The organism is Qipengyuania sp. CAU 1752 (assembly GCF_054482615.1).
The window spans coordinates 284,361-392,191 of sequence record NZ_JBTLRE010000001.1; the positions used below are offsets into that span (position 1 = coordinate 284,361).

The 107,831-nt window shown below is 62.3% G+C and carries 111 protein-coding genes, 1 tRNA gene and 1 pseudogene (1 of these 113 only partly in view); 59 read left to right on the forward strand and 54 right to left on the reverse strand.

Annotated elements, in window-relative coordinates; translation table 11 throughout:
• The 3 genes in view from purH to rpe are tightly spaced (at most 59 nt apart) and all read right to left on the reverse strand, a layout consistent with a single transcriptional unit that may run on beyond the window.
• Positions 1-296: the 5' portion of a bifunctional phosphoribosylaminoimidazolecarboxamide formyltransferase/IMP cyclohydrolase gene (gene purH / locus ACXYL9_RS01300; protein ID WP_459039831.1), read on the reverse strand. It extends 1,291 nt beyond the left edge of the window; 296 of the gene's 1,587 nt are visible here — the first part of the coding sequence; it begins with the start codon at positions 294-296; the stop codon falls past the left edge of the window.
• An 8-nt stretch (positions 297-304) separates the two neighbouring features.
• Positions 305-2,098 carry a heparinase II/III family protein gene (locus ACXYL9_RS01305; protein WP_459039832.1) on the reverse strand — a complete coding sequence of 598 codons (1,794 nt, stop codon included), beginning with the start codon at positions 2,096-2,098 and terminating at the stop codon, positions 305-307.
• Positions 2,099-2,157: 59 nt separating this feature from the next.
• Positions 2,158-2,823 (reverse strand): ribulose-phosphate 3-epimerase, encoded by a 666-nt coding sequence (gene rpe / locus ACXYL9_RS01310; RefSeq protein ID WP_459037785.1) that lies wholly within the window; start codon positions 2,821-2,823, stop codon positions 2,158-2,160.
• A 167-nt stretch (positions 2,824-2,990) separates the two neighbouring features.
• Here rpe and ACXYL9_RS01315 point away from each other — a divergent pair, with 167 nt between their 5' ends.
• The 4 genes from ACXYL9_RS01315 (at position 2,991) to ACXYL9_RS01330 (ending at position 8,043) form a co-directional block, all read left to right on the forward strand.
• Positions 2,991-3,257 (forward strand): PqqD family protein, encoded by a 267-nt coding sequence (locus ACXYL9_RS01315; RefSeq protein WP_459037786.1) that lies wholly within the window; start codon positions 2,991-2,993, stop codon positions 3,255-3,257.
• Between the two features lie 511 nt (positions 3,258-3,768).
• Positions 3,769-5,646 carry an asparagine synthase-related protein gene (locus ACXYL9_RS01320; protein ID WP_459037787.1) on the forward strand — a complete coding sequence of 626 codons (1,878 nt, stop codon included), beginning with the start codon at positions 3,769-3,771 and terminating at the stop codon, positions 5,644-5,646.
• Between the two features lie 54 nt (positions 5,647-5,700).
• The gene (locus ACXYL9_RS01325) at positions 5,701-7,413 is read left to right on the forward strand and encodes an ABC transporter ATP-binding protein (protein WP_459037788.1); all 1,713 of its coding nucleotides are present in this window, start codon (positions 5,701-5,703) and stop codon (positions 7,411-7,413) included.
• A gap of 132 nt (positions 7,414-7,545) precedes the next feature.
• Complete coding sequence (locus ACXYL9_RS01330; RefSeq protein ID WP_459037789.1) at positions 7,546-8,043, forward strand: DUF2141 domain-containing protein; 498 nt, start codon at positions 7,546-7,548, stop codon at positions 8,041-8,043.
• Here the strand turns inward: ACXYL9_RS01330 and ACXYL9_RS01335 are convergent.
• Both ACXYL9_RS01335 and ACXYL9_RS01340 read right to left on the reverse strand, forming a co-directional pair.
• A complete protein-coding gene (locus tag ACXYL9_RS01335) occupies positions 8,034-8,954 on the reverse strand; it encodes a hypothetical protein (RefSeq protein WP_459037790.1) in 921 nt (306 codons plus the stop codon). The genes ACXYL9_RS01330 and ACXYL9_RS01335 overlap by 10 nt on opposite strands.
• Positions 8,951-9,931, reverse strand: a complete 981-nt coding sequence (locus ACXYL9_RS01340; RefSeq protein WP_459037791.1) for a diacylglycerol/lipid kinase family protein — start codon at positions 9,929-9,931, stop codon at positions 8,951-8,953. The genes ACXYL9_RS01335 and ACXYL9_RS01340 overlap by 4 nt, the downstream gene beginning before the upstream one ends.
• Positions 9,932-10,082: 151 nt before the next feature.
• On the opposite strand from ACXYL9_RS01340, the gene ACXYL9_RS01345 reads away from it, so the two are divergent.
• Entirely contained in the window at positions 10,083-11,621 is a 1,539-nt protein-coding gene (locus ACXYL9_RS01345) for a fatty acid--CoA ligase (protein WP_459037792.1), read from the forward strand.
• 79 nt (positions 11,622-11,700) lie between these two features.
• On the forward strand, positions 11,701-13,650 hold the full coding sequence (gene acs, locus ACXYL9_RS01350) for an acetate--CoA ligase (RefSeq protein WP_459037793.1): 1,950 nt from the start codon (positions 11,701-11,703) through the stop codon (positions 13,648-13,650).
• A gap of 35 nt (positions 13,651-13,685) precedes the next feature.
• Here the strand turns inward: acs and ACXYL9_RS01355 are convergent.
• Positions 13,686-13,762: transfer RNA gene (locus tag ACXYL9_RS01355), tRNA-Arg, on the reverse strand.
• A gap of 111 nt (positions 13,763-13,873) precedes the next feature.
• Between ACXYL9_RS01355 and ACXYL9_RS01360 the strand changes: the two genes are divergently transcribed.
• From ACXYL9_RS01360 to ACXYL9_RS01410, 11 genes and pseudogenes are all read left to right on the forward strand, one after another.
• Positions 13,874-14,830, forward strand: coding sequence for a hypothetical protein (locus ACXYL9_RS01360; protein ID WP_459037794.1), 957 nt, complete (start codon positions 13,874-13,876; stop codon positions 14,828-14,830).
• A 37-nt stretch (positions 14,831-14,867) separates the two neighbouring features.
• A complete protein-coding gene (locus tag ACXYL9_RS01365) occupies positions 14,868-15,266 on the forward strand; it encodes a hypothetical protein (protein WP_459037795.1) in 399 nt (132 codons plus the stop codon).
• 31 nt (positions 15,267-15,297) lie between these two features.
• Complete coding sequence (locus ACXYL9_RS01370) at positions 15,298-15,798, forward strand: MmcB family DNA repair protein (RefSeq protein WP_459037796.1); 501 nt, start codon at positions 15,298-15,300, stop codon at positions 15,796-15,798.
• Between the two features lie 110 nt (positions 15,799-15,908).
• The gene (locus ACXYL9_RS01375; RefSeq protein WP_459037797.1) at positions 15,909-16,598 is read left to right on the forward strand and encodes a sterol desaturase family protein; all 690 of its coding nucleotides are present in this window, start codon (positions 15,909-15,911) and stop codon (positions 16,596-16,598) included.
• 11 nt (positions 16,599-16,609) lie between these two features.
• The gene (locus ACXYL9_RS01380; protein ID WP_459037798.1) at positions 16,610-17,029 is read left to right on the forward strand and encodes a DUF2141 domain-containing protein; all 420 of its coding nucleotides are present in this window, start codon (positions 16,610-16,612) and stop codon (positions 17,027-17,029) included.
• A gap of 121 nt (positions 17,030-17,150) precedes the next feature.
• Positions 17,151-17,909, forward strand: a pseudogene (locus ACXYL9_RS01385) (PAS domain-containing protein); the annotation flags it as partial.
• Between the two features lie 1,255 nt (positions 17,910-19,164).
• Complete coding sequence (locus ACXYL9_RS01390; RefSeq protein WP_459037799.1) at positions 19,165-20,265, forward strand: phosphatase domain-containing protein; 1,101 nt, start codon at positions 19,165-19,167, stop codon at positions 20,263-20,265.
• Positions 20,258-21,187 (forward strand): alpha/beta hydrolase, encoded by a 930-nt coding sequence (locus ACXYL9_RS01395; RefSeq protein ID WP_459037800.1) that lies wholly within the window; start codon positions 20,258-20,260, stop codon positions 21,185-21,187. Before ACXYL9_RS01390 ends, ACXYL9_RS01395 begins: the two co-directional genes overlap by 8 nt.
• A gap of 43 nt (positions 21,188-21,230) precedes the next feature.
• Positions 21,231-22,586: a M48 family metalloprotease gene (locus ACXYL9_RS01400; protein WP_459037801.1), complete on the forward strand. Its 1,356-nt coding sequence runs from the start codon at positions 21,231-21,233 to the stop codon at positions 22,584-22,586.
• Between the two features lie 25 nt (positions 22,587-22,611).
• Positions 22,612-23,316 (forward strand): DsbA family protein, encoded by a 705-nt coding sequence (locus tag ACXYL9_RS01405; RefSeq protein ID WP_459037802.1) that lies wholly within the window; start codon positions 22,612-22,614, stop codon positions 23,314-23,316.
• On the forward strand, positions 23,313-24,275 hold the full coding sequence (locus ACXYL9_RS01410; protein ID WP_459037803.1) for a M48 family metalloprotease: 963 nt from the start codon (positions 23,313-23,315) through the stop codon (positions 24,273-24,275). Before ACXYL9_RS01405 ends, ACXYL9_RS01410 begins: the two co-directional genes overlap by 4 nt.
• On the opposite strand, the gene ACXYL9_RS01415 is transcribed toward ACXYL9_RS01410, so the two are convergent.
• A complete protein-coding gene (locus tag ACXYL9_RS01415) occupies positions 24,272-24,913 on the reverse strand; it encodes an HD domain-containing protein (protein WP_459037804.1) in 642 nt (213 codons plus the stop codon). The genes ACXYL9_RS01410 and ACXYL9_RS01415 overlap by 4 nt on opposite strands.
• 92 nt (positions 24,914-25,005) lie before the next feature.
• Between ACXYL9_RS01415 and ACXYL9_RS01420 the strand changes: the two genes are divergently transcribed.
• Positions 25,006-26,214, forward strand: coding sequence for a sensor histidine kinase (locus ACXYL9_RS01420; RefSeq protein WP_459037805.1), 1,209 nt, complete (start codon positions 25,006-25,008; stop codon positions 26,212-26,214).
• Between the two features lie 3 nt (positions 26,215-26,217).
• Positions 26,218-27,015 (forward strand): LytR/AlgR family response regulator transcription factor, encoded by a 798-nt coding sequence (locus tag ACXYL9_RS01425; protein WP_459037806.1) that lies wholly within the window; start codon positions 26,218-26,220, stop codon positions 27,013-27,015.
• A 35-nt stretch (positions 27,016-27,050) separates the two neighbouring features.
• On the opposite strand, the gene ACXYL9_RS01430 is transcribed toward ACXYL9_RS01425, so the two are convergent.
• Positions 27,051-28,445: an NAD-dependent succinate-semialdehyde dehydrogenase gene (locus ACXYL9_RS01430; RefSeq protein WP_459039833.1), complete on the reverse strand. Its 1,395-nt coding sequence runs from the start codon at positions 28,443-28,445 to the stop codon at positions 27,051-27,053.
• Between the two features lie 104 nt (positions 28,446-28,549).
• On the opposite strand from ACXYL9_RS01430, the gene nadC reads away from it, so the two are divergent.
• Both nadC and ACXYL9_RS01440 read left to right on the forward strand, forming a co-directional pair.
• Entirely contained in the window at positions 28,550-29,413 is an 864-nt protein-coding gene (nadC, locus tag ACXYL9_RS01435; RefSeq protein ID WP_459037807.1) for a carboxylating nicotinate-nucleotide diphosphorylase, read from the forward strand.
• A complete protein-coding gene (locus tag ACXYL9_RS01440) occupies positions 29,410-30,111 on the forward strand; it encodes a ribonuclease T2 family protein (RefSeq protein WP_459037808.1) in 702 nt (233 codons plus the stop codon). The genes nadC and ACXYL9_RS01440 overlap by 4 nt, the downstream gene beginning before the upstream one ends.
• Here ACXYL9_RS01440 and ACXYL9_RS01445 read toward each other — a convergent pair.
• On the reverse strand, positions 30,108-30,563 hold the full coding sequence (locus tag ACXYL9_RS01445) for a nucleoside deaminase (RefSeq protein WP_459037809.1): 456 nt from the start codon (positions 30,561-30,563) through the stop codon (positions 30,108-30,110). The two genes, ACXYL9_RS01440 and ACXYL9_RS01445, sit on opposite strands and share 4 nt — an antisense overlap.
• Positions 30,564-30,684: 121 nt before the next feature.
• Between ACXYL9_RS01445 and rpmB the strand changes: the two genes are divergently transcribed.
• Positions 30,685-30,972, forward strand: a complete 288-nt coding sequence (gene rpmB / locus ACXYL9_RS01450; protein ID WP_459037810.1) for a 50S ribosomal protein L28 — start codon at positions 30,685-30,687, stop codon at positions 30,970-30,972.
• 69 nt (positions 30,973-31,041) lie between these two features.
• Here the strand turns inward: rpmB and ACXYL9_RS01455 are convergent, their stop codons facing one another.
• The 4 genes from ACXYL9_RS01455 to xseA are packed head-to-tail and all read right to left on the reverse strand — an operon-like array spanning position 31,042 to position 34,676.
• On the reverse strand, positions 31,042-32,022 hold the full coding sequence (locus tag ACXYL9_RS01455) for an esterase-like activity of phytase family protein (RefSeq protein WP_459037811.1): 981 nt from the start codon (positions 32,020-32,022) through the stop codon (positions 31,042-31,044).
• Between the two features lie 27 nt (positions 32,023-32,049).
• Positions 32,050-32,979 carry a M23 family metallopeptidase gene (locus ACXYL9_RS01460; RefSeq protein ID WP_459037812.1) on the reverse strand — a complete coding sequence of 310 codons (930 nt, stop codon included), beginning with the start codon at positions 32,977-32,979 and terminating at the stop codon, positions 32,050-32,052.
• On the reverse strand, positions 32,979-33,182 hold the full coding sequence (locus ACXYL9_RS01465) for a DUF2093 domain-containing protein (protein WP_459037813.1): 204 nt from the start codon (positions 33,180-33,182) through the stop codon (positions 32,979-32,981). Before ACXYL9_RS01465 ends, ACXYL9_RS01460 begins: the two co-directional genes overlap by 1 nt.
• A 24-nt stretch (positions 33,183-33,206) precedes the next feature.
• The gene (gene xseA, locus ACXYL9_RS01470; RefSeq protein WP_459037814.1) at positions 33,207-34,676 is read right to left on the reverse strand and encodes an exodeoxyribonuclease VII large subunit; all 1,470 of its coding nucleotides are present in this window, start codon (positions 34,674-34,676) and stop codon (positions 33,207-33,209) included.
• Here xseA and purD point away from each other — a divergent pair.
• Positions 34,675-35,958, forward strand: coding sequence for a phosphoribosylamine--glycine ligase (purD, locus tag ACXYL9_RS01475; protein WP_459037815.1), 1,284 nt, complete (start codon positions 34,675-34,677; stop codon positions 35,956-35,958). The genes xseA and purD overlap by 2 nt on opposite strands.
• On the opposite strand, the gene ACXYL9_RS01480 is transcribed toward purD, so the two are convergent.
• Positions 35,955-36,950, reverse strand: a complete 996-nt coding sequence (locus tag ACXYL9_RS01480; protein ID WP_459037816.1) for an adenosine kinase — start codon at positions 36,948-36,950, stop codon at positions 35,955-35,957. The two genes, purD and ACXYL9_RS01480, sit on opposite strands and share 4 nt — an antisense overlap.
• A 142-nt stretch (positions 36,951-37,092) precedes the next feature.
• On the opposite strand from ACXYL9_RS01480, the gene ACXYL9_RS01485 reads away from it, so the two are divergent.
• The 3 genes from ACXYL9_RS01485 (at position 37,093) to ACXYL9_RS01495 (ending at position 39,256) form a co-directional block, all read left to right on the forward strand.
• Positions 37,093-37,800: an EI24 domain-containing protein gene (locus ACXYL9_RS01485; protein WP_459037817.1), complete on the forward strand. Its 708-nt coding sequence runs from the start codon at positions 37,093-37,095 to the stop codon at positions 37,798-37,800.
• Entirely contained in the window at positions 37,793-38,227 is a 435-nt protein-coding gene (locus ACXYL9_RS01490; RefSeq protein ID WP_459037818.1) for a hypothetical protein, read from the forward strand. The genes ACXYL9_RS01485 and ACXYL9_RS01490 overlap by 8 nt, the downstream gene beginning before the upstream one ends.
• 84 nt (positions 38,228-38,311) lie before the next feature.
• A complete protein-coding gene (locus ACXYL9_RS01495) occupies positions 38,312-39,256 on the forward strand; it encodes a hypothetical protein (RefSeq protein WP_459037819.1) in 945 nt (314 codons plus the stop codon).
• Between the two features lie 4 nt (positions 39,257-39,260).
• Here ACXYL9_RS01495 and ACXYL9_RS01500 read toward each other — a convergent pair whose 3' ends face one another.
• The 12 genes from ACXYL9_RS01500 to ACXYL9_RS01555 form a co-directional block, all read right to left on the reverse strand.
• The gene (locus ACXYL9_RS01500; RefSeq protein ID WP_459037820.1) at positions 39,261-39,620 is read right to left on the reverse strand and encodes a HesB/IscA family protein; all 360 of its coding nucleotides are present in this window, start codon (positions 39,618-39,620) and stop codon (positions 39,261-39,263) included.
• On the reverse strand, positions 39,620-40,132 hold the full coding sequence (locus tag ACXYL9_RS01505; RefSeq protein WP_459037821.1) for an SUF system Fe-S cluster assembly protein: 513 nt from the start codon (positions 40,130-40,132) through the stop codon (positions 39,620-39,622). The genes ACXYL9_RS01500 and ACXYL9_RS01505 overlap by 1 nt, the downstream gene beginning before the upstream one ends.
• A complete protein-coding gene (locus ACXYL9_RS01510; RefSeq protein WP_459037822.1) occupies positions 40,129-41,358 on the reverse strand; it encodes an aminotransferase class V-fold PLP-dependent enzyme in 1,230 nt (409 codons plus the stop codon). The genes ACXYL9_RS01505 and ACXYL9_RS01510 overlap by 4 nt, the downstream gene beginning before the upstream one ends.
• Positions 41,355-42,110, reverse strand: a complete 756-nt coding sequence (locus ACXYL9_RS01515) for a SufD family Fe-S cluster assembly protein (protein ID WP_459037823.1) — start codon at positions 42,108-42,110, stop codon at positions 41,355-41,357. The genes ACXYL9_RS01510 and ACXYL9_RS01515 overlap by 4 nt, the downstream gene beginning before the upstream one ends.
• Positions 42,103-42,852, reverse strand: coding sequence for a Fe-S cluster assembly ATPase SufC (gene sufC / locus ACXYL9_RS01520; protein ID WP_459037824.1), 750 nt, complete (start codon positions 42,850-42,852; stop codon positions 42,103-42,105). Before sufC ends, ACXYL9_RS01515 begins: the two co-directional genes overlap by 8 nt.
• Complete coding sequence (locus ACXYL9_RS01525; RefSeq protein ID WP_459037825.1) at positions 42,839-43,537, reverse strand: hypothetical protein; 699 nt, start codon at positions 43,535-43,537, stop codon at positions 42,839-42,841. The genes sufC and ACXYL9_RS01525 overlap by 14 nt, the downstream gene beginning before the upstream one ends.
• Positions 43,538-43,559: 22 nt before the next feature.
• A complete protein-coding gene (locus ACXYL9_RS01530) occupies positions 43,560-43,940 on the reverse strand; it encodes a hypothetical protein (protein WP_459037826.1) in 381 nt (126 codons plus the stop codon).
• A gap of 16 nt (positions 43,941-43,956) precedes the next feature.
• Positions 43,957-44,448 carry an endonuclease domain-containing protein gene (locus ACXYL9_RS01535; protein ID WP_459037827.1) on the reverse strand — a complete coding sequence of 164 codons (492 nt, stop codon included), beginning with the start codon at positions 44,446-44,448 and terminating at the stop codon, positions 43,957-43,959.
• The gene (sufB, locus tag ACXYL9_RS01540; RefSeq protein WP_459037828.1) at positions 44,445-45,941 is read right to left on the reverse strand and encodes a Fe-S cluster assembly protein SufB; all 1,497 of its coding nucleotides are present in this window, start codon (positions 45,939-45,941) and stop codon (positions 44,445-44,447) included. The genes ACXYL9_RS01535 and sufB overlap by 4 nt, the downstream gene beginning before the upstream one ends.
• Positions 45,938-46,348 (reverse strand): SUF system Fe-S cluster assembly regulator, encoded by a 411-nt coding sequence (locus tag ACXYL9_RS01545; RefSeq protein ID WP_459037829.1) that lies wholly within the window; start codon positions 46,346-46,348, stop codon positions 45,938-45,940. The genes sufB and ACXYL9_RS01545 overlap by 4 nt, the downstream gene beginning before the upstream one ends.
• Positions 46,349-46,475: 127 nt before the next feature.
• Positions 46,476-47,396, reverse strand: coding sequence for an AraC family transcriptional regulator (locus ACXYL9_RS01550; protein ID WP_459037830.1), 921 nt, complete (start codon positions 47,394-47,396; stop codon positions 46,476-46,478).
• Positions 47,397-47,430: 34 nt separating this feature from the next.
• Positions 47,431-49,269, reverse strand: a complete 1,839-nt coding sequence (locus ACXYL9_RS01555) for a DUF885 domain-containing protein (RefSeq protein ID WP_459037831.1) — start codon at positions 49,267-49,269, stop codon at positions 47,431-47,433.
• 296 nt (positions 49,270-49,565) lie between these two features.
• Between ACXYL9_RS01555 and ACXYL9_RS01560 the strand changes: the two genes are divergently transcribed.
• The 3 genes from ACXYL9_RS01560 (at position 49,566) to ACXYL9_RS01570 (ending at position 54,285) form a co-directional block, all read left to right on the forward strand.
• Complete coding sequence (locus ACXYL9_RS01560; protein WP_459037832.1) at positions 49,566-50,594, forward strand: quinone-dependent dihydroorotate dehydrogenase; 1,029 nt, start codon at positions 49,566-49,568, stop codon at positions 50,592-50,594.
• A gap of 9 nt (positions 50,595-50,603) precedes the next feature.
• Positions 50,604-52,352 (forward strand): gamma-glutamyltransferase, encoded by a 1,749-nt coding sequence (ggt, locus tag ACXYL9_RS01565; protein ID WP_459037833.1) that lies wholly within the window; start codon positions 50,604-50,606, stop codon positions 52,350-52,352.
• A gap of 124 nt (positions 52,353-52,476) precedes the next feature.
• On the forward strand, positions 52,477-54,285 hold the full coding sequence (locus tag ACXYL9_RS01570; protein ID WP_459039834.1) for an AMP-dependent synthetase/ligase: 1,809 nt from the start codon (positions 52,477-52,479) through the stop codon (positions 54,283-54,285).
• Here the strand turns inward: ACXYL9_RS01570 and ACXYL9_RS01575 are convergent.
• The 5 genes from ACXYL9_RS01575 to ACXYL9_RS01595 form a co-directional block, all read right to left on the reverse strand.
• Positions 54,282-54,770: a hypothetical protein gene (locus ACXYL9_RS01575; protein WP_459037834.1), complete on the reverse strand. Its 489-nt coding sequence runs from the start codon at positions 54,768-54,770 to the stop codon at positions 54,282-54,284. The genes ACXYL9_RS01570 and ACXYL9_RS01575 overlap by 4 nt on opposite strands.
• A 3-nt stretch (positions 54,771-54,773) precedes the next feature.
• Positions 54,774-55,301 carry a hypothetical protein gene (locus tag ACXYL9_RS01580; protein ID WP_459037835.1) on the reverse strand — a complete coding sequence of 176 codons (528 nt, stop codon included), beginning with the start codon at positions 55,299-55,301 and terminating at the stop codon, positions 54,774-54,776.
• 145 nt (positions 55,302-55,446) lie between these two features.
• Positions 55,447-55,617 carry a CsbD family protein gene (locus ACXYL9_RS01585; RefSeq protein WP_459037836.1) on the reverse strand — a complete coding sequence of 57 codons (171 nt, stop codon included), beginning with the start codon at positions 55,615-55,617 and terminating at the stop codon, positions 55,447-55,449.
• A gap of 143 nt (positions 55,618-55,760) precedes the next feature.
• A complete protein-coding gene (thiS, locus tag ACXYL9_RS01590; protein WP_459037837.1) occupies positions 55,761-56,741 on the reverse strand; it encodes a sulfur carrier protein ThiS in 981 nt (326 codons plus the stop codon).
• A 17-nt stretch (positions 56,742-56,758) separates the two neighbouring features.
• Positions 56,759-57,130: a MerC domain-containing protein gene (locus ACXYL9_RS01595; RefSeq protein ID WP_459037838.1), complete on the reverse strand. Its 372-nt coding sequence runs from the start codon at positions 57,128-57,130 to the stop codon at positions 56,759-56,761.
• Between the two features lie 92 nt (positions 57,131-57,222).
• Here ACXYL9_RS01595 and ACXYL9_RS01600 point away from each other — a divergent pair, with 92 nt between their 5' ends.
• The 4 genes from ACXYL9_RS01600 to rpsI all read left to right on the forward strand — a co-directional run bounded on the left by ACXYL9_RS01600 (position 57,223) and on the right by rpsI (position 60,026).
• On the forward strand, positions 57,223-58,287 hold the full coding sequence (locus tag ACXYL9_RS01600) for a COX15/CtaA family protein (protein WP_459037839.1): 1,065 nt from the start codon (positions 57,223-57,225) through the stop codon (positions 58,285-58,287).
• Positions 58,284-58,601 carry a divalent-cation tolerance protein CutA gene (gene cutA / locus ACXYL9_RS01605; RefSeq protein ID WP_459037840.1) on the forward strand — a complete coding sequence of 106 codons (318 nt, stop codon included), beginning with the start codon at positions 58,284-58,286 and terminating at the stop codon, positions 58,599-58,601. The genes ACXYL9_RS01600 and cutA overlap by 4 nt, the downstream gene beginning before the upstream one ends.
• A gap of 181 nt (positions 58,602-58,782) precedes the next feature.
• Positions 58,783-59,262 carry a 50S ribosomal protein L13 gene (gene rplM, locus ACXYL9_RS01610; RefSeq protein ID WP_459037841.1) on the forward strand — a complete coding sequence of 160 codons (480 nt, stop codon included), beginning with the start codon at positions 58,783-58,785 and terminating at the stop codon, positions 59,260-59,262.
• A gap of 287 nt (positions 59,263-59,549) precedes the next feature.
• A complete protein-coding gene (gene rpsI / locus ACXYL9_RS01615) occupies positions 59,550-60,026 on the forward strand; it encodes a 30S ribosomal protein S9 (protein ID WP_459039835.1) in 477 nt (158 codons plus the stop codon).
• Positions 60,027-60,087: 61 nt separating this feature from the next.
• On the opposite strand, the gene ACXYL9_RS01620 is transcribed toward rpsI, so the two are convergent.
• The 3 genes from ACXYL9_RS01620 to ACXYL9_RS01630 form a co-directional block, all read right to left on the reverse strand.
• The gene (locus tag ACXYL9_RS01620) at positions 60,088-60,945 is read right to left on the reverse strand and encodes a metallophosphoesterase family protein (protein WP_459037842.1); all 858 of its coding nucleotides are present in this window, start codon (positions 60,943-60,945) and stop codon (positions 60,088-60,090) included.
• On the reverse strand, positions 60,938-61,756 hold the full coding sequence (locus ACXYL9_RS01625; protein ID WP_459037843.1) for a diacylglycerol kinase family protein: 819 nt from the start codon (positions 61,754-61,756) through the stop codon (positions 60,938-60,940). The genes ACXYL9_RS01620 and ACXYL9_RS01625 overlap by 8 nt, the downstream gene beginning before the upstream one ends.
• Before the next feature lie 84 nt (positions 61,757-61,840).
• Positions 61,841-62,107: a hypothetical protein gene (locus ACXYL9_RS01630; RefSeq protein WP_459037844.1), complete on the reverse strand. Its 267-nt coding sequence runs from the start codon at positions 62,105-62,107 to the stop codon at positions 61,841-61,843.
• Positions 62,108-62,315: 208 nt separating this feature from the next.
• On the opposite strand from ACXYL9_RS01630, the gene ACXYL9_RS01635 reads away from it, so the two are divergent.
• Complete coding sequence (locus ACXYL9_RS01635) at positions 62,316-62,618, forward strand: UrcA family protein (protein WP_459037845.1); 303 nt, start codon at positions 62,316-62,318, stop codon at positions 62,616-62,618.
• Between the two features lie 137 nt (positions 62,619-62,755).
• Here the strand turns inward: ACXYL9_RS01635 and ACXYL9_RS01640 are convergent, their stop codons facing one another.
• The 3 genes from ACXYL9_RS01640 to ACXYL9_RS01650 all read right to left on the reverse strand — a co-directional run bounded on the left by ACXYL9_RS01640 (position 62,756) and on the right by ACXYL9_RS01650 (position 66,385).
• Entirely contained in the window at positions 62,756-63,505 is a 750-nt protein-coding gene (locus tag ACXYL9_RS01640) for a LytR/AlgR family response regulator transcription factor (RefSeq protein WP_459037846.1), read from the reverse strand.
• Positions 63,502-64,761: a sensor histidine kinase gene (locus tag ACXYL9_RS01645; protein ID WP_459037847.1), complete on the reverse strand. Its 1,260-nt coding sequence runs from the start codon at positions 64,759-64,761 to the stop codon at positions 63,502-63,504. The genes ACXYL9_RS01640 and ACXYL9_RS01645 overlap by 4 nt, the downstream gene beginning before the upstream one ends.
• Before the next feature lie 97 nt (positions 64,762-64,858).
• Entirely contained in the window at positions 64,859-66,385 is a 1,527-nt protein-coding gene (locus ACXYL9_RS01650; RefSeq protein ID WP_459037848.1) for a fumarate hydratase, read from the reverse strand.
• Between the two features lie 201 nt (positions 66,386-66,586).
• Between ACXYL9_RS01650 and ACXYL9_RS01655 the strand changes: the two genes are divergently transcribed.
• The 5 genes from ACXYL9_RS01655 (at position 66,587) to ACXYL9_RS01675 (ending at position 71,800) form a co-directional block, all read left to right on the forward strand.
• Positions 66,587-67,186 carry a protein-L-isoaspartate O-methyltransferase family protein gene (locus tag ACXYL9_RS01655; protein WP_459037849.1) on the forward strand — a complete coding sequence of 200 codons (600 nt, stop codon included), beginning with the start codon at positions 66,587-66,589 and terminating at the stop codon, positions 67,184-67,186.
• A 2-nt stretch (positions 67,187-67,188) separates the two neighbouring features.
• Positions 67,189-68,655, forward strand: coding sequence for a TolC family outer membrane protein (locus ACXYL9_RS01660; RefSeq protein ID WP_459037850.1), 1,467 nt, complete (start codon positions 67,189-67,191; stop codon positions 68,653-68,655).
• Positions 68,656-68,675: 20 nt separating this feature from the next.
• Positions 68,676-69,179 (forward strand): DUF2497 domain-containing protein, encoded by a 504-nt coding sequence (locus ACXYL9_RS01665; RefSeq protein WP_459037851.1) that lies wholly within the window; start codon positions 68,676-68,678, stop codon positions 69,177-69,179.
• A 93-nt stretch (positions 69,180-69,272) separates the two neighbouring features.
• The gene (locus ACXYL9_RS01670) at positions 69,273-71,417 is read left to right on the forward strand and encodes a S9 family peptidase (protein WP_459037852.1); all 2,145 of its coding nucleotides are present in this window, start codon (positions 69,273-69,275) and stop codon (positions 71,415-71,417) included.
• On the forward strand, positions 71,414-71,800 hold the full coding sequence (locus ACXYL9_RS01675; RefSeq protein ID WP_459037853.1) for a (2Fe-2S) ferredoxin domain-containing protein: 387 nt from the start codon (positions 71,414-71,416) through the stop codon (positions 71,798-71,800). Before ACXYL9_RS01670 ends, ACXYL9_RS01675 begins: the two co-directional genes overlap by 4 nt.
• Here ACXYL9_RS01675 and ACXYL9_RS01680 read toward each other — a convergent pair.
• The gene (locus tag ACXYL9_RS01680) at positions 71,797-72,102 is read right to left on the reverse strand and encodes a hypothetical protein (RefSeq protein ID WP_459037854.1); all 306 of its coding nucleotides are present in this window, start codon (positions 72,100-72,102) and stop codon (positions 71,797-71,799) included. The two genes, ACXYL9_RS01675 and ACXYL9_RS01680, sit on opposite strands and share 4 nt — an antisense overlap.
• Positions 72,103-72,202: 100 nt before the next feature.
• Here ACXYL9_RS01680 and ACXYL9_RS01685 point away from each other — a divergent pair, with 100 nt between their 5' ends.
• From ACXYL9_RS01685 to xth, 3 genes are read left to right on the forward strand one after another with little or no spacing between them, the layout of a single operon-like run.
• Positions 72,203-72,634 (forward strand): CBS domain-containing protein, encoded by a 432-nt coding sequence (locus ACXYL9_RS01685; RefSeq protein ID WP_459037855.1) that lies wholly within the window; start codon positions 72,203-72,205, stop codon positions 72,632-72,634.
• A 41-nt stretch (positions 72,635-72,675) separates the two neighbouring features.
• A complete protein-coding gene (gene erpA / locus ACXYL9_RS01690) occupies positions 72,676-73,005 on the forward strand; it encodes an iron-sulfur cluster insertion protein ErpA (RefSeq protein WP_459037856.1) in 330 nt (109 codons plus the stop codon).
• Positions 73,006-73,044: 39 nt separating this feature from the next.
• On the forward strand, positions 73,045-73,818 hold the full coding sequence (gene xth / locus ACXYL9_RS01695; RefSeq protein WP_459037857.1) for an exodeoxyribonuclease III: 774 nt from the start codon (positions 73,045-73,047) through the stop codon (positions 73,816-73,818).
• A gap of 100 nt (positions 73,819-73,918) precedes the next feature.
• Here the strand turns inward: xth and ACXYL9_RS01700 are convergent, their stop codons facing one another.
• The 10 genes from ACXYL9_RS01700 to ACXYL9_RS01745 form a co-directional block, all read right to left on the reverse strand.
• The gene (locus ACXYL9_RS01700; protein WP_459037858.1) at positions 73,919-74,593 is read right to left on the reverse strand and encodes a cell wall hydrolase; all 675 of its coding nucleotides are present in this window, start codon (positions 74,591-74,593) and stop codon (positions 73,919-73,921) included.
• A gap of 200 nt (positions 74,594-74,793) precedes the next feature.
• Positions 74,794-75,138, reverse strand: a complete 345-nt coding sequence (locus ACXYL9_RS01705; protein WP_459037859.1) for a DUF1491 family protein — start codon at positions 75,136-75,138, stop codon at positions 74,794-74,796.
• Entirely contained in the window at positions 75,135-75,623 is a 489-nt protein-coding gene (locus tag ACXYL9_RS01710; protein ID WP_459037860.1) for a PaaI family thioesterase, read from the reverse strand. The genes ACXYL9_RS01705 and ACXYL9_RS01710 overlap by 4 nt, the downstream gene beginning before the upstream one ends.
• The gene (locus ACXYL9_RS01715; RefSeq protein ID WP_459037861.1) at positions 75,598-76,059 is read right to left on the reverse strand and encodes a PTS sugar transporter subunit IIA; all 462 of its coding nucleotides are present in this window, start codon (positions 76,057-76,059) and stop codon (positions 75,598-75,600) included. Before ACXYL9_RS01715 ends, ACXYL9_RS01710 begins: the two co-directional genes overlap by 26 nt.
• A 71-nt stretch (positions 76,060-76,130) precedes the next feature.
• Entirely contained in the window at positions 76,131-76,703 is a 573-nt protein-coding gene (gene hpf, locus ACXYL9_RS01720; RefSeq protein WP_459037862.1) for a ribosome hibernation-promoting factor, HPF/YfiA family, read from the reverse strand.
• Positions 76,704-76,750: 47 nt separating this feature from the next.
• Positions 76,751-77,446 (reverse strand): DNA polymerase III subunit epsilon, encoded by a 696-nt coding sequence (gene dnaQ, locus ACXYL9_RS01725; RefSeq protein ID WP_459037863.1) that lies wholly within the window; start codon positions 77,444-77,446, stop codon positions 76,751-76,753.
• Positions 77,447-77,487: 41 nt separating this feature from the next.
• Positions 77,488-78,093: a dephospho-CoA kinase gene (gene coaE / locus ACXYL9_RS01730; protein ID WP_459037864.1), complete on the reverse strand. Its 606-nt coding sequence runs from the start codon at positions 78,091-78,093 to the stop codon at positions 77,488-77,490.
• Complete coding sequence (locus ACXYL9_RS01735; protein WP_459037865.1) at positions 78,090-78,947, reverse strand: shikimate dehydrogenase family protein; 858 nt, start codon at positions 78,945-78,947, stop codon at positions 78,090-78,092. Before ACXYL9_RS01735 ends, coaE begins: the two co-directional genes overlap by 4 nt.
• Complete coding sequence (locus ACXYL9_RS01740) at positions 78,944-79,552, reverse strand: Maf family protein (RefSeq protein ID WP_459037866.1); 609 nt, start codon at positions 79,550-79,552, stop codon at positions 78,944-78,946. Before ACXYL9_RS01740 ends, ACXYL9_RS01735 begins: the two co-directional genes overlap by 4 nt.
• Positions 79,549-80,385, reverse strand: coding sequence for a pyruvate, water dikinase regulatory protein (locus tag ACXYL9_RS01745; RefSeq protein WP_459037867.1), 837 nt, complete (start codon positions 80,383-80,385; stop codon positions 79,549-79,551). The genes ACXYL9_RS01740 and ACXYL9_RS01745 overlap by 4 nt, the downstream gene beginning before the upstream one ends.
• A gap of 322 nt (positions 80,386-80,707) precedes the next feature.
• On the opposite strand from ACXYL9_RS01745, the gene hemE reads away from it, so the two are divergent.
• From hemE to rho, 3 genes are all read left to right on the forward strand, one after another.
• Entirely contained in the window at positions 80,708-81,733 is a 1,026-nt protein-coding gene (hemE, locus tag ACXYL9_RS01750; protein ID WP_459037868.1) for a uroporphyrinogen decarboxylase, read from the forward strand.
• A 22-nt stretch (positions 81,734-81,755) separates the two neighbouring features.
• A complete protein-coding gene (locus tag ACXYL9_RS01755; protein ID WP_459037869.1) occupies positions 81,756-82,199 on the forward strand; it encodes a CopD family protein in 444 nt (147 codons plus the stop codon).
• Between the two features lie 188 nt (positions 82,200-82,387).
• Positions 82,388-83,653 (forward strand): transcription termination factor Rho, encoded by a 1,266-nt coding sequence (rho, locus tag ACXYL9_RS01760; protein WP_459037870.1) that lies wholly within the window; start codon positions 82,388-82,390, stop codon positions 83,651-83,653.
• A gap of 52 nt (positions 83,654-83,705) precedes the next feature.
• Here rho and ACXYL9_RS01765 read toward each other — a convergent pair whose 3' ends face one another.
• Positions 83,706-84,545, reverse strand: a complete 840-nt coding sequence (locus tag ACXYL9_RS01765; RefSeq protein ID WP_459037871.1) for a LysR family transcriptional regulator — start codon at positions 84,543-84,545, stop codon at positions 83,706-83,708.
• A 105-nt stretch (positions 84,546-84,650) separates the two neighbouring features.
• Here ACXYL9_RS01765 and ACXYL9_RS01770 point away from each other — a divergent pair, with 105 nt between their 5' ends.
• Together ACXYL9_RS01770 and ACXYL9_RS01775 are read left to right on the forward strand one after the other, a co-directional pair.
• Positions 84,651-85,178, forward strand: a complete 528-nt coding sequence (locus tag ACXYL9_RS01770) for a hypothetical protein (protein WP_459037872.1) — start codon at positions 84,651-84,653, stop codon at positions 85,176-85,178.
• Positions 85,179-85,251: 73 nt separating this feature from the next.
• On the forward strand, positions 85,252-85,788 hold the full coding sequence (locus ACXYL9_RS01775) for a hypothetical protein (RefSeq protein WP_459037873.1): 537 nt from the start codon (positions 85,252-85,254) through the stop codon (positions 85,786-85,788).
• A 31-nt stretch (positions 85,789-85,819) separates the two neighbouring features.
• On the opposite strand, the gene ACXYL9_RS01780 is transcribed toward ACXYL9_RS01775, so the two are convergent.
• From ACXYL9_RS01780 to ACXYL9_RS01790, 3 genes are read right to left on the reverse strand one after another with little or no spacing between them, the layout of a single operon-like run.
• Positions 85,820-86,227 carry a nuclear transport factor 2 family protein gene (locus ACXYL9_RS01780; protein WP_459037874.1) on the reverse strand — a complete coding sequence of 136 codons (408 nt, stop codon included), beginning with the start codon at positions 86,225-86,227 and terminating at the stop codon, positions 85,820-85,822.
• Positions 86,224-87,804, reverse strand: coding sequence for an FMN-binding glutamate synthase family protein (locus ACXYL9_RS01785; protein ID WP_459037875.1), 1,581 nt, complete (start codon positions 87,802-87,804; stop codon positions 86,224-86,226). The genes ACXYL9_RS01780 and ACXYL9_RS01785 overlap by 4 nt, the downstream gene beginning before the upstream one ends.
• Positions 87,805-87,817: 13 nt before the next feature.
• A complete protein-coding gene (locus ACXYL9_RS01790) occupies positions 87,818-88,516 on the reverse strand; it encodes a dienelactone hydrolase family protein (protein WP_459037876.1) in 699 nt (232 codons plus the stop codon).
• A 114-nt stretch (positions 88,517-88,630) separates the two neighbouring features.
• Here ACXYL9_RS01790 and ACXYL9_RS01795 point away from each other — a divergent pair, with 114 nt between their 5' ends.
• The 12 genes from ACXYL9_RS01795 to ACXYL9_RS01850 all read left to right on the forward strand — a co-directional run bounded on the left by ACXYL9_RS01795 (position 88,631) and on the right by ACXYL9_RS01850 (position 106,157).
• Positions 88,631-88,900 (forward strand): DUF6489 family protein, encoded by a 270-nt coding sequence (locus ACXYL9_RS01795; protein ID WP_459037877.1) that lies wholly within the window; start codon positions 88,631-88,633, stop codon positions 88,898-88,900.
• A 14-nt stretch (positions 88,901-88,914) separates the two neighbouring features.
• Positions 88,915-90,216, forward strand: coding sequence for a tRNA uridine-5-carboxymethylaminomethyl(34) synthesis GTPase MnmE (gene mnmE, locus ACXYL9_RS01800; protein ID WP_459037878.1), 1,302 nt, complete (start codon positions 88,915-88,917; stop codon positions 90,214-90,216).
• A gap of 55 nt (positions 90,217-90,271) precedes the next feature.
• Positions 90,272-92,125, forward strand: coding sequence for a tRNA uridine-5-carboxymethylaminomethyl(34) synthesis enzyme MnmG (mnmG, locus tag ACXYL9_RS01805; protein ID WP_459037879.1), 1,854 nt, complete (start codon positions 90,272-90,274; stop codon positions 92,123-92,125).
• Positions 92,122-92,757, forward strand: coding sequence for a 16S rRNA (guanine(527)-N(7))-methyltransferase RsmG (gene rsmG / locus ACXYL9_RS01810; protein WP_459037880.1), 636 nt, complete (start codon positions 92,122-92,124; stop codon positions 92,755-92,757). The genes mnmG and rsmG overlap by 4 nt, the downstream gene beginning before the upstream one ends.
• Positions 92,754-93,530, forward strand: coding sequence for a ParA family protein (locus ACXYL9_RS01815; RefSeq protein WP_459037881.1), 777 nt, complete (start codon positions 92,754-92,756; stop codon positions 93,528-93,530). Before rsmG ends, ACXYL9_RS01815 begins: the two co-directional genes overlap by 4 nt.
• Entirely contained in the window at positions 93,527-94,501 is a 975-nt protein-coding gene (locus tag ACXYL9_RS01820) for a ParB/RepB/Spo0J family partition protein (protein ID WP_459037882.1), read from the forward strand. Before ACXYL9_RS01815 ends, ACXYL9_RS01820 begins: the two co-directional genes overlap by 4 nt.
• Before the next feature lie 400 nt (positions 94,502-94,901).
• Positions 94,902-97,430, forward strand: a complete 2,529-nt coding sequence (locus ACXYL9_RS01825; RefSeq protein ID WP_459037883.1) for a hypothetical protein — start codon at positions 94,902-94,904, stop codon at positions 97,428-97,430.
• Entirely contained in the window at positions 97,427-97,801 is a 375-nt protein-coding gene (locus ACXYL9_RS01830; RefSeq protein WP_459037884.1) for a response regulator, read from the forward strand. Before ACXYL9_RS01825 ends, ACXYL9_RS01830 begins: the two co-directional genes overlap by 4 nt.
• A 13-nt stretch (positions 97,802-97,814) precedes the next feature.
• Positions 97,815-100,373, forward strand: coding sequence for a poly-gamma-glutamate biosynthesis protein PgsC/CapC (locus tag ACXYL9_RS01835; protein WP_459037885.1), 2,559 nt, complete (start codon positions 97,815-97,817; stop codon positions 100,371-100,373).
• Positions 100,370-101,140 (forward strand): hypothetical protein, encoded by a 771-nt coding sequence (locus tag ACXYL9_RS01840; protein ID WP_459037886.1) that lies wholly within the window; start codon positions 100,370-100,372, stop codon positions 101,138-101,140. The genes ACXYL9_RS01835 and ACXYL9_RS01840 overlap by 4 nt, the downstream gene beginning before the upstream one ends.
• The gene (locus tag ACXYL9_RS01845) at positions 101,140-102,018 is read left to right on the forward strand and encodes a hypothetical protein (protein WP_459037887.1); all 879 of its coding nucleotides are present in this window, start codon (positions 101,140-101,142) and stop codon (positions 102,016-102,018) included. The genes ACXYL9_RS01840 and ACXYL9_RS01845 overlap by 1 nt, the downstream gene beginning before the upstream one ends.
• Complete coding sequence (locus ACXYL9_RS01850) at positions 102,015-106,157, forward strand: hypothetical protein (RefSeq protein WP_459037888.1); 4,143 nt, start codon at positions 102,015-102,017, stop codon at positions 106,155-106,157. Before ACXYL9_RS01845 ends, ACXYL9_RS01850 begins: the two co-directional genes overlap by 4 nt.
• A 14-nt stretch (positions 106,158-106,171) precedes the next feature.
• Here ACXYL9_RS01850 and ACXYL9_RS01855 read toward each other — a convergent pair whose 3' ends face one another.
• On the reverse strand, positions 106,172-107,101 hold the full coding sequence (locus tag ACXYL9_RS01855; protein WP_459037889.1) for a hypothetical protein: 930 nt from the start codon (positions 107,099-107,101) through the stop codon (positions 106,172-106,174).
• A 2-nt stretch (positions 107,102-107,103) separates the two neighbouring features.
• A complete protein-coding gene (locus ACXYL9_RS01860) occupies positions 107,104-107,784 on the reverse strand; it encodes a response regulator (protein ID WP_459039836.1) in 681 nt (226 codons plus the stop codon).
• Between the last annotated feature and the right edge of the window lie 47 nt (positions 107,785-107,831).

Here is a 107,831-nt window from a genome sequence, read left to right on the forward strand (position 1 = left end):
ATCGAGCCGATTCCGTGCTCCTCCATCGCGCTGGCGTGTTCGGGATTGTCGCGCACCGCCAACAGCCCGCCATGGACCTTTGGATGAAGCGTCTTGACCCGTCCGTCCATCATCTCGGGAAAGCCGGTCAAATCGGAGATGTCCATCACCTCAAGCCCGGCTTCGCGCAATGCCGCTGCCGTGCCGCCGGTCGACACGAGTTCAACCCCGTGCTCTGCCAGTTTGCGGCCGAGATCCACCAATCCGGTCTTGTCGGACACTGAAAGCAGCGCCCGCTTGATCACCACTGCGGTCATCGCGTGAATTACCCCATCTGTTTGAGCAGCCACGAGAAATTCCCGCCGCTGCGTGATGTCATGCCCTGCACGACCAATTGCTCGATCGGCTGTGGGCGGCCATTTCCGTCAACCCACAGGCTCTCCTCGATCGCAACTTCGCCAGCGAAATCGCCGCTCACTCGGAACTGCCACAGCCGCCCGTCGGGCAGCGCCAGTCCAGCCCCCTTGCGGTCTTCGGCGGGACGCAATTCGATGCCGGGACCGATGTGGAAGCGGATGGCAAAGCCGATCTTGCCGCGTTTACCGCGCTTGCCGAACGGCAATAACACGTCCTCGCCGAGAAGTTCGGTACCGTCGTCGCGCAAGGCGAGGATGCGGCGGTGGACGAGGCCAAAGCGCTGGGCGTAGCCGTCATGGCTTGCCTCTAGCCGCGTCGCGGTGCCGCGCCCGGTGCCGATGGTACGGCGGTCGATTTCGACCTCGTTGACCCCGGCCCCCAACTTGCCCTTGATCAGCACCGCAGTGGAATTGGCATCGTCGAGCACCAGCGTCGAATGGGCCGCGGTGGCCCTGAGCCCCTGCTCGATCCGCAGGGGAACCTGGCCACCGGCAAAGGCCGATCCGCCGCAATTTACGATGATGCGCTGGCCGGCACTCGACAGCTCGAACGCCAAGGTGGAAGCGCACCCGGCTCGGGCATGTCGGGGGAGCGGAGGCGGGGCGGCATCGAACTGCAGAACAGTCTTGTCGCCAGTGGCACGCTGGAAGCCCCACTGCCGCACGTCCTTGAGCGGGCGCGTTCGCACCCCGCTGGCACGAACGAGCCCGGTGATTTTCTCGGCGGAGACGGCGCCGGATCCCTGCCAGCTTCCCAGCCCTGCTTCGCCGTGCATCAAGGTGAGAAGCGGTGGGACCAGCAGGGCCATCATCCCCGTCACCGTCTCCGGCGGGTCACGTTTCACTGCCTTGTAGCAGGCTGAAAGTTCAACCAGCAGCGCCAGCGCATCCATCTGCGCCAGCGGGCTGCGGGACAAGACTCCGCCATCCTCGGCCACTAGGTCCCCCAGAGCATTGGCTAGACCTGCCTCGGCGTAGAGCCGCCGCGGCTTGCCGTCCGACAGCAGCAGGCCGGCCGCGACGAGTGCAGTCCACCCTGTTACTTCGCCCAGCCCATCCGCCGCGTTGCCGACATTGCGGTCAAGCCAGCGGGCGCTTTCACTGATCGCCGTGAGCGTCCGGCCGCGCAGGCGATCTTCGGTCATCAACAGCGGCGCGTGGACCAGCCACGTAAGCAATCGGTGCCCGACCTGTTCGACCTCCCACGCCGCCGCCTTGCCCGGCTTGGGATTGGCGTCGAGCCACGCGGTGTGAATCCGCGTCGCTACTGGCACCGCCTGTTCGCGCGAGCAGCAACCGGCGAGGTCGCGTAGCCAGCCATATCCATGCACGGCACGCTCGAACGGAGGAGTGAGCTTGGCGCTGGCAGATGCGAAATCGAGCTGTCCGATCGGAGCCTTGACCCCGTGGACGAGGAAGTGACCTGCCCTGAGCGCAATTCCTGCCGACCTTTCCCCCGCCAGCGGCGTATCGACCGTCGCCACCAACCGCGAGCCCGAGCTCTTGCGCAGTGGTGAAGTCAGGGTCTTGCCCGGCACGCCGACCCGGTAGGCCAGGCGCAGCAACCGCTCTCCGGGGCTCAGGCGTGGAGCCGCCAGGTCGAGAGGAACGAGCGCGCGCGAAGGTTCCAGCACCCGTTCGGCGACCCGGTGCTCGTTTGTCCGCGACGGCTCTTCTGCCAGATCATCGAGCGGAATGGCCATCTGCTCGGCCGGAGCGGCGGTCTCCGCATCGGACCTAATCGTCCGGGCGTCTGCTTCGCTCACGCCGCTATTCCCTTCAGCGCCCGGATGTTGGGGGCATATTGGCCCGAACCGCCTTTGAAAGTGGCCGAACCGGCGACCAGCACATCGGCGCCAGCGTTCACACATTGCCGTGCGGTCTCGGGGTTGACGCCGCCATCTACCTCGAGGTGGATGTCGCGCCCACTGGCATCAATCCGCTTGCGGATGGCCTCGATCTTGCCAAGCTGGCTGTCGATGAAACTTTGTCCGCCGAACCCTGGATTGACACTCATCACCAGCACCAGGTCAGCCAGGTCGATCAGATAGTCGAGCACTTCGACCGGAGTGCCCGGATTGAGCACGACGCCCGCTTTCTTGCCGAGCGCGCGAATGGCCTGCAACGTGCGGTGGATATGCGGTCCGGCCTCGGGGTGCACGGTAATGATGTCCGCCCCAGCCTCGGCGAAGGCTTCGAGATAGGGATCAATAGGCGAGATCATGAGATGGACGTCGAAGGGCTTGTCGGTATGCGGCCGCAGCGCCTTCACCACCGCCGGACCGATGGTAATGTTGGGGACAAAATGCCCGTCCATCACGTCGACATGGATCCAGTCGGCCCCCGCCTCGTCGATAGCGCGAACCTCTTCGCCAAGGCGCGAAAAATCGGCCGAGAGAATCGAAGGGGAGATGAGCGGTGTAACCATATCTTGTGCGTTCAGGGGCCGATCCATCACAATATGCGTGCCTGCGCTGTAGCGCGGCAGCCAGCCAGCAAACAGCCGCGGCCGCGCCTTTTCCACACCACAACCGCGCCGTGCCGCCGGAACGAGCGTGCTTTGCAAATCTTTCGGACCGAGATAAACGCGGCGCCATGGCGAAAATCTCGAAAATCAACGCGGCCTTCATTGAAACCCAGGTGGACGATGAAGTCGTCATCGTCAGCCTTGAAGAAGGTCATTTCTTCTCACTGAAAGAAACAGGCCTGGCGATCTGGCGTCTGATCGACGGCGAGCGAGATCGCGATGCAATCCTGGCGGCGCTGCAAGGCGAGTTCGATGCACCCGCAGGGGTGCTGGCAGCCGATCTTGATACGTTTCTGGCCGACATCGCATCGGTCGGATTCGTGGCCCAGGCATAGGATCTGGAACCTATCAGGGGGCTAGCATCGGGTTTGTTCGCAATGCCTCGTTTCCAATTAGTTGTAACGCAACGAAGTTTGGGTTAAGTGCGGCGTGAAGCATTACAAAGGGCCTATTAGGTGACTGATAAAATGAACAATGAAAGCCGCAATTGGACCAAGCCCAGGCTGGTTCGCCTTGGCGACCTGCGGGACGTTGCGGGCAAACCGACCCCGAGAGCGCAGGCAGTAAACACGAAATCGTAACTTCGGCATTCGGCAGCGGTCGATCCGCTGCCGGGTCGAGGTCTGCCCCGATCGATGAATCATATGCGGGAATCCATGCCCGCCAGCTTTAAATCTCGCTGACGAGGCCACCTGGCAATTTTTTGCTCCGGGTGCCCCTTTTAGCAGGCGTAACCACAATCCCTGTTTGAAATATCTGCCGGTCGCACCTAGCGCATCCGTCAATAAGGTCCGGCACCAGACGTCAGTTCGGGCCGGCTTGGATTGGTGACACGGGAAGACCGACATGCTCGCTGCTTTCCAGCTTGGCGCAGAGCGGAGCAAGTTTCGCAGGGACGCCATGGACGCCTGGCTGAAGAGCCACGGCCAGACCCCGACCCATGTAGGCAATGCCGCCTGGCACGTCGCATGTTCGAGCGAGCGGGTCTCCACCTCCCAGACCACTGCCCTTGATGGCTGGATCGACAATGCTGCGGAGCTGGCAGAACGGCTTTCGCTCGACTCGACTGATCCCGCCTCGATCTACGATGCCGCGCTTGCGCAGTGGGGCCACCAGGCCGACGAACACATCATCGGACATTACGCGGCGATCACGCTGCTGGCCCAGGGGCGCATTCGCATCGCCCGGTCGCCCCTCTACGCCGCGCCGCTCAGCTACGCACGGACCGGCCAATCCTGGCTTGTCGGCAGCCTCCCATCGGCGCTTTTCAGCATGGGGCTGGAGCGCGCTATCGACTGGGATGGTCTCACGGACCAGCTGGCGATGGACATCCGGGATGATCGCTCGGTACCGAACTATCAGGGGGTCGAGCGCCTCCCCATGGGCAGTTATGCCTTGCTCGAAGCCGGAGGTGTTTCGCTCGAGCGCTGGTATCGCAACCGTCCGCTTCCCACCGTTCCGCAGGCGAGTGACGAGGACCATGTCGCGCAAGTTGCCAGATTGCTCGACGAGGCAAGCCGCGCTGCCATGCGAGCAGCGCGCAAGCCTGCTCTCGCGCTATCGGGTGGTCTCGATTCCCCGATGGTGGCCGATGCCCTGATCCCGCACCTTCCACCTGGTGAGAAACTGCACGGACTGACATTCGTCCCGCTCGACAATCCCCATCGCGTCGAGATCCCGGGCATGATGTCCGACGAGTGGCCGATCGTCGAACGCTTCGCTGCCGGCAAGCCGCAGCTCGAGGCGCATCGGGTTGATCCATCGCCGGGCGGCTTCGATTTCCGGTTTCGGGAGGTTGCAGCGATCGCCGGCGTGTTTGTGCCAGGACTGGCCAATTACGGTCCCTATCACGGCGTGTGGGACCACGCGCGCAAGCTTGGATGCGACTGGCTGTTCACGGCCGACCTCGGCAACCAGTCGTTCAGCGCCGATGGCGAATGGGCCTATGCAGAAGATTTCGCACGAGGCCGCTGGATCCGGATGATCCGGAATATTGCCGGGCGCGAGGACGATCCCCGGCCGCTCTGGCGAAAGGTTCTCGCGCTGGGAATGCTGCCCCATCTACCGCGGCCGATCCGCCACAAACTGCAATCGATGATCCATCCCGAGCGCAGCAATGCGCTGCACTGGAATTCGCTGCTGACCAAGGAAGCGCAGGCGCAGTATCGAAGTCGCTCCCGCCAGCGCGGCTCGACCCCGGTCTGGGAAGGCTTTGCCTTTCCGCGCAACAGGAAAGACGCGGCCCGCCGCGATCTAGAGTGGGAGGATCGCGAACTGAGCGAGGTCTTCCTAGCGCTCGAATTGCAATATGGTTTGCGGCTGCGCGACGTCACTGCCTACCGTCCTCTGGTTGAATATTGCATGGCCCTGCCCACGCACATGTTCATCCGCGACGGCGAACATCGCTATCTGGCGCGGCAACTGGCAAAGGGGCGTATGCCCGAGGAACAGCGGCTCGAGATCCGCAATGGAAATCACGGTGCCGACTGGCATGAGCGGCTGGCGCCGCGCTTGCAGGAATTGCGTGACTATACTGCGGCCATCGAGAACCATCCGCGATTGTCCAAACTGCTCGATACCGCGAAGATGCGCCGCATGATCGACGAATTTCCCGAAACGGCGAGCGACGACAACTTCGAGCTCATGCCCTATCTGCAGTGCTTCGTGCAGAGTTTCCTGGCGGCGAAGTATGTCGGACTGGTGGAAGGGCGCAATGACCTGTGAGGGGATCGAGAAGCCGGCGGCGGTGATGGCCGGGCCTGGCGACGGGGCGCTCGAATGACGCGCAGCCCGCTCTCGATCCTGCTGTCGATTGCCGACCGCAGGCAAGTGGGGGCTATCGTCGGTCTGGCCGCTCTGGGATCGCTGACCGAGGGGATCGGTTTCGTCCTGCTGGTCCCGCTTCTGGCGGTGATGGTGGAAGACACCGACCCCGGCGGGTTCGCGAGCCCGGTGATGCGCTGGTTCGAACTGGAAGGTTGGGCGCCAGACCTTGGCCTCCTGCTGGCAGGATTTGCCCTGCTGGTCACGGTTCGGGCCGGACTCGATTACGTACGGGTCATCGTTTCGGAGCGGCAGGCGATCGCCATTGTCGACACCATGCGCGCTCGGGCGTTCCGATCCCTGCTGGCGGCCGACTGGCGGACCTTGTCGCGGATGCGGCAGAGCGAGAACCGGGCCTTGCTCATTTCCGAAATCGACCGGGCCGCGATTGCCATCGATCAGCTCGCCACGATGGTTCGCATCGCGATAGGGCTGCTGGCCGTCGGCCTCGCCGCGCTGGCCATTTCGCCGCTGGTGGCGGTGACCGGCGTGATGATCGGCAGCATCGTCATCCTGCTCTATGGCGGGCTGCGGCGCCGGGCGCGATCGCTGGGGGAGGCATTGGGCATGCAATATCGGCAGGTCCATGGCCTGCTCGATGAAAATCTCGACGCATTGCGCGTGATCAAGAGCTTCGGAGCCGAGGCCTCGGCCGAGCGCCGGGTCGTCGGCGAATTCGAAATCCTGCGCGATGTGCGGTTGCGGTTCATCGCCGATACGCTGCGCGCCCAGGCCCTGCTGCAGACCGGAGCGGCTGTTGTCGCAGCAGTGCTGGTCTGGCTCGCTATCGCGCAGTGGCAGGTGGCGGCAATCGTCATCCTGCCGCTGGTGGCCTTGTTCGCCCGCGCGCTTCCGCAGCTCGGAACGCTTCTGGGTTGCTGGCAGGTCTATATCCACGCCGCGCCCGCCGTGGTCGCCGCCGATCGCCTGATCCGCGAGGCCGAAGGTGCTGCCGAACGCCTGCCCGACACCGTGACAGAAGCACCACGCATGGTTAGTTCCCTCGAGCTCAGGAACATCTCGCTCGCGCATCGGGAGGGAATTGCGACGCTGGAGGACATTTCGCTGGAGCTGGCAGCGGGAGAGACAGTTGCGTTGGTTGGCCCCTCGGGCGCAGGCAAGAGCACCTTGGCTGATGTCATTGGCGGACTTGCTGCACCTGACGGCGGGACGCTTCTCATCGACGGCCAGCCACTCGATCCTGCGCAGCGTCATGCCTGGCGGCGAAACGTTGCCTATGTCGACCAGCAACCGATCCTGTTCCACGGTAGCATCCGGGACAACCTGCTGTGGGCAACACCCGGTGCGAGCGATCAGCGTTTGCAGGAAGTGCTGGATATGGCGGCCGCCGGTTTCGTCTCCGACCTTCCCGGTGGGCTCGATTGCCAGGTCGGCGAAGGCGGACGGCAATTGTCCGGTGGCGAGCGTCAGCGCATCGTCCTGGCCCGGGCGCTGTTGCGCGATCCGGCCCTGCTGATCCTTGACGAAGCGACCAGCGCACTCGACCGCGCGTCGGACCAAGCCGTCGCATCTGCAATCGCCGGCCTTGCGGGGCGTAGGACCATCCTGATTATCGGCCATCGCGGCGCCCTCACTGACAGCGCGCCACGCCGAATCACACTTGTCGACGGGCGTATCGCCGGCGATGAGTTGGTGAGCGCCTCCTGATCCTGCAGGTGAACTGCCGGGCAGGTTCAGGGGCAATTCACGCGAATCCGGCTAGAAAACCGGCAAATCGCGGTTGGATCTGCGAAAACGCAACAATAGGGACCGGGCGCGCAAGCGAGCCGGGATGGACAAATGACATCAATCAAGGGGATCGCCGTTGGCGCGACGGCTGCGATGCTGGCAGTTGCCGGGATCGCCGCGCCTGCCCAGGCGCAATATCGCCAGAAAATCAGCAACGACATGTCCAAGTGCAGCGCGGGGGCAGGTCCTGCGGTGAGAGTCACGGTGACCGGCGTCAAGTCCTCATCCGGGGTCGTGCGTGTCCAGTCCTATCGCGGCACCAAGGCCGACTGGCTCGAAACGGGCCGCTGGATATATCGCATGGAGGCTCCGGCGCGTGCAGGCACGATGACCTTTTGCATGCCCGTGCCTGAAACCGGGACCTACGCCATCGCCGTGCGGCACGACATGAACGGCAATGGCAAGACCGACCTGCGCGCCGATGGCGGGGCCATGTCCAACAACCCCTCGATCAACATCTTCAACCTCGGCAAGCCGAGCTACACCAAGACCCGCTTCGATGTCGGTCCCGGTGTCGTGCCGATCAGCGTTGAAATGCGCTATTTCTGATTGGTCGGCGCGCTGGACCGCGCGGTCTTCCTCGCCCGCATGACTTCGATCAGCGCACCCGGGGCTGCCAGGAGCGGATGTTTCTCCCTGAACGGGGTTACCTCGATCGGCACCCCGGTATGCCTTTCGACCTTCCACGCGGCGTAGAGTGCAGCGCCCTCGAAAGTGGTGGTGGCCTTGACCAGCCGCAGCAGGTTCAAGGGTTTACCGAGCCGGCGTCGCCTGCGCCACCAGAGCAATATTGCCCGGCGGTGGCCTGCGTCCATGCGCGGCGTGATAAGGCCTTCCTCCAGAGTGAAGGCAATTTCCTGCGCCTTGAGCGCGATCGGCAGCAGCCCGTCGAAATGCACCGCATGGGTGTCCAGAATCGAGTCCTCGCGACCAGCCTTCTCGACCCGGAATTCGGCCTCGTATGTGGCGGCGAACAAGGCTCGCCAATATTCTCGCTCGGTGCCGCACTCCGGTCCCAGCGCCACGGCCAGCCTGGCCGCGGTCTGCACAGCCGAGCTGATCGCGTCGATCACCGGGTCAATCAGTGGTTCGCCTGCCAGCCACGCCAGCGCGCTCGGCTGCACGAACCGCGCCCAGATCGTTGTATCTCGGCTCTTGCCCCGACAGGCCTTGTCGAATTGTTCGAGGCTCATCGCGGCGACCTTGGCGCGGAGCACCACGCCATCTTCCTCGCGCTCGTGGTAGCTTACCCTCGGCCAGATCCGATCGACCTGCCGCCCCGGCAACAAGAGGTAGAAATCGAGAACGCCTTCGAGTGAACCCGTGCGCAAGTTGGAGCCGTAGAAAAGCGCTGACATCGCTCCTGCATCTTGTGCCAGCGCCTCGGCAAAACGCGCTACTTCGGGCCTCACTTCCTGCTGCAACTGCGCAGATACGCGTGCGGCAAGCGCCCCGGTCATGGCACGACGAAGTTCAGCAACGGGCCCGGCGTCACGCAATAGCGGCCGGGGGCGAAAACTTCGCCGTCGAGAATAAACCTGTCGCCAAGGTCGAGCTCGATCCGGTCGGCCGAGCGGCGATGCAGTCCGGCCTCCACCAGCCGTTCCGAGTGATTACCCCGCAGAACCCATGGCATCTGTGCGACAATCCGCCGCCGCAAATGATCAATCACGGCGATCCGCAAGGGGCCTTCGGCATCGCCAAAGGGTTTGAGCCCGGCCGGAAAGCGCGACAGCGACGACAGGAAGATCATCGCCCGCCAGCGCGGATCGCCGTAGCGGCTGCGCTCCAGCTCGGCCATCGGCTCGCCGAGGAGGATACGCGCCTCCACCCCGCGCCGCCACGGATTTTGGTCGCCCCCGAACAGCGCCTGGGTCACGCCCCAGACCGTGGTCATGGCGACCGCGAGGCTGTCAAAGGCACCGACCTTGTGGGCGTCCTGCCCGCTCTCGATCGCGGCGAGGAATACGCCTGCGCCCAAGATGAAGCCAAGCCGCGTCAGTTCCTTGCCATCCATCGGCTCGAGCACCATCGGTCTCCGCTGCACGCGGCGTCCGTCGCGATGTGCGATGATGGCTTCTTCGAGCGACCAGTTCTTGGGCATTTCCAGATCGATTGTCAGCGCGTTGGTCTTGCCGCGTGGGAGCACGGCGATATCAGGCCACTTGTCGCCGAATACCATCGCGCCACCGGTCAGCGCATCGCGGACGGTCCCGTCGCCGCCATTGATGACAAGCAATTCCACCCCGCTATCGACGAAACGCTGCATCGCATCCTTGAGATCGCGCCGCCGGCGCGGTTGCTCGACCCGAATGACCGGGTAATCCGGTTCGACAATGGCGGAGTCGCGATTGCGATGACTGCGCGGGTTATACAGCACGCCGGTGACCGGCAGGCCGGGCATATCAGACAGCTTGACGGGCGCATGGGCAGTCATGACTTCACCTGCATGGCGCGAATTACCCGCACGGGCCAGTGCAAATTGGGCGTAATGCGCCAATAATCTGCGGCTTTGACTGCAAAGCGCTGCCCGCGCACATTGGTCGCAAAGGGCAACCGATTCGGCTGCCGAGGGAGAGCACCCAGCCATGATCACGCAGCCTGTATATTCAACCTTTGGCGAGGCACTGGCCGATCATGCCACGAACCAGCCGCAGCAGGCGGCGCTGCGGTTCGGGACCCGCGTCACTGACTACGCCACCATGGATCGGCACGTGACGAAGATCGCCAATGGCCTTGCAGCCAAGGGTTGCAAGAAGGGTGACCGCATCGCCTATCTGGGCAAGAACAGCGATCTCGCAGTCGAGCTAACGCTCGCCTGTGCACGGGGCGGGTTCGTCAATGTGCCGATTATCTGGCGACTGGCGCCCGCCGAGGTCGCATTCATCACCAATGATGCCGGCGCAGACCTGTTGTTCGTCGAGGAAGGGTTCGAGAGCGTGCCGTTCGAAGGCGAGAAGATCGTCATGGAACGCGAATTCGAGATATGGCGCGATGCCCAGCCGGACTCGTCCATAGCCACAGAGGTCAACGCAAAGGACCCGTTCCTGCAGCTCTACACCTCCGGCACGACAGGAATGCCGAAAGGCGTAGTGCTGAGCCATGCCAACGGCACCTCGATGCGGCCAATCCTGCAAGAAAACGATATCTATTGGTACTGTGCCGAGCCCGGCAGTTCGTTGATCCTGGCCATGCCTTATGGACACATCGCCGGGGTCGGTTCGGCCTGCGGAGCCATGCTTTCGGGGCAGCAATTGATCATCCACGCCGAGTTCGACCCCGCATTGGCCATCAGTGATATTCGCGAACACCGCGTCGAATGGATTTTCCTGGTGCCCGCCGCGATCCGCATCCTGCTTTCGCATCCCGATGCCGAAGGGGCCGATTTCAGCTCAATCAAGGGACTGACCTATGGCGCGAGCCCGATCCCGCTCGACCTGCTCAAGGAAGGTGTCGAACGGCTGAAATGCGAATTCGCACAGCTATACGGCATGACCGAGACCTATGGCACGGTCTCGACCTTGCCGCCCGACGATCATCGCCCGGGACGCGAAAGGGTAATGCGCAGCGCCGGCAAGGCCCTGCCAGGCAACGAAATCCGCATCCTCGACGAGAATCTGGAGCCGCTGCCCGCCGGCCAGATAGGCGAAGTCGCGATCAAGGGGCCGACCGTCATGCTTGGTTATTGGAACCGGCCGGAGGAAACCGCCAAAACCTTGATCGGTGATGGCTGGCTTCGCACAGGGGATGCCGGAATCCTCGACGAGGAGGGCTATCTCTACATCCAGGACCGAATCAAGGACATGATCATCTCGGGCGGCGAGAACATCTACCCGGCCGAGGTCGAAAGCGCACTGTTCGGACACCAGGATGTCGCCGATGTCGCGGTGATCGGCGTGCCCGACGATAAATGGGGCGAGGCCGTCAAGGCGGTGGTCGTCGCCAAGCCCGGCACCTCGCCCGATCCAGACTCCATTATCGCCCATGCGCGCGAGCGGATTGCCGGATTCAAATGCCCCAAGACTGTCGAATTCGTCGAGGCTCTGCCGCGCAACCCGTCGGGCAAAATCCTGCGCCGTGAACTGCGCGCGCCACATTGGGAAGGCAGGGAACGCGGGGTTAACTGATCTGGCCGGGTTGCCGCCCTGATTGTAGCGTGGACTGGCCGCATTGATATCTCGAAGTCGAAAGAAGGACCTGCGCGAAATGACCGACGTGATCCACCATGATGAACTGGTTCCGCGGCCACAAAGCGCCATGGACGGCACGCATTGCACGACCGCCCAGTATGACGCGCTATACGCGCGCAGCATCGATGACAGCGATGCCTTCTGGGCTGAGCAGGCGCAGCGGCTCGACTGGATCGAGCAGCCTGCCCGAATAGCCAATTGGAGCTTCGACCCGGTCGACATTCGCTGGTTCGAGGACGGTAGGCTCAACATCTGCCACAACGCGGTCGACCGCCATGTCGAGGCCGGTCGTGGAGATCGCATCGCCATCATTTTCGAGCCCGACGATCCGGCAGGCGACGTCCGCACTTTGACCTATGCCGAGTTGCAGGGCGAAGTGATCCTGATGGCCAATACGCTCGCAAAATTGGGCGTGGTCAAAGGCGACCGGGTCACCATCTACATGCCGATGATCCCCGAAGGCGCGGTGGCAATGCTTGCCTGCGCGCGGATCGGCGCGGTGCATTCGGTTATCTTCGGCGGTTTTTCACCTGATGCCATCGCCGGCCGGGTCGAGGATTGCCAGAGCGACTGGATCGTCACCGCCGACGAAGGCCTGCGGGGCGGCAAGGCCATCCCGCTTAAGGCCAATGTCGATGCCGCGCTAGAGAAAGTCGCGGTAAAGGGTGTGCTGGTGGTCCGCCACACCGGCGGCGATGTTGCCATGCGCGACGGGCGCGACCACTGGTATCACGAGTTCTCGCAAGGCGTTTCGGACGAATGTGCCTGCGAACCAATGCAGGCCGAAGATCCTCTCTTCATCCTCTACACCTCGGGTTCGACCGGCAAGCCCAAGGGCGTTCTCCACACCACCGGTGGCTATGCTGTGTGGACCGAGACCACCTTCCGCTATGTCTTCGATTATCGCGAGGGCGAGGTTTACTGGTGCACCGCCGACATCGGCTGGGTCACCGGGCACAGCTATATCGTCTATGGTCCGCTGCAGAACGGGGCTACCGCGCTGATGTTCGAAGGCGTGCCCAATTTTCCCGACTACGACCGCTTCTGGGAGGTCTGCGACAAGCACAAGGTCAACATCTTCTACACCGCGCCGACCGCGATCCGCGCGCTGATGCGCGAGGGCGATCGGCATGTAAAAAAGCACGACCTGTCCTCGCTTCGCCTGCTCGGCAGCGTTGGAGAGCCGATCAATCCTGAAGCCTGGCGCTGGTACCATGAAACCGTCGGCAAGGGCCGCGTCCCGATCATCGACACCTGGTGGCAGACCGAGACCGGCGGCTGCATGATCACGACGCTGCCCGGCGCGCACGACATGAAGCCTGGCAGCGCCGGCCTGCCCTTTTTCGGCGTGCGCCCGCAACTGGTCGATAATGACGGCGCGGTCCTGGAGGGTGCGGCCGAGGGAAATCTCGCCATTACCCATAGCTGGCCCGGCCAGGCGCGGTCCGTCTACGGCGACCATGACCGCTTCGTGCAGACCTATTTCAGCACCTATCCGGGCAAGTATTTCACCGGTGATGGCTGTCGCCGCGATGATGACGGCTACTACTGGATCACCGGCCGGGTCGACGATGTGATCAATGTCTCGGGCCACCGCATGGGCACCGCCGAAGTCGAAAGCGCGCTGGTGCTACACCCGCACGTTTCCGAGGCTGCTGTTGTCGGCTACCCGCACGATATCAAGGGGCAGGGCATCTATTGCTACGTCACATTGATGGAGGGGCAGGAACCTTCCGACGAACTCGCCGCCGAATTGCGGCAATGGGTACGCAAGGAAATTGGCCCGATCGCAACGCCCGACCAATTACACTTCACCCCGGCCCTGCCCAAAACCCGCAGCGGCAAGATCATGCGCCGCATCCTGCGCAAGATCGCCGAGAACGAATTCAGCGCACTCGGCGACACCTCGACCCTTGCCGACCCGAGCGTTGTCGAGAGCCTAATCGAGGGACGGCAGGTGCGCTAATGGTGATGTGCGCGCCGGTCAGTGCTGAGGAAAACTGGCGCACCCGACAGGATTCGAACCTGTGACCTCTGCCTTCGGAGGGCAGCGCTCTATCCAGCTGAGCTACGGGTGCCGGTCGCGCGAGGCGAGCGGGGCACCTAGCAGAGCGATTTAAGCCTTGCCAATGATAAAAGCGCGGCCTGCGGCTTGCAAAGCGCGTGGGCGCGTGGCTAACGGCGCGGCGATGGAAGCTTCGCACAGACCCGACCCGATGCTGGCGCGTTCCGTCATCGTCACGGGCACACATTATTCGACCACCACACTGGTCGGCGCGCTGCTCCAGACGGCCCCCGAATTCCACCTGCTGCACGAGCCACTCAATCCCCAACCCACCTTGAGCTATGATTCGCTCAAGCCACCGCGCTGGTATGAGTATTACGACGCCAGCCGCTATGACGAATTGCACGACGCACTGGCGCGCCTGCTCCGGCGCGGCCCGGTCCTGCCCGAGACAGCCCGCCGCCTGGCAAGAGCCCGCACGAGACAGGAACTGGGGCAAGCGCTGCGTTATCTCCAGCGGCGGCTGCCAAGCGTGGTGTCCCGGCGACCGGCCATCTTCAAGGACCCCTTCCTCGCTTTTAGCGCGCATAATTTACAGGAACAGGCAGGGCTGAAGGTGGTGTGGTGCCTGCGCCATCCAGGGGCGTTTGCAGAAAGTTTCATACGCAAGACAGAGGGTTTTCCGTTCGAGGATCTCGCCAGCCAGCCGGCCCTGCTCGACATGATGGATGACGACGCCGAGCAGGTTCTGGCGTTCGCCCGCGAAAGGCAACCGGCTTGCAAGCAGGCAGCACTGTTGTGGCGGGTGGTCAACGGCTTTGCCGAACGGCACCTGCTGGCCAATTCGCGCACCGCCAGCGTGCGGCAGGAAGACTTCATCGATTCCCGCGAGGATACCGCCAAGCGCTTGCTGACATTTGTCGGCGGCTCGCGGACACCGGCGCTACGACGGTTCATGGAGGACAAGTTCGGTTCGGCCGAAATCGACCAGGGCAGCGGCTCCTATACCAAGCGCGATCCGCGCATGGCGGCAGAGAAATGGCGCGGTCGCCTTTCTCGGGAAGACGCCGCAATCGTCAGGGAAATGACCGGCCCCCTGGCCGCCCGGCTCGGCTATGGCGAGGACAGCTGGTCGCGTTAGCGATTTGGCAAGCGGTGGCAGGCTATGCCGCGTAGTCATGAACGCCCATCAACAGCCTTTCTCCGCGACCCTCAGTCCCAGTGCGCGCACTCCCGAGCAATCGCTAAGCGTACAATGGACCGCGCTGCATGATGCCGCAGCGGCAGTCGCCGAGCTTGCCGGCATCACTGTTGAGAGGCCAACTCCACAGGTGCGCAACTTTCCGGCCCTGATTAAGGATGTCGGCGGTTGGCGCTTCGAGCTGGCGGGCGATCTCGTCGGCGACCTTGCGGCGATAATGCGGCCAGGCCTGACCGCCTTGCTGGCGGTCAACGCCCGCGGGCAAGACGCATCGATTGCGGCACTCACACTATGGCGCGAATATCTCCATGCGCGAACCGCAGTTCTTGCGCTGGTTCCCGAAAGCGGATCCATGGGACCGCGTCGCAGCGCTTGACTTTCGTTCGCCATCTGTTCCAACTGGGCAGATGGCAAGCACATTCGAAATCGCTCGAGGCCCCACTCCTGCCCCGGCAGATGCCGCCGCCGTTGCGCGCGGGATCATGCGCCTGTTCGCCCGCAACGATATCTGGTGTTTGCCGGAAATGCCCTTGCGGAATGGTCGGCGGGCTGACCTGATGGGCGTCGATGCCAAGGGCAAGGTGGTGATCGTCGAGATCAAGGTGGCCCGGGCCGATCTGCTTGGCGATGGCAAGTGGCCTGACTATCTCGAGCATTGCGATCGATTCTATTGGGGGGTGGCCCCTCATATCGACCGCGCACCGCTTGAAAGCGACGGGTATCAGCCCGATTGTTGCGGCATCATCGTGGCCGATGGATACGATGGTGAAATCGTCCGCCCAGCCCCGTCTCATCCGCTCGCCGCGGCCCGGCGCAAGGTCGAGATCGAGCGGCTCGCCAGGGCGGCCATGCGCAGAATGGCGGTCGCTGGCGACGAGGCCTGCGGAGCCTGGGGCGGGCTGGAGTAATCAAGGCAAGGGCCTGGCCTCCACCATCACCATTCCTCTGTTAAGTAGTCCTGCGGCAGGGCATAAGCGCAAGTATCATGTGGCCCGCCATTGCCTATTCCGCCATCGCCATGACTGCGATCGTCGCTGTTCGCTACCTGGTCACCAGCGGTCTGTTTGCTTGGCTCACTCGCCGTGTCCGGCCGGGGTTCTATGATGGCCTGGCCTTGCAGATGCGTAGGGAAATCCGCTGGTCGCTGGCATCGGCGGCGATTTATGGCGTGCCGGCAGGGATCGTTGCCTGGGGGTGGAACACACAGGGCTGGACGCGCATCTATTCCGACTGGTCCGCGCTGCCGCTATGGTACATGCCACTGTCGGTATTGCTCTATCTGCTGGTCCACGACACCTGGTTTTACTGGACGCATCGCTGGATGCACCGACCGCGCGAATTTCGCCTCGCCCATGCTGTCCACCATGCCAGCCGCCCACCCACGGCATGGGCGGCGATGAGCTTCCACCCGCTCGAGGCTATCACCGGCGCAGTGGTCATCCCGGCGCTTGTCTTTGTCATTCCGATCCATGTCGCTATGCTGGGCGTGGTCCTGCTGATCATGACGGTGATGGGCGTGACCAACCACATGGGTTGGGAAATGTTTCCGCGATGGCTGGTCCATTCGAGTATTGGCCAATGGCTCATTACGGCCAGCCACCACCAGCTTCATCACGAGCGGTATAGCTGCAATTACGGGCTCTATTTCAGGTTTTGGGATCGCATATGCAAAACAGATGGCGGACTGGCCGAAGCATTTCGGCGTTAAGAGCCGTATCAGTGTCTCTCCTGGGTGCAGGGCTGCTGGGAAATTTCTCGCCTCCGCTCCGCGATGTGCGGGTGTCGGTTACCGACCTTCGTTCGGCTGATGGGCAGGTGCTCGCCTGCCTGACTGCCAGCCCCAAGGGATTCCCCGATTGCAGCAAGGATCCGGCGGCCCGCAAGCTCGCCATTCCTGCTTCGAAGACGGTCAGTTTCTCGTTCAAGGGGGTCAGCGAAGGCACGTATGCGATCTCGCTGCTGCATGACGAGAACACCAATGGGAAGGCCGACAAGACGCTGATGATACCCAAGGAAGGCTTTGGCTTCTCGCGCGACGCCAAGGTGCGCATGGGTCCGCCCCGCTTCGAAGACGCGGCTTTTCTTGTCGCCAGCGAGAAGGTCCATGAGCGGATCAGGATGCGTTACCTGTTTCGCTGATCGCCGCGCTGTCGCTCGGTGCGGGACCGCCACGATGGCACCATCCAGTTTCACTTAACGGGATATTTACTACGACCAGTCAAAACGGCCCTGAACGCCAAGTAAGGGGCAAAAACTGGTCATGGATACGCTACGCGGACAATTCGGATCGTTTGACGACGACACCCGCGATGACGATTTCGGCGAGGACGATATCGGCCGCGAAGCGCCGCCGAGCCCGGTCGGACAGGACGAGCGCCGGATGCAGGTGCGCGCCTACAATCACTGGGCGAGCCTGCTGCAGGATCGCAATTTCCCCGCCATCGAGGACCTTGATTTCGAAGCCCTGCCCGATTTCGGGCCGCACAGCGTGCTGCTCGATTTTACCAGTGGTGTTGAGAATCCGGCAATCCAGTATTTGGGGGCCGAACTGGCCATCGAATGCGGTTCCGAGGGACCGATCCGTGCCCTCGACGACGTGCCCAGTCGATCTTTGCTGAGCCGCATTACCGACCACTATATGCAGATCCTCGCCAACCAGGCGCCGATCGGTTTCGAAGCGGAATTCGTCAATCAGAATGGCGCCACGACGCTCTATCGCGGTATCCTGCTGCCATTCTCCAGCGACGATGACACCATCGATTTCATCTATGGCGTGATCAACTGGAAGGAAGTTGCCGACCAGATCACCACCGACGAATTGCTGCTTGAAGTCGATCAGGCGCTCGACGATTCGGTAGACGAGGTGGAAATCGCCAACCATTCCGCCGACCCGATCACCGACTGGGCCGATGGGCCGGCCTCGGTTGAGGGCGAAGAGGTCGCTGGACCCGATGCGGAGCCGGTGTTGCAGGAAGACGTCCCCGAACCGGGCTATGCCGTTGCCGATGAATCCGCCGATGCCGACCTCTCCGGAGATGACGACTGGGCGATCGAGCAAGACGACATGGAAGATGGTGCGGACGAGGACGAGGTTGACCTTTCGCAGTTTGCACTTCCCGATATCGGCGATGCCGACGAGGAAGACACCATCGATCACTCCGCTTTTGCTTCGCTCGCTCCCACCGGCGATGTCGAGGACGACGAAGAAGCCGATCAGCCTGTCTCCGGCTTGATGGGCCTGCGCAACAAGCCGACCAAGAAGCCGCTCGACCTGTCACTCGCCAGTGCTCTGGAGCCGATGATCGACGGCATAGGTGAGGACGGCCATGACGAGGAAGTCGCTGACGCGGACGGTGCCGATGCCGAAGGTGAAGGCTTCGACGTAGAGGACCCGCCCGTCGGAGATCTGTCTCGCCTGATGGGCAGCGACCTCACCGACGAAGATGCCGATGACTGGTCGGCTCCGCTCGAAGACGATGCCCAGCCCGAAGCACTGACGGACGAAACTGTCACGCCCAGCAACCATATCCCATCATTCGACGCGGGCGATGCTCCGGTGGAGACGCACGGTGCGTCCGAGCACTCCGGCGGGCTGCATGATACTCTCGCTGAAGCGCGCGAACTGGCACAGGTGGCGCAATCGAAGGAAGAACGCAGCCGCACTGCTCTCTACGATGCGGTTGGCCGGGCCTATGATGTCAGCCTCGCCGCGCAGGAAGCACCTGAAGATTTCGAAGAGCTGATTGCCGAAAATGGCCTGACCGCGCAGAATCGCGCGCCGATGACCCCGGTGGTCAAGCTGGTCTTTGGCGCCGATTACGACAAGACGCGCCTGACCGAATATGCCGCAGTCCTTTCGCATGCGCATCGCCTCGGCCTTGCCCGCGGCGCGCTGAGCCAGTTCCTCACCGCGAGCGAGGGTGGCCTCAAGGGCGTGGTGCAGGCCGAACGCAGGATTCGTCGTGAAGAGGAAGGCAAGCAGGTCGACCCAGTCGATGCAGTGCGCCCCGCCCTGGCCAAGAAACTGCGCCAGCTCGACACCCACGGGTTCGAAACCTTGGCCAGCGACGGACCCGAATTCGCAGTGGTGATGATCCGGCGCATGGAGAATGGCGACATCGCCATGATCGGCGAAGTGGGCGACGATATCCCGCTGGTCGAGAAGGTCGCGCGCAAGCTCGTCGACTAAGGTAATTGCCCGTCAAGGGACGTGCCCAGCGCAGGGACGTGCATTCACAACTTTGAATGCACGCCCATCGCCGCTAGCGTTGGGTATGCCTTTTTTTCCGCGCGCACCGGTTCGCATCCAACCCTATTTCGGCCATCGCAGCGACAATAGGCTGGTCCTATCGGCGCGCGCTTTGCGGTCGGCCAGTCCGCAGTTCGAAACCAGCGGTCGGCTGCGCGCCACGCACACCATGCTCGCGCAATTCCTCAGCCACGAAGTAAAGGACCTCGAAGTCGCATTGGAGATTGCCCGGCCCGATTCTGCGCCAGAGCGGCATAGCGCAGTGACCGGCAAGGAAGGCTTCGTCCACTTCGACATTCCGCTGAGCGAAGGCTGGCACTTGCCAGAGCGAACAGTGTGGGAAACCGTCCGTCTGCGCTGGCGGAACATCCATGGCGAACAGGAGGTCCCCGGCCACGTCCTCGTACCCGGCAGCGAGGCCGGGATCGGCGTCATTTCGGACATTGACGACACCATTATCGAAACTGGCATAACCGGAGGCGTGCGCAGCCTGATGCGCAATTGGCGCAGGGTCCTGCAACAGATGCCCGAAGAACGGATTGCCGTGCCGGGAGCCGACATGTTCTATAGGGCAATCGGCGGCGGTTGGGACGCGCCGGAAGAATTGGCCACGCCCGGTGACCGCCTGCCCGCGAGCAAGCGGCCGTTCTTCTATGTCTCGTCCTCGCCCTGGAACCTATTTTCCTATCTCGTGGCTTTCAAGCGGACGCGCGGCCTGCCGCTGGGCCCAATCCATCTGCGTGACTGGGGCCTCAACCGCACAACTTTCGGGTCGGGCGGCCATGGGCAGCACAAGCTCGATGCTATTTGCGGGATTCTCGAACACCATCCATCCTTGCGGTTTGTGTTGATTGGCGACGATTCGCAGGGCGATCTCGTCGCCTTTGCCGAAATTGCCAAGCAGTTTGGCAACCGGATCGCGGCGATCTTCATTCGCCGTGTCGGGGCCGATCTCACCGCCGAAGAACTCTCGGCCAAGGCACTGATAGAAGACCGCGGCGTAACCTTGTGGCTAGGTGACAGCTTCGCGATCGAGGAAGCGTTTCTCGAAAGCGCTGGACTGGGCCATGACAGCGACGCCGCCAGCGTCGTCGAGGCTACGCAGGCGGCGACCGACGATGGCTGACATTCCTGAACGCAAAGGGCGAGCAATGGGCTGGATCGGATGGACGCTGGTGGCGTTGGCAGCGCTTGCCGTACTCGGCTTTTTCTCCTGGCACTGGGCCGTCCGTTCTCAAGCGGTCACGCTGCTCAATCGCGTGGATGCGCTGGCCACTGCGAGCGTAGTCCAGACCAGCGATCCGATACCATACGGCTCGGCCGCAGAGCAGGTCCTTGTGGTGGCGCGCCCGGCCGACAAGAGTCAGGCCAGCCGCCCAGTCGTTTTGTTCATCCATGGTGGCAGCTGGAGCATGGGGCGAGCGCAGGATTACGCCTTCGTGGCGCGCAATCTCGCCCAGCAGGGCTATGTCGCGGTCAGCGCAGGATACCGGCTGGTCCCTGGCGGCGAATATCCCGCGATGCTCGAAGACGGTGCCGCGGCGACACGCTGGGTTCACGACCATATTGCCGAATACGGCGGCGATCCTTCGCGCATTTTCCTGATGGGTCATTCGGCAGGTGCCTACAACGCCGTGATGCTGGCGCTTGACCGCCGATGGCTCGACGAGAGCGGCGTCCCGCAAGGCGCGATTGCCGGAGCGATCGGCCTCGCTGGCCCATACGATTTCCTCCCGCTCGACAGCGAGGGGACGCGCAACGCCTTCGGCGATGCCAGCGACTTGGCGGCCACCCAGCCGATCAATTTCGTTCGGGCTGACGCGCCGCCCCTGCTGCTGCTCACCGGCGATGCCGATACCACGGTGCGTCCTCGCAATTCGGTGGCACTGGAGCGCGCCATGGCCCGCGTCGGCGGAGCCGCCGATCTGCGCCAATTCGCCGGAATGAACCATGCCGGGATCATCATGTCGATGTCGCGGCCTTTCGCCGGAGATGGGGCCGTGAAGGCCGCAGTCCACGATTTCCTCGCCCGGTCCGCCCACCACTAATCTTCATGGGACATTCAGCCCCCGGCGCGCTAGGCAAGCGGTAATGCGCTTCCTCGTTCACAGCCTCGCGTTTTTCGCGGCGTTCGCTTTTGCGGCTCAGCCGCTGCTCGCGCAATCGATGCTGCGCGATGCCGAAACCGAGGCATTGCTGAACGATATGGCCGCACCGCTGGTTGAGGCTGCCGGGCTCGACGATGGCAATGTCGACATGGTGCTGATCAACGATGGCTCGATCAATGCCTTCGTCGCCGGAGGCCAAGTCGTCTATCTCCATTCGGGCCTGATCAACGCTGCCGACAGTGCCAACGAGGTGCAGGGCGTGATCGCGCACGAACTGGGCCATATCACCGGCGGGCACGTCATCCGCTCAGCCGACAGCTATCGCGCGGCGACCAATATCACGCTGCTCTCGCTGCTGCTCGGGGCTGCCGCGGTGGCGGCGGGAGCAGGCGATGCCGGAATGGCCGCAATCATGGCCGGACAGCGCGCCGCACTCGGCAAGTTCCTTTCCTTCAACCGGGCACAGGAAAGCTCCGCCGACGCGGCGGGCGCGGAGTATCTGTCCAAGGCCGGCATTACCGGGCGCGGCTCGCTCGACTTCTTCGGCAAGCTGCTCAATCAGGAATTCCGTTATGGCCGCAGCCAGGGCGATGAAGCCGAGTTCACGCGTACGCACCCGCTTTCGGGCGACCGGATCAGCCGCCTGCGCGAAGTCTATGAGCTTGATCCTGCCTGGCAGAAAACTCCGGATGCAAGACTTCAGCAGCGCTTCGAGCGGGTCAAGGCCAAGCTTTACGGCTATTTGGAAGAACCTGCCCGCGTCCTGCGTGCCTACCCTCGCACGCGGCTGGACGTACCGGCCCGGTATGCCCGCGCCTATGCCTATCACAAGGACGCGCAAATCGACTTGGCGCTGGAGGAGGTCGAGGGTCTGCTCGAATTGGAGCCGGACAACCCCTATTTCCTCGAATTGAAGGGCCAGGTTTTGCTCGAATCGGGGCGTCCGGAAGAAGCGCTTCCAGCTTTGCGCCAAGCGACCCAGTTGACCAACACGCACCCGCTGATCGCATCGATCTTCGGTCACGCACTCATCGCCACCGAAGACCAGGCGAATTTCGAGGAAGCCAAGACCGTGCTGCGCGCAGCAGTTGCGCGCGACCGCTGGATGCCATTTGCCTGGTACCAGCTCGGCGTGGTCTATGCAGCGCAGGGCGACATGCCGCGGGCGCGGCTCGCCAGTGCCGAGCAGCAAGTTCTGCGGCGCGAATATTTTTCGGCCCTGCGCAGTGCCCAGATCGCCGAGGCTGGATTGCCCGAGAACACGCCAGACTGGTTGCGCGCTCAGGACATCAGGATGCAGGCGCAGGCCTTGCTTGAACGCGAGCAGGACCGGCGCTAACCGGTCGCCAACGGGGAACCCAGAAATGCGCAAGACGATAATCGCCATCCTGCTCGCCTTCGCGGCGGGCTTCGCGGGAGCCGCAACCTACATGGTGTCCGGCCTCGCGGGCGGACAGATCGAAGGCTATCTGCTTGCCAATCCCGATCTTCTCCCACGCATGGCCAGCGCTTGGGAGCGCCAGCAGGCCGAGGAACGCCTGGCCGCAGCCGGGGGCGAGGTGCGCCAGCCCTTCCCGGGCGCGGTGCTGGGCAATCCGAAGGGTAAGCGCACGCTGGTCAAGTTCACCGATTACAATTGCGGCTACTGCCGCGCCAGCGCAGCAGAAGTCGCGAAGATGATTGCCCGGGATCCCGAACTGAAAGTGGTGGTCCGCGAATGGCCGATCTTCCAAGGCAGCCAGCGCGCGGCATCCTGGGCATTGGCAGCAGGGCAGCAGGGCAAGTTCGAACCATTCTATACCGCCATGTTCGAGACGGGCGACACCAGCGAAGCTGGCCTGCTGGCGGCAGCGCAAAAGGCTGGCCTGGATGTCGAACGCGTCCGGCGCGATGCTGCTTCGCCAGCCATCGCTGTTGAATTGTCGCGCAATGGGCAGATCGCTCGCGAGCTGGGCTTTACCGGCACGCCGAGCTGGATCGCTGGTGACCAGATCATCGAGGGCGCAGTCCCGGCGAAAACCCTTATCGATGCGCTCGATGCGGGAAGTGGAGATCGAGCGGGCGCATGAGTTTCGGCCGTGGTCTGATCGGCCTTGCTACAATGCTGGGCCTTGCCGTCACCGCGCAAGCGGCTGACGGATTGCCGGCTGGCTTCACCGAACTGCGGGCCAAGGATGCCCGGGTCGCGCGGATCGGCTATGAGCTGACCACCGGCAATGCTGCGTTCTGTGACGCAGTGACACCGGCGACGGGACTTATACTGCACGATCTGGGTGCTTATGCTTCTGGCACATTGATGCGTGCATCGCTTGGCCTTTCGGGCGATATTGGCATCCAGGCCGTCGTTCCAGGCTCTCCCGCGCACCACGCCGGGCTCGGTCCCGACATGACCGTCGCTTCCATCGCCGGGCTGAACCTCGAATCCATGCCGCTTGACCCGGACAAGCGCTGGCAGCGGCTTGAAACCGTGCGCGGTACAATAGCCGAGCGGCTAGCTGAGGATGGCCGGATCGACCTCCGCGTGGCCGGAGAGGATTCGATCACGCTGGAAGGGGTGCCAGCCTGCTCCAGCCGGTTCGAAGTGGGCCCGTTGAAAAAGCGCGCGGTCGCCGACGGTCATCGTGTCGTTATCGGCGACGAATTCCCGGGGCACGACTGGCCTGACGAATTGCTGGCCGGGGTTATGGCGCACGAACTGGCGCACAATATCCTCGCGCACCGCGCCTGGTTCGACGTTCACGGACGTAAGCAGAAATGGGTCCGCCTGACCGAGCGTGAGGCTGATCGGCTGGCTCCGTGGCTGCTCGCCAATGCCGGATACGAACCGCAGGCCGCGGTCCGGTTCATGCAGATATGGGGTCCCGAACACAGCGGCGGTATATTTCGCAAGCGCACGCATGAAGGCTGGGACGAGCGGGTCGAGCACATCGCCGCCGAAGTGCCGCTCGTGAATGTCCGAATATCTGCCAACGGACATGCGGACTGGCGCACGCATTTCCAGCGCGAGCCCTTGCCCGGGATCGACTAGGCAGCGGCGTCGACGTTCTCGTCTTCGCTCAGATTCGCATAGATCGAATTGAGCGGCCGGGCGAACACCCGCCGTACCATCGGCTCGAAGAATTCCAGCGGCTCGCTCTTGTAGTCAGGATCGAACGCGGCCTGATCGTATTTCTCGCAGAACTCGGCGCAAGCGGCGTAGTGGGGATGATCCTCGAACCGGTCGCGGATATTCCGGTCCATGCCGAGGTGGTGGAAATAGTAGTAACCCTGGAATGCGCCGTGGTTCTGGCAGATCCAATGCAATTCATCGGAAACGAAGGGCTTGAGAATCGCAGCCGCAACCTCGGGATGATTATAGCTGCCCAGGGTATCGCCGATGTCGTGGAGCAGGGCCATGACCACATAGGGTTCGTCTCGGCCATCGCGATGAGCACGGGTCGCGGTTTGCAGCGAGTGTTCGAGTCGGTCGACCGGAAAGCCGCCGAAGTCGCCATCGAGCAATTTGAGGTGGTCGAGGACGCGATCGGCCAGCCCGGTGGCGAATTCACGATATTCTCCGCCGATAATCGCCCAGTCTTCGGCCGTGCCCTCTTTCATCTCACGAAATTTCGCCCGTTCGGCTGCATGGTGCGCCTGCTCGGCCTGCTCGTGCTTTGGCGTAGTCATCGGGCTTTCTCCTCTTGCGAGGCAATTTAGCGTATTGCAGCGCTGGCGGCAAAAAATCTGACGTTGCGCAAATTATTCCCTATCTAGGGGCTATGGCTGTCCTGCCCTTTCGACCTACCCCGTTCTTTGCGAACAAGAACCGGGCATTTTGGAACCTGCAGTTCGCCGGCTGGACCGGCGCCGTCATGCTGCGCTCGATCCAGGGCATCTCGAACGGACAATCGGCCAGTTACGTCATTCTCATGTTGATCGTCGGCATCACCGGTTTCGCGATCAGCACCCTGTTATCCGTCGTCTATCGTAAGCTAATCAACCGGCCGCCGCTGGTAACCTGGGGCGCGACAGCAGCGGTGCTGGCAGTGGCGGTCGGTATCTACGCCGTGATCGAGGCATGGGTGATCAGCCTCTACTTCTCCGACCGCGACACCACCATGACGCAGCTGGTCCTGCTCTACCTCTTCTTCGACCTCTCGCTGCTGGGCGCATGGACCGGGCTTTATTACGCCATCAACTTCTTCCTCCAGGTGGAGGAACAGGCCGACCGGCTCGAGCGGCTCGAAGCGCAGGCAACCAGCGCACAATTGGCCATGCTGCGTTATCAGCTCAACCCGCATTTCCTGTTCAACACGCTCAATTCGATCAGCACGCTGGTGCTGCTCAAGCAGACCGTGCCGGCCAATGCGATGCTGACGCGCCTGTCCGGATTCCTGCGCCACACGCTGATCAGCGAACCGGGCGGCAAGGTAACGATTGCGCAGGAGGTCGAGACGCTCAAGCTCTATCTCGATATCGAACGCATGCGTTTCGAGGAACGTTTGCGGACCGAATTCGATATTGCTCCCGACGCTGCCGAGGCCGAACTGCCCTCGCTGCTGCTCCAGCCGCTGGTCGAGAATGCCATCAAGTATGCTGTCTCCCCGCAGGAGGAGGGCGCGCGCATCAGCCTGTCGGCTCAGCTTGTCGGACCACGGCTGCGGATCGTCGTTTCAGATACCGGACCGGGATTGCAACGCCCAGAAACTCGCGCCAGTCTGCCGCTGGCCATGGCCGGGAAATACACCTCCACCGGGGTCGGCCTCGCCAATATCAGGGACCGGCTGCAGCAGGCCTATGGAGACGAACACCTGTTTGAAATTCGTGCTCCCGATGATGGCGGCTTCACCGTCATTATCGAGATCCCCCACGAAACCGCTTTGCAGGAAGAGAAGATTGCGGCGCTAACCGACAAGAGTGTCGACGTGCCCACTTCTTCATCCCGCAAGGTGGAATCACTAGCTGCGCAACGCGCAATCGGAAACTGACCAATGACCATACGCACACTGCTCGTCGACGATGAAAAACTCGCTATCCAGGGCCTGCAACTGCGGCTCGAACCGTTTGACGATGTCGAGATCATCGGCACCTGTTCGAATGGCCGCGAGGCGATCCGCAAGATCAAGACCGAGAAGCCCGACCTCGTCTTCCTCGATATCCAGATGCCTGGCTTTGACGGGTTCAGCGTGGTCAAGGGCGTGATGGACATCGAACCACCGCTGATCGTCTTCGTCACCGCCTTCGAAGAGCACGCGATCCGCGCTTTCGAGGCCAATGCGGTCAATTACCTGATGAAGCCCGTCGACGAAGACAAGCTGGCCGACACGATTGAACGCGTGCGCCAGCGGATTGCCGAGAAGAAGAGCGCCGAAGAGGCCGACAAGCTCAAGAATGTCCTCAACGAAGTTGCCCCGGACGCAGCCGAAGAACTGGCCGAGGGGGCGGACGAGAGCACCGAGCGATACGAGAAGCTGATCAACGTCAAGGACCGGGGGCAAATCTTCCGCGTCGAGACGGGTTCGATCGAGCATATCGAGGCCGCCGGCGACTATATGTGCATCTACACCGGCGACAACTCACTGATCCTGCGCGAGACGATGAAGGATCTCGAACGCCGGCTGGACCCGCGCAAGTTCCAGCGCGTCCACCGCTCCACCATCGTCAATCTCGATCAGGTCCGGCAGGTCAAGCCACACACCAACGGCGAATGCTTCCTGGTGCTCGACAGCGGGGCCGAAGTGAAGGTGAGCCGAAGCTATCGCGACGTCGTGGCGCGCTTCGTGCACTAGGTACCGCGCCTACCCCGGCGCGCTAGCTTGGGCGGTTATTGGAAGGTGTTGTCCGTTACCGGCTCGGCCGGGCGAAAGACTGTCTTCAAGTTCATGAATTCATGCAGGCCGAGATGCGACAATTCGCGTCCGTGGCCCGATTTCTTGATCCCGCCGAACGGCGCGCGCGGATGCGATGACAGGAACTGGTTGATGGCCGTCATCCCGGCTTCAATATCCTGGATGAAGCGCTCCTCCTCCTGCTTGTCCTGTGTCCACACCGATGATCCGAGGCCATAGGGGATGGCATTGGCGATGCGGATGGCGTCGTCAATATCCTTGGCCCGGTAGAGCTGGGCAATGGGTCCGAAGATTTCCGCCCCGGCCGTTTCGCTGTCGAGCGGAACCCCGGTCAGGACCCCGGCGGTGATATAGGCACCGGGCCCGTCGGAAGCCTCGCCGCCAAATTCGAGCGTCGCGCCCTCCTTCTTCGCAGTTTCGACCTGGTCGAGCACTGTCTCCAACTGCTCCTGGCTCGACAGCGGCCCCATATCCGTCGCCTCATCCATCGGATCGCCAGCCACGACCTGCTGCATTGCGGCAAAGAAGCGTTCAGCGAATTCGTCATAGATATCGGCGTGAACGATCATACGCTTGCCGCAGATGCAGGACTGGCCGGTATTCTGGATACGGGCCTGCACCGCCTGTTCAACCGCGCGGTCGATGTCGGCCGAAGGCATGACAATGAATGGATCCGACCCACCCAGTTCAAGTACCACCTTTTTCAAGTGCCTGCCGGCTGTCTCGGCAACTGCCTGCCCAGCTTTTTCACTTCCCGTCAGCGTTACCGCGACCACCCGGTCGTCGGCGATGATCGGTGCGACCGCGTCCGAAGTGATTGCCAGGTTCTGGAACAGGCCTTTGAAGCCAGCTGCCTCATTGACCATTTGCTCGATCAGCGCGGCCGATCCCTGGACCAGGCTGGCATGTTTCAGCAACCCCACATTGCCCGCCATCAGGGTCGGCGCAAGAAAACGCGCAACCTGCCAATAGGGGTAATTCCACGGCATTACCGCCAATACCGGCCCCTGCGGCAGCCAGCGCCCCACTGCCGAGCCATCCTTGGCGAGGTCGAATTGTAGCGATTCGAGCATGCCCGGGCCTGCCCCTGCCATGTAACGCAGAAGGCTCACGCATTTGTCGACTTCAGCCAATGCGCTGGCCAGCGTCTTGCCCATTTCCAGCGTCGCCTGCCTTGCCAGCCGATCGCGGTTTGTCTCAAACACCTCGCCCAGCCGACCGAGCAGCGCCGACCGCTCGCCAAGCGAACTGATCCGCCAGTCGGCATAGGTCTCGCTCGCGCAGGCCAGCCGCGTCTCGATCGCAGCGTCGGACAGCGGTTCGTAGCTTTCCAGCGTTTCGCCGGTGGCCGGATTGGTAGTGGTGATCATCGGGGGCATCTCGCGCAAAAGGGGAAGGGGCATGAACCGAACCCGCGAAGTGGACCGCGTGTTCCGCGCTTGAGCGAGGCGGCGAAACTTGCCACAGCAGAGCCATGGATGAATTGACCCTGCCCGGCTTCGATTGCGACTCCTTTGTGCGCGCGACGCTGGCCGAAGATCTCGGCGAAGGGCTACCCGGCGGCGGGCGCGACGTGACGTCCGAAAGCGTCATACCCGCCGACGCGCGCTTTTCCGGAGTCATGGACAGCCGCGACCCGATCACGGTAGCCGGGCTGCCGGTTGCGGCGGCATTTTTCCGCGCGCTCGATCCGCAGATCGAGATTGAACTGCTGGTCGATGAAGGCGCCAGCGTTGCGCCCGGCACCGACCTGATGCGCCTTTCCGGCAACGCCCGCGCCATGCTAACCGCCGAACGCAGCGCGCTCAACACTGTCCAGCACCTCTCGGGCATTGCCACCATGGTTGCCAAATATGTGCGTGCGATGGACAATCCAGATTGCACACTGCTCGACACCCGCAAGACCATTCCCGGTCTCCGACACCTGGAAAAATACGCGGTCCGCATGGGTGGCGGCAGCAATCACCGGATGGGTCTGTGGGACGCGGCTATGATCAAGGACAACCATGTCCTGGTCGCCGGCAATGTCGGCGAAGCTGTCCGCCGCGCTGTCACAGCCGGGGTCGACGAAATCATCTGCGAGGTCGATCGTATCGACCAGATTGAACCCGCACTGGCCGCAGGAGCGACGCGGCTGCTGCTCGACAATATGGAGCCGAACACCCTGCGCGAAGCCGTGGCGCTGGTTGCGGGCCGCGTGCCGACCGAGGCAAGCGGCGGCATCAACCTCGAAACCATTCAAGCCAAAGCGGCAACAGGCGTCGATTATGTCTCGGTCGGGCGTTTGACGCAAAGCGCGCCCGCTGCCGATATCGGGCTGGATTTCACTCCGCTGTGAAATGGGCGTTCGCCGCTGTGCTGGCGATCCCGGCGATTGCGACTCCTGGGGCCGCCCAGAGCTATCAATGTCGTGTGCCGCAAAACCTGCTCGTACCCGAGGCTAGGCAGGACGCTCCGGCGCGGCGATTGCCGGTCACCGGCTACACTTTGACAATGAGTTGGTCGCCCGAATTCTGTCGGTCGCGGCAAAGCTCGTCCGCACATCGAACCCAGTGCTCGGGCCGCAACGGCCGGTTCGGGATGATCGTTCACGGCCTGTGGCCCGAGGGTCGCACGATCTGGCCGCAATATTGCCCGACCGGGCGGCGGGTTTCCGTGCCCGAGGCCAAGCGTAATCTGTGCATGATGCCCTCGCCACGCCTGATGGCGCATCAATGGCGCAAGCACGGCAGTTGCATGGCCCGCGATCCGAACCTCTATTTCGCCATCACCCGCCGCATCTGGCGTAGCCTGCGCCATCCCGATTATGACCGCCTTTCCCGTGAGGACGGCCTGACCGCCGGTCGCATCCGCGCCGCCTTCACCCTCGCCAACCCCGATTGGAAGCCCGACATGGTCGGCATCAAGCTCAACCGGCGCGGGTGGTTGCAAGAAATCAAGCTCTGTTATGGCCGCGACTGGATGCCGACCCGCTGCAAACCCCGACAATTTGGCGCGCGTGACAATGTTCGAGCGAGAGTCTGGCGCGGGCTCTAACGCCGGTCGAGAAAGAAAGCTTTCAGCAGCGCCGCCGCCTCGTTTTCTCCCATGCCCCAATAGACCTGCGGACGATGCAGGCACTGCGGATGCTCGAACACCTTGGCGCCGTGATTGATCGCGCCACCCTTGGGATCGGGGGCGGCAAAATAGAGCCGCGCGATTCGCGCATGGCTGATCGCGCCGGCACACATGGCGCAGGGCTCGAGTGTGACCCACAGGTCACAACCTTCGAGCCGTTCCTGCCCCAGCGCCTTGGCTGCCGCCCTGATGGCCGCGATCTCGGCGTGGGCGGTCGGATCATGGTCGGCTCGGGGCGAGTTATGCGCGGTGGCTATTACCTCATCGCCCTTGACCACAACTGCGCCGATCGGCACTTCGCCGGCCTGGGCGGCAGCGCGCGCCTCGTCCAGCGCTCGGACCATCGGGGCGGGAAGGGGCCAGCGGTTCATGCCTTTCGCGCTAGGGCAGTGACTGCGGATTGGCCAGACTCGTGTTGACGATTCGCTGCTCCACCGCTATGCGCGCGCCTTTCCCGGCATTGACCGAAATTTTTAAAAGAAGAGACCAACCATGTCGCGCATCTGCGAACTGACCGGCAAGGGCCGCCAGGTAGGCCACAATGTGAGCCACGCCAACAACAAGACCAAGCGCGTGTTCCTGCCCAACCTGCAAAACGTCACGCTGTTGAGCGAGAAGCTGGATCGCAGCTTCAAGTTCCGCGTCTCGACGAACGGCTTGCGCTCGGTCGAGCACAATGGCGGGCTCGACAACTGGTTGCTCAAGACCCGTGACGAGAAGCTTTCGACCAACGCGCTCAAGGTAAAGCGCGAGCTCAAGAAAGCGATGGCCGCGGCCTAAGGCCTGGCCATTTTGGCTTCATCCTGATGCATGAGCGCGCTGGGCAACCGGCGCGCTTTTTGCGTTGGCTCAACCTGCCGGGCCAAGGCCGTCCCACAGCAACTGCAATACCAGTGTGCGCTGATAGCTGATTCCATTATCATCGGAGATGAGGGTGACGGTGACCGGGTAATTGCCCTCGGATTCGACACTCAGCCCTTCGTAATTGTCGGTCGGGAAGGGGTGCGAGAAAGTCGCCAGCAAGGTGCCGGTCCAGGTCTCGCCTTCAACGATATCGGCCGAGTCCGCTACCATCAGGCCGATCTCGAACCGCGGAGGCAGGCCCCATTCCAGTCGCCGTAGCAACACCAACACCCTGCCATCGGGCAACAGCGCCATGTCGGTCGGGCGGAAGTCGGACGGCGCGCCGAAAGCGAAGTTGATGCTGGCAGGCGAACCGACCGGATCGCCTGCAAATTGCACGGCCGGAAGGCGGCCATCGATCCAGCCCTTCTTGCCCTCTCCGATCACGATGAACGAACCATCGGGCATGCGCGCCATCGCCTCCGGGCCGCTGTTGCTGCGCCAATCGGTCATGGCTTCGGGTCGGACCCGGCGAATCGAGGTCAGCTCGGGCGAGCGACGTTCGATCATGTTGCGCCCCTCGTATGCCAGCCACACGGTGCCGGCCCCGGGATCGATCGTCAGCGCCTCGACGTCGACATCGTGCTTGTCGACGAAGCCGTTGCCCGGATTGAGACGCGCCAGTTCGAGAATGTCGAGCGTATGGCCCTTGATCCCGAAGCGCAGGACGGTGCCCTTGTCGCTCAGCGAAAGGTATTGGCCGGGGGCGCTGGCTCCGAGCGACGAATAACTGCCGAAGAGCGCATTTTCGCTTTCGAGCTGCCACGCGCCGAGCACTGTGAAAGGCCCCATCTGACTTGGGAAGCGCTCAAGCCGGGTAATGGTCACTCCGGCATCGAGTCCCGCGGGGGGCACCTGGGTGCGCACGTAGGTGCCGGGAGCGAGCCCAGCGACAACCAGTGCCAGCAAGAACAATCTGCGGATCATGGGGCGCGCGGCCGAACGACCGCGCCGTCAGTTCATCGGGCCGGCGAACAACAGCGGATCAAGCCGCGCGTCCCGCCATTTCAGGCTCCAGTGCAAGTGTGGGCCGGAGGCCCGCCCAGAAGAACCGACATTGCCCAGATACTGCCCTTTCGTAACCCGTTCGCCCTCGCGCACCGCGATCCTGGACAGGTGGAGAAACGCGCTGTTGAGACCGGCGCCATGATCGATGATGAGAAGGTACCCTTCGAGCGAAAATGGCGTATCCGTCGCCAGCGCGACCACCCCGTCGGCTGGCGCGACAAAGGGAGTGCCGTTGCCGGGCGCAATATCGATCCCGGAATGATAGCTGCCGGGCTCGCCGCGATAGATGCGCTGGGAACCGAAACGCCCGGATATGCGACCCTTGACCGGCCACATGAAATCCTGGGTCCAGCCCGCCGTATCGGCATCAACAGCGCGGGCGGCATTGATCCGGTCCAGTTCGGGCTTGCGCCGCTGCCAGAAGGCTTCAGTGATCCCGCCGCTGGTCCGTGCGACGTTGACGCGCTCGATCTGCCAGTCGCGCGGGGCGATTGTCAGTTGCCTGGAAATCTTGCGACCGTCCGCCAGGGTCACTTCGAGCGTAGCGCTACTGCCGGCATCACGGTCGAAGGCTGCAAAGAAAGTGCCCTTTGACGAGAGCGTCAATTCCTCGCCATCGAGCCGGGCCGACAGTGCGCCGTCCGGAGCCTGACCGCGCAGCCAACCGCCCTGTTCCAACTCGCCGCCAAAGGTGAGGTTTGTATCGACCGGTGTCGGCGGGAGAGGAGAAAGAGCCACCTGCGTGGGCCCGGCGGTCGTGGGTGAAGCCTTGCTGTCGGAGGCGGTTACTTCGCCGGCATCCACGGTTCCAGCCGTGCAAGAAGCGAGCAGCAGGACACCGCCAACGGTTGAAAGGATCGACCATGCCATCTGCATCAGGCCGTGTCCGTAAGCCGCTGCGTGGCGAGTTCGGCGCTGGCATAAGCCTCCTGCCGATCAACGCTCCAGTACCGCAGGTCCTCGAGTGGAATCCTCGCTCCGCTCACCGCGCAGTTTACAAAATTGCCACTGCGCAGCACGCGAAAGCCGTTGGGCCCGAAATGAAGCTGCGCCGGTTCGGTTTTTGATGACATCAACATGGGCAGCTATCTAGCAGGCCGGGATTAACCGAACAAATCTTCCTGCCGTCCCTTGGCCGATGATTTTGCCGCTTTCGTCGTCTTTTTGGGCGTGCCTTTGCCTTCGGGAACAACGGCAAGCGCTCCATCGGCGAATTCGACCGACAATCGGGCCTGCGATTGTGCTGCCTCGCGGGTCCGTAGCAGCTCGCCCGCTGCACCGCGCACCAACGCGTAACCACGGGCAAGCGGGGCCTTGGGATCGAGCGAAGAAAGCACGCGAGCGAGGCCAACCAGCCGCTCTTTGTCTCGCGCCAGCCGCTGGCGGGGCATCTCGGGTGACAGCCGCAATTGCGCCAGGCCTCTCCTCGCATCCCGCAAGGCCCGTTCCAGCATTTGCGGCGACAATCTCTGCGCGCCGAGCGCTTCGCGCCCCTTGCCGGCCCGCGCCTTGAGCGCCGTGCGTAGGCGTTCGACCCGCTCGTCGAGCTTCTGCGCCTGGGGTTGCAGCAGCGCTTCGATTTTCGGCAGTCGCTGAACGCGGGCGTCCAGCCGTTCGCGTCCCAGCGCCAGCGGTCGCAGCACGCCGCGCTGCTGGCGAGCGGCAAAATCGCTCAACGTCGCCGCCAGTTCGCCCTTCACCGGCACCGCCATTTCCGCCGCCGCGGTCGGCGTCGGGGCGCGGCGGTCGGCAGCATAATCGGCCAGCGAGGTATCGGTCTCGTGTCCCACCGCGCTGATCACCGGAATCGGACTGTCGGCAATCGCGCGGACAACGATTTCCTCGTTAAAGCTCCACAGATCCTCGATCGACCCGCCGCCACGCGCGACGATCAGCAGGTCGGGCCGTCGGACTGCGCCCCCTTCGGGAATGGCCCCAAAGCCGCGAATGGCGGCGCTGACCTGCTCGGCCGCGCCTTGACCCTGGACCAGCACCGGCCACACCAGAACGTGGCTGGGAAAGCGGTCGGCAAGCCGGTGCAGGATATCGCGGATGACAGCCCCGGTGGGTGATGTGACCACGCCGATGGTCTGCGGGAGGAAGGGAAGTGGTCGCTTGCGCTCAACGGAAAACAGCCCTTCCGCCTCCAATCTTGCGCGCGTTTTTTCGAGCAACGCCAGCAGCGCCCCTTCGCCGGCGATCTCCAGGCTTTCGATCACGACCTGGTATTTGGAGCGACCCGGATAGGTGGTCAGCTTGCCGGTGGCGATGACTTCCAGCCCATCTTCCGGCTGGAACGCCAGCCGCTGGGCAGTGCCGCGCCACATGACCCCGTCGATGACGGCCTTCTCGTCCTTGAGCGAGCAGTACACGTGGCCCGAGGCGGCGCGTTTGACGCCCGAAAGCTCGGCCCGCAAGCGAACGTGGCCGAAGCGTTCCTCGACTGTGCGCTTGAGCATTTGCGAAAGCTCGCTGACCGATAGCGGCTCGGCGTTGTCGCCCGGTCTCGACCGCGCTACCAAGCCGCGCGACGAAATGTCGTCAATACCGTCATCGCCTTGGGGGCCTGCCATGAATATCCTTTTGATCGGCTCGGGTGGGCGCGAACATGCCTTGGCCTGGCAGCTCGCGCAATCGCCCAGCTGCACAAAGCTGTACGCAGCTCCCGGCAATCCGGGCATTGCGGAAGATGCGGAGTGCGTGCTCATCGGCGTGGACGACCATGGCGCGGTGGTCTCCTTTTGCCGAACGCACGAAATCGCGATGGTGGTCGTCGGCCCTGAAGCACCGCTGGTGGGCGGGCTTGGCGATTCGCTGCGGGAAGCGGGCATCGCAGTGTTCGGTCCCGATAAGGCCGCAGCGCAGCTCGAAGGGTCAAAGGGCTTTACCAAGGACTTGTGCCAACGCGCCGGGATACCCACCGCCGGATATATCCGCACCGGTTCGCTGGAGCAGGCGACCGAGGCGCTGAACCGCTTCGCTGCGCCCTATGTTTTGAAGGCCGACGGACTAGCTGCGGGCAAGGGCGTGGTGATCGCCGAAACGCGGACCGATGCAGAAGCTGCGCTGGCCGACATGTTCGGCGGACAATTCGGCGCCGCCGGGGCGGAAGTGGTGATCGAGGAATTCATGGAGGGCGAGGAAGCCAGTTTCTTCGCACTGACCGATGGCACCGCCGTCATCCCTTTCGGCACGGCGCAGGACCACAAGCGGGTTGGCGATGGCGATATTGGACCCAACACCGGCGGCATGGGCGCATATTCTCCCGCCCCGGTGCTGACCGAGGCGTTGCAGGCGCAGGTCATGCACGAGATCATTGAACCGACCGTCGGCGCGCTGCGCGCCGAGGGGACGCCTTATGTCGGTGTGCTCTTCGCCGGGCTGATGCTGACCGCGCAAGGCCCCAAGCTGATCGAATACAATGCCCGGTTCGGCGATCCGGAATGCCAAGTGCTGATGATGCGCCTGCGCGACGATCTGGCATGGATGATGTGGCTATGCGCGACCGGCAAGCTGGATGAATTGGACCGGGATTCGCCTGTGTTTGAGGACTGTACCGCGCTGACCGTGGTGATGGCGGCAAGCGGCTATCCGGGAACGCCAGAAAAGGGCGGTGCAATCGATCTCGGCGGGCCGCATCACGAGTGGGTGAAGATCTTCCAGGCGGGCACGGCGCTGAAGGATGGCAGCCTGATCGCCAATGGCGGGCGGGTTCTCAACGTCACGGCGATGGGCGCGGACGCCACCGAGGCGCAGCGTATCGCCTACGCTGCAGTCGATGCGATTGATTTTCCGTCCGGTTTCTGCCGCCGCGATATCGGCTGGCGCGAGGTCGAGCGCGAGCGCGCCGACTAGCCGAGCTTTTCTTTCATCAGCGCCTGCATGTCGGCCTCGGGCCGCGGGCCGTAGTGGCTGATCACCTCGGCGGCGGCGATAGCGCCGCGCTTGAGACAGGTCGCCAGCGATTCACCGCGGGCATGGCCCGACAGGAAACCGGCCGCAAACTGGTCGCCGGCACCGGTTGTGTCGACAACCTTGGCGATCGGTTCGGCGGCAACCTCGGCGCGCTCGCCGTTAGCAATGGCGATGGCGCCCTTCTCGCTGCGGGTGGCGACCAGAACCGGAACCTTGCCCGATACTGCGGCAACCCCTGCCTCGAAACCAGATTCTCCGGTCAGAGTCGCCAGTTCGTGTTCGTTGACGAACAGGATATCGATCACGCCGTCCTCAATCATCTGGCGGAAATCGTCGCCGTGGCGATCGATCACGAAGCTCTCGCTGGCAGTAAAGGCAATCTTGCGGCCGGCTTCGCGCGCGACCTCTATGGCCCGGCGCATCGCCTTGCGTGGCTCTTCCGGGTCCCACAGATAGCCTTCGAGATAAAGGATAGCGCCGCTGCGGATGATGTCTTCGTCGAGCGCGTCAGCCGGCAAATACTGCCCGGCACCCAGGAAGGTGTTCATCGTGCGCTCGCCATCGGGAGTGACGAAGATCAGCACCCGGCCTGTCGCCGGCTCACCCTCGCGCGCAGGGGTATCGAAATCGATGCCCGTGGCGCGCATGTCATGGCGGAAGACTTTGCCCAGCTGGTCGTCGGCAACCTGGCCGATGAAGGCGCACTGCAGGCCAAGCGTGCTGAGCCCTGCCAGCGTATTGGCAGCCGAGCCGCCCGAGAGTTCGCGTGCCGGGGGCATGGCGGCGTACAACTCGTCTGCACGCGCCTCGTCGATCAAGGTCATCCCGCCACGATTGAGCTCGAGCTCGTCGATCAGTTCCTCCTGGCAAGAGGCGATTACATCGACCACGGCATTGCCGATGGCGATTACGTCGTAGCGGGGTTCGGTCATGAAGGGTCCGTTGGTTGATCGATTGGAGAGAATAGGTTGCGGGAGCGCCTAGCCGCTCGTCATGCACAGGCCAAGCCCCCTTTGCCGTCCGCACCGTGACGAGCGATTGACTTGCTGCTGCGCCCGACTCACAAGCGCCGGGATGATAAGCCTACCCACCGCCTTTGCCCGCGCCGCCGGCCAGCTTGCCGATCCGGCGATCTTGCGCGTGCTGGTCAAGAGCATCGCGGTTACGCTGGCGATCTTCGTCGCCGCAGGAGCGCTGCTGTGGAGCGTGCTTGATCGCCTGCTGGAAAACTATGTCGCGGCAGCCCTGCCAGCCGACTACAGCGACGCGGTTTCCGGTTTTGTCACCGTGGCCCTGCTGATCCTGGGAGGGTGGTTGCTGTTTCGCATCGTTGCCCTTGCGGTGATCCAGTTCTTTGCTGACGAAATCGTGCTGGCGGTCGAACGGCGTCATTATCCGGGGACCCATCGCCAGGCCCGTGACCTGGCATTTCGCGAATCGCTGGAACATAGCCTCAAGGGTTTGGGGCGTGCGCTCGCCGCCAATCTGCTCGCCCTGCCGGTAGCGCTGGTGCTGCTGGTCACGGGAATCGGCACCTTGGCGCTGTTCTGGTTGATCAATGGCTGGCTGCTGGGGCGCGAATTGCAGGACATGGCCTGGCTGCGCCACCGCAGCGCACTTGGCGAAGCGCCGCCGCTTGGTGGTTTGACGCGCTTCCTTCTGGGCGGCACTGTTGCCGCCCTTCTGGCCATCCCCTTTCTCAACCTGATCGCGCCCGTCCTCGGCGCGGCCGCCGCCACCCATCTCGTTCATTCGCGCCTGGAACCCCGACCCGATGCGTAAGATTGCCGCTACAATCCTTCTCTGTGCCTCGCTTGCAGGCTGCGTGACCGCACCTGGCGGTACCGCTTCCGTTCCTCCGCCCCGCGAGAACACGGTGCGCATTCCGCCGACGCGCCCTGCCCCGCCGCCGACCGCTTCTACCGGAGAATTTCGCGCGCCCAGGGTCATGACTCTGCCGGGCCTCGAAGGCGTCATAGGAGCGACCGCCAGCCAGTTGCAGCGTCAGTTCGGCAATCCACGGCTCGACGTCTACGAAGGCGATGCGCGCAAGCTGCAATTTACCGGCGAGGCCTGCGTGCTCGATATCTATCTCTATCCCCTCCGGCGCGGGGTCGAACCCACCGCTACCTATGTCGATGCGCGGCGCGCCAGTGATGCGCTCGATGTCGACCGCGCCGCCTGCGTACGGGCCTTGAAGAGCCGCTGAAACTGGTCGTGTCCGGTTACGGTAACCGGGAATTAAGGCTGATCTGCGATGGCTGGAAACAGCAATTGCGGGGGTTTTGGCGTCATGAGTTTCCAATTCGACAATCTTGCCACGTCGGTCGCGGCCGACGGCCGTGTTTCGCCCGAAGAAATCCTGTCGCTGCGCCAGCTTGGCTGGGGCGACGGCCAGATTCATCGGGCCGAGGCCGAGGCTATCTTTGCCATCAACCGGCAGATCGATGCGCCAAGCGATGACTGGGTTGATTTCTTCGTCGAGGCAATCAGCGAGTTCGTGCTCAACGGCAGCGAGCCAAAGCAAATGTGCGACGAGGATGAAGCGCGCTGGTTGGTTGACGCGATTTCCCATGACGGCCGGCTGGAAACCATGGCCGAACTGGAAGCGCTGGTGCGGATCGTCGAGAAGGCGCGCAACACGTCGGAAAACCTGAAGGATTTCGTGCTCCAGCAAATTGAATACGCTGTATTGCACGGCGAGGGGCCAACCCGCTGCGGGGGTGAACTCGCCTCGTGCCACGTCAGCACGGCCGAATGTCACCTGCTCCGGCGCGTGATCTTCGCCAGCGGCGGCCATGGCCCAGCAGCAGTCAGCCGCCACGATGCGGAAATGCTGTTCCGGATCAAAGATGCCACGCTCAAGGCTGCCAACGCACTCGAATGGCCGCAACTGTTCGTCGATGGCGTGGCCAATTTCCTGCGCGGCTTTGCCGCGGCCAATGCTCAATTATCGCACGAGCGCGCACGGCAACTTGAAAGCTTCATAGCCGACAGCTCAGTCAATGTCGGACGTTTCTTCGGCCGCATGGCGAAGGAAGCGCCTGGTGTCGCCAACCATTTCGGCAAGGTGTTTGGCCACAAACGGCCGGGCACGGATTACACCGTGCGCGCCATCCAAGGCGAGAAAGTTACCGAGTTTGAGGCCAATTGGCTCAATTCGATGGTCGAGGCCGATGGCCAGCTCGACCCGCTCGAAAAGGCGCTGATCGAGCGGGTAGAAGCCGAACTGGACTGAATTTTCAGACCATGAAGCTCTCGCCGCAACCGCAGGCGCCCTTGGCGTTGGGGTTCTCAAACACGAAACCGGCAGTGAAATCGTCTTCGACCCAGTCCATCGTGCTGCCGACGAGGTAGAGTACGCTCGCTCCATCAATGTAGAACACGCCGCCAGGCGTTTCGATTTTTTCGTCGAACGGGGCTTCCTCGGTCACATAGTCGACCGAATAGGCAAGGCCGGAACAGCCGCGGCGCGGGGTCGAAAGCTTGACCCCGATGGCATCTTCGGGGGCCTTGGCCATCAGCTCGGTAATACGCTGCTCGGCAGCCGAGGTCAGGATAACTGCGGCCTTGGGCGCTGGGCGTGTCTTTGTATCGGCCATTACAGCATCCCCAGTTCGAGCCGCGCTTCATCGGTCATCTTTTCCGGACCCCACGGCGGATCCCATACCAGGTTGACCTCGGCATCGCGCACACCCGGTACGCTGGCAGCGCGCAGTTCGACCTCGCCCGGCATGGTTTCGGCCACCGGGCAATGCGGGGTTGTGAGGGTCATCGTGACTGTCACATCGGCCTCGTCATCGACCTCGACGCCGTAGATCAGGCCGAGATCATAGATATTGACCGGGATTTCCGGATCGTAGATTTCCTTGAGCGCGGAGACGACCGCCTCGTAGAGATCGCCGCCTGGCGCGCCTGCGGGCACGTTTTCGGGCTTCTTCTGCAAAAACCCCTCGAGATAGTCGCGCTTGCGCTCGAGCTTCTCGTGCGGTGCCTCGTCTTCGACCGCGTCCTCGACCCGCGCGCGCGGAGGCTTCGAGGAACTTGCATTGAGCACATCCTCGTTGGGCGCAGGGGCGGCGACAAAGGCCTTATCGTCGCTTGGCTTGTTCATCCGAAGATCCTTTGGGTCCGTTCGATGCCGCGCAGTAACGCGGCGATATCATTTTCATCGCTATACAGGCCGAAACTCGCGCGCGCAGTGGCGGGCACGCCGAGATGATCCATCAATGGCTGGGCGCAGTGGTGGCCGGCCCGGATCGCGACATTCTCTTCGTCCAATATGGTGCCCAGATCGTGCGGGTGAACCCCCTCCATCACGAAGGAGAGAATGCCGGCGCTGGATTCGGGGCCAAGCAGGCGGATCGAGTTGAACTGGCCCAATGCCTCGCGCGCCTGCCGCACAAGCGCGTTTTCATGCGCGTAGAGCCGCTCCATCCCGCCCGAACCGCAGGCCGCTTCGACATAGTCGATTGCCGCATGCAGCGCGATGGCCTCGGTAATCATCGGGGTGCCGGCCTCGAACCGCTGGGGTGGCGGGGCATAGGTGGTCTTGGCAAAGGTGACGGTGTCGATCATCGACCCGCCGCCCTGCCACGGGGGCATCGCATCGAGCAGCTCCTCGCGCGCCCACAATACGCCGACGCCAGTGGGGCCGTAGAGCTTGTGGCCGGAGAAGACAAAAAAATCGCAATCGAGCTCACCCATGTCGAGCCGCATCCGCGGGGCGCTCTGACATCCATCGAGCAACAGCTTGGCGCCCACGCCATGCGCCGCCCTGGCCGCCCGTTTCGCGCCCAGCACCGAGCCGAGCACGTTGGACACATGCACTAGCGCGACCAGCTTGTGCTGCTCGGTCAGATTGGCTTCGAGCCAGTCGAGGTCGATGAGACCTTCCACGGTAATCGGGCAGACGTCGATTTCTGCCCCGACCCGCTGCGCCAGCATCTGCCACGGCACGATGTTGGAATGATGTTCCATCTGGCTGAGCATGATCCGGTCACCAGGGCCCAGATTGCTATCGCCCCAACTCTGCGCGACCAGGTTGATGCCCTCGGTCGCGCCGCGCACGAACACCACCTCGTTTTCGCTAGCCGCCCCAATAAACTCGGCCGCCCGCCGCCGCGCCGCCTCGTAGCCGAGCGTCATCTGCGCGCTGCGCGAATATACCCCGCGATGCACGGTGGCGTAATCCTTACCCAAAGCGCGGGACATGGCGTCGATCACCGCCTGCGGCTTCTGCGCCGTGGCAGCCGTATCGAGATAGTGCCAGGGCTCCCCCTCGGGCGTCACCAGCCCGGGAAAATCGGCCTTGCGTGAGAGGATCGCGGTTTCCTTCACACTGCCTCTCCCAGCGCGTCGAGTGCTGCTGTCAGCAAGCGCTCATGCTCGTCCACGTCGTCCAGAGCCACGAAGGCATCACCGAGGAATGCTTGCACCAGCAGGCGCTTGGCCAGCTGCGGCGGGATTCCGCGCGCGGCCATGTAGTAATTTGCCATCTCGTCAAGCTGACCAACGGTCGCCCCATGCGCGCATTTGACGTCGTCAGCGAAGATCTCGAGCTGCGGCACGGCATGGGCCGCTGCGCCCTTTTCGAGCAACAAGCCCTTGAAATCCTGCGCCGCGTCGGTCTTCTGTGCATCGCGCGCGACATTGATCGTGCCGAGGAAATTGCCACTTGCCCGGCCCCAGTGAACCGCGCGCACGACCTGGTTGGAGGTGCCCTCTGGCTCGGCATGGTCGACGCTGGTGACGAATTCGCGCACCGCTTCGCCGCCGCCAATGGTAGCGCCGCCGAATTCAAAGTGCGCACCCTTTGCCAGCCTCACCTCGACCTCGACCCGGCACGATGCCGCGCCGGTGATGACAGTGAACATCTCGGCCCGCGCGCCCTCTTTCAGCGTCAACCGGACACGGTGCAATTCGGGTTTATCGCTGCCGACGATCATGGCGTGGCGGCGCGTTTCACCCGGCGCCAGCGTGATATCTTTCCAATTGTCGAGCGCTCCCGCGCCAAGCTGCTCGAGCGCGTCGATATCGGCATAGCGCCAAGCCTCGTCCCGCCGCGTTGGAAGGGTGGCCGTATCAGGCATCGGCCATCACCGCTTCATAACCTTCGTCTTCGAGCTGCTGCGCGATCTCGGGGCCGCCTGTGCGGACGATCTGGCCCTTTGCCAGCACGCTGACCTTGTCCGGTCGCACCACTTCAAGCAGTCGCTGGTAGTGGGTGATCAGCAGCACGCCTTTGCCGGGCTGCCGCATGATGGTGTTGATCCCTTCGCCGACCACCCGCAGGGCGTCGATGTCGAGCCCGCTGTCGGTCTCGTCGAGCACCGCGAAGGCAGGGTCGAGTATGCCCATCTGGACCATCTCGGCGCGCTTTTTCTCGCCACCCGAAAAGCCGACGTTCACCTGCCGCTTGAGCATCTCCATGTCGAGCTTGAGGAGGCCGGCCTTCTCACGCGACAGCTTGAGAAATTCGCCGCCGCTGAGAGGTTCTTCACCGCGCCCTTTGCGTTGGGCATTCAGGGCCTCGCGCAGGAATTGCACGTTGGACACGCCCGGTATCTCTACCGGATACTGGAAGCCGAGGAACAGGCCAGCAGAGGCGCGTTCATGGGGATCGAGTTCAAGCAGGTTTTGCCCCCGGAACTCGACCGATCCGCCGGTCACTTCATAGCCTGGACGGCCACCCAGCACATAGGCGAGCGTCGACTTGCCGGCTCCGTTGGGACCCATGATCGCATGGACTTCGCCCGCGGGCACCTCGAGCGTCAGGCCGTTGAGGATCTGCTTGCCGTCAATTTCGGCGGTGAGGTTGTCAATCTTGAGCATTGCTGCTGTCTCGGTCGAAATTGGTAATCTCCTGTTCGCCAGCCTCGGGGCACTGGCGCTGTTCGAGCTGGATCAGCGAATTGTAGCGCTGCAACTGGTTCTGGTAGCGCCCCATGTCCCTCTGATCCTGACTGGTGTAATCGGTCTTGGCGTAGATCGCCTCGGCCTTGAGTTCTTCGGCCTCCATGTAAACGCGGCGCTGGTCGACCAGGCTTTGCAGCCGGGCTATGCAGCGCGGCGCTTCTCCAGTGACCGAGACAGCGACCCGACTGCGCACCGTGCCGTACTCGGGCTGCGAAGAAAGTCTGGTGCCGACCGCCAGGTCGAGGCTCTGCCCGCGCGCGACATGGATGCGCTGTGCACGTTCGAAGATGCCGGCGACCGCCGTGGGCGGCGTTGCGGCATCTTCACCGGTTTTGGCCAGTGCGGCGTTGGCTTCCGCCTCGAACTGCGTGCGCTTCTTCGCGCAGCGCGGCACGTCTTGTCGATATTGGGCGGCAAAGCTCGCGCCGCCGCCGATGACGTAGGAGCCCGAGCGGAGGCAATCGTAATAGTCAGCCACATAGGGCTGGATCCGCACCGGATATTCCAGCGTCCAGGTGGTCGGGTCGTCGGGATAGACGGCTTCGACCGAGCTGCTGGCCTGCTGGATCAGCAGCATGGCGACAAGAGCGGATGTGATCATTCCTGCAGGTCCTTGCGCTGGCTCAGTCGAGCGTCGGTTCGGTCAGCGAATCGATGTGGTTGAGCCAGTAGTCGGCCACGGCCAGTCGCTCGGTCCGGTTGCGGCCCAGGTAGAGGTCCTTCATCGTCCCCACGACCTTGCCGCGCGATTTCTCGCGGATGATGCCGCAATCCTGCTTGGCATTCGCCGGATTGAGCAGCTTGCCGTCCTTGCCATAGAGCGAAATGCCCTGCTCGGTCTGGCGGCAGACGAGGTAGGGCATCAGCGCCGGCGAGAGTTCCTGCGGAATGTTGACCGGCTCAAGCCGCTCGGGCCGGGGCGCAGGCGCGTCGGCTTCGACCTCGACAGGCGAGGCCAGCATGGCAGCCGCGATTGCGAAATTGGTGGCGACAGTAGTCAGCATGGGTCTCTCCTCTCCCTCAGCCCCTCGGCCCGCCGCGGTCATCACGGGCTGGGCGGCGGCTACGCTTGTCGGCGATGCGGATCCGCATCCCGGCGGTTATCCGCTGTAGCACAGCGTCCATGTTTTCCTGGATATCCAGTGCCTTGATGCGCATCACGCGGATGCCGACAGCCTCCAAGCTCTTGTCCCGCCGCTTGGCAATCCGCTCGTCCTGGTCCTCTTCGTCGATGATGATGGCCATGCCGAGCTTGTGACAATTGAAGTCGACGATCGCGCTGCCGACCACGGCATGGCGAGTGAAGGTATAGGAGCCGAGATTGGCCTTGGAGAACCGCTCGGCCAGCGCCTTGTGCGCCTCGGTCGAGTGACGGCGCAACTCGCGCGCACGGTCGTGCAACGCGTCGAGGCGCTTGTCCGAGATCTTCCACCCGCGGCCCTTCTTGTTGAGCGTGGGTTCGCCATCGAGTTCGGACGGATCGCGCAGGTTGAGTGTCTTGCGTTCGGTCACCCCACGCTCCCTTCGAGCGAGATGGCCAGCAGTTTCTGCGCCTCGACGGCAAATTCCATCGGCAGTTCCTTCAGTACCTCTTTCGCGAAACCGTTGACGATCAGGGCCATCGCTTCTTCCTCGTCGAGCCCGCGCTGCATGGCATAGAAAAGCTGGTCGTCGCTGACCTTGCTGGTCGTCGCTTCGTGCTCGATCTGGGCGGTCGAATTGCGGACCTCGATATAGGGCACGGTATGGGCACCGCACTTGTCGCCGATCAGCAGGCTGTCGCACTCGGTCCGGTTGCGCACGTTATCGGCATTGGGGCCAACCCGCACCAGCCCGCGATAGGTGTTATTCGACTTGCCCGCACTGATTCCCTTGGAGATGATAGTGCTGCGCGTGCCGGGCGCGTTGTGGATCATCTTGGTCCCGGTGTCGGCCTGCTGGTAATTGTTGGTCACCGCAACCGAGTAAAACTCGCCCACGCTGTCGACACCGTTCAATACGCAGGAAGGATATTTCCACGTCACCGCGCTGCCGGTTTCGACCTGGGTCCAGCTGATCTTGCTGCGAGCGCCCTGGCACAGCCCGCGCTTGGTCACGAAATTGTAGATCCCGCCCTTGCCCTCGGCATTGCCGGGATACCAGTTCTGGACGGTGGAATACTTGATCTCGGCATCGTCCATCGCGACCAGCTCGACCACTGCGGCGTGGAGCTGGTTCTCGTCGCGCATCGGCGCGGTGCAGCCTTCGAGGTAGCTGACGTAGGAGCCTTTTTCGGCCACGATCAGCGTGCGTTCGAACTGGCCGGTGTTCTCGGCATTGATGCGGAAATAGGTGCTGAGCTCCATCGGGCAGCGCACGCCTTCGGGAATGTAGACAAAGGTACCGTCGGAGAATACCGCGCAATTGAGCGTGGCGAAGTAATTGTCATGCTGCGGCACGACCCTGCCCAGCCACTTCTTCACCAGCTCGGGATATTCCTTGATCGCCTCGCTGATCGACAGGAAGATCACCCCTGCCTTCTTCAACTCCTCGCGGAAAGTTGTGGCCACGCTGACGCTGTCGAAGACGGCATCGACCGCGACTTTGCGCGCACCCTTGACCCCGGCGAGCACTTCCTGCTCGCCCAGCGGAATGCCGAGCTTGTCATAGACCTTCTTGATCTCGGGATCGAGATCGTCGAGCGAGTCGAGCTCGACCTTTTTCTTCGGCTCGGCGTAATAATAGGCGCCTTGGTAATCGATCTTGGGATAGCCGACCTTGGCCCAGTCGGGCTCTTCCATTGTCTTCCACAGGCGGAACGCCTTCAGCCGCCAATCGAGCATCCATTGCGGCTCACCCTTCTTGCCGCTGATGAAGCGGACGGTGTCCTCGTTCAGTCCCTTGGGTGCAAACTCCTGCTCGATATCCGACGACCAGCCATGCTCGTAATCAGCCGCGCGCGCTGCCGCTTCGTGCGCTTCGCGATCCTGAATTTCGTCGTCCTGGATCTTCACGTCTTCAGTCATGCCAGTTCTTTCTCTGCCGCCAATTGGGTCAGCGGAATGTTCGCCAGGGCGCTGCGCAGTGCAGCGTTTACCGCGGGCCAATGCGGCTTGACCGAGCAACTGTGATCGACGCTGCAATCGGTGCCTTCGATACAGGCGGTCAGCGCGATCGGTCCCTCGACTGCCTCGACGATGTCCGCCACCGAAATCGCCGCCGCCGGCCGCGCCAGCTGCAAGCCACCGCCAGCTCCACGAACCGATCGCAGTAATCCGGCTGCGGTCAGCTTGCTGACGAGCTTCTGCACTGTGGGCGCAGGCAGGCCGGTTTCGCTGGCCAGCTTCGCCGCGGACACGCGTCCGCCGCCGCAATGGCGAGCGGCGTGACTCATTGTCACCACCGCATAATCAGCAAAATTGGACAGGCGCATCGCGAAAAAAGCCTCTAATCGGACGAAATCGTTCCGATTAAGCAATTATGGCCCAAACCGCGGGATTTCAACCCGAAACGGCCTGTTGCGAGTCGTTAGCAAAAAGCAAGGGGCGCGATCGGTGCGCCTAGCTGCGGATACGAAAATTACGCAGGTCGAGCAGTCCGTTGAGAATCGGCTTGTCCTCGCCACCCAGCCGTGAAGGTGTGCGCCCGACAAAGATGCCGATTTCACGGATCAGGTGCGACTGATCGTAAAAATGCTCCATCACCCCTGCCACCTGTTCGTCATCGATTTCCGGGGCGGAGAAGATCGCTGCCGCGCGGACGGCACGATATTTGCGTCTAAGCGCCTGTGGATTGAGGCCGAAATACCGTTCCACCAGCCGCTGGGTCTGGCGCCGGGAATAGCCGGACTGGGCGTAGAGCGCCTCAAGATCGGGGTCGAGCGATGTGCCGAGCCAGTCGACGGTCACTTCGATGAGCCTGGCGTGGCGTGCATTGACCCTGCCCAGATGCTTCTCGACGAAGCTCGTCAGCGCGCCCTGCATTGCTTCACGATCGAGCTCGGGCTGCGCGTAGAGATCGATCAATGTCTCGCACAATTGATTGGCGGCGGGACCGAGGATTTCCGCAGCATCGAATATCTGGTTGCCGAACTCGTCGGCGGGCATTCCGCTGAGCGCGGCCCAGCCAAGCGGCGTCAAGGCCGCCCCGCAGGAATGAAATCCGCCCGTGAAATGAAACGGCAGGGCAACGCTGGTTGGCGATTGCAGCGAGCAACAAGGGATCGACTGGCTCCGACCATCGCGGAAATAGGCCGTCCCTTCGCCCTTGAGAACGAGCATCAGCTTGCCGACGTCGGCTGGCTGGATATCGTCAATCTCCTCGTCATCGCAGGAGAAATGGAAAAATGTCGTAACAAAGGGACGAAGCGAGCGGGGTGGTCGAAAATATTCGATGTCGACCCGGGAAACAGAAGGCGGCGCAGGTTCGCTGGGCTGCACTATTTGTGCGGCCGGTCCGCCAGTCCCTGCTACCCGTTTCATCGCGTAATCTACTACACTTTTTCTTATTGGCCCGTCACGAGTTTGCCTGCTTTTCTTGTGCAATCCAAGCCCTTATGTTTTCCTCCAGGATGGACAGCGGCACAGGCCCGCTTTCCAGCACGGCATCGTGGAAACCACGGATATCGAACGCCTGACCAAGTTCGTCGCGCGCCAGCTGGCGCAATTCCATGATCTTGAGCTTGCCGATCATGTAGGCGGTCGCCTGGCCGGGGTAGACCACGTAGCGTTCGATCGCCTTGCGAATGTCCCCTTCGGGATTGGGCGTATTCTTCTGCAGGTAAGCAATCGCGTCCTCGCGACTCCAGCGCTTGTGGTGGATACCGGTATCGACAACCAGCCGCGCCGCGCGCCACAGCTCCATACCCAGCCGTCCGAAGTCGGAATAGGGATCGGTGTAGAAACCCATGTCCTTGCCCAGCTCTTCCGAATACAGGCCCCACCCCTCGGTATAGGCCGTCACCCCGCCAAACCGGCGAAAGGCCGGTATCTCGCCCAGCTCGGTCTGGATGGCGCGCTGCAAATGGTGGCCGGGCAGGCCTTCGTGATAGGCCAGCGCCTCCAGCTCGTTCTTGGACATGTCGCGCAGATTGTAGAGATTGACGTAATAGGTGCCCGGGCGCGAACCGTCGGGCGCAGGGCTCTGGTAGAACGCCTTGCCCGCGCTTTTTTCGCGGAACGCCTCGACCGGTTTGATCACCATCGGAGCCTTGGGCAGCGTGCCGAAATATTCGGGCAGCTTCTTTTCCATCGCGTCGATCCTGGCCTCGGCATCGGCGAGGTAGGCTTCGCGGCTGGTGTAGAAGAACTGATCGCCCTTGCGGGTGTGTTCGAAAAACTCCTGCAGGCCGCCCTTGAACCCGACCTTTTTCATGATGGTGCGCATCTCACCATGGATACGCTCGATTTCGCGTAACCCGATGGCGTGTATTTCGTCAGCGGTGAGGTCGGTGGTGGTGTAGCTGGCCAGCAGCGCCTCGTAATAGGCGGCGCCGTCAGGCAGGCGCCAAATGCCGTCTTCGGTCGGCGCGATCGCCTGCTGGCGCTTCATCTCGGCCAACAGGGTTTCGAAGGCAGGGCGGGCCGAGCCCTGCCATGCCGCCGCCGCCGAATTTGTCAGCTGAGCCTTGGCGGTATCGTCGATTTTCAGCGCCCGCACCTTGTCGCCGAAGTCCTCGATAATGGCATTGTCAGCCTTGGCTGAAAGCAGGTTCTCGATATCCGAAATGACATAGGGATAGACCCAGTCGGGCGGCATGATTCCGCGCTCGGCCCGGTCGCGCGATTCGGCGGTCATGGTGTCCAGGACTACGCCCAGCCCTTCGATGCGGCTGACATAGTCGCGCGCCTGGGCGTCGTTTGAAACCTGGTGGATGCCGATCAAGAAAGCTGGCAGCCGGCTTTGCGCCCCCGTCATCTGGTTGAACAGATAGCCGTGGTCGCGGAAGGGCCACAGCGACTCGCTGCGCTTCGCCATGGCATCGAACAGGCGGTAGGACAGCGCATCTTTTGACGAGAGCGTTGCCAGATCGTAGCTCTTGCGCATTTCCTGCGCGGCGGATTGCAGCAGCATGTATTCAGCTCGGTCGCCAGCGTCCGAAAAATCTCCCCAGCGCCCGTAATCTTCGTCGCGAATGCCGCGATAGGCCTTCGACATCGGCGACAGCGCCAGCTCGGCCTCGTCATAGGCAACAAAGAAACGGTCGATGCTGGTGCCGGCCTCAATTGCGAAGCCATCCCGATCCGACACGGTTTCTGCCGAAGTATGAGCGGCGTTCGCTGTATCCTGCACCGTGGTACAACCGGCCAGGGCAAGAGTGGATACGGTCAGGCAAAACGGGACGGCGACTTTCATGCATGCTCTCCTTGTTGCGGGGCTACCTAGCTGCTTGCCTCGGAAATTGCACAAAAAAAGGGCGGCCCCGCATAACGGAACCGCCCCTTGAAGTTGAGGAACTCGTTGCATTGCTGCCTCGAGCCCTTCGGGTCGCAATGGCGTGTTAGCAAAATTCCATAATCGAAGATTGTATGGAAACGACATGTTCTCGATTTCACGAAATTACAGTCAAATCCATTAGGCGCAACTTTCGCAAAGTCCGGGAAATCGTAGCCCGCTCGACAGTTCGGCCTTGGAACTGCATAGGCCCCGGCATGATTTTCCCACTTATTCGCCCCTTCATTCATGCGATTGACCCCGAACGGGCGCACCGACTCTCGATCGAGGGCCTCAAGCTCGCTCCACTCCCTCCACTGGGTTCGTCCGACAGTTCGCTGTCAATCGAGGTGGCTGGCCTACGCTTTCCCAATCCGGTCGGTGTGGCGGCGGGCTATGACAAGGATGCCGAGGTGCCCGACGCCTTGATGCGTCTCGGCTTCGGCTTCGTCGAGGTCGGTTCGATCACGCCGCAGCCGCAGGCGGGCAATCCCAAGCCCCGGCTGTTTCGGCTGGTCCGCGACCGGGCAGTGATCAACCGGATGGGGTTCAACAATGCTGGCGCCGAAGTCGCCGAGGCGCGGCTGGCCAAGCGCAAACGGTCTGGCGTGCTGGGTATCAATATCGGCGCCAACAAGGATTCGGTCGATCGCGTGGCCGACTATGCCGAGATGGCTCGCCGCATGGCGCCTTTTGCCTCTTACCTGACGGCCAATATTTCCAGCCCTAACACACCTGGCCTGCGTGCATTGCAGGATCCGGCTGCGTTGGCAGGCTTGCTGGATGCCGTGCTCGATGCTCGCCCGAAGGATGGGCCACCGTTGTTTCTTAAGGTCGCGCCCGATCTGGAACCCGCCGACATCGACGCCATCGCCCGGCTGGCAATCGACAAGGGCCTTGGCGCACTGATTGTCGCCAATACGACCATAGCCCGACCTCAACTGCAGTCACGCGAGAAGGACGAGGCCGGGGGCCTTTCGGGCGCGCCGCTGAAGCCGCTGGCCTTGCAGCGTCTACGCGATTTCCGCCAGGCCACCGGCGGCGCGTTGCCCTTGATCGGAGTCGGCGGGATCGCCTCGGTCGACGATGCATGGGAGCGGATCCGGGCCGGGGCCAGCCTGGTCCAGCTCTATTCGGCCATGGTCTACGAAGGCCCGGGCCTGGGACGAACGATTGCCCGCGGCCTGGCCCGGAAACTACGCGAACACGGCATGGCTTCGATTGAACAGGCGGTTGGAAGCGAATAGCAGGCACGCATGATGTTCCGTAGTTTCCTTGCCGCTAGCAGTGCCCTCGTATTGGGTGCGTGCGTCCCCGCAGCGATGTCCCCGGCTGCCCAATCCGATGTCCAGTCCGGCCCCGCCCCGCCAACTGCAAAATTAGCCGGAGCCGTCGCCTCGGCAGATCCGCGTGCCACTGCGGCGGGCGAAGCGATGCTGGCGCAGGGCGGCAGCGCTGCAGACGCCGCCATCGCTACCATGCTCGCCTTGACCGTGGTCGAGCCGCAAAGCTCGGGCATCGGCGGCGGTGGTTTCATCGTGCACGGCACGCCGGGCGGAGACGTCTTCACTTATGATGGCCGCGAGACCGCGCCGGGCGCAGCCACGCCCAACTGGTTTCTTGATGCCCAAGGCAAGAGCTTACCCTTCGGCGACGTCGTGCTGACCGGGCTCAGCGTCGGGGTGCCCGGCAATATCGCGGTCGCCAAACTGGCGCATGATGCACACGGCAAATTGCCGTGGGCGACGCTGTTCGAGCCTGCCATCCGGCTTGCCCGCGAAGGGTTCACCGTCAATGCGCGACTCAACCAGTCGCTCGACGGATATGCCCATCGCGCCGGCCTGACCGAAGCCGGCAAATCGACCTTCTATGCCGAGGGCGACACCCCCAGAGCCGTGGGCACACGGATCGTGCAGGCCGAGCTTGCCAATTCGCTCGAACAAATTGCCCTTGTTGGGCCGGACCACTTCTATCGCGGGATATTTGCGCAAGGGCTCGCCTCGCGAGTTGCCGCCGCCACGCCCGGCGAAAACAAGATGACAGCTGCGGATGTCGCTGAATACGAAGCCAAGGTCCGCCGCCCCGTCTGCGGTGACTATCGCGGCTACAAGGTGTGCGGGATGGGCCCGCCGTCCTCGGGTGGGGTGGCGGTGCTGCAGATCCTCGAACAGCTCGAACGATTCGATCTCGCCGCGCTGGGTCCGCGCTCGGTTACGGCGTGGCACCTGTTCGTCGAGGCACAGCGCCTCGCCTATGCCGACCGCGAGCTCTACATCGGGGATGCCGATTTTGTCGAAGTCCCCACGGACGGGCTGGTCGACCCCGCTTATCTCGAGGCCCGTTCGCAGTTGATCGATCCTGCGCGGCGCGCGGTCGAAGTGGCGGCTGGTCGTCCGCCAGGGGCTCCGCTGGCGCGCGCCTCGGGCCAGGCATTCCCCGAAAGTGGAACGTCGCACCTGGTCGCGATCGGACCTGATGGAACCATGGTGAGTTATACCACCACCGTCGAGGGCGCGTTTGGATCGGGCCATATGTATGGCGGATTCTTTCTCAATAACGAGTTGACCGACTTCAGTTTCATTCCGGCGCAGAACGGCCGTCCGGTTGCCAACCGGGTTGAGGGCGGCAAGCGACCGCGCAGTTCGATGGCGCCGACGATTGTCTACGATCCGGCCGGTAGGCCGTTGCTTGCCTTGGGAGCCGCGGGGGGACCAACAATTCCGATCCAGACCGCGCGGAGCATCATCGGCGTGATCGATTTCGGGCTTGGGCTGGAAGATGCACTGGCCCTGCCCATGATCATGGGTTTCGGAGACCGGGTAATCGTCGAGGAAGGAAGCTGGCTCGCCGGGTCAATTCCGCAGTTGCAAGCATTGGGGCACGAACAGGTCGTGACCTCGGGCTTCCTGTTCCGGACCAACGGCGCGCTGCGGACTGCAGAGGGATGGAAGGCCGCCCACGATCCCCGGCTTGCGCCGTTGCTGACGACGTCGGGGGGTGACTGAACCGCGGGGATTCTCGCGCTTGCCGCTATCGCGCACACGCCCTACACCCGGCGGCTGGTGGGGCTTGGCCAAAGTCGCGAATGCGGTTGGCGAGTGTCCCCGGTGGGAGCAGGAGCAGGTATTCGTGCAGTTGAGCGATTTCGATACCACGCAGAATCTCGTCGAGCTTTTCTTCAAGCGCGCTGAAGAACAGGGTGACAGGCCCTTTCTGGGTTCAAAACGCGACGGCAAGTGGGTTACGCAGAGCTGGCGCGAAGTGGCCGAGCAAGTCAGCGTGCTGGCGGAATCCCTGCGCTCGATAGGGCTCGACGACGGCGACCGGGTGATGCTGGTGAGCGAGAACCGCCCCGAATGGTGTATCGCCGACCTGGCGATCATGGCTGCCGGCTGCATTACCGTGCCGGCTTATACCACCAATACCCAGCGCGATCACATGCACATCCTCGACAATTCGGGGGCCAAGGCGGTCATCGTCTCTAACGAGAAATTGTCCGACCCACTGTTGCCGGCGATCATGCGAACCGGGATTGCCGAACACGTCATCGCCATCGATTCGATCCGCCCGCACCAGACCGCCGGGGGCGAAACCGTGCATCGCTGGGTGGACCTGCTCGAAGGTGACCCGGTCGCGGCGCGCAAGGCTGTCGACGCACGGCTCGAGCGCATTGGCCGCGATGCTACTGCGTGCATCATCTACACCAGCGGCACCGGCGGTGCGCCGCGCGGCGTCATGCAGCACCACGGCGCGATCCTGTGCAATGTGAAGGGCGCGGCCGAGATTCTCGCCAACGACTTTGGGCTCGACGAAGACGAACGCTTCCTGTCGTTCCTACCGCTCAGCCACGCCTATGAACATTCCGGCGGGCAATTCCTGCCGATCGGGGCTGGCGCGCAAATCTATTACTCGGAAGGGCTGGAGAAACTGGCCAGCAATATCGAGGAGACGCAGCCCACCATCATGGTCGTCGTCCCGCGCCTGTTCGAAGTGCTGCGCACCCGCATTATGAAGCAGGTGTCCAAGCAGGGTGGTGCCGCCAACTACCTGATGGACAGGGCGCTGGAGATTGGCGAGCGGCGTGCCAATGGCACTTCGCGCGTCCTCGACAAGCCAATGGATATGGTGCTCGAACGAACTCTTCGCCCCAAGATACGCAAACGGTTCGGGGGGCGGATAAAGGCGATGGTTTCAGGCGGAGCGCCGCTCAATCCCGAAGTCGGCATCTTCTTCGAATCGATGGGCCTGACCATGCTGCAAGGCTATGGCCAGACCGAAGCTGGCCCTGTGATCAGTTGCAACCGGCCTGCCGCCGGGCTCCGAATGGATACAGTCGGCCCGCCGATGACCGGCGTCGAGGTGCGCATCGCCGAGGATGGCGAACTGCTGGTCCAGGGCGAACTGGTGATGCACGGATATTGGCAGAACGAGGCCGAGACGCGCCGCGTGCTGAAGGACGGCTGGCTCCACACCGGTGATATCGGCCATTTCGACGAGGCCGGGCGGATTGTCATCACTGACCGCAAGAAAGACATGATCGTCAACGACAAGGGTGACAACATCGCCCCGCAGAAGATCGAGGGCATGCTGACGCTGCAGCCGGAAATCGGACAGGCGATGGTGGCTGGCGACAGGCGGCCATATATCGTCGGGCTGATCGTGCCAGAGGCCGAGTGGGCGCTTGAATGGGCCAATGCCAACGGCAAGAAGTTCGATCTGAAGGAATTGCAGGAGCTGCCCGAGTTCCGAAGTGCCGTGCGCGCCGCGATCGACCGCACCAATGTCGACCTGTCGGTGATCGAGAAAGTGCGTGGCTTCGCCTTCGCCGACGAAGCCTTCACGATCGAAAACGAGGAAATGACGCCGAGCATGAAGATCCGCCGCCACATGATCCGGCAGCGCTACCAGGACCGACTCGACGGACTGTATCGGCGTTAAGCGCGGAGCTGAGCCATCACTTTTTTATCTTCGCACAAGTTAGTCACCTGATCACGTATCGACCGCCCATCGTTGTTGGCTTCGTTGAGCAATTTGTTCTGCTCTTCCAATGTCCAAATTTTTTCGCGCGCAACGTCATCTGCGGTGCGCGGAGACTGCTTGGTAACGGTCACCGGTCGGCCATCGCCGTCGAACAGGGTCAAAATTGTCGCATGGGCCAACAAGTGACGATAAGGTCTCTTTTTCAACCATCGTTTTAGTCTTTTAGCCAAATCCTTGGCGCGACGATCTTCGGCTTGAGACAGGCGGTTGAGAAGTTCCTTGTGCGAAATGAGCGGGCCTTTCTCAACTGGCAGATCGAGCTCTATTGATAGTTCGCAGATAGCCTGTTCAGCGCGTGCAAAGTGTTCCAAAACCCGGCCGATCCACTTGTGCGGATCAAATGCAGCTTCGCAGGCGGGCGCGACATCGCCGATAACGCCCATACCTCAAGCAGCCTCGGTGGCGATGAATTCGGGGTAGAAGGTCGGCTCCTGCTCGCTCCAGCCGGGTGCGGTGGCGGCGGCTTCGCTGACCGATTGCAGCAATATCTTGCGCCGTTCCGGGCGAATGACAGGCAGGGCTGCCGCGGCAACGAAGGCGCTCGGCAACCAGGGCCGGGCTTGCGCGCCAAGCAGGCGTTCGTAGAGAAAGCGGAAGGCGCTGAATCCTTCGAGCTTGTCCTGCCCGAGATCGAATGAGGCAACATGGATGAGCGTGCCGAGCAAACCGTCGACCCGATCGCCAGGAGCGACATGGGCCAGCTCTTCGCGCAGACGCTTGAGTTCCTGGTAGGCGACATACTGGCTGCGGATGGCGACGTTCTCCTCGGCATCGCGAGCCCAAACCTTGAACGCGTCACACCGACCGAGCCCGATGTCGAGACTGCGGCGGATGTAGCGCTGTTCGCAGGCGGTGAAGTTGGCGAATTCGCGCATTTCCGCGATGCTGAGAGACTGGATGCCGGTGGTAGCCATTGCTTGCATTCCCTTGTTGCACAGAGAATGTCGCTCAAGATGGTTAACAACCCGTTAGGTGACGGCTGAAGAATTCTGCGGGGTGCGCAAAAAAGGGGCCGCATCGCTGCGGCCCCAAGTGTTAGGAAGGGGGGTGTGTGGTGCGTCAGATCTTGTTGCCCGTCGCACCCTTTGCTTCGCCCTCGGCCTGCTGGGCTTCGCCCTTGCGCTCTTGCGCGCGGCCTTCGGAGCGGGTTTCAGGATCCGACGAATGCTGCTTCACATTGCCGCTTGCTTCATTGGCCATGCCTTTGGCCTTGTCTTTCAGTTCGCCCATTTCAAGTTCTCCTGTCTTCGGGGGAGCCGCACGGCCGTGGGGGTTCCGGGCGGCGAGTCGACAGATGATCGGCTCGAGAAATCAAGCGTTTACGTCGTTAGAAGTTCCGCGGTTTGCGACGAGGCGCGCTGCGCCAGCGACGGTCAGATCAGGCCGGCCAACGGGCTCGACGGATCGGCATATTTGCGGCGCCCCATGCGCCCGGCGAGATAGGCATCCCGACCTGCCTCGACCGCGAGTTTCATCGCTCTTGCCATCCGCAGCGGGTCCTTTGCCTCGGCAATGGCGGTGTTCATCAGCACGCCGTCGCAACCCAGCTCCATCGCCACGGCAGCATCGCTGGCGGTGCCGACACCGGCATCGACCAGGACTGGCACGCTCGCCCCTTCAACAATCAGGCGGATGGTGACGCGGTTCTGGATTCCCAGTCCCGAGCCGATCGGTGCGCCCAGTGGCATGATCGCGACCGCGCCGGCATCCTCCAGTTGCTTCGCTGCGATAGGATCATCAGTGCAATAGACCATCGGCGCAAAGCCTTCCTTGGCCAGCACCTCGCAGGCGCGAATCGTCTCGACCATGTTGGGATAAAGCGTGCGTGCCTCGCCCAGCACTTCGAGCTTGACCAGGTCCCACCCACCAGCTTCGCGGGCCAGCCGTAAGGTGCGGATGGCATCCTCGGCGGTGAAGCAACCGGCGGTGTTGGGAAGGTAGGTAACCTTCTTGGGATCAATGAAATCGGTCAGCATCGGCGCATCGGGATTGCTGACATTGACGCGGCGCACTGCGACGGTGACGATTTCTGCCCCTGCGGCCTCGACCGCCGCAGCGTTCTGCTCGAAGTCCTTGTACTTGCCAGTGCCCACGATCAGGCGCGAATGGAATGTCCGGCCCGCCACGGTCCAGCTATCGTCATCCTGCCCGCCGCCGACAAAATGGACGATTTCCAGCACATCGCCTTCGGCTAGCGCGATGTTTGCCAACTGCGCGCGCGGGGCAATCGCACCATTGTGTTCGACCGCGACCTTCGCGGGCACGAGATCGAGTTCACGCACGAGATCGGCAATCATGCCGGCTTTGGTGCGGCGGCTTTCGCCATTGACGGTAACGGAAATAGCTTCGCTCATGGCGAGCGAGATAGCGGTCAATGCGCGTGGCGCAAGTTCAGTATGTGACCGAGTGACACCAGTGCGACGCCGATCACCGTCAATACCGCTTCGTAAACGCCGTGGGGAGCAGCCAGCGCGCCGCCCATGAAGCTGAGCCCTGTCATCGCCACCACGAATGGCATCCGATGCTGGTGCTTGATCGCGCCCCAGCCAATGGCGATGCCGGCAATGATGACTGCCAGCGCCAGGCCCCAGCGGTGGATCTCAGGTGCGAACAGCCACTGCCCGCCCAGCCCCAGCGCGGCCACCACGGTAATGCTGGCAAGACAATGCACCAGGCACAGCCCCGATAGGAAAATGCCGGCCCGATCAATCCGTGACCGCAGTGAAAGCAGCTGCTGAACCATGCGCTTCACTTATGTTATGGTATATCTTTTCGCAAGTGTTGTTGCATCGATCCGGCTTGAATCAGGCAGCCGGCGCGACCAATGGAAGGGGTATGGCCACTCGACCCGCTGAACTGAACCCGCTCACCTCAGCCGCAGGAGCCCCCTTGGCGCTCGCACGCTGGCTCTGGATCGTGGCGGCGATGGTGGTCGTCATCGTCGTGATCGGCGGGATCACCCGCCTGACCGAGTCGGGCCTGTCAATTACCCAGTGGCAACCGGTTACCGGAACCCTGCCCCCGCTGTCCGAGCAGGCTTGGCAGGCCGAGTTCGATCTTTATCGCGCCACGCCTGAATACCGGTTCGAAGCGGGGCCCGCGGGGATGACGCTGGCCGATTTCAAGTTCATCTTTTTCTGGGAGTGGTTCCATCGGCTGCTCGGCCGACTGATTGGGCTTGCCTTCGCCTTGCCGCTGGCGTGGTTCTGGATTCGCGGCATGGTCCCGCGAGGATATAAGCCTCGGCTGCTCGCCTTGCTCGCGCTGGGCGGGCTGCAAGGCACGTTCGGCTGGCTGATGGTTCGCTCGGGCCTCAGCGGCGAGATGACCGATGTCAGCCACTTCTGGCTATCGGTCCACCTGCTCACCGCGCTGTTCACGTTGGCGGGCTTGGTATGGACTGCGCGCGATTTGCGCCGACTTGCGCGGGTACCCGATGCCCGACCGGCCCGGCTCACCATGGTGGCGACGGTCGCGAGCCTGGTCTTGTTCGTGCAACTATTGCTGGGCGCGTGGGTGGCGGGACTCAATGCCGGGCTGGCCTCGGACAGTTGGCCGCTGATGCAAGGCCGACTGGTACCTGAATTCGACAGATCGCGCGGGCTCTGGTGGGCGATGACCCATGACCCCTACCTGTTGCACTTCCTCCATCGCTGGTGGGCGTGGGTCGCAGTCGCCGTGCTCATCTGGCTGGCGCGCCGCGTTCGTCCATTCGACCGACGCGCGTCGATCGCGGTCCATTCGGCCTTCGGCACCATGGTCCTGCTCGGCATCGCAACCGTGATGACCGGGGTTGAACTTTGGGTCGCGGTGGCGCATCAATTGACCGGCGCCTTGCTCGTCATCGCCACCGCATGGGCGGCACATGCGGTCGGTACAGCGCGAAAAACGGTGCCATGAGCGCGTTAATTTATGCACCATTCCCCGATCGCGACGCCGCCCGCGTCGTTGCCAGGCAATTGCTCGACGATAAACTGATTGCCTGCGCCAACCTGCTAGGCGAGGTCGAGGCGCTCTATGAATGGGAAGGCGCGCGCGGCGAGGGCCGTGAGATCGCCGTTCTGTTCAAGACCGATGCCGCACTGCTCGTTCGCGCAGTCGCCAGGATCGAGGCCTTGCACCCTTATGAAACGCCCGCCGTGCTGGGCTGGAAATGCGATGCTCCTGGCAACGCCACCGCTCCTTGGCTAGGCGGCCTGCGACCCGCCTACTAGGATGAGGTATTATTTTACCTCTGTTGTAACCCGCGCTATCGCTTGACTTGCGCAGGTTTTGCGACCATTTGGCGCCGCCAGAGCGAGGCTTGCGCAAGGCAAGGATTCGCGACTGCTGACTGCGGCCTGAGACTCCGGTCTGGGTTCGCAGCAATCGGAACACTAAGGAACGAGACCAGCCATGAAGGCGCTTACCAAAGCGACCCGGTCGATCAAACCGGCCGAAGTCGAAAAGAACTGGCACATCATCGATGCCGAGAACCTGGTTGTTGGTCGCCTCGCCGCGATCGTCGCCAATCTCCTGCGCGGCAAGCACAAGCCGAGCTTCACCCCGCATGTCGATTGCGGTGACCATGTCATCATCATCAATGCCGACAAGGTGAAGTTCACCGGCAAGAAGATGTCCGACAAGATCTATTACAAGCACACCGGCCACCCAGGCGGCATCAAGGAAACCACCCCCGAGAAGGTTCTCGAAGGTCGTTTCCCCGAGCGTGTCCTTGAAAAGGCGATCCAGCGCATGATTCCGCGCGGTCCCCTGGGCCGTGACCAGATGAGGGCGCTGCACATCTATTCCGGCACCGAGCACCCGCATGACGGGCAGAAGCCCGCCGTGCTCGACGTTGCTTCCCTGAACCGCAAGAACAAGGTCACCGCGTAATGGCCGACGACAAGAAACCTGAAGAAAACGCTGCTGAAACTCCGGCAACCGAAGCTCCCAAGACGGACGCCAAGGAAACCAAGGCCGTCGAAAGCAAGGCGAAGAAAGCAGACGACAAGGAAAAGCCGGCTGCCAAGGCCAAGGCTGAAGACAAGCCAGCTGATGAGAAGGCTGCGGAAGACAAGCCTGCTGACGAAAAGCCAGCCGAAGAAAAGCCCGCCGAAGCCAAGGCCGAAGAAAATCCGGTCGAGGAAAAGAAGGCCGACAAGGTTTCCGACCTTGCCGATCTGGGCAGCATCGCTGGTGATGCCCCTGAAGGCGACGCCGCAGCTATCGCTGTCAGCACTGCGCCGCTGCGCGAGCAGGAGCTGGACAAGGAGGGCCGCGCCTATGCGACCGGCCGCCGCAAGGACGCGGTTGCCCGTGTCTGGATCAAGCCGGGCAAGGGCAAGGTCACCATCAATGGCCGCGAACAGGAAACCTATTTCGCACGTCCGACCCTGCGCCTGATCATCAACCAGCCCTTCGCCATCACCGAGCGCGAAGGCTCCTACGACGTGATCGCCACCGTTCGCGGCGGCGGCCTGTCGGGCCAGGCTGGCGCGGTCAAGCACGGCATTTCGCAGGCCCTCAGCAAGTACGAGCCGGAACTGCGCGCCACGATCAAGGCAGCCGGCTTCCTGACCCGCGACAGCCGCGTGGTCGAGCGTAAGAAGTACGGCCGGGCCAAGGCTCGCAAGAGCTTCCAGTTCTCGAAGCGCTAAGCTTTTCGAACCATCGAACACCGAAAGGGCGGCCCTGCGGGGTCGCCCTTTTTCTTTTCAGTCAATGCTTTGGAGGATCGGTCCGTGGGACTTGCCGCACCGGGGCCACCGGATCGCCCGGGTTGCGGGGCGGGGTTGCATCCTCGGGCACGTCCTCGATCATCATGTCATGGCTATCGACATCTTCGAGATTGCGGACGCGGACTGTCAGCTCCTGGCCATCCCAGCTCAACTCGTTGAAACTCGGCGGAGTCGACCGCGTACGTTTTGACAGTGTGCCGGCGCCGATCATGCGGACCGGGCCATTGTCGGTCTGCTCGACGATATCGAAGGCATCGTGGACATGCCCGCTAATCACGGCGGCGACCGGACGTTTTGCTAGCTTGCGCAGGGCCTTGCTGCCGTTGCGCGTCAGCGCGGTTCCCTCGGTTCCGACCTCTCGCAGTGGATGATGCACAGCGACCAGGGCCTGGGTCCCGTCGGGTAAGGCGTCGATGGCGGCGAGGCACTTGCGCAGGGCCGCGTCTGTGACCCATCCCTTCGACCAGTTGAGCCGAGGCTGCGCCCGGACAGCAGTCTTCAGCGGGACGATGGCGATGCCGGGCAGGTCGATCTCGCGCTCGACCAAGTCGGCCATCCCGCGGAACCGGCGATAGGGCGCAAAAAACCGCTCCACCGGATTGAAATAGGGCATGTCGTGATTGCCCACCTCGACTGTGACCGGCACGCCAAGCCGGGTAATCCAGTGTGTCGCAGCAGCGAATTCGCGGTGCCGGGCGCGCATGGTCAGATCGCCAGTGATGGCAACAGCAGCCGGGTTTCGCTCGGCAATTTCCTGTTGCACCCAGTCAAGTGCCTGGTTGTCTTCGAGCCCGAAATGAATGTCGGACAGGTGAAATAGCAGCGTCGTGTCAGTCATTGCGGCGGGTAGATACCAGATCGACCTTGCTGCGAACCAGCTTCAATTCCACTTCTGGCGCCGCCGGCACCGGTTCGCCGTCGAGCAGCAGGCCGATTGGCAGACCATCGGCCGAACGGACCCGGACACACTCCCGCGTTGTCACACTGTCATGTGGACCGTTGCGAAAGTCGCGCAGCAATAGCGCCCCCAGCCCGATCGCGAATTCACCAGCATCATCGGCGTGATAGGCGTTGATCTCCAGCCCGTCCTCATATGCCAACGCCTCGATCATAGGATAGCCTTCTGCGCGGTCGAGCGGCGCTGCGTCGAGAACGATATTGGGCCCGTCATCGGTTGCGCGAAATGCCTCGACCGCTCGGCGGGCCATTCCCGGCAGGTCATGGTCACGCATCGCTTCGCGCACATCGTGCCATGTTGCCCCCGGCCCCGCCATCACCCCAGCGACGGCATTGCCATGGGGGGTCTGGATAATCGGCGCGGGACCAGTGCGTCCTTCTCCACGGGCAAACCGGTCGAGAATCTCGTCCCAAGGGACGTCACCATGCATCCGCTTGCTGGCGAGGTTCATGGTGCCGCCCGGGAGAATGAGAACCGTCCCACTCCAGTCGTCGAGCCCGGCGATAACGCTATTGGAGGTGCCGTCCCCGGCGTAGATCGCCAGAACGGCGTCCTTGGGCAGGTCCTGTGCGCAAGGGCATGGATCGTCGGGGATGGACAGTCTTGTGACTGGGCCGAGGCCGTGCTCCTCAGCCGTGGACAGAATGGTTTCGACCGTATCGGGGTCGAAACTTCCGCTTCTCGCGTTCACTACCAAGATGAAACGAGCATCCATCACGTTTGCAAAGCCGCGAGGGCCGACCTTGTTCCGGGAAACGCCTTTCACGCCAGCAAGCTAGACCCGGCCGCTCAGGATCAGCCACGCTGCAAAGCCGTTGAGGCCGGAATAGGCGGCATAGGCCCAGACCGCGGCGCCGTAATCAAGCCTGCTGAGTGCCATTGCGGCGATCAGCACGATGAACTCCAGCACCAGTGTTGCCTTGCCGCCCAGCATGGTGGTGAACCAGGCTGATTGCCCGAGCAGTGGGTGGCCGCTTTCCAGCACTGCGCGGTGCAGCGCGAAATTGGCGATTCCCAGCATGAATATAGCGATCACAGCCATTCTCCCCCTGTGGCGTATTCGCTCATCGATTGCCAACGGCAGTTCGTCCGGCACCGTGGCCATCCTGTCAGATCCTGACTCGTTTGTCGGCGCGATGACGCATGTAATCGATACCCGAATGCGAGAGTTTTTGGCTGGGAGTATTCCTTTGATTGCAGGCGGCGGTCCCCAACCCCCAACCGCCCCTGAATGGTGAAGGAACAGGAATATGAGACTCCCCCTAATCGCATTCGCTGCAACTGCCAGCCTGATGGCAGGTACCCCTGCCATTGCCGCCGACGAAAGCGAAATCATGGTCGTCGCCTACAAGGACCTCGATCTGAGTTCTGCCGAGGGCCAACGAACGCTCCAGATACGGATCGATGCCGCAGCCAAGAAGATTTGCGGCGTCGGTGAATTGCAAACCGGCAGCCGCCTAACGGCAAAATCATCGACCAAATGCTTCAGGGAAGCACGCCGTATCGCCAACCGGCACATGGCGGCGATTGGCAATGCCCGTTTGGGTGGCTGACGCGACCTCAGCTATCCCGAGGCTGCACCTCCACAAGGTCAGTCACGGAGCCCCGAGCCGGATACAGTCCCCCGGCTCGGGGTTTTTGTTTGAGTGAGAGAAAAAACGCTCGCGGATCGTCGAATGGCGAAGCTGCTTCAGCGGCCAGCCATTGCCTTGACCTTGGGCAGATAGGTCCGTCCGATCCGCAGCGCCTCGCCGTCTTCCAGTTCAACCGACCATACTCCGAGCCCGTCGTGACGCAGGCCGCGGATGCCGTCCTTGCGCAGGATGGTCGAGCGATGGATGCGGATGAACTGGTCAGGATCGAGCCGTTGCTCGAGCCCGGCGATGGTCTGCAACAGCAGGTAGGTCCGCTCCTGGTCGCCGGTGGTGACGTAGAGCCGGACGTAGTCTCGTTCGGCGTCGATGCGCGACACTTGCGAGGTCTCGATGCGGATGAGTTCGCTGCGATGCGGAACCCATAATTCCTGCAGCCACTCGCTCTCGGTCTTGCTGCGCGTCTCGCCGCGCCGAGCTACGGCCCGATCGATGGCGCGGGCGAGCCGCTCTTGCGCCACCGGCTTGAGAACGTAATCGACCGCGTCGGTATCGAAGGCTTCGACCGCGAAATGATCATGCGCAGTAACAAAGATGATGGCGGGCCGCTGCTCATGCTGGGCCAACCTGCGCGCGACTTCCAACCCGTCGAGACCCGGCATGGTCATGTCGAGCAGGACCAGGTCAGGCGCAAGCGCTTCGACCAGGCGCAAAGCGGCCTCGCCATCGCTGGCGGTGCCAACCACGTTCAGGGTAGGAAGCTTGGCGCAGATTACCTGCATACGCTCGACCGCCAGCGGTTCGTCATCGACGATCAAGGTGCGAAGTGCGGGGGTGTCTTCACTCACTTCTCGGCCTTTCGCTGCAGCGGCAAACGCAACTCGGAAACATAACCATCCTCGACCGGACCGGCGGCGATCGAAGCATGGCGTCCGAACCGGGCTTCGATCCGGTCCTTGACGTTGGCAAGGCCGATCCCGAAGCCGTGCTTGGTTCCCTCGGGTACCCCTGGGCCATCATCGGCTACCCGGATCACCAGCCGATCGAATTCCTCGTCCGCGCTGATGGTAATCCTGACCGGCCGGTTGACCGGCGCGACACCGTACTTGACCGCGTTTTCGATTAGCGGCTGCAAGATCATCCCGGGCACGCGGCACGATTCAAGCTGGCGTGGCAGTATGAATTCGACCTTGAGCCGATCGGGGAAACGCAGTTTCTCGATGTCGAGATAGTGTTTCTGCAATTCGAACTCGTCGACCAGCGGCACATCGGCGGTCGTTTCGTCCGCCAGGCTGTGCCGATAGAAATTGCTCATCGCCTGAATCATTTCCTCGGCCCGCTCGCTCTTGCCGGTCAGCACCAGCGAAGACAGCGAATTGAGCGTGTTGAAGAGGAAGTGCGGATTGACCTGGTAGCGCAGGGAACGCAGCTCAGCGGCCTTGGCAGCGGTGCGGAACCGTTCTCCGCGTCGCTCGGCTGCGCGAGCCAGCGCGCCTGCCAGCATGGCGAGATAGAGCGCGGCCCAGGTCAGCAACAGATAATAGCGGCTGAGTGCGGCATCTACGAGCGGCAGCCAGCGGGCATAACCCTCCTTCGCCTTCTCCAAGGTGAAGGTATAGACCGGTGGCTGGTCCTCCCCGCCCTCGGTGGCGGCTTCTTCGTCCTCGGTAACCCGCCAATCGCGCGGTTGCGGTATCTCGACCAGCAAATTGCCTGCCTCGTCGCGCCGCAGGCTGACCCCGCGCTCGTCGGCAAACTTCTTGTACATCTTGTCTTCGACTGCAGCGAACAATGTCTGGTTGACCTGCGCGATCATCACCGCAGCTGGCAGAGCAATGATCAGGGCAACGACGATCTTGAGCCAGGTCTTGGCGCTGTCGAACAAACGCAGGATGATCCACATACCGAAGGTCAGCGCGATACCCACGAGACACACTGCCCCGCGCCGCCAGAGCAGATCTGCGTCGAGCTCCATTCCCATCAACTGGCCGCGTGCGGTAATAAGCAGGAAATATACCGCCCACAGCCCCAGGATCGATCCGGCGACATACCGGAACGCGAGCCGCACTGCCTTTGGCTGCGAGGAAGTTTCAGTTGCAATCATATTCTGACTACAGCGTCTAGCCCGACAAGCGTGGCGAAAGCCAGAACCGTGGTCGAAGCAACTGGGTCTTTGGTCGAGCGCGCCCGGCCATCCGCCGCTAGCCGCGTTGCAACAGGTGCTCGTCGGCGATCCGCTTCTTCCAGATGGCAGGGGCGAGCGTGTGGACATTGTTTCCGCGGGCATCGACTGCAACCGTTACCGGCATGTCCTTGACGGTGAATTCGTAGATCGCCTCCATTCCGAGGTCCTCGAAGCCGATCACCTTCGATTCCTTGATCGCCCGCGCAACCAGATAAGCCGCGCCGCCAGTGGCCATCAAGTAGGCAACCTTGAAGCGGCTGATCACCTCGACAGCGTCCTGACCGCGCTCGGCCTTGCCGATCATCGCCAGCAGACCCTGGTCGAGCATCATCTCGGTAAAGCGATCCATGCGGGTGGCAGTGGTGGGTCCGGCCGGGCCGACCACCTCGCCCATCACCGGGTCGACCGGGCCGACATAGTAAATCGCGCGACCGCGGAAATCGACCGGCAGTTCCTCGCCTCGCTCGATCATATCCTGAATGCGCTTGTGCGCAGCATCGCGCCCGGTCAGCATCTTGCCCGAGAGCAGCAGCCGGTCGCCATGCTCCCAGCTATTGACCTCTTCCTGCGTCAGATTGTCGAGATCAACGCGCTTGGCAGCGACGTCGGGCTGCCAGTTGACGTTGGGCCATTGGTCGAGATCCGGTTGTTCGAGATAAGACGGGCCCGATCCGTCGAGCGTGAAATGGGCATGGCGGGTAGCGGCACAGTTCGGAATCATCCCTACCGGCTTGCCAGCCGCATGGCATGGCGCATCAAGGATCTTTACGTCCAGCACCGTGGATAGTCCGCCAAGCCCCTGCGCCCCGATGCCTTCGGCATTGACCGCATCGAAGATGTCGATCCGCAGCTGTTCGATATCGGTCGTTGCCCCGCGCGCTTTCAGCTGCGCCATGTCAATCGGCTCCATCAGGCTCAACTTGGCCAGCCTCATGCAATGTTCGGCGGTTCCGCCGATACCGATGCCGAGCATCCCCGGCGGGCACCAGCCGGCGCCCATCGAAGGCAACTGTTCGACCACCCAGTCGACGATATTGTCCGACGGGTTCATCATCTTGAACTTGGACTTGTTCTCGCTGCCGCCACCCTTGGCCGCGACATCGATGTCTACGCGGTCACCCGGCACCATTTCCACCGACAGCACGCTGGGCGTGTTGTCGCGGGTGTTGCGGCGGGTGAAGGCTGGATCGGCCAGGATCGACGCGCGCAGCTTGTTCTCGGGGTGATTATAGGCGCGCCGGACGCCCTCATCGACCACTTCCTGCAAGCTCTGCGATGATTCGAGTCGGCAGTTCTGCCCCCAGCGGATGAAGACATTGACGATACCTGTGTCCTGGCAGATCGGGCGATGGCCCTCGGCGCACATCCGGCTGTTGGTCAGTATCTGCGCGATAGCATCCTTGGCCGCCTCGCCCATCTCGACCTCATAGGCGTCGCCCAGGGCGCGGATATAGTCCATCGGATGATAGTAGGAGATGAATTGCAGCGCATCGGCGACGCTTTCGATCAGGTCGGCTTCGCGGATAATCACCATGTCGCTCATCGAAGCGATACTCCTTCTCGTAGAACCGGGCATGTCTGCTGGCCCGAATATCCCAACATGCACCGTGCGCCCATAGGCCCGGCAAGTGGCACGCGTCAAAGCACTTGGCCCGAAAGCACTTGGCCCTCGGGCGCCATGCCTTTAAAGCGACAATTGACGAACTGTGTTATAACTGTAATACAGCCAGCCAACCGAGGGATCATGATCGACACTGCCACTCGCCCGCATGACTTTGCCACCGCCCGTAAGGCAATGATCGTTTCGCAACTGCGCACCAGCGGCGTGAATACGCCGGCGGTTCTCCAGCGCATGGCCAGCGTGCCGCGCGAAAACTACGCGCCGCGCGAAGCGCATGGCTTTTGCTACATGGATCGCTCGATCGCGCTTCCCGAAGGCGGAACCCTGGCGCAACCGGTCTCGCATGGAAAGATGCTGGAACTCGCTGCGCCCCGTACCGAAGACACCATTCTGGTGGTCGACAATTCCAACGGCTACCTCGCAGCGCTGGTCGAGCCGCTGGGCGGCAAGATGACCGTCATCAGCCCCGAAGAAGCCGCCGCTGGCAAAAAGCGCGGCTCATTCGACTTGATCCTGATCGATGGCGCAGTCGAGACAATGCCTCCAGCTCTGGCCAAGCGGCTGTCTGACGACGGCCGCATCGTGACCGGACTCGTCCACGGAGGCGTGACTGCGCTGGCGATCGGCCGGCGCACGGGCAAGGATGTAGCCTTCCGCCGGGTCGAGGATATAGCCCTGCCCCGCCTGACTGCATTCGATACCCCCAAGAGCTGGGCCTTCTGAACATGTCGCGGGCCGCGTTCAGGAATGCCGCATTGGCGGGCACGGTCATGCTCGCCGCGGCCCCGGCCCAAGCCGACACCCTGCGCGAAGCGCTGGTCGAGGCCTACCAATCCAATCCCACTTTGCAGGCGGCACGCGCCAACCAGCGCGCCGAGGACGAGAACGTCAATATCCAACGCGCGCCCGGCGCGCCGAATGTAACAGCGACGGGGCAATATATCGAATTCGTCAAGCCATCGCCCAACTCTTTCGCCCCGACCGAGCGGCTGTTCACGGTTGGCCCCGACTTATCCGTGCCGCTCTATGCCGGTGGCGCGGTCAAGAACGGCGTGCGGGCCGCGAAAGAACGTGTCGCCGCCGGTCGTGCCGGACTGCGGGGGACAGAGAGCTTTGTCTTTACCCAGGTCGTCAGCGCCTACATGAACGTTCTGCGCGACCAGGCGCTGGTGGCACTCAACGCCAATCAGGTGCAGGTTCTGGCGGTTAACCTGGAGGCGACAAGCGACCGTTTCGAGATTGGCGACCTGACAAGGACCGACGTGGCACAATCGCAATCGCGACTGGCCCAGGCGCAGGCCGATTTCCGCAATTCGCAGGCGTCACTGATTCTGGCGCGCGAGACCTACGTCCAGTTGGTCGGATCGGCTCCCGACAATCTCCAGCCTCCTCCGCCCCTGCCCAACCTGCCGGCAAATCCAGAAATCGCGGTGGCAACCGCGCTCGAGGAAAACCCTGACCTGATCGCCGCCCGCGAACGTGCCCAGGCAGCCGGGTTCGATGTCGAAGTGGCCGGTTCGGGCCGCCTGCCCTCGGTCTCGCTGTTCGCAGGACTCGACTATTCCGATTATTTCGGGACGCTGGCCGGCGGAAATCCAGCCCTTTCTCAGACCGAGACCACCGCCAGCGCAGGTGTGCGATTCTCCGTACCAATTTTCCAGGGTGGATTGCCCGCAGCACGCCAGCGGCAGGCTGTCGCCCGCGAATCGGCCGCGCTCGAGCAGGTGATCGCTGCCGAGCGCGAGGTCATCGCCACGGTGCGCGCGGCCTATTCCAGCTATTACGCCTCGCAGGCGGTGATCGAAAGTTCGCAGGTGGCTGTAGAAGCTGCCGAATTGAGCCTTGAAGGTGTGCGCGCAGAGAATTCGATCGGCAATCGCTCGATCCTCGACGTGCTCAATGCCGAACAGGAACTGCTGCGCGCAAGGTCGCTTCTGGTGACTGCGCGACGCAACGCCTATGTCGCCGGCTTCGCCCTGCTGGCCGCGATGGGCAAGGCCGAGGCCCGCGATCTCGCTCTCGAAGGCGGCGTGTTATATGACCCAGTTGTCAATTACGAACGAGTCGATGGCCGCTTCTGGGACTGGGATCGAGACCCTGATCCGGTAGCGCAATCAACGAGAACCGTTGACATTCCCGCTGCAAATGCGGACATTTCCGACAACGCTGCGGCATCGATACCGCAGCCCTAGGGTTCAGCAGGGGAAACGGCATGCGCCAGGACGGCGAAGCCTCGGTCGAGGAAATACTCGAATCGATCAAGAAAGTGATTGCGCGCGACAACCGGGTCGGTGCGGTCGAAGCACGTCGGCGCCGCCACAGCGAGGTCGAGGACGCGCCCGAACCGGCCGATGCCGAAGAGGCTGAAGAAGTGCTCGAACTCGACACCGAAGCGATGGTCGACTTGCCAGCTGGCGAAAATGGAGACGGCGTTACGGAGAGTGGCGAATACGATGCCGACGATGAGGTCGACGAAGAGCCATTGCTGACCGCAGCAGCGCGTGATTCGATGCGCGACAATCTCGCCGCATTGGCCATGCTGGCCGAGCCGGGGGCCAGGCCGCAAATCGTGCGCTCGGGCGAAACCTCGATTGAAGGCCTGGTGCGCGAGATGTTGCGGCCAATGCTGGCGCAGTGGCTCGACGAGCACCTCCCGCCGATGGTCGAGCGCATGGTGCGCGACGAGATCGCCCGGGTCGCCGGCAAGCGGGGCTAGAACCCTCCGCCAAGCTACGGCACCCTTCGCCACGGGCTGTGTCCGAGACAAAGCGCTTGCGCGAACGCGGCTAAGGCTTAGACCCTCGCCTCCATGAAAACATTCCTCGGGACGACGCTGGCCTTGGGCCTCGTCACTTCGCTCGGCACACCGCTTTTCGCGCACGAAGCCGCTACGCCCATGACTGCCCGTGACCTCGTCACCATGCCGCGGCTCGGCAGTCCGGTGGCGAACAAAAGCGGCCGTTTCGCGGTCTATCCGGTCACTACGACAGACCCCATGACGCTGGCGCGCACGAGCAAGCTATACCTTCGCAGCCTGACCGATCTGTCAGCCGCACCGGTCGAGCTCGACCTCGGCGGCAAGGCGTGGTCGCCGGTTTTCGGCTCCGACAACTTACTGTATTTTCTCTCCGACCGTTCTGCCGATGGTGCGGACGGCGAAAAGGGCGCAGTCGAGATCTGGCGTGCTGCGCTGAAAGCCGATGGGACAGCTACTGATCCGGTGAAGGTCACCAGCATGGGCACTTCCATCGATGGTTTCGCGCTTTCGCCCGAGGGTAACGCCGTCGCCATCTGGGCCGAAATCGGCCGCGACTGTGCGAGTTTCGGCTGCAAGGACGATGGCAAGGCGCACCTCCCTGGCCCCGGCAACGGCCGACTATATGACGGGGCCGACGGGTTCTTCCGCCATTGGGATACGTGGGAGACACCCGGTACGTTTTCGCGCGTCTTTGTGTTTGGTCTCGAAAACGGTAAGACGGTGGGGGAAGGGCGCGCACTCGATGGCCTCTCGGGTGAAGAAGGTGCCCTTACCGGTGACACGCCGACCAAGCCGTTCGGCGGCGGCGAGGACATTGCCTGGGCGCCCGACGGCAAGGCGGTCTATTTTGTCGCCAGGGACGCAGATGCAAAAGAGCCGCTGTCGACCAATCTCGATATCTACCGCGCTGCGGTGGACGGCGGGGTGCCGACCAACCTAACCGCCGGCAACGAGGCCACCGACAACGCGCCGGCGCCCTCACCCGATGGCCGCTATCTCGCTTACCTGGCGATGGATCGGCCCGGCTATGAAGCCGACCGGCTGACGGTGATGTTGCGCGATTTGCGCCGCGGCACGACGCGCGCGTTGACCGGTAATTACGACCGCAGCTTCCACTCGCTCGTCTGGACGCCCGATTCGCGCTGGATCGTCGCCTTGGCTCAAGACGTGCTCGATACACCAGCCTTCCGCATAGATCCGCGCACCGGCGCGGTCGAGAAGCTGGACCTGATAGCGGGTAGCGAAGCGCATCTCGGCAATGTCACGCCGCTGGTCGGCAACCGCCTGCTGTTCACCCGCGATTCGATCGGTGCACCGCCCGAACTCTATCTCTCGCAAGGCTGGAAACAGGCCAAGCCGATCTCGCAAGTGGCGTCGGCCGCAGTTGGAAAGCTGGCCTCGACCGTGACCACCCGGTTCAGCTTCGAAGGCGCGGGCGGAGATACTGTGTGGGGCCAGATCACCAAGCTGGAAGGGGCCAAAGGGCGAATCCCGGCCATCCTCTACATCCACGGCGGCCCGCAGGGCTCGTTCAACGATGGCTGGTCAACGCGCTGGAACCCGCGGGTTCTGGCGAGCCAAGGCTATGCCGTGATTTCGGTCGATTTCCACGGCAGCACTGGATACGGCCAGGCCTTCACCGACGCCATCAACAAGGACTGGGGCGGCAAGCCGCTTGAAGACCTGCAGAAAGGCCTCGCCGCCGCGCTCGATCTCGATCCGCAGATCGATGGCAGCCGCGCCTGTGCAATGGGCGCAAGCTATGGTGGCTACATGGTCAACTGGATCGCCGGTAATTGGCCCGACCGGTTCAAGTGCCTGGTCCAGCATGACGGCCTGTTCGACATGCGCAGCTTTTACTACACGACCGAGGAATTGTGGTTTCCACGCTGGGACTTCGGCGGCTCCTATTCGCAGGCGCGTGACACCTACGAGCGCTGGAACCCGGTCAATCATGTCGACAAGTGGCAGACCCCGATGCTGGTAGTCGCGGGCGAAAAGGATTTCCGCGTCCCCTATACGCAGGGACTGGCCAGCTTCACTGCCTTGCGGGAACGCGAAATTCCCTCGCAACTGCTGGTCTTCCCCGATGAAAATCACTGGGTGCTGGGCGCCAAGAACTCGCTGCAATGGCACCAGACTGTGTTCGCCTGGCTCGACCGCTGGCTGAAGGAAGGCGGAGAGGCCGGGGAGTGACGCCTGACAAGAAGATCGCCAAGGCGCGTCGGGCGCTGCGCTCGATCGGCGGCGAGACGATAGAACGGCATATCTTCCTGTGCGCCATGAGCGAGAAGCAGAAATGCTGCCGGCGCAAGGATGGCGAAGCCTCTTGGAAATACCTGAAGGGGCGACTCAAGGAGCTGGGCCTGACCGATGGGGGCATCGTCCAGCGGACCAAGGCCGATTGCCTGCAGATCTGCGCTGCCGGCCCGGTCGCGGTCGTTTATCCGGACAAGATCTGGTACCATTCCTGTACCGAGGAAGTGCTCGAGCGGATCATCCAGGAACATCTGATCGGCGGCGAGCCGGTCGAGGAGTTCAGGCTGACCGAGGCACGCGACGGCCGGCCCTCGAGCTAGTCGTCATCTTCGCCCTCTTCGCGCCGGGGTAACCGATTGTCGACCGAATCGTCGTGGCCCGTACCGTTGGAGAGAAATACCAGCCCCATCAGCGCGCTCATCAGCATCATCGAAAAGCCGATTCCGAGCGCAACCGCGATGAAAAAATGCGGCGAGATGTTTTCGTTCTGCGTGTAGAGCAGGCCCAGCGCGATGATCACCACGCCAACCGTCGCCAGCAACATGAAGCGCATCAGCCGCCGATAGCGCGCCCAGGCAAAAGCGGCGTTTTGCGGGTCATCGAGCGGGGATTTGTGCACCATGCGAGCCTCCTGCATCGGCGCGACCTGACAGTAAACCTGTCGATTCGCCAATTCGGCCGTTCCGTGGCATATTTGTGATGCAACGGAAGGAACACGAAACATGGACATTGCCCAGCTTATTGCCGGCCGCAACCCTTCGGATATCATCACCTGCGATGCCGGGCAGCCGGTGCGCGAGGCGGTGGCCATACTCGCCAGCAAGCGGATTGGTGCCTTGCCGGTGATGAAGGACGGCCAGGTCGCCGGAATTTTCTCCGAACGCGATGTCCTCTACCGCCTGGCTGACGAAGGCACCGCTTGTCTCGACATGCTCATCGCGCAAGTGATGACTGCTCCGGCCATTACGGTCGAAAAGTCGACCAAGGTCGATGAGGCACTCAGCCTGATGACACAGCGTCGCATTCGGCACCTGCCGATAACCGACAACGGCGTTTTCGCGGGCTTTGTTTCGATCGGAGATCTCGTCAAATCGCGGATCGACGAGGTCGAGCACGAGGCACAGGCAATGCGCGATTATATCCAGACCGCCTGACGCCGCTTGAGACTGGACCTCGTGCGCACTACATCGGGCCGATGAACATCACTCCTAGCCTGACCCAAGCCGCCGCCACGCGTGTGCGCAGCATTGCCGAGAAACAGGGCAAGCCGGCGATTTTGCGCCTGGCGGTTGATGGCGGTGGCTGTTCGGGTTTCCAGTACCGGTTTGAACTGGCCGAGACCCTTGAAGCGGATGACCGTGAAAGCGAAACCGACGGCGTGAAGCTGGTGATCGATCCGATGAGCCTCGAGCTGGTGTCCGGAAGCACAGTCGATTTCGTGGAATCGCTGGGCGGTGCTGCTTTCCGGGTCGAAAATCCGCAGGCCGCCGCTGGCTGTGGCTGTGGGTCGAGCTTCGGCATTTAGGTTTTACGCCAGCGCGCCAATCGGGCATGAACTCGCCCCATGCGCATCGCAACCTACAATATCAATGGCATCAAGGCCCGCCTGCCGCGGCTGCTCGAATGGCTCCAGGAAACTCGGCCCGCGGTCGCCTGCCTGCAAGAGATCAAGACCCAGGACGAGGGCTTTCCCACCGCCGAATTCGAAAAGATCGGCTATCACGCCATCTGGCACGGGCAAAAAAGCTTCAACGGCGTGGCTATCCTCGCCGACGGGGTAAAGCCCGAGGAAAAGCAACGCGGCCTACCAGGAGACGATAGCGACGATCATGCGCGCTATCTCGAGGCCGATGTCGCAGGGATCCGCATAGCCAACCTCTACCTGCCCAATGGCAATCCCCACCCCGGCCCCAAGTTCGATTACAAGCTGGCCTGGATGGAACGTCTGCGGGCGAGAATGCGAACCCTATGGGAAAGTGAGCAGCCCACCATCGTGCTCGGCGATTTTAACGTTATCCCGCATGATGATGACGTCTGGTCGGTGCGGGCGATGCAGGACGATGCGCTGATGCAGCCCGAATCCCGCAACGCTTATCAACGCCTACTCGCTGATGGCTGGACCGATGCGGTGCGTACGCTCAATCCGCGCGGCGGGGTATGGACCTATTGGGATTACCAGCGCGGGGCGTGGCAGCGCGATCACGGCTTTCGCATCGACCATTGCTTGCTCTCGCCCGAATTGGCCGATCGGCTCACTGCCGTTGGCGTCGACAAGGAATTTCGCGGGCGCGAAAAAGCGAGTGATCACACCCCCGTCTGGGTTCAGATCGGCAGCTGACCAAGGTTGGTCCCGACAACAACCCAGCACAAGAAAAAGCCCCCATGCATCCCGTCCGATGCAAGGGGGCCTCTTCGGCTTTCGCTATCGCCGGATTTTCTTAGCGATAGAAGATATGGGTCTTGATCGTAGCCCGCGCCTGTTTGCGATAGCTCCACTTGGGCTTCACGTAATTGGCGTGGAAATAGAGCGAATCCTGAGCTTCGCTTTCCCACAAGCCTTCATGGGCGATGCGGGCAATCTTCTTGGCCTTACGCCATGCGCCCGAACCACGCGCAATGCGGGGCATACGGCCGCTCTTGACGAAAGAGAACTGCGCTCGTTGATAGACGACACCACAGTAGTCAGCCGGGAAGACATTAGATTCAGCACGGTTGATAACAACCTGCGCCACCGCCAGCTGGCCGTTGATCGGCTCACCGCGCGATTCGAAATAGACCGCGCCGGCAAGGCATTCCATCTGACGCGAAAGTTCGCTCGGCGCGTCGACCTGGGTTAGCAGTTCGCGCAGGGTGTCCGCTTCGAATTCGTTTTCCTGGGAATTTTCCGCCACGTCTCCAGACGTTTCAGCGACAGCTTCGGTTTCCGGCAGCGGCTGGGCCACTTCTTCGGTCACGAAGACAACAGGGACGGTCTCTTCGACCATCGGCGCCTCGGTGGCGAGGGCCACTTCGGCTTGCTGGGCATTAGCACCATATGCTTCGGCACTACCGACCATGGCAACGGCCCCGGCGACAATCGCGGCAAGGCCAATAAGAGGGGTCTTTCGACTCATGTCACTCAATTACTGTGCGGTGAGCGGACCTGTCGCAGGCTGGAACCCTGTCGCGTTAATTGCGTTCATTGGAGTGTGGTTCGTTGCGGACCTGCCGGTCGCCCCCCGTCTGCGTGCTTGCTGTTCGGCAAGGATGCCGCACAACCGCCTGCGCTTTTTGGAGAGGTCCGTCAGATAGCTGGGTTGACGTTTAAGTCAACTTAACCGGCCAAGCTTTCGATGAACCGTTCTCGATCTGGGACGTCTGCCTCCAGTACCCAAATATCGCTGTCCTGCCGCCTTCTTTTCTCGATATAATCTGCAAAATCGCTTGATTTTTCAATATCTTGCGTTCGAGTTGTAGACCACAGGCGGTTTCCGTCGAGATTGGGCATTCTTTCCAGAAGTTGCTCGTCACAGCCCCGTTCGGACACGATCAGCAAGATTGTTCCGGCATCGCGTTCGCCTTTGGCTATGACTGCCGCAAAACCACCTTGCGACTGAACTAGGCGGATTATTGCAGATATTTCGAGATGGGCGGGCAGGCGCGAATCGCCCATGGTCATTGCCCGGACGCGTAACCGGACAATCCGGACAGGGCGATGTGCGAGCGCATGAAGGTACCGGTGCCGCGCCCGATTTCATCGCCTTCGGCATCAACCAGCCGCGCTTCCGCGACGAAAACGCGCCTCTTCCCGCTGATCCATCGTCCCTCTGCCACGACCTGTCCTGTTCGGACCGGCTTGGTGAAGTGGAGATTGAACGAAGTTGTGAGCAGGAAACGATCGGTGACGAGCGAATTGGCAGCGTAGAAAGCCGCATCGTCGAGCATCTTGAAATAGATCGTCCCATGTGCCGCACCGGCCGCGTGAAAAGACCTCTCGGTCACTTCAAATGCGATACGCGATTGCCCTTGTGCCTCGATTACGAGCTTCGACGCGAACAACTCATTGACCGGTGCGGAGGCATACAGCCGCTCGAGCGCGCGAAAGTGGGATTCCGCCCCACCCGCATCGCCGGTTCCGTCAGGCTGCGTCACGATCAACCGCATCGGTAAGCATGGCATAAGCCGCGTCGTCGCCGGGCGCTTCGGTCAGATGGCGATGAACCTCCTCGTCGCGCACCAGACGCGAGATCGCGGCCAGCGCGCGCAAATGGGTCGCTCCCGCGCCACTCGGTGAAAGCAGCCCGAAGACGAGATCGACCGGCATCCCGTCAGCGGCACCAAAATCGATCGGCGTCGCCAGCCGCAGCAGCGCTGCGACAGGGCGATCCACAGTGTCGATGCGGGCATGGGGGAGTGCGACACCGCGACCAAACCCGGTGCTACCGAGCTTCTCCCGCTCTTCCAAGCCTTCGAGCACGACAGCATGGTCCAGCGCGTAGGAGGCAGAGAACCGGTCCGCCAGCGCCAACAGAATAGCCGACTTGTCAGCGGCGGCGACGCTAGCCACCGCGTCGGGGGAAAATCGAAACAGAGAATTCATCGCGGAAGCAATTCGTCGTTCTAGGCAGTTGAAACGCGGGCGCGCGCTAGACTGAGACAATCCTGCCCGACCTAATGCGGTTCGACCCAACCGATCGAACCGTCGCGGCGGCGATAGACCATATTGTGTCGGCCTGTTCCAGCGTTTTTAAAGAACAGGGCGTTGGTATCGCGAAGGTCCAGCATCATCACCGCGTCAGCGACCGAGGTTTCGGGAATGTCAACCTTGGTCTCGGCCACAACCGGCGGAGCCTCGCCCGCATCCGAATTCTCGTCGTCCGTCTCGGGTTCTGCGGCGAATATCGTATAGGCGGCCTCTTCCTCGCGGATAGCGTGCGCCGCCTGCTCGTGCCGATCTGTCAGCCTCCGCTTGTAGCGGCGCAATTGCTTGTCGATCTTTTCTGCAGCCGCATCGAGCGCCTGATGCGCGTCATGCGCTTCACCGTGAGCCTTGAGTACCAGCCCCTGCGTGACATGAGTCACGATATCGCAGGCAAACGCCCCCGCCGGGGCCTTGCCGAAGGTGACATGCGAAGACAGCGCGCGGCTAAAATACTTCTCAACGATGGAACCAAGGCGGTCAGAAGCATGGTCCTGCAAGGCGCTGCCGGTATCGACCTGGTGGCCGGAAATGCGAATATCCATTTTTGGCTATCTCCCTTGGCTCATCACGCCGGCCAATCCGGCATTCTTCAACTGCGACTATTCCATAAAGGTGAATCGAATTCGTTCATGAACGCCTGGTGGCGCGCGAGTTCCTCCGCGCTGGGCTGGTGCGCGCGGGGGCGGCGGAATATCCGCTCCACTTGCGCCACGGCAGCCGCGGGGTCGATCGTGTCGGCGGCATCGTTGCCGGCATCGAGCACCAGTCCGATCTGTCGCCCCCCCAACAGTTCGAGGTAGACCTGTGCGAGCAGTTCGGCATCCAGCAGCGCGCCATGCTTGACCCGGTGACTCCGATCGACGCCGTATCGGTTACAAAGCGCATCGAGCGAAACCTTGGCGCCAGGATGCTTCTTGCGGGCGATCGAGACGGTATCGACCATCCGGCCCATGTCGATCGGTGCCCGGCCGCAGATCGCCAGCTCGTTGTTGAGAAAACCGAAATCGAACCCGGCATTGTGCGCCACCAGCGGGGAATCACCCAGGAATTCGAGCAGGGCATCGGCTTCTTTCGCGAACAGCGGCTTGTCGGCGAGGAAGGCGCTGGACAGGCCGTGCACCTGTTCCGCCTCGACCGGCATATCGCGTTCGGGGTTGTAATAAGCATGGAAGGTCGCCCCCGTCGGGACCCGGTTTTCCACTTCAACGCAGCCGATTTCGACCATCCGATCGCCCGTCTTGGGGTCGAGGCCGGTGGTTTCGGTGTCGAACACAATTTCACGCATTGCAGAGGACTATCGGCGCTTGTGCGTGAGTCTGCAAGTGGTCACGCACGCCGCACGCGAGTGGACAAATGAGCGACAAGGGCGCGGACGTCCGCAGCGGTTTCTTCGAGCGACTGACCAGTGTCGATAACGTGGTCGGCACGGGCGCGCTTGTCGGCGTCGGGAAGCTGCAACGAAAGAATGTGAGCGAATTTTTCCTCGGTCATCCCCGGCCGGGCCAGCACGCGCTCGCGCTGTACCTCGGCCGGGGCCGATACCACCACGATGCAATCAACCGCTTCGTGGCCACCCCTTTCAAACAACAAGGGGACATCGAACAACACCAGCGAGGCATCGCCGTGCCGGGCGAAAAAATCTGCGCGCCGCGCGCTCACCGCAGGGTGGACGATGGCCTCTAGCCGTGCGAGCGCGGCCGCATCGCCGAAAACCTGCGCGCCAAGCTTGTCGCGCAGGACACCTTCGGGGCCGGTGGACCCTGGAAACTGTTCCTCTATCGTCTCCAGCAACTCGCCGTCCGGACCCTGCATTTCGCGCACTTCGGCGTCGGCATCGAATACCGGCACGCCCTCGGCCTCGAACATTGCCGCCACGGTCGATTTGCCCATGCCGATCGATCCGGTGAGGCCGATTGTCATCGGCTTGGTCATCCTGTCAGCCTTTCGCGCAGTTGCTCGTCGAGGTGGCGCGGCGGTTCTGCATCGAAGAACAGCTTGAAGGCGCCTGCGGCCTGACCGATCAACATGGTAAGCCCGTCGATTGTTCGAAAGCCTCGCGCCTCGGCCGCTCGCAGCAATGCCGTGCGCGCGGGAACGGTGACGATATCATAGACTATGGAGCCTGGCGGCGCATGCGACAGGTCGAATGCGAGTTCGTCCTGTCCCTCCATGCCCAGCGGCGAGGCGTTGACGACCAGGTCGAGCATCCCTTCGCGATCGTCGAACGCGAAATCTGTCGGCGTGGCGAAATGGTCGAGCGGCGGAGTAAAGCCATCGGCTGCGGGAGCGAGTTCGGCCAGCAACCGTGCAGCCTTGGCCGGATCTCGCCCGGCCAAGACCAACGCAAAGCCTTCACGCGCAAGGCCAGTGACAATGGCCCGTGCCGCGCCGCCAGTGCCGCAGATCCGTGCCATGCGGAACAGATGCTCCCCGGCAAGATCGGCCCGCAAGGGTTCGAGGAAACCATCGACATCGGTATTGTAGCCGACCAGCGCGCCGTCGCTTTCGCGCACCACCGTGTTGACCGCGCCGACCTTCGCGGCGAGCGGATCGAGCCGGTCGACCAGTGGCGCAATAACCTGCTTGTGCGGCATCGTCACATTGCAGCCGCGCCAGCTTTCGTTGCCGCGGCGCTCGTGCAGGTAGCGGGCGAGCCCCTCGGGCGCGACGCCCTGGCCGCGATAATCGACATCGAGTCCCAACTGCCCGATCCAGAATTTGTGGATCAGCGGCGATTTGGAATGCGCTATCGGATCGCCGATAACCTCCGCAAATGGCCGGTTCATGCCGTCAATACGCCACGGTCGCGCAAAGCGCCGATCACTGCGAGGAGCGGCATGCCCAGCACGGTGAACTGGTCACCAATGATATTGTCGAACAATTGCACCCCGCGTCCCTCGATCCGGAACACTCCGACGCACGCCGCGACAGCCGGCCATTCGGCATCGAGGTATTCCTCGATGAATGCATCGGAGAGCGGCCTGACAAGCAGGCTCGCCAGCCCGTGATCGATCCAGGTGATCCGACCGTCGACCGCTAATGCGGCGGCGCTGTGCAAACGCATTGCCCTACCGGAAAAGAACCGCAGGTGTTCAGCGGCCTGTCTCCGGCTCCCCGGCTTGTCGAACCGCTGCCCTTCAACCTCGACCAGGCTGTCGCTGCCAAGTACCAACCGCCCTGGATGTTCAAGCGACACCGCGGCTGCCTTGGCAGCGGCCAGCGCCTGCGCGATTTCCTCCGCGTCGGCACCCTCCATGTCAGCTTCAAGAGCGCGCTCATCGAGTTCGGCAGCGACGGCTTCGAACAGGATCCCGGCGGCATCGAGCATAGCGCGGCGGGACTCGCTCTTGGAGGCAAGGATCAAAGGTAAATGGGCGCTTTGGTCGGTCATATCGGCCTCTCATCCGGTTTGATGCGGGCTTGGCGTTCATTGTGAAGCCCGATTATCGCAGCGGCGGTTTCCTCGATCGAACGGCGGGTCACGTCGATGACGGGCCAATTGTTGTCGGCGAACATCCGGCGGGCAAACTTGACCTCTTCCGATACACGGTCCTTCTCCACATAGGACGTCTCGGCGCGTTCGTTGAGGGTCAGCAGACGGTTGCGGCGGATTTGTACCAGCCGTTCCGGCGCTGTCGTCAAGCCGACTACCAGCGGACCTTTCAATTCGAACAGTTTGGGCGGGGGCGGGCTTTCGATGACAAGCGGGATATTGGCGACCCTGAACCCGCGATTGGCAAGATAGATACTCGTCGGTGTTTTCGACGAACGCGAGACGCCGGCAAGCACGATGTCGGCTTCTTCCCAATTGTCCCAGCCGACGCCGTCGTCATGGGCGATGGTGAACTGGATCGCCTCGACGCGCTTGAAATAGGCCTCGTCCATTTTGTGCTGGCGACCCGGACGGCCTTGCGCCTCCTGGCCGAGCTGGACTTCGAGCGCGGCGGTGACCTCGTCGAGCGCATCGACCGCAGGCAAGGACAACTGCCGGCAATGCTCGCGCAGCGCAGCCCGGGTCTCGGCATTGACGAGAGTGAACAGGACCAGCCCCGGATTGGCCGTCAGTTCGGGAACTATCCTTTCCAGATGCTGGCGCGACCGCACCATCGGCCAGAAATGGCGTACGACCTCGGCATTTTCGAACTGGGCGAGCGCCGCCTTGGCGATCATTTCCAGCGTTTCGCCGGTCGAGTCCGAGAGCAGGTGGAGATGAATGCGCTTCATTGTCTGGAGGCGATTTTCCGCTTGTGGAGAAACACCGGCATAAACCACGGGAGGAAACTGCGGACAAGCATGGGACGAAATTCCACCCCCACTACCGGCGCATTCGCAAGCACGCTTGCCCACATGATAACTGTGTTTCGGACAGGCTGGGGATAGGGGGGATAAGAATCCTTTGACTCCCGTTCTGTGCAGATTCGCAGGTCAGGTTTGGGGTGGAACACGCGGCATAAATCGGGCAGGCGCAACTTGTGCCCAGTATCCACAGGGCCAACAGACTCCATCATCCTATTTATAATAATATTATTAGTTGGATTCACACGCGATGCCTGGCCTTCTCCTCGACACTTTGAACGGAACACGAAGCGAGCGCGTGCCCTTGTGGCTCATGCGCCAGGCTGGACGATACTTGCCCGAATATCGTGCGCTCAGGACGGAGAAGGGCGGGTTTCTCGATCTCGTCTATGACAGCCAGGCAGCGTGCGAAGTCACCTTGCAGCCAATCCGCCGTTTCGGTTTCGACGGGGCGATCCTGTTTTCCGACATCCTGATCATTCCTCATGCGCTGGGGCAGGATCTGCAGTTTCTCGCCGGCGAAGGTCCGCACCTCTCACCCCCGCTGGTAGAGAGCGATCTCGAAAAGCTGAGCGAGGCGCGGCACCGTTTTGATCCAATATACCAAACGGTGCGGCAGGTCCGTGCCGCGCTGTCCGACGAGACCACGCTGCTCGGTTTTGCCGGGAGCCCGTGGACCGTTGCCACCTACATGATTGCCGGGCAGGGCAGCCGTGACCAGCAGGCGGCCCGTTGCATGGCCTATGCCGATCCGGGCAAGTTGCAGGCGATACTCGATGCCATTGGCGAGGCCACTGTCGAGTATCTGATCGGCCAGATCGATGCCGGGGCAGAGGCTGTCCAGTTGTTCGACAGCTGGGCCGGCAGCCTCGCGCCCGACCAGTTTGAGCGCTGGATCATCGCTCCCAATGCGAAGATCGTTGCCGCATTGGCCGAGGCGCGCCCCGACACCCCGATCATCGGGTTCCCGAAAGGGGCAGGGGCCAAGCTACGCGCCTATGCCGACGAGACAGGGGTCAACGCCATCGCGCTCGACGAGACGATCGACCCGGTCTGGGCCGACAAGGAACTCCCCGCGGGAATGCCGGTGCAGGGAAACCTTGATCCGCTGTTGATCCTTGCAGGCGGTGAAGCGCTGGGTGAGCGCGCACGCTTCATTCTCGACAGCCTTGCCGACCGGCCGCATGTCTTCAACCTGGGTCACGGGATCGACCGGCACACGCCGATTGCCCATGTCGAAGCGCTGGTCGATGCGGTTCGCGATTGGCAGCGCTGATGCCAGTCGCTAGATGGGCTCCATGCAAGAATTTCTCGGCATGACCTATTACTGGCTCAAGGCGGGCCACATCATTTTCATGGTTTTCTGGATGGCAGGCCTGTTCATTCTGCCACGGCAGATGGTCTACATGCATGCTGCGGCTCCCGGATCGCCAGAGGAAGCACTGTGGGCCGAACGCAAGCGGACCTTGTCGCGGGTCATCCTGATACCGAGCATGGTGCTCGTCTGGGTGCTGGGACTGCTGCTGGCCGAAACGATCGGCGCATGGATGCAAGGGTGGTTTCACGCCAAGCTATTGTTCGTGCTGGGCCTCAGCGGTTATCACGGCTGGATGAGTACGATGGCAGGCAAGATGGCGCGTGGTGAGCGGCCGTTGAGCGACAAGCGCTTGCGACTGCTCAATGAGGTCCCTGCCTTGGTCGTCATTGTGGTGGTGATCCTGGTGATCGTCAAACCGTTCTAGTGGCGGGCCGTGTTGGTGGTTCCACGGGGCGAGCTATTCCTCGATTGACGTGCCACCGGCTGCGCCGTATCTGCTGCACCTGGCCATGGCCGGTGCGTCCATAGCGCTGGCACAAACGTCTCGCTTTCCCAAAGCCCGATGAGACGAGCCGGCACGACATTCTGTAAATTTCTCGGAAACGGTTCCCCATGCATCTCAGAGACCTGAAAGAAAAAACCCCGGCAGAGCTCGTCTCGATGGCCGAAGAACTCGGTGTCGAAGGCGCTTCGACAATGCGTCGGCAGGACCTTCTGTTCTCGATCTTGCGCGAGCTGGCCGAGGACGAAGACTATTCCGAACAGATCATGGGTATCGGTACGATCGAAGTGCTGCAGGACGGCTTCGGCTTTCTGCGTTCGCCCGAGGCAAACTACCTCGCCGGACCGGACGATATCTACGTCTCGCCCAACCAGATCCGCAAATGGGGCCTGCGCACCGGCGACACGGTCGAAGGCGAAATCCGTGCACCGCGCGAGGGCGAACGCTATTTCGCGCTGACCACGCTGTACAAGGTCAATTTTGACGATCCCGAAGCGGTCCGGATGCGGACCAATTTCGACAATCTCACGCCGCTCTATCCTGACCAGAAGCTGTCGCTCGACACGCTTGATCCGACGGTCAAGGACAAGTCGGCGCGGGTGATCGACATCATCAGCCCGCAGGGCAAGGGCCAACGCGCGCTGATCGTCGCTCCGCCGCGCACCGGTAAAACGGTGCTGCTGCAGAACATCGCCAAGGCGATCACCGACAACCATCCCGAGGTGTTCCTGCTGGTGCTGCTGGTTGACGAGCGGCCCGAGGAAGTCACTGACATGCAGCGCAGCGTGAAAGGCGAGGTCATTTCCTCGACCTTCGACGAGCCTGCCAACCGCCACGTCCAGGTCGCCGAAATGGTGATCGAGAAGGCTAAGCGGCTGGTCGAGCACAAGCACGATGTCGTTATCTTGCTCGACTCGATTACCCGCCTCGGCCGCGCCTACAACACCGTTGTGCCCAGCTCGGGCAAGGTGCTGACCGGCGGTGTCGATGCCAATGCGTTGCAGCGGCCCAAGCGCTTCTTCGGTGCGGCGCGCAATATCGAGGAAGGCGGTTCGCTCTCGATCATCGCCACCGCGCTGATCGATACCGGCAGCCGCATGGACGAAGTGATCTTCGAGGAGTTCAAGGGCACTGGTAACTCGGAAATCGTGCTCGACCGCAAGGTTTCCGACAAGCGCATCTTCCCGTCGCTCGATGTCGGCAAGTCGGGCACCCGCAAGGAAGAGCTGCTGGTCGAGAAGGACAAGCTGTCCAAGATGTGGGTGCTGCGCCGTATCCTGATGCAGATGGGCACCGTCGACGCGATGGAATTCCTGCTCGACAAGATGAAGGATTCCAAGACCAACGAAGATTTCTTCGACACGATGAACCAGTAATAGCGAGCATGGGAGATCCGTACCTTAGGGCCCGGTTCTCCCTCGCTCCGGTTCAGCTGGGTCGATTGAAATCGAGTGCGTTTCTCAAGCTGCGGACGATCTCGGCCGCCAGCTGCGGGTCGAGATCCCTGCGCCAGCAAGCAAATGCCGGAAAATCGAAATCGGGTGCGTCCTCGACTACTGCCAACCGGCCCTCGTTCAGTAGCGGCTGAACGGCTCTGGCGGGCATAAACCCGGCCATCCGGTGTCGAGCGAGCCAAATTGCCGAACGGCTGCCCAGATCGAGCACCAGGCCTGCCTGGGGGGCCACATCGATACGGGCGGCAATCTCGATACCGAGCGAGCGTCCCCAATCGATGCGGACGAAGTTATCGCGCCATTGTTCCGGATCGCCGCCGCTCACCAGGACCAACCGATCATCGAACAACGGCTCCGCGCCGATGTCGCGGCGAAAGACCGGGTCGTGCAGGACGATCATATCCAATGCACCTTCGGCCAAGTCTCGGTTGAGCCGTGCCCAGGCCCCCGCAGTCGTCTGCAGGGCCAGGTCGGGTATTTCTTTACGCACTTGCCCGAGCCAGTCCATCAGCAGGCCGTCCCAAAGGAAATATTGCCCCCCGAAAGTGATCGATCGGGTGAACCTTTCGGGCAGCGAGACATCGTGTTGGGCGAACTCCCAGGCGCGGACAGCCTGCCGCGCTGGCGCTATGAACCTCTCCCCCGCCGCGGTCAGCCGGCAACCGCGCTTGTCTCTGACGAATAGGCGGGTTCCCAGCCTGTGTTCGAGTTGTTTGATTCGCTCGGTCACGGTCGAGGGAGAAGCGTTCACGCGCTGCGCAGCACCTGAAAAGCTGCCGGTCGCCGCTGCGGCCAGGAAGGTTCGAAAACTCACAATGTCCACTAAATTCGGATATTCCGAATTTATCCTTTAAACAATATCATTTTACGAAATATCGTTGTCGGCGTAAGGTCGGGCAAGCAAAATAGGATGTCCTTCATGAATAAGTTTCTTGTTGGCGCGGTAACTGCGGTTGCTCTCGCTGGTACACCCGCCATGATTTCGGCTCAGCAGCCTGCGGGGACCCCTCAGATCGTCGTGACCGGCAAATTCCAGAAAGACTGGAACAAGGGCAGCCGGCTCGAGGCCGAGGGGCTCCAGGAGCTGGAGAAAGCCAAGAAAAATCTTGTCGGGGTCAGCGCCGATGTCGTCAACGCGCAGAACAAGCGGGACAGTTCGCACAGTCGTGCCGAGAACGCCCGCCAGACTTTCGAGAACCTGACCAATCAGATGGTGTTCAGCGATCCCGAAGAAGCGCGCAAATGGGCGAAGCGAGTCGAGAGTGCCGCGTCTGACTGGGCCAAGTATCATGCCCGTCGCGAGGAGGGTGTAAAGGAACTGCGCAAGGCGCAGAAACGTCAGTCCAGTGCCCAGGACGATGTCGCCAAGGCGCAGGACAAGATAGACAAGGGTCGCACGATGATGGTCGAGGCCGAACGCGCCAGCATGCGGCAGCAGTCGCGCTGATCGCATGTGCAGGAGTGGATCGACGATGGTAAGGCAGGGGGACTCGTGTTCGTTAACGGAAGATCGCCGTCACTTGCGAACGCTTGGCGTTGCCACGTCGATTTTCCTCGCTGCGCTCTCGGCACCTGCGGCAGCGCAGAACGGCGAGAAGCAGGACAGCGTCGGCGAGGATGTTCTCGATGCAGTGACCCAACCGTTGAGCGATCTCAATTTGCGCAGCAAGGATATCCCGCTCCTTCTCCTACGTGCGCAAGATGCGCCTTATGACCTTGATGGCCTGAGCGAATGCGAAGATCTCCGCAAGGAAGTGGGCGCTCTGGACGAGGTGCTTGGGCCGGACGCCGATGCGCCTCCGTCCGAGGAGGGCCTGTTCAACAAGGGACTGAAGGCCGGGGGCAATGTACTGGGCGGATTGATCCCCTTCAGGGGTATCGTCCGCCAGCTTTCGGGAGCCAAGGCGGAGCAGGCACGCTGGCGTGCAGCGATTTACGCAGGTGTTGCGAGGCGCAGCTACCTCAAAGGATTCATGCAGGGGAAGGTCTGCAAGACCGAGGACGAAGTGTCCGTCGAATCTGCCCGTGACGTGCTGGGTCTTGAACCGGTCGAATAGGCTGCAACTGGAGCCGGGCGGGTGACGGGGGTCAGTCCTGCCGGTTCTTCTCCAGCTGCGCGGCCATTTGCTCCCACAGTTTGTTGACCGCTTTGAGCGGACGAACCATAACCTTGAAATCGGTGATCTTATCGTCGTCGTCGAAAGTGATGAGATCGATCCCGTTGACGAAGATGCCATCCATCTCGGCCGTGAATTCCAGCAGGACATGCGGACCGTCAGCCATCTCGCGGACGTATTCGAACTTGCTTTGCCCCAGCGTCCCTGCCGCTGCCATGAGATAGGCAGTGACGATCGCTCGACCGCGCTGCGGCGTGTGGACGACGGGGGAATGGAATACGCAATCTTCGTGCAGGATCGCGCCCAGCGCTTCGGGTGAGCCTTCGTGATTGGCCATGTAGTCGTGCCAACGCGCGAGGCCCGAATGGGTCGAAGTCATGCTGCTCTCCTGAAGCTATCAGCCCGCGACACGCGCCAGGCTTCCCCGATATTTCCGTCGACCTCGCCATTGGCAAGGCTGCCAGGTTCTATGAAGCGATAGACCGTGGCGACTGCATCGGAGCGTACGCCGTTAACGCGTTCGCGCATGTCACGGGCTTCGATGTGCCACGGGTTCTCACACCCCATCGCAATGGTGATTTCGCGCAAAGAGTAGAGTGTCTGGCTATGGAAGCGCGCCACACGCGGCCCCTTGTCCTCAACCACGAGCCCGCGTTGACGCCAGGCCTTCTGGGTCGCCACGCCGGTCGGGCAGAGGTCGGTATGGCACTGCATCGACTGGACACAGCCGAGCGCAAACATGAAGGGGCGGGCGGCGTTGCACCAGTCGGCCCCCAGCGCGAACGCCTTGGCCATCTGCGCACCCGAATAGATCTTGCCAGCCATGCCGATCGAAACCTGGTTCTTCAACCCCGTGCCAACCAGCATGTTGCGGATCCAGATCGTCCCTTCGCGCAGGGGCATGCCGACAGAATTCGATAGTTCAAGCGGGGCCGCACCGGTGCCACCCTCGGCACCGTCTACCGTTATGAAATCGGGCGTAATGCCCGTCGCCAGCATGGCCTTGCCGATCGCCATAACCTCGTGCGGTTGGCCGACGCACAGCTTGATGCCGATCGGTTTTCCGCCCGAAAGGCGGCGCAGTTCGGCGATCCATTCGAGCATCTCAATAGGCGTTTCGAAGGTCGAATGCGCTGCTGGCGAATATACGGTTTCTCCTACCGGCACACCGCGCGCTTCGGCGATTTCCTTGGTGACCTTTTCTCCCGGAAGCAAGCCACCGTGACCAGGCTTTGCGCCCTGGCTGAGCTTGACCTCGATCATCTTGACCTGGTCGTCGGCGGCCTGGTCGGCGAACTTGGCCGGATCGAAATGGCCTTCATCGCTCCGACAACCGAAATAGCCGCTGCCGATTTCCCAGATCAGGTCTCCGCCATGCGACCGGTGATAGCGGCTGACGCTTCCTTCGCCGGTGTTGTGGGCGAAGTTTCCCAGGCTGGCCCCCAGATTGAGAGCTTCGATAGCGCGGGCAGAAAGCGAACCGAAACTCATCGCGGATATGTTGAGCAGCGACGAGGCGTAAGGGTGCTTGCAGTCCGGCCCTCCAATCGCCAGCCGCCATTGCTCGGGCAGGTCGGTGCGCGGTACAATCGAATGGCTGAGCCATTCATATTCGTTGGAATAGACGTCGAGCTCGGTACCCATCGGATGCTTGTCGAGGTCACCCTTGGCGCGGGCGTAGACCAGCGCTCGCTGCTGGTGGCTGAAAGGGCGCCCCTCGAGGTCGCTCTCGACGATGTAGGACTGGAAGAAGGGGCGCAGGTCTTCCATCATCCAGCGGATCCTCGCTATGAGCGGGTAGTTCCGCCTAAGCGTATGATTTGTCTGGAAGAAATCGAACAGTGCGATAAGGGTCGCGGGGCCGAGCACCACGAACAGCCAAGGCTCCAACAACCATGCGGCCGCGCACAGGCCAAGCATGATGAGCGGAATCGCGTAACGCCAATAGAGCGTCATGTCTGTGCTCGCCCTAGCACAAGTGCTCCTCAAAGAACTCGTCCGTGCGCGAATCGGCCAGTTGCGCGCCGTCCTCATCCCTTCGCTTTCCGAACTGGGTGGCAAACCCGTGGTCGAGCCCCGCATAGTCGTGCAGCGTGACCTTGGGATGACTGTCGAGGCCCTCATGCATCGCTTTCTGAGCTTTCGCATCGACGAAGCCGTCTGCGGTCGGAATGTGCAGCATCAGCGGATTGGCTATGGCCTTCGCCTCGCCGAGCATGTCAGGTACGCCGACTGCGTAGTATCCCACACTTGCATCGACATCGGTTCTAGCGGCGGTCATGTAGGCGAGCTTGCCGCCGAGGCAGTATCCGACCGCGCCCACCCTTTTGCCGCCGGTTTCGCCGCGCGCCCAGTGGATTGTCGACTGGATATCGCGCACACCGCCATCGGCATTGAACTTGCCCATGTAATCAAGGGCCTGTTGGAACTCGGGTTCAATATCGGGATCGAGCTGGATGCCGGGTTCAAGCCGCCAGAACAGGTCAGGCGCAACGGCGAGATAGCCTTGTTCGGCCAGCAGGTCGCACTTGCGTCTTATGCCGGAATTGACCCCGAAAATCTCCTGGATCACCACTACCGCCGCCTTGGGCTCGCCAGAGGGCCTGGCGACATAGGCCATGAAACTCTGTCCGTCGGTGGAAGATGCGATGGTGACGCTGGAGGTCATGCGGTTCTCCTGAACAATAGCTGGGTGCAAAATCTCGACACAACGCCTATCGCTTGCACGGGGGACTTGGCAAACCCAAATAGTTTGAATGCCCATCCGCAGGGAGACATCGTGATGAAGGTGAATATCGAAATCGACTGCACGCCGGAAGAAGCGCGGAGTTTTATGGGCTTACCCGACGTGAGCAAGGCTAACAGCATCTATGTCGATACGATGGCCAAGGCGATGAAGGGGGTATCCAGCCCCGACCAGCTGCAGGATCTCGCCAAGACGATGGCTCCCATGGGGCAGGTCGGCCTCAAGCTTTTCCAGAATTTCGTCGAGGGCAGCCTTGCCGCCGGTGGCGTGAAAGCGACCTCGTCGAAGAAAGACGGGTCCGACTAGGTCGCCTGTTCCACGTGGAACATCCAGTAGTTAAATCCAGCAGCGACACCATCGTTGCCCTGTCCAGCGGCGCTCCGCCGGCAGCGATCGGCGTAATCCGGGTCAGTGGCCCCCAGGCGCACGCTGCTCTGCAGCGAATTGCCGGATCTGTTCCCGCGCCGCGTCGCGCCAGCTTGCGGAGCTTGCGCGATGCCGAAGGCAACCTGGTCGACGAGGCGCTCGTATTATGGTTGCCCGGACCCGACAACGCGACCGGCGAGGACTGCGCGGAATTGCATTGCCACGGGGGAAGGGCGGTCATCGCCGCCGTTGAGCGGACATTGCTCGCTGGGCGGGGGATGCGCCGCGCCGAGCCAGGAGAGTTTACCCGCCGCGCCTTTGCCAATGGACGGATGGATCTGGCGCAGGCCGAAGGTCTTGCCGATCTTCTTCTTGCAGAGACCGAGTTGCAGCGCCAAGTGCTGCAATCTTCTGCCGGCGGCGCTCTTTCGAAGATTTTTGCGGACTGGCGTTACCGTATCCTCAATCTGGCTGCACAGGTCGAAGCGGTTCTCGATTTCGATGATGAGGACGATGTCGCCACCTTGTCCCCGAGCTTCTACGAGGAGGTCGGTGCGCTTTCCGGGGAGTTGCGCGAATGGCTGGCACGCCCGAGCGTCGAACGTTTGCGCGATGGCATCAGGGTCGTTTTTGCAGGGCCACCCAACGCAGGAAAATCAACCCTGTTCAATGCCTTGCTCCGGAGCGAGGCAGCCATAGTTTCGCCGACGGCGGGTACGACCCGCGATATAATCGAGCGGCCGGTTGCATTGGATGGTGTACCTTTCACCCTTGTCGATACCGCAGGCATCCACGAAGGCGGCGATGATGCCATCGAACGCATCGGAATCGACCGGGCACGTGCGGCATTGAGCGGGGCCGATATCGTTCTCTGGCTTGGAGCAGAGGGCGAGGGGCCGGCAGGGGCATGGGAAGTCGATGCCCGATGTGACGCGCTTGATAGGGCGGTGAAATCCGCCGCTCGGTACCGGGTCTCCGCACACACCGGAGAGGGTATGGAGCCACTCGTTTCTGCCTTGTGCGAAGAAGGGTCGCGATTGCTGCCCAAACCAGGCGAGGGCGCAGTCAATGCGAGGCAGCGCGCCTTGCTCAACGAAGCCAGAAATGCGCTCGAGTCGATCTTTGCCACCCAGGATGCCTTAATATCGGCCGAGCATCTGCGCACTGCGCGGGTCAGCTTCGACCGCATACTGGGTAATGCTACCACCGAAGATATGCTCGACACGCTGTTTGGCCGGTTCTGCATCGGCAAATAGTTGTTTCACGTGAAACAGGGTGGCGAGGCGCGCGGCAGCACGGTATGGGCGCCCTATGCAACCCTATGATATCATCGTGGTCGGCGGCGGACATGCTGGCGTTGAAGCAGCATGTGTTGCGGCCCGCATGGGAGTTCGCACTGCTCTCGTGAGCTTTGATCCCACCAAGATCGGCGCGATGAGTTGCAATCCGGCCATCGGCGGACTCGGCAAGGGTCATCTTGTCCGCGAGGTCGATGCGTTCGACGGCATCATTGCCCGCGCTGCCGATGCCGCCGCAATCCATTACCGTATGCTCAACCGATCCAAGGGCAGCGCGGTATGGGGACCGAGGGTTCAGGCCGACCGCGACCTGTTTCTGGCTGCGGTGCAGCGGATGGTGACTGCGCATTCCAACCTCGAACTGGTTACTGGCGAAGTTTCTGCCCTTCGCTTTGACGGTGCCCGTGTCAGCGGGGTGGAACTTGCCGATGGGGCCGGGCTCGATGCGCAGGCGGTGATCCTGTGTACTGGGACCTTTCTGGGAGGGCGCCTGTTCCGGGGCGAGGAACGGCTAACCGGCGGTAGAATCGGCGAGGAAACTGCTTCTCGCCTTGCCGAGCAGATGTACGGCCTCTCCCTGCCGATGGCGCGCCTGAAGACCGGCACGCCGCCGCGGCTTGATGGCCGAACCATAGATTGGGCGAAATTGGAGCAACAGCCGTCGGACGGGGAGGGGTGGACGATGTCCGCCATCACCGAAGGACGGAGCAATCCGGAAGTGTTCTGTGCCATCACACGGACAAACGCGCAGGCACATGACATCATTCGCGCCAACCTGGACCGTTCGCCACTCTTCTCTGGCGCGATCGAGGCGGCCGGGCCGCGCTATTGTCCGTCCATCGAAGACAAGATTCACCGCTTTGGCGATCGCGATGGGCACCAGGTGTTCCTTGAGCCAGAGGGCCTCGGCACCCATCTGGTGTATCCTAACGGAATCAGTACTTCGCTGCCTACCGACGTCCAGTCGGCCATGTTGCGCGCTATGGACGGGCTAGCAAAGGTCGAAATGGTGGTTCCTGGCTATGCGGTGGAATACGACCATATCGACCCGCGATCACTGACCTCGGGACTTGAACTCAAGGACATCAAGGGACTGTTCTGTGCCGGCCAGATCAACGGCACCACAGGCTACGAGGAGGCAGCCGCACAAGGCCTGGTGGCAGGCATCCATGCTGCCAGCACCGTGCTTGACCGCGCCCCGCCGACCCTCGACCGCGCCAATAGCTATATCGCAGTGATGATCGACGATCTCACCTTGCAGGGTGTCAGTGAGCCTTATCGTATGCTCACGTCACGGGCGGAATACCGCCTGCGTCTCCGCGCCAATAATGCCTCGACCCGTCTGACCCCGCTGGCGATCGAAGCCGGTTGTGTGGACGATGACCGGCGAGACTGGTTCAATTGGCGGCTTACGAAACGGGAAACGCTGGATATTGCGCTGGAAAAGAGACTTACATCCAGTGATTTGCGGGCTTTGGAGATTGAAGTCCGCGCTGAGGCGGGGCCAATGACTTTGCGCGAATGGCTGCGTTTTCCCAGCATCACTCTGAGGGGTTTGAGCGATCAACTCAATCACTCCGACTTTGACGGAGATTTGCTCGACGAGGTTGAGGAAGAAGCGCGTTACGCGCCCTATCTCGCACGGCAGGAGGCGGAATTGCGCGAACTGCGCGCAAATGAAGCTGTCGTGCTCGATCCGAAATTTCCTTTCGCGCAGGTACCGGGCCTTTCTAACGAGATGATTGAACGTCTAGCCGGTGCTCGCCCTGAAACTCTGGCAGCTGCCGGGCGTGTGCCGGGAATCACCCCGGCGGCACTGGCGGCTGTGCTGGTCTATGCCCGCAAACGTGAAAGCCAGGCTGCGTGATTGAGACGGAACAGCAAGCGCGCGCATTCGTGGCCGAACGGTGCGATGCGCGGGCTCTCGACCGGCTGGATCAACTGGTTGAAGCGTTGCAAGAAGAAAACAGCCGGCAAAACTTGGTCTCTGCCAAATCACTCGCGCAAGTCTGGGTTCGCCACATCGCAGACAGCGCACAATTGCTCGATCATGTTCCACGTGGAACAGGTCCATGGCTGGATATGGGTTCCGGCGCCGGGTTTCCCGGTCTGGTCTTGGCGATCATGCAACCCGAATGCGAGATAACTCTTGTCGAATCGCGCAAGCGGCGGATCGAATGGCTGGAGCAGACTTCGTTGGAATTGGACCTGCCCAATTGCTCCATCCAAGGCATGAGGCTTGAGCAGATGAACCCGCTATTAGCCCGTGTCATAACGGCGCGGGCCTTCGCCCCGCTTGAGAAACTCCTCAAGTTGTCCGCAAGGTTTTCCACTGCCGACACGCTCTGGCTATTGCCCAAAGGGCGCTCGGGAGGGGTAGAGTTGCAAAGCCTCGTTCCGAAGTGGCGAAAAATGTTCCACGTGGAACAATCGCAGACCGACGCGGAAGCAGTCATCTTAGTCGGACAAGGGGCAATCGAAGGGAAGGGTGCGTCATGATCGTGATAGCGGTAGCGAACCAGAAGGGCGGGGTGGGCAAGACTACCAGCGCTATCAATATTGCCACTGCCATGGCCGCAACTGGTTGGAAAACCTTGCTTCTTGATCTCGATCCGCAGGGCAATGCCTCGACAGGCATGGGGATCGCTGGCGAAGATCGCGAGAATTCTGTCTACGATGTGTTGATTGACGAAGTGCCGATCAAAGAGTGTGTCCAGCCGACCAGCATACCGGGCCTCGATATTGTTCCGGCGACCCAGGATCTTAGCGGCGCCGAAGTCGAGCTCGTTTCGGTCGAGAATCGCACCCATCGCCTCCGCGCCGCGTTGGCGGACCACACTGATCACGAAATCTGCTTCGTCGATTGCCCACCATCCCTCGGGCTGCTGACCCTCAACGCCCTTTCAGCCGCCGATACCTTGCTGGTTCCGCTGCAATGTGAATTTTTTGCGTTAGAGGGCCTCAGTCAGCTGCTTCAGACCGTCGAGAGAGTGCAGCAGCGGTTCAATCCAGACCTGGGCATTATCGGCATCGCCTTGACGATGTTTGATCGACGAAACCGGTTGACTGACCAAGTTTCCGACGATGTTCGGGACTGTCTTGGCGATCTTGTTTTCAAGGCTGTCATTCCGCGCAATGTTCGGCTGTCGGAGGCGCCCAGCCACGGTCTGCCCGCGCTGGTCTACGATCACTCTTGCGCGGGTAGCCGCGCCTATATGGCGCTGGCGCGCGAGCTGATAGGCCGCCTGCCCGAACGAAGGAAAGCTGCATGAACAATCCAAGCGATCCCGTCCGTATCAGTGTTCCTGCCTCTGCTGACCGCAAGAAGAAGCTGGGAAAGGGTCTCGGCGCTCTCATGGGCGAGACTCGGCGCGAAGAGCCTCTTGTCAACCAAGCTCCTGATAACGAAAAGAAATCTGGCAGTTCGTCTCCTTTCTCGACGACCCAGAACGGGCTGGCCAACATCCCCGTTTCGAAAATCAAGCCACATCCGGGTCAGCCGCGTACCCATTTTGACGAGGATGCGCTGGCAGAGCTTGCGGCTTCCATTGAGGCGCGTGGCGTTATTCAGCCAATCATCGTGCGGCCGACCGGTGGGGGGCAATTCCAGCTTGTCGCGGGTGAACGGCGATGGCGGGCGGCACAGAAGGCGCGGTTGCACCTGATTCCCGCCATCGTGCGTGAACTCGAAGATCGCGAAGTGATGGCACTGGCGCTGATCGAGAATATTCAGCGCGAGGACCTCAATCCCATCGAGGAGGCGCGCGCCTATCATCGCCTTTCCGAAGATGAAGGCTTGAGCCAGGCCCATATCGCCAAGCTGGTCGACAAGTCTCGCAGCCACGTCGCCAACTTGCAGCGCCTGCTCGCGCTGCCTGGTCCGGTCATTGAACTGGTCGAACAAGGCAACTTGTCGATGGGTCATGCTCGGGCCCTGATCGGCAATGACGACGCTGTAGAGCTGGCCGAGGAGGCGATTGCCCGCAAGCTGTCCGTTCGGGAATTGGAGAAGCGCGTTCGCGGCGAAGCCCCACCCCGAAAATCTGGCGCCAAGCCGGTATCAAGTGACCCGATGAAGAACGCCGACATCGCGGCGGTCCAGGGCCACCTGGAGGAATTCCTGGGGCTGCCGGTCAAGATAAAGACCGATCCGGACCCGCGATCGGGGGCGGTCACGATCCGCTATCGTACGCTCGACCAGCTTGACCTGATCTGCCAGCGATTGACCGGCGGAGATATTTAGCAGGCGATTCAATCGGTTAGATCGTAACGATGGATTGGCGTCAGAACGCTGACCTGTGGTGCGTTTTCCAAGCCATCCGCGAGCGGAAACTAACGCGAAATTAACCACGAAAGCCTAGCCTTTCTCGCATCGAGGGCATCCGCGCGACTAGTGCGCGAGTGTCATTATGCGAGGGGCGCACTTTCTTGGCCGATCTGGATAATAGGAAAGCCGGCAACGCCAGATGTTGCAAGGCCGCGCAAGCTGGCAGGATCCCGGCTACCTTGCCACGGGGCCCAAAGTCGCGCCGCGCAACTCTGCCTGGTCGTTTTTCCATTGCTACAGACCCAGAAGAATTCTCGTGAACTCGGTCCGGCAATTCCTTCCCACCCGCCATGACCTCCGTCGCGCCGTCAAGATCATGGCGCGCGAAGGAGTGGGTAGCTGGATAGTCGTAGCTCTCGTGGTTGGCGCGCTCGCCTCGCTACACCAGACACACACATTCAGCATGACCGACGGGCGGTTCTTCGACATGGCATCGAGCGCGGGCCGAGCTGCTCGTCCGGCGGTGGTGGTTGTGGAGCGCGATGCTGCGTTTGCGCGCATGGGCCCCGACCGCCATGCCCATCTGGAGCGTCTGTTGGCGCGGTTGGGGGCCGAACGTATCGGTTATCTAGGGATTTCCCGGCGCGCCGGATCTGCCCAGCCTCCAATCCCCGTGGTCCAGGCAGTCGCGCCGCGCCCATTGCCAGCCAGCGACCGCTGGGTTCTACCGCGCAACCGCACTACAGCCTTGCAGGGTGCCCGTACGCTTCCAGCTGCGCAATATGGCATCTATCGCCGGCAATGGACCGCGATCGACGGCATCGACGGACCGATTCCGACCTTCGAAACCGCGCTCGCCGATCGTACCACCGGGTCAATCGAAAGGTTCTTCGTCCGCATTCCTGCCAGCCAGAGCATTCCCTCCATCACCGCCAGTCAAATCCTCGACGGGCAACTCGCCGCCGGGGAATTGGCGGGCACCGTGGCAATCCTGGCTGGTCCAGATACCTTACGTGGTTCGCTGACGACACCGCTCGCACCCAATACCCGCTCGACAAGCGAGGCAGAGTTCCGCGCATATGGAATCCAGGCCCTGCGAACAGGCCGCCTCGTTCTCCCGGCACGGGATTGGGAGGCACTGCTGCTGATCATGGCGCTTGGCATGGCAACCGCATTCGCATTCCAGCGCAGCGATCCCAAGCGGCTTGCGGTGCTATTGCCGGTCGCCATCAACGCCTTGACGATAGCGATCGCTTGGGCCGCGCTCGAGTTTGCTGGACGTTTGCTGCCACTGACTGCCATGCTCGCGGCCCCCTGGCTGGTAGCTTTCCTGCGGGTTCTGGGGCGCGAGCGGCGGCAGGACAGGAGGCTAGAGGATGCCGCGGCCCGCGCTGTCCAGCACGCATTTGGCCGGTCGGCATTGCGCGAAGGTGCGCGATTGCCGGAGTTTCTTCGCGATGCTGCGCGGCTGGCTGCAGTGGATCAGAGCCTGCTGATCGAACGGCGCAGCGATGGCCAGATCGGGGCTCTGACCGCGCATAACGCAGAATTCTCCGATATCGCCCTCTCGCCGGCCGAACTCGAGCCCATGCTGGATAAGCTGCGCCGTCGCCATGCCGCGATCACGGCAGATGCTATCGTTCCCGGCTGGACCGGACAGGCGCGAATAACCTGGCTCGGCGGTACGGGCCGCGACCTCTACTGGCTTTATACCCTGCCGCAGACGGGCAATGTTCGCCGCTCCGCCTTCCTGGTGCGCGCAATTGCCGGGTCATTCCGCGAGCTCTTCCGGTGGCGTGCCCACCTGAATTCGCGCGACCGGCTCGATGAACGCTTCGTACCGGTCGACAGCAAAGTAGCCAGCGCCATCTCGCTAGTGGCCCAATCTTCGGACCAGATCCGCCATGGCTTCGACACGGTCGGCACCGCGGTGATGATTTTCCACATGGTCGGATCACCGCTGCACGCCAACGCGCCGATGCAAGATCTCTACCGCCAGGCAGGCCTCGCCGTATCCGAAACATCGCTGGTCGAGGCATTGCTTGCCCTGACAGAACTCGATGGTGAGCGGATCGACGCCATGCTGCAGGACCTGCTCCTCCACGGCGGAGAAATGCGGGTGCCAATGCGACAGTTGGGTCCGGAAGAACGCATATTTCGCGTTGCCGCTCCGAAGCGCATCGCTCGCAGCCGAGATCGAGTGATCGTGCTCGAGGCGATAGACGTATCCGAATTGCACCGGGCGGCCGACCTCCGGCAGGCCGTAGCGCTGTTCATGGATCTCCAGCTCCGCAACGATTTCGAGGCTATCATGCTCGGCAGCGAGCTGGCTTCGGACCCGCGAGTCACTGTGGAACAGATCCGACCGATCGTTTCGCGGATCACCGAGACCACGCGGCGCGCGATCGATCGCCTCGACGAAGTTGCAGAGCTGGTGCGCGCGGACATCTGGAACCTGGCCGAAAGCAGTTATCCGGTCGACGCCCGGTCGGTCGTCATCGATGCGGTCGATCGCTCGCAGGAGTTCGCGAAGGAATTGTCGGTCGAACTGGTGACCGAATTGCCCGGTGCCAGCGGGTTCACTATCGCCGAACCGGCGGCGCTAGGTGCCATGATGCGCGCGATGCTGCGGGTGCTGATTGCCGATACCCCGCAAGGAGATACCGTCCGCCTGACACTCGAGGAGCTCGAAGAACGCACACATATCCGGATATCCGGTGGCTTCGGCATCGCGCTCGAGCGCCTGTTGCAGCTATTGTCGGGCCAGGAGGGCGAAGCAATGGGTGAATTTCGCACGATTTCGGACGGAATGTCCAAGGCTGTGCAATGGGATGCCAGCGTCTCCTATTGGGGGCGCGAGTCCGACGGCTTTGGTTTCAACATTGATTTGAGGCGAATTGGATGAGCGCACAACGCATCTTGATCGTCGACGACGATACAATCCTGAGTGGCCTGCTGCAACTTACGCTGGAACTGGAAGGTTATGCCGTCACGACAGCAGCCAACGGCGCGGAGGCGCTGGCCAGGCTGGAAGTCGAGAAATTCGATCTCATCATTCTTGATATCGTCATGCCGACGATGGACGGGATAAAGTTTCTGCGCGTTCTCGGCGACAGCAATCTCGAGCGCCCGCCGATCATTGTCATTTCTTCCAAGGCTGGCAATGAATTGACCGACCATTACCGTTCGTTTGGCGTGGTCGGGATCGCCCGCAAGCCGGTCGAGCCCGGCTTGCTGGTACAACGTGTGTCCGCAGCGCTGCAGGGCCAACCATGAGTTAGCCGCGCGCATGGACCTCTTTCCTCTCACCCTGTTTCCCGACGGCGCGCTGGCCAGCTCGGTCATCACCACCGTGTGGGTGGGGGTGTTCGTCCTGTGCTTTTTCAACCTTCGGTTCGGCTGGGTACTCTCGGGCCTCGTCGTTCCGGGCTATCTGGTCCCGCTGGTGATCGTGAAACCGGTTGCCGCGCTGGTGATCGTGATCGAGGCGATCCTTACCTATCTGATCGTCTGGACCTTCTCCGAACGGATTAGCCGGGGGCGCTTCCCGGCGCTGTTCGGGCGTGACCGCTTCATGGGGCTGATCCTGGCAAGCATCGCGGTGCGGCTGTCGATGGATGGTGTAATCCTGCCCGAATTCGCCGACTGGATGCAGGAGAATTTCGATCGCCGTTTCGATTGGCGCGATAATCTGCAAAGCTTTGGCCTGGTCATCATATCGCTGTTGGCCAACCAGTTCTGGAAGCCGGGCCTGGGGCGTGGACTGGCCGCGGCGGTCGTCACCATCGGTCTGACCTACCTGATTGTCCGCTTCGGACTGATGGAATTCACCAATTTCCGCATGAGTGGGGTGTCCTACCTGTACGAGGGCCTCGCCAGCTCGATCCTGGCCAGTCCCAAGGCCTATATCATCCTGACCCTGACGGCGATGATCGCGAGCCAGGTTAATGTTCGATACGGCTGGGACTTTTCCGGGATCCTCATCCCGGCGCTGATCGCGTTGCAATGGTATCAACCGACCAAGGTCCTGACGTCCTTCGCCGAAGCAATCGTCATTTACCTGATCGCGCGGGCCATCCTCAAAATGCCGATGATGGCTAACGCGACCATCGAGGGCGGACGCAAGCTGCTCTTGTTCTTCAACATATCCTTCGCCTGGAAGATGCTGGTCGGCTGGGCGGTGGTGTGGATGGGCCTCGACGTCAAGACGACCGACTTCTACGGGTTCGGCTACCTCCTCTCCACGCTGATCGCGATCAAGGCGCACGACAAGAACATCTTTCCCCGGCTGGCGCGTTCCACCCTGCAGGTGAGCCTGCTGGGAGCGGTGTTCGGGAACCTGTTCGGTTTCGCGCTCTCGGCAGCGGTCACCAAAGTCAGTTCTGCGGACGACACAGCTAAGGGAGCTGCAGCCTCCCCGTCGCGCACTCCGCAATTGGACAACTTGTTGGTGCAGGCCGTCGGAGATGCCCATGTCAGGCGAATGCGGGGCAAGGCGCATCCTCTCTCGCCGCAATCCGCAGAGACGCTCGCGGGTCTCATCGAGATGTTTGAAGCGGGAATACCGGCGACCAGCCCGGCTTTCGACCTTACGGCCGACGACTGGCGTGTCCAGCGTGTCGAAGGCGGCCATTTCGCTATCATCCGGGCAGACGGTGCCGGGGCGGAAACGCTGATCTTCGATCCATCGGCCAGTCGCGAGCTGGCGGTCGTGCTTCCTGACCCGACTGCTTTGCCCGGTCTTGGTCTTGCGGGACGGGAGTTGCAACGCGCACAGGATGCGCGCTGGCTTGTCATTGCCGCACCGGCCCCTTCTACGGCACTGGTCGAGACCGGAGTGGTCGATGTGTTCCGGTCCACCAGCAATGACGCACGCCTGCGGGTGGAGGGGGATCGCGGCGCTGTCGGTTCCCAGGCCATATTCGCCGATCGTTCGGCCAGCGCAGCGGATATTTCCGCCTTGCGTGAAACGCTGCCGGGCCTTGCGGTCACGCTGCGGGCCTATGCTACGCAAAGGATCGGGGATGTGGCCCGAATCGTACTTGACCAGGCGGCTGTCGATAGCCTGGCGCGGGCGGTTTTCGAGGGTGAGGATCACCAGCAGGCCCGGCTGGTGCGCTGCACTATGCCGCGGGCAGGCAACCTCTCAAGAGGGTGGAGCGATCTTGGCCAGCTCGCCTACCTCCGCTTCGAGATCGCCCGGCCGATGCTGGCGAGCGTGAGGGAAGGATCGAGACCTGCGCTTGCCGTCGCGGCGGCACGGTTAGGCGGGTTTGAACTGGATCGATGCCGACTGGCCGGACGCAACCAGTGGAGGCTTCATGCACCTTTGCGAGACGACGGTATCGCCTTCTTCGCTGAAGGACAAAAGCCGGAGAAGGTGGTCTTGAGCTATCGTCCACCTGACGGTGCACTCGCTGCTCGCATTGGTGCTGCGACCTATAGCGAATGGGAGGGTGACGCCTTGATCGTGGCCCCCCGAAGCGACACCCTGTTTCGGTCCTCACGATCGAGCTTTGATGTATTGTGGCAGATTGTGGTTCGGGCGCAGGAACGGAGCGAACAGGTTTCGATCCTCCAGCTTCGCGAGGCGCCGTCATCGGTCTGGCCTCGCCAACTTGCCCAGGACGTTGTGATCGCGCGCGATAGGGTCGGCGCACCGGATGAAGAATTCGAGGCCTTGCTTAGTGCGATGCGAAGCGCGGGCCTGCGGGCTGAGCTGGCTGATGCGGATCCGCGCTGGGCGGGCTTCGAGAGACGTCCGGGTACGGCGCTGCGTTATCTCACCCAGACAAGCGGGCGTCGCTATGCGATCGGCTGGGTGATTACGCCTGAGCAGGCGCCATGAGCCTCAGTTTTCTCACCCGCCTGATCATTTTCCTTTCAGCGCTCGCCCTGGTTGCAGTCGGCGGCTGGCAGGTTGGTCCAACGCTCGCGAGCTATCTGGCAGAGGCGCAATCCTCGACTACCCTCGACGCCGATATCGACGATCGCTCGATCGTTTACCGGCTTCGCAGCGACCGCCCGCTTGAATTTGCCTCGAGCCAGCCGGTCGACGTTCTTCGCGGCCTTGTCCAGGCTTCGGTTTCCCGCGACGAGCGCGCCCGGGTCGAGGGTTTCGTATATTCGATCGAGGTTACCTTGTTCGGAATCGACGGCTCGTTACTCGACAAGCATGTGGTCGCCTTGCACTCCGATGCGCCGGATCATGTGTTCGCCACCGGCGAGACTTGGCGGTTCTTTCGCAACCGGCCCGAACTCGCAGCGGGGATGGACGAAATCGTGGTCGAGGCCTCGGCCCCGATAGGCCGGTCGCAATGGCGCCTTGTGGAAGCCGACCCGGCGGTGCGTGCGGTGGATATCCGGGTCTATGAGCGTCGGCCGCTTTTGGCCTCGCAGGCGCTGACGAACTTCCGTCGTCGCAGCCCCGAAGAACAGGCAATGCTCGCTCAGGGCAATGCCTTCCCGCCAGACATGATGACGGGTGAGGAAATGGCCTATGCCGCTATCAACATGTGGCGCCCGCTCGGTCCGGCTGGCATTGCCGGGCGCGACTACGAGGCGCTGGTGCTGTACGAGGGCACGCGCCGCGACCGGACAAGGGTGAGGGAGTAATGCGTCATGCACCATTCGCGATCCTTGCCGGGCTTGGCCTGACCGTGCTGGCCGGACTTTCTGCTGTGCTGTTTCCGCCCTTGCGCGACGCGATCGGTATCGCGGCGCCGAGTACATCGGAGCTGGCTGCCAGCGAGATGCTGTTCAACCACGCGCTTGATGGCGGCACGGCGGCGGCACAGCGGCGCTATTCCCAACCGGCTGGCTTCACGGTCCTGCCGATAGACCAGCAATGGCAAGGCACCTTGTTGAAGGAAGCCGATGGGCAATGCGAGGGGCGAGGGACCTATCTCGTCCGCGAACATCAAGCGGCTGTGCCTCTGGCCCTGACCGCGCCTCATCGCGGAGCCGACCGACATACCGGCACCTTGGCCGCGCAACTGTTTACGGAATCGAAGGCGGCCGCTGCGGCGTGGAACTCGGCCCCACGGCGACCGACATCCGAATGCCCTGCAGCCGTCGACCTGGCGCGCGTGCACGACCATCCCTTCACCACTTTTGCGCTGGCATTCGCAAATCGCCATCCCGGCGGACGGATGGTCCAGCTGCATGGTTTTGACCGCGCCCGGCGTCGTGATGCCGCCAGCAGCGAAGCGAGCATTATTGTCAGCAACGGGACCTCCAGCCCGGACAAGGGGCTGCTCGATCTCGCCGACTGTCTGAGCGTCGCCTTCGACCCGCTTCCCGTCCGCGTCTTCCCCCTTGAAACCAGCGAGCTCGGCGCGCTTTCCAATGCGCAAGGCTTGGCCCTGCGCGATGCCGGATTTGACGGTTTCGTGCATCTCGAACTGGCTGCCGACTTGCGGCTCTCCTTGACCCGTGATGCCCAGTTGCGCGCGCAGCTTCTTTCCTGCCTTGTTTCGGGCCTGCGCGGATGAAGCCGCCGGCACTTCTCGATCTGACTGCGCGCCTGGAGCATGGCTATGCGCCGCGGCTCGCGCCAATCTATGCCGACCTGCGCGACGAGGTACTGGCTTACGCACAGGACCGCGCCGGCCCGTCGCAGGCCCATCGCCATGCCGAGGTATTGGCGCATTTTTGCGAGCGGCAGGTGGAAAGCCTGTCCGAACTGGCCAAGGCCGAGGCATCTTTCCAGGCCCGCTACGCCAGCGCGCTTGATGAATCGGAGAAAAGGGCGGCAATCCTTGCTTTTGTTGCCGCGTTGGGCGCCACGCCCCGGCAACAGCGGCGGGACAGCAAGGCGTTCGACAAGTTTTTCGATGCCGATGCCGCACTCGAGCGATTCACTAAGCGGAGCGGTGAGCGCGAGCGTGCATTGGCCTACGGGATGGAGCGTCTCGGTATCGCGATGCGGCAGGCGGTGTCCGAATCGCAGGACATATTCATCAGCACCTTCTTCGCCGAGACCTACCTTCCGCTCCTCGCGCGCATTCGCGCCTGGCCGGGCGATCCGCGCGTCCGACAGGCGGCACATTCCTGCGTGCGCGAAATGGCTGCCGGGATTGACCAGCGAGTGTGGGCGTCTTGGTTCGACAGCCTTCTGAGTGCGACGCGCCGGGTCTGCCTTGACGATAACGAGGCGGTGTGGACGAAATGCGCGGCAATCGATGCCTTGCTCGAACTCTCGCCTGAATCACTTCCCTCGGTGATCGATCGCAAGTTATCGGGCGACCTTGCGAGCAAGTCCGAAGCTCAACGCGACAAGACGCTATTCGTCCAGCGCCACCTGGTGCGTCTGTTGTGTCGCAACTTCGACCGCAATGCGAAATTCGCGCGCTACATCCCTATCCTTGCCAACAGCCCCGAAGGCGCGGTGCGTCAGGTATTTGCCGAGTGTCTGCATCTTTTGCCGCCTGAACAGGCAAAGGGCCTCATGACCCGCCTGCGGGTGGACAGGGACCACCAGGTGCGTGCGGCTGTATTCGCCGATCCGCCTGCCATCATCCCGGTGGTCGGCGCCAAGGCCTATGTTACCCATGTCGCCCGCATCCTCACCCATGATGACCACGAATTCGTTTTGCGGATCGCGCTGGACGCGGCGGCCGCGACGATACAATTCCTGCGCGGTTTCGAGCGCGATGCCTTGGCCGAGGCCGGGGAGACCATCAATGCCGCCCTGTCAAAGCTGCAGCATCGTAACACCAATGGTAAGGTCCTGCGCTGGCTCGACGAGGCCCGCGAACGAATCTGGCTCTGCAGCGATAGCGAGGCTCTGGAGGTCGCCGCAATATTGCAGCAGGCAATGGAGGGTCTGACGGAAGGGCGCTTGCGTCGGGCGCGGGCCTTGCGCCCCTATCTCGAGGAAGACCGCGAGCGGGTGGGCCGGATCATGGCCATAGTTGCGCAGCGCGACTTCGGCATCTCGCTTGATCCGTCGCGCTCCTGCTCGCTGCAGAAAGGCGAATTCTTCCGCCGGCGCCTATGGCGGATCCTGTTCGAGGGCCGCAACAGCTCGACCGACAAGCGACAGGCTTTCCGCCACGCCATCGGGCGCGACTATCATGGCACGATCTGGGCGCCGAGCGCGCGGATGGCCGAACTGGCGCCGACCAAGGTACCCGGCGAACCCTTGTTTGAAAGCAGCGAAGGCGGCTGGCGCAATTATTTGCCGTTGCTCGACCAGATCCTGTCAGCGCTCGATAAAGGAACGACCTGCGAAATCTATACCAGCGCCGGGATTACCAGCATCACGCCGCCCGATGGCATCGTCCGTCGGACCCGAGCATTCTGGAAGCTCTCGCGCGACTTTCCGCGGCTGGCATCGCTGCGCAACCGCGATCCGCTGGAATTTGTGGCCGCAATTCGCGCGCTACAGGTCGATATCTCGTTCCGTCCCTATCGCGGTGCCGCCACCGCGCCCAATCCGCAGGTAGTACGCTTGTACGGGGTCGGCGGCGCGTTTGCTGCCTTGCCGGTACTGTGGGACCGCGCAGTGGCCTATTTCTCCACCGTATTTGCCAACAATTTGCTCGAACTGGGGGTGTTTCTCGGCCTCGCAAGCCTGTGGTTTTTCGGTCGTCATATCGCGCTCGGCATTCATGCACGGCGGCTGCGCAACCGCTTGAGCCTGGTGCTGGGCGGCTGGGGCACGCGTGGGAAATCCGGTACCGAACGCTTGAAGGCGGGGCTGGTCAACGCGCTCGGCCCGTCGATCGTGTCGAAGACCACAGGGTGCGAAGCCATGTTCTTGCTGGGGCAACCTTTTGGCGAGCTGACCGAAATGTTCCTTTTCCGCCCCTACGACAAAGCGACGATCTGGGAGCAATATAACCTTCTCAAGACCTCCGACGGCCTCGATACACGGGTATTCCTGTGGGAATGCATGGGGCTCAATCCTGCCTATGTGAAGGTGCTGCAGCAGGACTGGATGCGCGATGATATCGGCACCATCACCAACACCTATCCCGACCACGAGGACGTGCAGGGCCCGGCCGGGCGCAACATCCCCGAGGTGATGTGCGAGTTCATTCCGCACGATTCGCTGTTGCTGACGACCGAGGAGGAAATGCTCCCGATCCTCGCCGAAGGGTCCGACCGCGCCCGCACAGAAATGCGGGCGGTGACCTGGAAGGAAGCCGGCCTGGTCCACCAGACCCTGCTCGACCGCTTCCCTTACGAGGAGCACCCTTACAATATCGCGCTGGTCACCGAAATGGGGGCCGAGCTCGGCCTCGAAGCCGACTTCTGCGTCAAGGAGATGTCCGACCGGGTGGTGGCCGACCTGGGCGTCCTCAAGACCTATCCGCGCTCGCACATCAAGGGGCGGACGCTGGAATTCGTCATGGGCATGTCGGCCAATGAGCGCTTCGGGGCCATGGGCAATTGGGATCGGATGGGATTCGCCAAGCACGATCTGTCACGCGATCCGGAGATCTTCGTCTCCACCGTGGTCAACAATCGCGCCGACCGCGTCCCGCGCAGCCGGGTCTTCGCCCGCATGCTGGTGCATGACGTGGCCGTCGACCAGCATGTGCTGATCGGATCGAATATCGAAGGCTTACTCGGTTTCATCGAAGAAGAATGGCAAGCCTATGCAGCCGAACTCACATTGGCGGAAGATGGCGTCGAGCCCGCGGCTAAGCTTGAGGCGCTTGCCCGACATCAGAGGATACCGGTCACCATTGAGCAGCTCGAAGGCAGGCTGGCCGCCATGATCGCGGGCGTCGGCGGCGAGGAGCAGACCGATAAGGCGCTAGAGGCTGCGCGAGGTGGCGATCTCGCGGGCTGGCTGCAGCAGGCCGGCATCCCCCACGCCGATGCGATTGCCAAGTTCCACGCCGACCAGGCGGAACTGTTCAGCGAATATGGCGCGTTGGCCGAAGCTGCAGCACGCGGAAGCGTGGATGACCAGGCGATGCGTACGTTATTGGGCAAGGCATTTCACGCCAAGCTCCTGCCGGTCCATGATTTCTACATCAAAGGCGAGGAGATCGTCCGACTCATCGCTGAAAAGACGCCGCCCGGCCTCGTGAATCGGATCATGGGGATGCAGAACATCAAGGGCACTGGCCTCGACTGGGTCTACCGCTGGCAGGCGTGGGAACTGGTCGCGCGCGCTTGCGAACAGCTCGGTGACGAGGATCCGGGCGTGGTCGAGAAGGGCTTCCGCTTCCTCGCATCCTTCCGCGAGTTCGGCGTGTTGAGCGATGCGGCCGTGCGCGAGGCAGCGGCAAAGCTGCGCGGACGACTTGACCAGATTCCCGCCATTTCCTCGCCGCAGGTTGATGCCCTGGAGGCCAGCCTGGCCGCACAGATGGCCAAGTTCGACACGCCCGACCCTGCCGAAGTCGCTACCGCGGCTCCCGAGGGCGGGGCTCTTTCCTCGATTGGCTCGGCTGTCGTCACCTTTGTCGAGGCTTTCATCGACGCTGGCGATGCGGTGCGGAGACGCCGGAAAACCGATCGCATCTACAAGGCGCTGATAGAGGAACAGATCTCGAGCCAGCGTGCCGCTGCCGAGCTCAAGAAGCTGACCTCGCGTCAGAAGGGCGGCTGGCTGGCGAGCGATTTCCGGGAAGTGACGGGGAGGCTGTCCGGCGCATTGCGCGGATCGTGACGCAATGGCCCGGCTTAGAACCGATAACCTAGCGTCAGCCCGAGCCGGATCGCGTCATTGTCGTACCGCGTATCGTTCGACTGGCGTAGCCTGTATTCGGCGTTGGCTTCGGCAAAGAACCCGCCGGGATTGCTGAAAGCCAACTCAATCCGTGGCGCTACATAGCTGTCGGCCCGCATCCCGCCCAAGGGGTCTCCCAAGGCCAGGCGGTCGTCATAGGACCATTCACGATACTCGATCGAAGGGCGCAGGCGCAGGCGCTTGGCAATCGGACGGCTGTATTTCAGTCGGACGACACTTCGCTGGTAGCTGCGCCGCTGTGAATCATCGCTGTCCATGACATCGTGGCGCGCATCGATCCGCAGCCAGTGATAGGAACCGAGCCGGCGATTGTACTGCGCCGCGAAATTCCACCCTGTGCCATCGGCGGGGGTGGTCAAATCGTATTCGCGTTCGCGATAATCGGCATAGAGGCGCACGCGATCATTGCCCTCCTGCCATTGTAGCCGCAGGCCGACGCTGGTCTGGTCGGCGCTGCTTGCTTCGAGCACACCGACATTTTCGATCCGGCGCAGGCGCACGCGCATCTCTATCGAATCGAACAGCTCCTGCCGGAGTTCGACCGCGCCACCATAGCTGGTGCGGTCGCTGCGGGTCTCGTCATTGAAAGCGAAATGGCCTGCTTCAAGTTCGACACGCGCTCCCGTTGTCTTGCCGAGGTCGAAATCGAGCCCGACTTCACCGCCAATAGCGAAGCCGGAGCTGTCGATCTCTTCGTCGTCGTCAAAATCGAGGTCCGACTGGACCACGCGGAAGTTTATCTGGGCGTAAGGGTCGATAGAAACCAGGCTGTTGTCCTGTGCCTCGACCTGCGCCGGCACCGTGATGACGCCAGCGGCGAGCGCCAAGGCACCCAGTGTACGGAAAGGGCGAAGCCAGCGCATCCTCAGATCCGCCGCTCGATTGCCAGTGCGGCCCGTTCGATGACTTCACGCAAATTGCCGTTTTCGAAGAAGGTCGCCATCAACTCGATCTCGAGTCTGCGCGCATCCTCGCCAAGTTCGGTTTCGCCGAAAGAGCCAGCAGTTCCAGCCAACTGATGCAGTATCCGACGCAATTCGACGATGATCTTTTCCGACAGGTCGCCGGTCTCCAGCGCTGTCTGCAAGGCGGCCAGTGTTGTCACCTTCCGTTGGCGGAACTGCTCTGCGAGCGCATCGAAAGCAGCCGGGCGCATGGCGCGCACACGGCATGGTTCGCGGTGTCCCCAAGCCTCCATCGTGGCCCGCAGGCTGTCGAGCGATACGGGCTTTTCCAGGAACGCCTGCATGCCGGCCTGGCGATAGGTTCGTACCTCTTCGATGTTGGCAGCTGCGGTGATGGCGACGATTGGCAATTCATGCGCGGAGATTCCGTCGGAACGCAAGCGGGCCGCGGTCTCGATCCCGTCGAGGATCGGCATCATAATGTCGAGCAGCAGCAGCGAGTAGGGTGCGTTGGCGGCGATGGCCGCATGGACGGATTCGATAGCCTCGAGACCATTGGCCACGACATCCATCCTAATGGATAGTCGGTCAGCCATGGCCTGCATCATCTCGGCGCTGATCTTGGTATCTTCAGCCAGCAGGACGCGGGGGGGGGGGGGGGGGGGGGGGGGAGGGGGGAGGGGAGGAG

Bases quoted from the DNA above. Each gene is read 5' to 3' on its own strand.
- ACXYL9_RS01305 (WP_459039832.1), bottom strand. From the start codon at position 2,098: ATGGCCATTCCGCTCGATGATCTGGCAGAAGAGCCGTCGCGGACAAAC.
- rpe (WP_459037785.1), bottom strand. From the start codon at position 2,823: ATGGTTACACCGCTCATCTCCCCTTCGATTCTCTCGGCCGATTTTTCG.
- ACXYL9_RS01315 (WP_459037786.1), top strand. From the start codon at position 2,991: ATGGCGAAAATCTCGAAAATCAACGCGGCCTTCATTGAAACCCAGGTG.
- ACXYL9_RS01320 (WP_459037787.1), top strand. From the start codon at position 3,769: ATGCTCGCTGCTTTCCAGCTTGGCGCAGAGCGGAGCAAGTTTCGCAGG.
- ACXYL9_RS01325 (WP_459037788.1), top strand. From the start codon at position 5,701: ATGACGCGCAGCCCGCTCTCGATCCTGCTGTCGATTGCCGACCGCAGG.
- ACXYL9_RS01330 (WP_459037789.1), top strand. From the start codon at position 7,546: ATGACATCAATCAAGGGGATCGCCGTTGGCGCGACGGCTGCGATGCTG.
- ACXYL9_RS01335 (WP_459037790.1), bottom strand. From the start codon at position 8,954: ATGACCGGGGCGCTTGCCGCACGCGTATCTGCGCAGTTGCAGCAGGAA.
- ACXYL9_RS01340 (WP_459037791.1), bottom strand. From the start codon at position 9,931: ATGACTGCCCATGCGCCCGTCAAGCTGTCTGATATGCCCGGCCTGCCG.
- ACXYL9_RS01345 (WP_459037792.1), top strand. From the start codon at position 10,083: ATGATCACGCAGCCTGTATATTCAACCTTTGGCGAGGCACTGGCCGAT.
- acs (WP_459037793.1), top strand. From the start codon at position 11,701: ATGACCGACGTGATCCACCATGATGAACTGGTTCCGCGGCCACAAAGC.
- ACXYL9_RS01360 (WP_459037794.1), top strand. From the start codon at position 13,874: ATGGAAGCTTCGCACAGACCCGACCCGATGCTGGCGCGTTCCGTCATC.
- ACXYL9_RS01365 (WP_459037795.1), top strand. From the start codon at position 14,868: ATGAACGCCCATCAACAGCCTTTCTCCGCGACCCTCAGTCCCAGTGCG.
- ACXYL9_RS01370 (WP_459037796.1), top strand. From the start codon at position 15,298: ATGGCAAGCACATTCGAAATCGCTCGAGGCCCCACTCCTGCCCCGGCA.
- ACXYL9_RS01375 (WP_459037797.1), top strand. From the start codon at position 15,909: ATGACTGCGATCGTCGCTGTTCGCTACCTGGTCACCAGCGGTCTGTTT.
- ACXYL9_RS01390 (WP_459037799.1), top strand. From the start codon at position 19,165: ATGCCTTTTTTTCCGCGCGCACCGGTTCGCATCCAACCCTATTTCGGC.
- ACXYL9_RS01395 (WP_459037800.1), top strand. From the start codon at position 20,258: ATGGCTGACATTCCTGAACGCAAAGGGCGAGCAATGGGCTGGATCGGA.
- ACXYL9_RS01400 (WP_459037801.1), top strand. From the start codon at position 21,231: ATGCGCTTCCTCGTTCACAGCCTCGCGTTTTTCGCGGCGTTCGCTTTT.
- ACXYL9_RS01405 (WP_459037802.1), top strand. From the start codon at position 22,612: ATGCGCAAGACGATAATCGCCATCCTGCTCGCCTTCGCGGCGGGCTTC.
- ACXYL9_RS01410 (WP_459037803.1), top strand. From the start codon at position 23,313: ATGAGTTTCGGCCGTGGTCTGATCGGCCTTGCTACAATGCTGGGCCTT.
- ACXYL9_RS01415 (WP_459037804.1), bottom strand. From the start codon at position 24,913: ATGACTACGCCAAAGCACGAGCAGGCCGAGCAGGCGCACCATGCAGCC.
- ACXYL9_RS01420 (WP_459037805.1), top strand. From the start codon at position 25,006: ATGGCTGTCCTGCCCTTTCGACCTACCCCGTTCTTTGCGAACAAGAAC.
- ACXYL9_RS01425 (WP_459037806.1), top strand. From the start codon at position 26,218: ATGACCATACGCACACTGCTCGTCGACGATGAAAAACTCGCTATCCAG.
- ACXYL9_RS01430 (WP_459039833.1), bottom strand. From the start codon at position 28,445: ATGATCACCACTACCAATCCGGCCACCGGCGAAACGCTGGAAAGCTAC.
- nadC (WP_459037807.1), top strand. From the start codon at position 28,550: ATGGATGAATTGACCCTGCCCGGCTTCGATTGCGACTCCTTTGTGCGC.
- ACXYL9_RS01445 (WP_459037809.1), bottom strand. From the start codon at position 30,563: ATGAACCGCTGGCCCCTTCCCGCCCCGATGGTCCGAGCGCTGGACGAG.
- rpmB (WP_459037810.1), top strand. From the start codon at position 30,685: ATGTCGCGCATCTGCGAACTGACCGGCAAGGGCCGCCAGGTAGGCCAC.
- ACXYL9_RS01455 (WP_459037811.1), bottom strand. From the start codon at position 32,022: ATGATCCGCAGATTGTTCTTGCTGGCACTGGTTGTCGCTGGGCTCGCT.
- ACXYL9_RS01460 (WP_459037812.1), bottom strand. From the start codon at position 32,979: ATGCAGATGGCATGGTCGATCCTTTCAACCGTTGGCGGTGTCCTGCTG.
- ACXYL9_RS01465 (WP_459037813.1), bottom strand. From the start codon at position 33,182: ATGTTGATGTCATCAAAAACCGAACCGGCGCAGCTTCATTTCGGGCCC.
- purD (WP_459037815.1), top strand. From the start codon at position 34,675: ATGAATATCCTTTTGATCGGCTCGGGTGGGCGCGAACATGCCTTGGCC.
- xseA (WP_459037814.1), bottom strand. From the start codon at position 34,676: ATGGCAGGCCCCCAAGGCGATGACGGTATTGACGACATTTCGTCGCGC.
- ACXYL9_RS01480 (WP_459037816.1), bottom strand. From the start codon at position 36,950: ATGACCGAACCCCGCTACGACGTAATCGCCATCGGCAATGCCGTGGTC.
- ACXYL9_RS01485 (WP_459037817.1), top strand. From the start codon at position 37,093: ATGATAAGCCTACCCACCGCCTTTGCCCGCGCCGCCGGCCAGCTTGCC.
- ACXYL9_RS01490 (WP_459037818.1), top strand. From the start codon at position 37,793: ATGCGTAAGATTGCCGCTACAATCCTTCTCTGTGCCTCGCTTGCAGGC.
- ACXYL9_RS01495 (WP_459037819.1), top strand. From the start codon at position 38,312: ATGAGTTTCCAATTCGACAATCTTGCCACGTCGGTCGCGGCCGACGGC.
- ACXYL9_RS01500 (WP_459037820.1), bottom strand. From the start codon at position 39,620: ATGGCCGATACAAAGACACGCCCAGCGCCCAAGGCCGCAGTTATCCTG.
- ACXYL9_RS01505 (WP_459037821.1), bottom strand. From the start codon at position 40,132: ATGAACAAGCCAAGCGACGATAAGGCCTTTGTCGCCGCCCCTGCGCCC.
- ACXYL9_RS01515 (WP_459037823.1), bottom strand. From the start codon at position 42,110: ATGCCTGATACGGCCACCCTTCCAACGCGGCGGGACGAGGCTTGGCGC.
- sufC (WP_459037824.1), bottom strand. From the start codon at position 42,852: ATGCTCAAGATTGACAACCTCACCGCCGAAATTGACGGCAAGCAGATC.
- ACXYL9_RS01525 (WP_459037825.1), bottom strand. From the start codon at position 43,537: ATGATCACATCCGCTCTTGTCGCCATGCTGCTGATCCAGCAGGCCAGC.
- ACXYL9_RS01530 (WP_459037826.1), bottom strand. From the start codon at position 43,940: ATGCTGACTACTGTCGCCACCAATTTCGCAATCGCGGCTGCCATGCTG.
- sufB (WP_459037828.1), bottom strand. From the start codon at position 45,941: ATGACTGAAGACGTGAAGATCCAGGACGACGAAATTCAGGATCGCGAA.
- ACXYL9_RS01545 (WP_459037829.1), bottom strand. From the start codon at position 46,348: ATGCGCCTGTCCAATTTTGCTGATTATGCGGTGGTGACAATGAGTCAC.
- ACXYL9_RS01550 (WP_459037830.1), bottom strand. From the start codon at position 47,396: ATGAAACGGGTAGCAGGGACTGGCGGACCGGCCGCACAAATAGTGCAG.
- ACXYL9_RS01555 (WP_459037831.1), bottom strand. From the start codon at position 49,269: ATGAAAGTCGCCGTCCCGTTTTGCCTGACCGTATCCACTCTTGCCCTG.
- ACXYL9_RS01560 (WP_459037832.1), top strand. From the start codon at position 49,566: ATGATTTTCCCACTTATTCGCCCCTTCATTCATGCGATTGACCCCGAA.
- ggt (WP_459037833.1), top strand. From the start codon at position 50,604: ATGATGTTCCGTAGTTTCCTTGCCGCTAGCAGTGCCCTCGTATTGGGT.
- ACXYL9_RS01575 (WP_459037834.1), bottom strand. From the start codon at position 54,770: ATGGGCGTTATCGGCGATGTCGCGCCCGCCTGCGAAGCTGCATTTGAT.
- ACXYL9_RS01580 (WP_459037835.1), bottom strand. From the start codon at position 55,301: ATGGCTACCACCGGCATCCAGTCTCTCAGCATCGCGGAAATGCGCGAA.
- ACXYL9_RS01585 (WP_459037836.1), bottom strand. From the start codon at position 55,617: ATGGGCGAACTGAAAGACAAGGCCAAAGGCATGGCCAATGAAGCAAGC.
- thiS (WP_459037837.1), bottom strand. From the start codon at position 56,741: ATGAGCGAAGCTATTTCCGTTACCGTCAATGGCGAAAGCCGCCGCACC.
- ACXYL9_RS01595 (WP_459037838.1), bottom strand. From the start codon at position 57,130: ATGGTTCAGCAGCTGCTTTCACTGCGGTCACGGATTGATCGGGCCGGC.
- ACXYL9_RS01600 (WP_459037839.1), top strand. From the start codon at position 57,223: ATGGCCACTCGACCCGCTGAACTGAACCCGCTCACCTCAGCCGCAGGA.
- cutA (WP_459037840.1), top strand. From the start codon at position 58,284: ATGAGCGCGTTAATTTATGCACCATTCCCCGATCGCGACGCCGCCCGC.
- rplM (WP_459037841.1), top strand. From the start codon at position 58,783: ATGAAGGCGCTTACCAAAGCGACCCGGTCGATCAAACCGGCCGAAGTC.
- ACXYL9_RS01620 (WP_459037842.1), bottom strand. From the start codon at position 60,945: ATGACTGACACGACGCTGCTATTTCACCTGTCCGACATTCATTTCGGG.
- ACXYL9_RS01630 (WP_459037844.1), bottom strand. From the start codon at position 62,107: ATGGCTGTGATCGCTATATTCATGCTGGGAATCGCCAATTTCGCGCTG.
- ACXYL9_RS01635 (WP_459037845.1), top strand. From the start codon at position 62,316: ATGAGACTCCCCCTAATCGCATTCGCTGCAACTGCCAGCCTGATGGCA.
- ACXYL9_RS01645 (WP_459037847.1), bottom strand. From the start codon at position 64,761: ATGATTGCAACTGAAACTTCCTCGCAGCCAAAGGCAGTGCGGCTCGCG.
- ACXYL9_RS01650 (WP_459037848.1), bottom strand. From the start codon at position 66,385: ATGAGCGACATGGTGATTATCCGCGAAGCCGACCTGATCGAAAGCGTC.
- ACXYL9_RS01655 (WP_459037849.1), top strand. From the start codon at position 66,587: ATGATCGACACTGCCACTCGCCCGCATGACTTTGCCACCGCCCGTAAG.
- ACXYL9_RS01660 (WP_459037850.1), top strand. From the start codon at position 67,189: ATGTCGCGGGCCGCGTTCAGGAATGCCGCATTGGCGGGCACGGTCATG.
- ACXYL9_RS01665 (WP_459037851.1), top strand. From the start codon at position 68,676: ATGCGCCAGGACGGCGAAGCCTCGGTCGAGGAAATACTCGAATCGATC.
- ACXYL9_RS01670 (WP_459037852.1), top strand. From the start codon at position 69,273: ATGAAAACATTCCTCGGGACGACGCTGGCCTTGGGCCTCGTCACTTCG.
- ACXYL9_RS01680 (WP_459037854.1), bottom strand. From the start codon at position 72,102: ATGGTGCACAAATCCCCGCTCGATGACCCGCAAAACGCCGCTTTTGCC.
- ACXYL9_RS01685 (WP_459037855.1), top strand. From the start codon at position 72,203: ATGGACATTGCCCAGCTTATTGCCGGCCGCAACCCTTCGGATATCATC.
- erpA (WP_459037856.1), top strand. From the start codon at position 72,676: ATGAACATCACTCCTAGCCTGACCCAAGCCGCCGCCACGCGTGTGCGC.
- xth (WP_459037857.1), top strand. From the start codon at position 73,045: ATGCGCATCGCAACCTACAATATCAATGGCATCAAGGCCCGCCTGCCG.
- ACXYL9_RS01700 (WP_459037858.1), bottom strand. From the start codon at position 74,593: ATGAGTCGAAAGACCCCTCTTATTGGCCTTGCCGCGATTGTCGCCGGG.
- ACXYL9_RS01705 (WP_459037859.1), bottom strand. From the start codon at position 75,138: ATGACCATGGGCGATTCGCGCCTGCCCGCCCATCTCGAAATATCTGCA.
- ACXYL9_RS01710 (WP_459037860.1), bottom strand. From the start codon at position 75,623: ATGCGGTTGATCGTGACGCAGCCTGACGGAACCGGCGATGCGGGTGGG.
- ACXYL9_RS01715 (WP_459037861.1), bottom strand. From the start codon at position 76,059: ATGAATTCTCTGTTTCGATTTTCCCCCGACGCGGTGGCTAGCGTCGCC.
- hpf (WP_459037862.1), bottom strand. From the start codon at position 76,703: ATGGATATTCGCATTTCCGGCCACCAGGTCGATACCGGCAGCGCCTTG.
- dnaQ (WP_459037863.1), bottom strand. From the start codon at position 77,446: ATGCGTGAAATTGTGTTCGACACCGAAACCACCGGCCTCGACCCCAAG.
- coaE (WP_459037864.1), bottom strand. From the start codon at position 78,093: ATGACCAAGCCGATGACAATCGGCCTCACCGGATCGATCGGCATGGGC.
- ACXYL9_RS01735 (WP_459037865.1), bottom strand. From the start codon at position 78,947: ATGAACCGGCCATTTGCGGAGGTTATCGGCGATCCGATAGCGCATTCC.
- ACXYL9_RS01740 (WP_459037866.1), bottom strand. From the start codon at position 79,552: ATGACCGACCAAAGCGCCCATTTACCTTTGATCCTTGCCTCCAAGAGC.
- ACXYL9_RS01745 (WP_459037867.1), bottom strand. From the start codon at position 80,385: ATGAAGCGCATTCATCTCCACCTGCTCTCGGACTCGACCGGCGAAACG.
- hemE (WP_459037868.1), top strand. From the start codon at position 80,708: ATGCCTGGCCTTCTCCTCGACACTTTGAACGGAACACGAAGCGAGCGC.
- ACXYL9_RS01755 (WP_459037869.1), top strand. From the start codon at position 81,756: ATGCAAGAATTTCTCGGCATGACCTATTACTGGCTCAAGGCGGGCCAC.
- rho (WP_459037870.1), top strand. From the start codon at position 82,388: ATGCATCTCAGAGACCTGAAAGAAAAAACCCCGGCAGAGCTCGTCTCG.
- ACXYL9_RS01770 (WP_459037872.1), top strand. From the start codon at position 84,651: ATGAATAAGTTTCTTGTTGGCGCGGTAACTGCGGTTGCTCTCGCTGGT.
- ACXYL9_RS01780 (WP_459037874.1), bottom strand. From the start codon at position 86,227: ATGACTTCGACCCATTCGGGCCTCGCGCGTTGGCACGACTACATGGCC.
- ACXYL9_RS01785 (WP_459037875.1), bottom strand. From the start codon at position 87,804: ATGACGCTCTATTGGCGTTACGCGATTCCGCTCATCATGCTTGGCCTG.
- ACXYL9_RS01790 (WP_459037876.1), bottom strand. From the start codon at position 88,516: ATGACCTCCAGCGTCACCATCGCATCTTCCACCGACGGACAGAGTTTC.
- ACXYL9_RS01795 (WP_459037877.1), top strand. From the start codon at position 88,631: ATGAAGGTGAATATCGAAATCGACTGCACGCCGGAAGAAGCGCGGAGT.
- mnmG (WP_459037879.1), top strand. From the start codon at position 90,272: ATGCAACCCTATGATATCATCGTGGTCGGCGGCGGACATGCTGGCGTT.
- ACXYL9_RS01815 (WP_459037881.1), top strand. From the start codon at position 92,754: ATGATCGTGATAGCGGTAGCGAACCAGAAGGGCGGGGTGGGCAAGACT.
- ACXYL9_RS01820 (WP_459037882.1), top strand. From the start codon at position 93,527: ATGAACAATCCAAGCGATCCCGTCCGTATCAGTGTTCCTGCCTCTGCT.
- ACXYL9_RS01825 (WP_459037883.1), top strand. From the start codon at position 94,902: ATGGCGCGCGAAGGAGTGGGTAGCTGGATAGTCGTAGCTCTCGTGGTT.
- ACXYL9_RS01830 (WP_459037884.1), top strand. From the start codon at position 97,427: ATGAGCGCACAACGCATCTTGATCGTCGACGACGATACAATCCTGAGT.
- ACXYL9_RS01835 (WP_459037885.1), top strand. From the start codon at position 97,815: ATGGACCTCTTTCCTCTCACCCTGTTTCCCGACGGCGCGCTGGCCAGC.
- ACXYL9_RS01840 (WP_459037886.1), top strand. From the start codon at position 100,370: ATGAGCCTCAGTTTTCTCACCCGCCTGATCATTTTCCTTTCAGCGCTC.
- ACXYL9_RS01845 (WP_459037887.1), top strand. From the start codon at position 101,140: ATGCGTCATGCACCATTCGCGATCCTTGCCGGGCTTGGCCTGACCGTG.
- ACXYL9_RS01850 (WP_459037888.1), top strand. From the start codon at position 102,015: ATGAAGCCGCCGGCACTTCTCGATCTGACTGCGCGCCTGGAGCATGGC.
- ACXYL9_RS01855 (WP_459037889.1), bottom strand. From the start codon at position 107,101: ATGCGCTGGCTTCGCCCTTTCCGTACACTGGGTGCCTTGGCGCTCGCC.